Origin of the sequence: Winogradskyella wandonensis, from assembly GCF_004346845.1 — a bacterium.
GTDB classification, from domain to species: Bacteria; Bacteroidota; Bacteroidia; order Flavobacteriales; family Flavobacteriaceae; genus Winogradskyella; species Winogradskyella wandonensis.
The window spans coordinates 115,344-230,686 of the sequence record NZ_SMGI01000001.1 but is presented as its reverse complement, the minus strand read 5'-3'; the positions used below and the strand labels follow the sequence as shown (position 1 = coordinate 230,686).

Sequence of the window (115,343 nt, the reverse complement as noted above, 5' to 3'; positions counted from 1 at the left end):
TCCAATTTTAAAAGCGGTGTGAAATGCCTTTACAGCATCTATTTTATCTTGCATCTGTCTTTAGTTTTTTAATCTTGTTATTCTTAAATTTGCACTAAAAATAAGAAGATGTTTACGACTGGTCAATTAGTTTTTGGAATATTATTTTTTATCGCTTTTGCAACGGTTATCGTCTTCCAATACCGCAAAGATTTAAAACTTCATAAAAAATACTACAAAGGCACTATTTGGATACTTCTTGCCTTTATTGGTTTTATAGGCATGATTGCTGCAGTAAAGTTTTTATTGATGTAAAAAGGAGACTCGATTGAGCCTCCTTCCTTAATTTCTGTTAAAACTATTTTCTAATTTTTTGTTGGTAAAAAACTATAGGTTTTACTGTACTCTAACATCTGCTCAGGAAATCCTTCTGGCTGGGTTACCTTTATTGCAGTAATCTCTCCGTTTTCATTCATTTCTGGCACTAAAACCGGATTTACAAAACCACTGTAAGGTGCAGATGTAAATTGCTTGTTACGCTCTAAAACTTCTTTATGAATAGCTTGGTCTACTTTAACACCATAACCTTCAACTAAATCTTCTACAGCAGCATAATCACCTTCCGATTTTATACGTTGCGTTTCGCGTAATAACTGTCCGAAAAGCTCGTGTAATTTATCGTAATCATTGATATTGAAATACGTTTTTCCATCACGAGTTACTTTCTCAATGACATTATCTGCTTTTCCTTTTTCATAAGCCCAGGCACTTACCCACTGTCGATTACGCATGTGTGCTTCTTCAACATCATCACCTAAATTCAAACGGATTAATTGCGTCATCAAACCATTACGGATATAGCCATCATACGCTGCTTTACCAACATTTTCCCAATTATCAACTAAACCTAACTCTTGAAGTTTTGGACTATATAAATAGTAAAGACCAACTAAATCTGCACGACCTTCTTCTAAAGTAGATGCATAATTCTTCAGCGTTTCTTTTGTTTCACCTACGCCCGGATTTAATTGACCTGAAGCATGACCAATCACTTCGTGCAATGCGGTGTGTAATTTGTCTGCTAGTTGTCCGTATTCTTCTTCTAACTTTAATTCTTCTTCATCGTGTACAAACTCTTTCAATCTGCCTGTGCTTCCTGCATTATTGTAAGCATTAATAATATTTCCTAGAGAAACAGACTTACTTCCTACTTCTTTTCTTATCCAGTTGGCATTTGGTAAGTTTACACCTATTGGCGTACTTGGTGACGCGTCACCAGCTTCTCCTGCAACAGTTACAACCTTATAGGTAACACCAACAACACTGTCTTTTTTGTGCTCGTCCATTAAAGGAGAATTATCTTCAAACCATTGCGCATTATCTGATAAGACTTTCATTTTTTGAGACATATCAAAATCGTTGATTTGTACAATGTTCTCATAACTTCCGCGGTAACCTAATGGATCGTTATACACTTCAATAAAGCTATTAATGTAATCGACGTTACCTTCTGTAGCTGCAGTCCAAGCCACATTGTAGTCGTCCCAAGTTTGTAAATCGCCCGTTTTGTAATAGTCGATTAATAAACCAAGAGCGTTTCCTTGAGCTTCATTTTCGGCAACGGACTTTGCTTTTTCTAACCATTTTACAATCTCATCGATAGCGCTTCCGTAAAGTCCACCAGATTTGTAAACACGCTCTTTTAATTCGCCATCTTCTTTTACCAGTTGTGAGTTAAGTCCAAAAGACAAAGGTCTATCTGGATTAGGTGATTTCTTAGCGGCGTAAAACTTCTCGACATCTTCGTTTGTGACATTAGGTCCGTAAAAATTTACAGCAGATAACGCCACATTATCTACACCTTTTGCCTGGTTTACCTTTTTTAAATCTTCATCATTAAATATAGCGGCATAAGCCATACCATCTAGTTTGGTACCCGTAGCTTTTAATAACTCATTGAAGTATGCTTCATCAAAACCAGGCTTTAATTTATCGTTGGAATAATGATGATGAATACCATTACTAAACCATACGCGCTTTAAATAGACCTCAAACGCTTTCCAATTATCCGATGTTTTATCTCCTGCGTAATTTGTATAAATATTCTCAAGTGCTTTTCTAATGGCTAGGTTATGTCTGTAGTTTTGGTCCCACATTATATCTCTTCCTGCCAAACCTGCTTGTGTTAAGTAATACACCAGCTTCTGCTCCTTTAAAGTTAGATTTTCCCATCCAGGAATTTTATAACGTAAAATTTTAATGTCTGCAAATTGCTCAACGTTATAACTAAACTCTTTTGCTTCTGGAGTGGCTTCTTTTTTATCATCTCCACATGAAAAGAAAAGTGAAGCTAATAAAGCAATACTCAATATTGATTTTAATTTCATTTTGAATTGATTTAAGTTGTACACAAAGGTAACACTAAAAAGACATACCTTAAAATTGCTATCTTTGATTTATAACTAAAATCAATCCCCTATGAAAGCTTTAAAATATATCATTTTTCTGCTCTTAATTATTGTTATTGGACTTGCTATCTATATTGCGGTACAACCCAATTCTTACGAAGTAGAACGCGGCAGAACGATTAAGGCGCCTATATCTGTTGTTTATAATAATGTTATTGATTTTAAAAATTGGGAAGCTTGGAATTCTTGGAAAGAAGAAGATGCAGATATTAATATTTCTCTGTCTGAAAAAACTAGCGGTGTTGGCGGTTTGTATTCTTGGACACAAGACGGTGATGTTGGTACGATGACCACAGTAGCAGCAGCCAAAAATGACTCTATCATTCAAGAAATGCAGTTTTCGGACTACCCTAAATCTAACGTGAAATGGAATTTTATAGCAAATGATGATGGAAGCACAACTGTTAACTGGAAAATATCGGGAAAAGATTTACCGTTTGGCTTTAAAGCCTATGTAACGCTTACAGGAGGCATGGAAAAACAAATTGGGCCACATTACGAAAGAAGTTTAGAGCTCCTAGATGAACAAATTCAGAAAGATATGAAACGTTATTCTATTGCTGTTGATGGTATAACAGAGCATAGTGGTGGATTTTATCTTTATAATACTACGTCTAGCAAAATGTCTAATTTTAAGGAGAAAATGCAACAGATGTTTCCTAAAGTAGGTGGCTATGCTATTAGCAATAACATTAGGTTTGCTGGTGCGCCTTTTGTACTCTATCATCAATGGGATGAAGCTAACAATGCTGTGATGTTTTCGTGCGGTGTACCAATAAGCTCTAAAATAATTACAAACGAACCTGAAATTCTAACCGGTCAGCTAAAATCGTTTAAAGCTGTAAAAGTGACTTTAAAAGGGGATTACGAAAATCTAAAAGAAGCTTGGGAAAAAGGCATGGCTTATATAGCTGAAAACAATCTAGAACTTATTGAAGATGGTCCGATGCTAGAATCTTATTTAACTGATCCAACTAGTCAACCAAACCCTGCAGATTGGGTTACGGAAATCTTTTTAGCTGTAAAATAAATGAAACAATTACTATTAGTTTTTGTAGGTGGCGGATTAGGAAGTGCTTTACGCTTCTTGGTAGGAAAATGGCTTAACAGTTCTGAAAACGGTATACCTTACGGTACATTTGCCGCCAATGTTGTTGGTAGTTTACTTATTGGAATTATACTTGGTCTTGCTGCAAAAAATGAAGGTTTATCAGAGTCTCAAACCTTACTTTTAGCTACAGGTTTTTGCGGTGGCTTTACGACGTTCTCAACCTTTGCCTACGAGAACCATGTATTTCTAAAATCAGGAGATTTTATGTCGTTTGCACTCTACACAATTGGCAGCTTTGTTGTTGGTTTTTTAGCTGTATTTGGAGGCATGTATTTGGTGAAGTAAAACTATTTAAAAGACTTTCTATTCAAACTAATAACTGAATACTGGTTACTGAATACTGCCTACTACTTCTTAAAAGCCTTAACTCCAGCTTCCACTCTTGCATCTAGGTAATTTACGCGAGGTACAATTGGGCAAGAATACTTTTCGTTGAACGCGCAAAGCGGATTGTATGCTTTGTTAAAGTCTATCTGTATAGTATCGCTTTCAGGAATTCTTAGGTCAATGTAACGTCCACCAGAATAGGTTTCCTCTCCGTTAGTATCATCTAAAAAAGGTAAAAATAGATAATCCCTATAGGCCTCAGAATTCAGGTTTTCTTCACCTTGATAAACGTTTAATTGATATGTCTTTCCTTTTAGTTGAAAGATAGCAACTCCAAATATACGTTCACGAGATAAACGCTCTGTTGTGGTTTTCATGTTAAACCATTCTGAATCTGGAGTACGCTTTAATGAAGCCTTGACAACATAACTCGAATCGAATGGAAAGAAATCTAAACCATCAAAGTTTTTTAAATCCTTAGCCTTTAAAGGCGATTTTGAAGCGTCCTTGAATATATTGTTTTGTTCAATCTGGTAAGCCGTTTCTCCGATTGCAGCCGGTTTTTTCTCTGAACACGAAAAGAGAATAGCAAACAAAACTAAAGCATTAATAAATTTCATATCGTCCTTTTTTCTATCCCAAAAATACAACTTAAACATTTTTTTTATAGTTTTGAGAGCAAATCAACGCAAGACTAAATGAAATTTTCGATTGTAACATGTAATCAAAAGCAGACTTCTAACTATAGAAGGCGGACTTTTTGTGTGTTATAATGTTGATATATTTAACTAACCAAAACCCATTAAAAGTCCGACAGCAAACAGTGTCGGACTTTTTATTTATAGGATTATTATAAAATGAAAAAACTTTACACCAATTATATCAACACCTTCAAAGGTTTATCTACTGAAGTTTGGTGGCTCGCGCTTATAACCTTTATAAACAGGTCTGGTACGATGATAATTCCATTTTTGTCGTTGTACCTAAGAGAAGATATGAAAATAAGCCAAACCAATGTTGGCTGGGTAATGACTTGCTTTGGACTTGGCTCAGTCGCTGGTGCGTGGCTTGGTGGAAAGCTCACAGACAAAATCGGTTACTATAAAGTTATGGTAAGGAGTCTTCTTTCCACAGGTTTTCTATTTATTGGACTACAATTTTTAGACACGTTTGCTCAAATATGTATTGGTATATTTTTGGTTATGACTGTTGCAGATACTTTTAGACCTGCCATGTACGTTGCCATGAGTGTGTATAGTAAACCCAAAAATAAAACGAGGTCTGTCACTTTGATTAGATTGGCTATTAATTTAGGCTTTTCGGCTGGACCTGCCATTGGTGGACTCATTATTGCAACTATTGGTTATAGTGGCTTATTTTGGGTAGATGGCATAACGTGTATTCTGGCAACAGTACTATTAGTTAGCGTTCTTAATCCGAGAAAAGCTAAAGCGGTCGACACTGACGTTAATGACAATCCTATTTCTGTAAATAAAGACAAACCGTATTGGATTTTCTTTGCGGCTATGGTGCTTTTTGCATTCATTTTTATGCAGTACTTTTCAACTATGCCTCTTTATTACAAGGATATCCATCTATTATCAGAGCCTGAAATTGGATACCTTTTAGGTCTAAATGGACTTATCATTTTCTTAATCGAAATGCCCATTATTGCTTGGTTAGAAAACTCTAATTATACAAAAATTGGTCTCACATTATTTGGATTAGCACTTACCATTTTAAGTCTTTTTGTACTTAATATTACACCATGGCTCGGTATACTCGTAATCGGTATTGTGCTAATGACTATTGGCGAAATGATTGGTTTCCCCATGTCTAATGCTTTTGCCATGCATCGTTCTAAACGCGGAAAACAAGGCGAATATCTCGCCATGTATGTTATGGCGTTTTCTATTGCAAGCATATTTTCGCATAATGCGGGTTTACAAATGTCAGCCTATTTAGGTTATGAATTTACTTGGTACTTTATGTGCGCGCTTGGAGTTGTAGGCGTTTTACTTTTGGTATATTTAAAACGAATTTTGAAGAAGAAAAACGAACTTTATTAATATGAAAAAACTGCTTATAGTCGCCTTAGCTTTTTTAAGCTTAAGCTGTAACGATAAAAAAGAAACAGAACATTCTGAAACAGATAATACGTTTGTAGAAAAACAATTTCCAAAATTAGAGCCAAAGCGCTATAATGTGGCGTTTCTTATTATGGATGGTACTTACAATACAGAATTAACAGCGCCTTACGACATTTTTCAGCATACGATTTTTAGAGAAAATATCAAAGCTATGAATGTGTTTACGGTTGCGAATACAGACGACCAAATTACGACTTTTGAAGGCATGCGAATACTTCCAGATTACAATTATATTTCTGACAAATTACCAAAGATTGATATTCTTGTTGTGCCAAGCGCCGAGCATCATTTAGACTCAGATTTAGACGATAAAGCGATGATTGACTTTGTGAAAAAAGTTGATAAAGATGCTCAATTTGTAACCTCACATTGTGATGGCGCTTTTGTTTTAGCTGAAGCTGGACTACTCAAAGAAAAAGTGTCTACAACGTTCCCAAGTGATATAGATAAAATGCGTGAGCGTTACCCAGATTTACTTATTAGAAAAGATGTTCTTTTTGTACATGACGGTAAATACATTACTTCAGCAGGTGGCGCAAAATCTTTTGAAGCTGCGCTCTATCTTTGCGAATATTTATACGGAAAAGAAATCGCTCAGAGTTTAGCTGGTGGTTTAGTCATCGATTGGAATTTAGATAATGTTCCTCACATTGTGGTGGAATAATTTATTTCAAGGGTTTTACCACGTTATGATTTACCACATGAGATAACACAATCTGTGTTTTCGTTTCGCCATATACAATAAGCTGGTCAATAAATTTTTCTAAGTGCGATTGGTTTTTTAAAACCACTTCCATCACAATGTTTTCGTTTCCTGTAATACGGTAACAATTAATAACCTCATCATACGTTTTTACCTTCTCTAAAAACGGTTTTAACATGCCCATAAAAGCACGAAGTGTAATAATGGCTTTAAGTTGATATCCCGCAGCAAAAGGTGAGATTAGAGTTTTATATGACTGAATAATTTCGGCATCTTCCATTTTTTTTATACGTTCAGCTACGGCTGGAGAACTCACGCCTATACGCCTTCCTATTTCGACATTTGTCATCCGAGCATTTTCCTGTAAACACTTTAAAATCTGCCAATTAAGTGAATCTATTTTCATTTAAACTTTTTTACAAAAATTAACACATAAATTAAAGTAAAAATACATAATTACTTTAAATACTAAAGCATAAACTAGGTTCAAGTAACTAAATTCGTGTAAAATTTGCTATATAGGTGAACTATTCAATACCATCAAATCTTTCAAATATTCCGCTTTATCAGAAAGCTATGGATATTTTTCTTTTATCGCGAAGTATTTCCACATACTTGAGTGACGATTTGTGTGTTTTAAATATTGATGGCAAGGAGAATAACGATATCTATTTTACTGGGGATATTATTCAGCAATCTTCAAATTTAGCTCCAGAAATTCTTAATGCAGAGCGCGAACGCTTTTCGGACAAGAAGCACAAGCACATTGAGAGTTTAGACCGCTTAACGTATCGTTTGTATAAAAATTGTAAACGCCTAGAAAACACTAAAAGTAACGGTCGCGATTATTTACCAATTCTTAGAAAAGAGCTTAAGAAATTTAGAAAGCTTCAGCGTCATTGGATGTTGACGCTCTAAAACTAAAGCTTCCCTTTAATTAAGTCTTTATACTTTTTAAGCTCCTCAAGTACCTTTTTTCTAAGTAAAAAAAGTCCAATCATATTTGGTACCATCATTGCAAATACCATTGCATCACTAAAATCTACAACAGCGTTTAGCGTAGCAGCAGAACCAATAATAGTAAATATGCAGAATATGATTTTATAAGTATACGCTGTAGATTTCTTTCTTCCGAATAAATAACTCCACGACTGATAACCGTAATAAGACCAAGATATCATTGACGAAAACGCGAATAGGATTACAGCTACGGACAACAAATATGGAAACCAAGAAATTCCGCTTTCTAACGCTGTTGCTGTAAGTATAACACCTTCTTCATTACTCAAAACCACTGAGGTATCTACACTACCTGTAATAATTAAAACTAAGGCTGTCATTGTACAAACCAAAACCGTGTCTATAAAAGGTTCTAACAAGGCCACCAAACCTTCTGATGCTGGATAGCTGGTTTTTACAGCACTGTGCGCAATAGATGAACTACCAATACCTGCTTCGTTACTAAACGCAGCACGCTTAAACCCTTGAATTAATACGCCCACAAAACCACCTCCAATGCCTTCTGGACTAAATGCACCATCCCAAATAGCAGCGAATGCACTTGGAATTTTAGAAAAATTAATTCCTAAAATAGTCAATACTGCCAAAATATAGACCACAACCATAACTGGCACAACTTTATCTGTAACCTTGGCAATTTTCTTAATACCTCCAATAATCACAACACCTACAGCAATGGCCATAACTAAACCAAACAGCCAACCTTGACCGGATAGAAAACTTGCTTCGCCTCCGGTAACATATTCGAATAACTTAAAAGCTTGGTTGGCTTGAAACATATTACCTCCGCCAAAAGAGCCTCCAATACACATTATGGCAAATAGTATAGCCAGTACCTTTCCTAATTTATCAAACCCTTTTTCTTTAAGTCCTTTTTTTAGGTAATACATTGGCCCACCATAAATAGTACCGTTTTCATCAACCTCACGATATTTTACACCTAAAGTACATTCTACGAATTTGGAAGACATTCCTAGTAGACCTGCTAATACCATCCAAAACGTGGCTCCAGGTCCACCAATAGATAATGCTATAGCTACTCCTGCGATGTTACCTAAACCAACAGTTGCAGAAACAGCGGCTGTTAAGGCTTGAAAGTGACTTACTTCACCCTCGACTTTACCTTCGACTCTAATAGTGTCGGGCTGGTCACCATCTATTGTTGAAACCATGTTTGAAACCGAAACTAAACCTCCACTTTCTAGATTATCATAATTTCCTTTTGCAACTCTAATTGCAGTGAAAAATTCTCGAAAATTTATAAGTTTAAAATAGGACGTAAAATAGGTAGCCCCTAAAATTAGAACGATGAGTACCCAAGGTAAACCAACACTTTCTGTTATTGGAATTTGAGCTAGAATGGCATCCGTAAACCATTCTGTGGCATTGCCAAATTGAGTATCAATTTGTTCATCTAATGATTGATTCTGTAAGCTTAAAAACATGACTAAAAATTTTTAAGCAAATTGTGGAGATTATCAATAGAGCAAAAGGTTAAGTATTGCTGTTTGTTTTTAAACATAATGGCTAAGCATATGCTTAATCATTAGAGTTTATTGTAGCATATTTAAGCAGATTATTAGACTTTACGTAATCAATAAGTTGCGCCTTTCCATCAGAACCACTTATATTCAAAAGTTTTTTAATTTGATAAATATGTGTTTGAAAACCGTCTACACTTATGTGCATAGCCTCTGCTACTTCTGTATAAGACTTCCCTTTTCCTAATAATGCTAAATTGGCTAAGACTTCTTTTTGTCGGTCAGATAATTCCACAACACTCTTTTTTCTGAGTTCTTCCAACTCGGTCTTCATAGATTTTATAGTATCTAAATGACTTTCGTTAGCCAATTCAGTTTTAGAAAGTTGAATTTTTAATTCTAAATTCTCATCAGATAATTGTTTTACTAAAGATTGTTGTTGTTCTTTTTCAGATAAAAATTTCCAACTATATAATAAGATTGAAAACAATAAAATAAACAGAAACTTAAATGAGATTGAAGTAATACTACCAACAACTGCCCAGAATCCTTGGTCAATATAATTGATGACTTGGTCTTGCGGAATAATGCGATGCGTCACTGCGACAATTATCAAAAAGAATAATGCGAATGTTGGCAGATACATAAATTTCATCTGACGACTTTTAAACGCTTTATTCAATTCGTACAAAAGCGATAATGCCACAAATACCGAAACCGGAATATCTATTAACCAAATAAAGTTATTACTAATGTTGTCATTTGTATATGATGCCGCTATAAAAACAAATGCTATCATCCCCAAAACGCCAGAATAAAGCCCAATGAATTCTTTAGTAGAAAATCGTTCTACAAGGCGCACGACCATGCTTCGGGACTCGTTGTGTTCGATTGATGGCAATGACAACAAAATACATAACGAGTTTGCAATAGAAATGACTACGCCATAATAAATAATCAACTTATTGGAACTTTCCCATTCAAGAATATTGACAAACAAAACGTTGAACAATGCGCCTAATCCCCAAACAAATATGGCCAGTCCAAACCATTTTATACCGTTAATGGCATTCGGGTTTGTGCCTCTATTTTTTTCTTTAATATAAATACGCTGAATAACAATCGCCGTTATAAGGCAAACTATTGTTGTGACTGTATATTCAATTGTTGCAAGCATTATATAGTTTGAATGACTAAATATAGAAAAATCCCTTGATGAAAAGGGATTTTGTATTCGTTCTTACCGAAAATATTGATTAAGCTTTTGCTAATCTTGGTTCTTTAATTTTAAAACTCTAGCATTACTCATATAGCCGTTTTGGAAATTGGCAATCTTAGAATTCCAGTCGTCCGCTATAATTATAGACTGAAACTTATCCATACTTTCCGTCAATCTTAAAATATGATTATAAGCGTTGTGGCGCCCTAAGTAATCGGCATCCTCCAAAGCAAAAATCTGAATTTCCCCTAAATGCAATGCATTTTGAAAATATAACTTTGTAATAAAAGCCGGCGTACCAATAACGATGTCTTGTCCATAATAAATAGCTACTTTTTGTTTTTCGAAATCGTAACGCTCGCTTGTGGCGTAGACACGTAAATCTGTATTGGCAGTATATTTTAAGAATTCCTCTTCGAGTTTAAGAACTTTCTCTTGATTTTCAACAATGATTAATGCTCTCGGCGAATCTTCAAAAGCTTCTGCTTTTAATTTATTTATAGTATGAATAATGAGCGCAGTTGTCTTTCCGCTTCCTTTCTTGCCGATTATATAGGCATCAGCGCCACTTTTTATAGTTGGTAATACTTCTTTTTGAAATGGCAAGGGTGCTTCAAAATTTAATTGCTCAAGCGTTTCCTTTAATAGTGGATTTAGTTTTTTGAATGACATAGTTAGTTATTTCACCCTTCGACAAGCTCAGGGTAAGCGATTCGTACAGCTCTAAATTCTCTTTAAATCTCTTCTAAAAAGCCCCTTCGACAAGCTCAGGGTAAACGAGATTCACAATTTTGAATGCGCTACACTTTTCAAAATTGGAATCCTGTTTACATATTTCGTCTATACTGTCCGCCTACTTCAAATAGGGCACTTGTTATTTGTCCTAAAGAACACACTTTACAGACTTCCATTAGGGCTTCAAAAATATTTTGATTGTTCACTGCTTTGTGCTGTAAATCTTTCAATAATTCTGAAGTGTCATGCGCTTCATGTAAATTTTTTAGTGTTTGAATTTGAAACTCTTTCTCTTCTTCCGTAGCTCTAATAACTTCAGCTGGTTGAACCGTTGGAGAACCTTTACTACTTAAAAATGTATTTACGCCAATGATTGGAAATTCACCATTATGCTTCAAGGTTTCGTAATACAAACTTTCCTCTTGTATTTTACTACGCTGATACATGGTTTCCATAGCGCCTAGAACACCGCCGCGCTCTGTAATTCTATCGAATTCTAACAGAACAGCTTCTTCAACCAAATCGGTTAATTCTTCAATAATAAAGGCACCTTGAATTGGGTTTTCGTTTTTAGCTAAACCTAATTCCTTGTTTATAATTAACTGAATAGCCATGGCACGACGCACTGATTCTTCCGTAGGTGTTGTAATCGCCTCGTCATAAGCATTTGTATGTAATGAGTTACAGTTATCGTAAATAGCGTATAACGCTTGAAGTGTTGTACGAATATCATTAAAATCGATTTCCTGAGCATGTAAACTACGTCCTGAAGTTTGAATGTGATATTTCAACATTTGCGCTCTTGGATTAGCGTTGTATTTATGCTTTAGTGCTTTTGCCCAAATACGTCTTGCTACACGTCCAATTACGGCATATTCTGGGTCAATTCCGTTGGAGAAGAAAAAGGATAAGTTTGGTCCAAACTTATTAATATCCATGCCGCGACTTAGGTAATACTCAACATAAGTAAATCCATTAGAAAGCGTCAATGCCAATTGTGTGATTGGATTTGCACCAGCTTCAGCGATATGATAACCAGAAATAGATACTGAATAAAAATTACGAACAGCATTATCTATAAAGTACTCCTGCACGTCACCCATTAGGCGCAACGCAAATTCTGTAGAAAAAATACATGTATTTTGCGCTTGGTCTTCTTTAAGAATATCTGCCTGTACTGTTCCCCTAACTTGAGCAATAGTCTTAGCTTTTATATCTGCATATACGCCTGCAGGTAAGACTTGGTCACCAGTAACACCCAATAACATTAAACCTAAACCATCGTTACCTTCTGGCAAATCCCCATTATAACTTGGACGGACTTTACCTTTGTAGATTGAAGCAATTTTTTTTTCTACTTCTTTCTCTAAGCCGTTTTCTTTGATGTAAATTTCGCATTGTTGGTCAATGGCTGCATTCATAAAAAAGCCAAGTAACATCGGCGCAGGACCATTAATGGTCATACTCACAGATGTCATTGGGTCTGCCAAATTGAAACCAGAATACAATTTCTTAGCATCGTCTAAACAACAGATAGATACACCAGCATTTCCAATTTTACCATAAATATCTGGTCTGTAATCTGGGTCGTTTCCGTATAAAGTTACACTATCAAAAGCGGTAGATAAACGCTTTGCAGGCATACCTAAACTCACGTAATGAAAACGTCTGTTGGTACGCTCTGGTCCACCTTCTCCTGCAAACATACGTGTTGGGTCTTCTCCTGTGCGTTTAAATGGATATAAACCTGAAGTATATGGAAATTCACCCGGCACATTTTCTTGCAACGTCCATCTTAAAATATCGCCCCAAGCAGAATACTTTGGAAGCGCTACTTTAGGAATCTGAGTATGCGATAATGACTCAGTATGTGTTTCAATTTTTATCTCCTTATCTCTAACTTTAAACGAATAAATAGGATTTTTATAGCGATTTACTTTTTCGTCCCAACCTGTAATGACTTCCCAATTGTATGGGTCGAGATTTAGTTTTACACGGTCGAATTCAGCAATTAGTAGTTTTACGAAATCTTTGTTTTCGTCTGACGCAGCGTTTAATATGGCATCACTTTCAATTCCGTGCTTACTCAGATGAGATTTCTCACTTTCGTTCGAAATGACAGCTACAGAACAAATCGTTTTATAAATACCGTATAATTTCTGAGCCACTTCAACTTGTGTTAAAGCCGTTTGGTCGTAAGCACGATTACTTTCGGCAATTTCAGAAAGATAACGTGTACGATTTGGTGGAATGACAAAAATCTTCTCGCTCATTTCTTTAGAAATCTCGAAAGTCGATTTTAAATCTGCATCTGTCTTCTCTACAATTTTATCCATAATGGATTTGTAGAGCGTATTCATTCCTGGGTCGTTAAATTGTGAAGCGATAGTCCCAAAAACAGGCAAATCGTCTTGATGCACATCCCAAAGATTATTGTTACGCATGTATTGTTTCTTTACATCGCGTAACGCATCTAAAGCACCACGTTTATCGAATTTATTGATAGCAACTAAATCTGCAAAATCTAGCATATCGATTTTTTCGAGTTGCGTGGCAGCGCCGAATTCTGGCGTCATAACATATAAAGCCACATCACTATGCTCCATAATTTCGGTATCAGACTGACCGATACCTGAAGTTTCGAGAATAATTAAATCATACTCTGCAGCTTTTAAAACTTCAATAGCTTCATTAACATACTTAGATAAAGCCAAGTTCGATTGACGTGTCGCCAGACTACGCATATATACTCGTGGTGAATTAATGGCATTCATACGGATTCTATCTCCTAAAAGTGCGCCACCTGTTTTACGTTTAGAAGGGTCAACAGAAACCAAACCTATTGTCTTTTCAGGGAAATCTATAAGGAAACGTCTTACCAATTCGTCTACTAAAGAGGACTTGCCAGCACCGCCAGTTCCTGTGATTCCGAGAACAGGTGTTTTTGATGTTTTATTCTTTTCTTCGATATATTTTAAAGCATCTTTTGCTACTTCAGGAAAATTTTCAGCTGCTGAAATTACACGCGCAATATCTTTGGGGTTTTTATTTTGAAGTGTTTTCACTTCACCATTCAAACTATCTCCAATCGCGAAATCAGATTTTTCAACCAAATCATTAATCATCCCTTGCAGTCCCATGGCTCTTCCATCATCAGGAGAGTAGATACGCGTAATACCATAGTCCATTAGTTCTTTAATCTCTTCGGGAAGGATAACGCCACCGCCGCCGCCAAAGATTTTTATATGACCTGCTCCTTTTTCTTTCAGAAGGTCGTACATATACTTAAAATATTCGTTATGACCTCCTTGATAAGAAGTCATTGCAATAGCATTAGCATCTTCTTGTATTGCAGTATTCACAACTTCTTCAACACTTCTATCATGACCTAAATGAATAACCTCTACGCCTGTGGATTGTATGATACGGCGCATAATATTTATAGCAGCATCATGTCCATCGAAAAGTGATGCTGCGGTTACTATACGTACTTTGTTTTTTGGCTTATATGGTGCGACTTGTTTCATTCGTAATTGGGTTGCTTTTTAGAGCTGCAAATTTACTGAAATTATAAAAATCAATAGCTTTTGTTATGAAATGTTTAATGATAATTAGGAGTACGAAACCTCATAGTCATTTAGGTATTAGATAAAATTCTAAAAAATTTGTTAAAACGTATCTTTTTTCTTACTTTTAAAGTTCCATCTTTCAAAAAATCAGCTTTTTACAAAAAGAGAACGGTGTTTATCATTTTCTTTTTGGCAATTTTTACATTAACCATTAACTCAAAAACCAATTATTTTATGAAAAAAAAATTGTTATTAGTCTGCTTTTTAGCAAGTGTAGTTTTTTCCTATGCACAAGACTTACCCTCTAATCCAACCCCAGGAAAATGTTATGTAAAATGTATTACCAAAGATACATTTAAAGAAGTTACAGAGACGTACCAATCGTCTCCAGAATATACAACGCTTAAAGTCCAACCAGCAACTTACAAGACTGTAGAAGAGCGCGTATTAGTTAAAGAAGCTAGTAAGAGATATGAATATATCCCAGCTGTTTACGAAACTGTTGAAGTATCTTATGTAAAAAAAGAAGATGCTTCTAGACTAAATGTTATTCCAGCAACTTTTAGTACGGCGAGTAAAACTTACGAGACTTACCCCAAAACGTCAGGGTGGGAATACAAAATTTTAGAAGATTGCCCTTCTGTTAATAAAGACGATTGTGTTGCTGCTTGTTTTGTTGAGTATCCTGCACAATTTAGAGAAGTATCTTACACGACTTTAGCCTCTGATGCAAAAACAACTAACGAGCCAGTTCCTGGTAGAAATGCTACATACTCAAAACGTGTTGTAAAAACTCCAGCTAGAGTTAATGAAATAGAAATTCCGGCTGAGTACAAAACGATTACAAGACAAGTAGTGGATACACCTGCAAGAGCTATTCCTACAACAGTTCCGTCTCAATCAGCGACAATTACTAGAACTGTTTTAGATAAAAAAGGTGGAATTTCTTCTTGGGAAGAAGTAGATTGCGAATTACTAGACCCTAATGTATTACCTGTATTCTACGAATTAGGTAGTGCTCGTTTAACGGCAGCTTCTAAAAAGACAATTGATGAAACATTACTTCCAATGATGAGAGATTCTAAAGTAAATGTAGAAATTATGTCTCATACAGATTCTAGAGGTAATGACGATTTTAACCAATCTTTATCTCAGCAACGCGCTCAGTCTGTTGTAAATTATTTAGTGTCTAAAGGTATTTCTAGAAGTAGATTAACTGCTAGAGGTTTTGGAGAAACTAGATTGACAAACAGATGTTCTAATGGTGTTGATTGCTCTGAAGCACAACATCAAAGAAACAGACGTACAGAATTTAGAGTAGTTAATGCAACAAATTAAATTCTAGTTTACTTAATAGAAAAAGCACCTGTTTTAAGGTGCTTTTTTTATTATGATATATTGTGGATATTTGACTTTCTCCTTCTTAACCTTTATTCCGTACTCTTCGAAATTACTTTGCATAAACTCGTAATACTTGTAATGCACCTGCCAATCGTGAATACCATTGATATAGGTGTCGTTAGATGATGATATAACAACAGGTATATCTAAAGCTTTAGATAACTGATACGATACATCTTTTAAACTAACATTGTCTGCTGAGATATCGCTATCGCTTACTAGATATTTAGAGGATACATCGCCCCAATTAATTTGGTTAGTATCCCAAAAGTTTGGGTTTCTTACTTTTAGCGTCAACGCTTCTCCAAGTACTTCACTTTCCTTAACTTCTAAACCAAGCTTATCTAAAATTTGGTGACTAGCACTAGGATTATAGGCATCAGATAGCCTTATGTAAACCGTATAATTTTTGTTTAAAACAGGTTTAACGAGAATTTGCTTCTCATTAACTTTAGATATATAACTTAAAATCTTATCTAAACTCCCGTCTAACTTCAGATGAGTTTTACCATACGAAATGGTAAACTCACTGTTTTCATTTTTATTATATTTAATTTCTAAATCATCCTTAGGTTGATAATCTTTTATCACAGCCGATTTAGCCTTTACTTCCTTCACAAATTTTGAAAGTGATTTTCTATTTTGATTCTGTCGCAAAAAACGAGATATCATACTAGAACTTAAATCCGCTGGGTGGCCTTGCCAGAGTTTTTCGCCTTTTGCGTTAAATAGTATACCATTTGGCCTGGAATAAATGTCGTATGATTTAAACGTATTCCCTTCAAAATCTACGGCTATTGCTAACTTAGATGGTTTCTTTTTTAAATAAGCTTTTACTTTATCTGCATTTTCATCAGATAAAGAAATAACATAAAAATCTTTTGGATGCTGCTGTTGAAGCACGGTTAGCATTTCTTTAGCGTAAACACATGGGCCACACCACGTTGCCCAGAAATCTACAAAATAAAGCTTGTTGGCGTCTTCATTAGCTATTTTAGATTCCTGAATAATTTCTGAAACTTTAATCTGAGAATAGCTTATTGATACTACAAAATAAAGTATTGTAAAAAATGTAATTCTTAACTGTAATCGTTTCATAATCATATATCTGCTTATTTAAACAAATACCGTGCTAAAGTTACTATTTATATTGATTTGGTCAATTTTCTTAAAATAGAATATAGCTCTTAAGCAGGTAAACGTAAGTTTTATGTATATATTTGATAGGTTATAATTACTATTTAAGACACTAAATCATGAAAAAATCATTAATACTACTAATTTGTATTTCACTTATAACTTCTTGTGCAGAACTACAGCAAGTGGTTAATCAGTTACCACAAGGCACAGTAAGTAATGCTGATATTGCTTCTGGGCTAAGACAAGCTCTAGATTTTGGAATTGACAAGCAAGTATCGAAACTCACTCAAAAAGATGGCTTTTTTAAAAATGAATTAGTTAAAATTTTATTACCTGAAGAATTACAAAAGGTTGATAAAACACTAAGAAATATCGGTCTAGGAAGTTTAGCAGACGAAGGACTTAAAGTCTTAAATAGAGCAGCAGAAGATGCCGTAAAAGAAGCGACACCTATATTTGTTAATGCTGTAAAAGGAATAACTTTTGCAGATGCAAAAAACATACTCTTAGGTAATAATGATGCCGCCACTCAATATCTGACAAGCAAAACAAAAACAGAGCTTTACAATAAATTTAAGCCCGTTATTAATAATTCATTATCTAAAGTTCGCGCTGACGAAATTTGGGCAAACCTTATAAATAAATACAATAATTTACCTTTGACTAATGATGTAAATCCGGATTTAACCGACTATGTCACCTCAGAGGCATTAAACGGCGTTTATACTATGATTGCTGTTGAAGAAAAGGAAATACGCACTAAACTTTCTTCTAGAACAACTGATTTACTAAAGAAGGTTTTTGCGCTTCAAGATTAATAAAATTTAACTTTCTGCTTTTCAATAAATTAAGTATATTTAAAACAGAATTAATCCGTAATGCTTAATACTATTAAAATTCTTGAGAAGAGAAAAAAACTTAAAGAGCGATACCTTCGGTTGGTAGAAGATGCCTATAATTTTAGACAAACTGACCACGAGTTAAGCGATATATCGGAATATCATGCCATGCAATTATTGCATAAGATTAATAAATTAAAATTCCTGGAGCGCGATTATACCTCGCTTTCATCCTAATTATTATTCTTTTCGCTTATACAATCCATCAAAGGCAGTCACAACTTTTTCGCCTTCCTTTGTCTGCGTTATAACTTCCCATAATTGCCTTACAGTGCCATCTTCATTATCTGTCCATGTGACACGATTTATAAATTGTTGACCTTCTTTATTTAAATCGGGGTCTGTTTGAAGTATCATTTGGTTCTCTACTTTGTTTCCTTTAAGATGTAAGCTTACACCTTGATTGTCTATCCAGACTTGTTCCCATTGTTTCTTCGTTCCGTTATAAAAACTATGACTTGTCCCTGTATAACCTGGCGAAGCACTTGTCCAATTTTCTTGGAGAACACATTTATTCTGGATTAATTTTAACTGATTTGTCCCAGCTTTATTCCCATTAGGTAAAGTGACTTCCCATTCGCCCTCCCAAAAAGAGAACTCAGCGTGTTTTTCAGTACAACAAGCGCAATTAGTGCTTTGAGCGTTTAATTGCAACGCAAAGACAACAAAAAGCAGAAGTGTAATATGTGATTTCATGTTGATTTAGTTTTCTTAAAGTTATTAAAGGACATTTAATTAACTGCTAATATTAACATAACATTCGACTAATCGAAACTATAGATATTTGTAACGTAGAAGATTAGTTAGATTTTACATCATGTAAGTTAGTTGAAGAGGTCGGTATGCTTATATCGACTTTTTTCATTCTTAAATGTCATTGAAATAGTTATAAGATTTCTGTAATCGGCTTCCATACCAAGAAAATAATTCGCCATCAACTAATTGAATGGTCTTCTCTGGAAACAATCCCTTTAACTCTTTAATATGTTTGTTTTTAAAAGGATAAGGTTCACTAGAAAGCATGATTATATCTGCCTCATTTAGCTTGGGATGGCTTAAGTCTATTTCAGGATATCTAGACTCAGAACCAAACACATTACTAAAATTAGCTTCTCTGAGCATCGCATCAATAAAAGTATTTGAAGCAGCAACCATCCATGGATTACGCCAAATAAAATAAGCTGCTTTTCGTTTGGGTTGATTTTTAACTATGCTTTGAAAACGGCTTCGCTCTTCCTTGATTTTTGAAATGAGTAAAGACACTTTTTCTTCCACCTTAAAGATATACCCATACATTTTAAACAACTCAAAAGCATCATCCAAGTTATAGATATCACTGATGTGAACGGGAGCAATTCCTTTAAGACTTTCAACGATTTCAAGGCTGTTTTCTTCCTTGTTGCAAAGAATTATATCTGGTTGAAGCGCCATAATCTTTCCGATATTGACATTTTTTGTGCCACCGACAATAGTCTTTTCTTTTCGTAAATCTGGAGGATGAATACAGAATTTTGTAACGCCAACTATAGCATCTCTTAAACCTAAATCAACTAACAATTCGGTTTGAGAAGGCACTAGAGAAACGATACGTTTTGGTATCTCTTTTAAACTAAGTTGTTTATTGAGTTGATCCGTAAATATCATCAGAATATTTACTTAGCAAGTATCGCTTTCATTTCAGATTGTAGAGCCGATGCTTTCTTTGCAGCTGCTTCAGCAAAATCCTCGTTTTGAGACGCGTAGATAATCCCTCTAGAAGAGTTAATTAATAAACCTATATCGTCAGTTATTCCGTATTTACAGACATCTTGTAAGTTTCCGCCTTGAGCTCCAACGCCAGGAACTAACAAAAAACTATTAGGGATAATCTGTCGTATTTCAGCTAAATATTCGGCTTTTGTAGCACCAACAACGTACATCAAATTTTGAGAGTTTTCCCAAGTTTTTGATGTCTCTAAAACTTGCTTATACAGTTCTTTCCCATCAACTGTCTTAGTCTGAAAATCGAAAGCGCCTTTGTTAGACGTCAAAGCTAAAAGTATGGTGTGCTTATCCTTAAAAGCCAAAAAAGGCTCTACAGAATCCTTACCCATGTAAGGTGCAACCGTCACACTATCAAAACCTAAATCGTCGAAAAACGCTTTGGCATACATACTACTTGTATTACCAATATCGCCACGTTTGGCATCTGCAATAGTATATATTTCAGGGTGATTTTTGTTAAGGTATTTAATCGTTTTTTCTAATGCTTGCCATCCTTTGATACCGTAAGCTTCATAAAACGCTGTATTAGGTTTGTAGGCTACACATAAGTGATGTGTGGCATCTATTATTGCCTTGTTGAATGCAAAAATCGGATCTTCTTTATCTAATAAATGATTAGGTATCTTATTTAAATCAACGTCCAATCCTATGCAAAGGAAAGATTGTTTTTTTTTGATTTGAGTTATAAGTTGCTGTGTTGTCATAAGCCTCCTAAATCCTCCAAAGGAGGACTTTAAATTATATTTTATTTACCTAATTAATAAACTCAGCAAAAATTTTATTCAATTGTAGTCTACTTAGAATCAAAAACAGTTTCTGTTATAATATTCAACAATTTTATAAACTTCCTTTCGTTTCAACTCTTTGGTTTCAATTTTATCAATAAGATCCACACATGAACTAAGATATTTTAAATGGCTTTTCTTGAACTTTGTTCCTAATTTAATGAGCTCATTATCCTTTTCTATATAGAATAATGAATAGCTACCAGCTCCAAATCCATTAAAATTTCCATTTCCATCAACCAAACCAGGATTATAACCATTTAATTGATATAAATTTATTCTTCCAATAGCAATAAGCTCTAACAGGATTGGGCTCTTATTTTTTAACTTTTTATATCTATAAAAGGCATCAGTGATATCGTAACCTGAAATATCAGAATAGTCAAGTGAAACTGGTTTCGAATTTTCAGAAACTTTAAATTTGACTCCTCCGAAATTCTTGTGTTTTATAAAACCTTTAGCCTTAGTTCCATCTAAATAATTTATGGTTCCTCTTTCGTATTGTGCCAATAAAGTTGTGGTACAACATAAAAAAGCTAAAACAATCAGTTTTATTCTCATAAAATCATTTGAATTTTTACTAAATTAAGTCTTCACTCGATTTTAACAGCTCAGTATTTTCAGCCAACATTAATTCGTCTATTATTTTTTGGATATCACCATTGATAATATTTGATAAATCATAAAGTGTTAATCCTATTCTGTGATCTGTAACACGACCTTGTGGATAATTGTAGGTTCTAATCTTTGCACTACGATCTCCAGAGCTTACCATACTTTTACGTTTCTCAGAATCGGCAGCTTGTTTCTTGGCTAACTCCAGTTCGTATAAACGCGAGCGTAAAACTTTCAAGGCTTTTTCAAGGTTCTTATGAGAAGATTTTTGGTCTTGGCAACTTACAATCATACCTGTTGGTTCGTGATGTAATTTAATTGCCGAATAGGTTGTGTTTACCGACTGACCTCCAGGACCTGTTGATGTAGTTCGCTCGATACGTACCTCTGTCATGTCTAACTCTACATCAAATTCTTCGGCTTCTGGCAATACCATAACGGTAGCAGCACTAGTATGCACACGCCCTTGAGTTTCGGTCTGAGGCACACGTTGTACACGGTGTACGCCTGCTTCGAACTTTAAAGTACCGTAAACATCTTCACCTGAGACTTCAAAAATTATTTCTTTAAAACCACCCGAAGTTCCTTCACTTGTACTTACGACATCGACTTTCCAACCTTTGTCACTGCAGTATTTAGAGTACATTCTATATAAATCTCCAGCAAATATACTTGCTTCATCTCCACCTGTCCCTGCTCTAACCTCGACCACCACATTTTTAGCGTCATCTGGGTCCTTTGGTATTAAAAGAAAACGGATTTCTTCTTCTAAAGCTGGCAAACTCTCTTTAGCTTCGTCGAGTTGCATCTTGGCCATTTCTACCATTTCAGCGTCAGAACCATCAGCTATAATCTCTTCAGCTTCTGCAATATTATCAAGCAATTCTTTGTAAACTTCGCCTTTGTCTACAATCTTTTTTAAGTCTTTATATTCTTTATTTAGCTGAACATAACGTTTTTGATCAGATATAATATCTGGCTGAATGATAAGGTCATTTACCTCATCGAAACGTTGCTTAACTATTTGGATTTTTTCTAACATCTATCATTAAAAATTGAGGGTAAAAATACGATAATTATTCAATTTTGCTCAGAGTTTCCTCAGTACATATTAACAAGCAAAAATATTTAATCGTAAACTACGTTAACAAGAGTATATGCATCGTCTCCTAGCTATACTTGCATTTTACAAACCGTTTGTAGTTTGGTCATTTGTGATTAACGCCATAATAGGTTTTTTTAACCCTCATTTAGCACCAGCACTCATTACCAAATTATTTTTAACGGTTTTTGCGTGGTATTATGTACATGAAACTTCGCAGCGACGAAAATTAACATTCTATAAAAATTTGGGAATATCTCCTGTGAAGCTATTCTCGATACTTTTTTTAATAGACAGTGTGTTAACCATCATATTCCTTACTATTTTTAAGGAATTCACATAAAAATAAAATGATATTTGAATTAGATAATGTAGAACTTTACTTTAAAAACAAACGTATTTTAAATGGTATTTACCTAAAAGCAGAGACAGGAAAAGTCACTGGCATTTTGGGCAGTAACGGCTGTGGAAAATCTAGTTTGCTAGATATTGCTTTTGGAAACCTGAAACCAAAATACAAGTTAATTAGAATTGATAAAACCCCAATTTTAAAGCCCTTGTACTTGACAAAATTGGTTAAATATTTACCACAATACGACTTTATGCCAGGGAGTTTTAAACTCTGCAAACTGTTTGATTTATTTGAAGTTAATTGGGACGTGTTCGCAAAAGATTTTGAGGAATTTGCACCATTTAAGATGCGAAAAATCAGTCAGCTATCTGGTGGGGAACGACGCTGTATAGAAATTTACATTATTCTGAAGAGTAAAAGTGAAATTATTTTCCTCGACGAACCTTTTAATGGCATTGCACCAATAATTATAGAACGTATAAAGGCATTGATAACTGAAATAAAGAAAAACAAAATAGTTATTCTTACCGACCATAAATACCAAGACGTCATCGATATGGCAGATGACATCTACTTATTAAAAAATGGCACAACTAAGTTTATTAAAAAACTTAGTGAGTTGGAAGATTATGGGTATTTAAGCGAAGGCCAATTACACTAATTTATACCTTCTACCTTATTTAATTCATCTAAGTTAAGGACAATGCCAATACCCAAAAGTTGTTTCCATTGAAGCTTTGGACCTTCTAAAACAATCGTTTCGTTTGTAATTTCATTTTGAATAACCTCCGTTTTAATATCGTCGTCATAACGTATATGAGAACCAAACATAGCATTGATATACTTGTTAACTTTGAAATCGAAATTAATCTCCCAGTCGATATCTACATTACCAAAATTATTGAGATAATCAGAATATAGGCGCATTAAACTGTTTAGCTTTACGTTTTCGAAAATCTCATCTTCGTATTGGTTAGTGAATAAGATTCCAAGCTCGGTTCTGACTTTATCACCTTTACGCAAAAGATTTCCATCCATATCGTAAATAGCTGCATCTACTCCAAATGCACCAGAGTTTGCTAAATCATCGTCTAAAACAAAGGTAGTTTTTAACGTTGCTGGCGAGGCATAGAATGATAGCTTCTCGATATGTCGCCCATATTCCGAGCCAACACCCAAAAATAAATAGCCCGGTGCCATAAACCTAGATATCGGGGCTTCGTCCGGGTCATTAAAGCCGTTTGCAAATTGTGTGTTAAAACTAAATCTTACAGAATAAAACCAATTGCTATTCTTACTCTTCTCGTACCCGAAATTAGAAATTAACGAAATTGCATCTTCAGTTTTTCTAACTGGCTCTTGCTCTTGTTTATTTAAGCCGTATCGCAGATTTATAGATGAATTCCAGAAAAGCTTTTCATTTTTGTAATTGGCTCGTGCTTTTCCATTAATTATTGCAGAAATAGAATTTGCTCCACCTGCATTCCAATTTGTAAATGAGACTTGATTAAAATATAATCCAACTTCTTTGTTAGTCTTCCATCCAAAATCTTTTGTCTTATCTTCTTTTGGGTTAATAAATAAGTCGCTTGGCTGTGACCAGGATGAAAAAGTGAAAAGAAAAAATAGACAGAAAAGTGAAGGTAATCTGTTAAAACGCATACAAACTAATATTCAAAAATACCGTAATCGCTTTTAATCGTTAGCCTTTTAGAATTTGAAGCTTCTACTCGTCCCACGATTTGTGCATCAACATTAAATGATTTTGAAATCGAAATAATATCTTCTGCAACTTTTGGATTGACATATAACTCCATACGATGACCACAATTAAACACTTGATACATTTCTTTCCAATCGGTTTTGGATTGCTCTTGAATTAGCTTAAACAACGGCGGAATAGAAAACATGTTGTCTTTAACGATATGTAAATTATCTATGAAATGAAGAATCTTAGTTTGCGCACCGCCGCTACAATGTACCATTCCATGAATATCTTTACTATTATATTTATTTAATACAGCTTTAATAATTGGCGCATATGTTCGTGTTGGTGATAATACCAATTTGCCTGCATCGATAGGCGAACCTTCTACGGTATCCGTTAATTTTGTTTGTCCTGAGTATACCAATTCTTCAGGTACAGCAGCATCAAAACTTTCTGGATATTTCTGTGCCAAATACTTATGGAATACATCGTGCCTAGCAGAAGTCAATCCATTGCTTCCCATACCACCGTTGTACTCGGTTTCGTAAGTTGCTTGACCAAATGATGCTAATCCAACAATAACATCACCTTCCGAAATATTGGCATTGTCTATAACTTCACTTCGTTTTATGCGCGCAGTAACAGTAGAATCTACAATTATTGTACGCACTAAATCACCGACATCGGCAGTTTCGCCTCCAGTAGAATGGATGGTTACGCCGTGTGATTTTAAATCCTCTATAAGCTCTTCTGTTCCGTTTATAATTGCTGAAATTACTTCGCCTGGAATCAAATTCTTGTTTCGCCCAATGGTAGAAGACAACATAATATTATCTGTAGCGCCTACGCATAACAAATCGTCAATATTCATAATAAGCGCATCTTGTGCAATGCCTTTCCACACCGATACATCTCCGGTTTCTTTCCAATACATGTAAGCCAAAGACGACTTAGTTCCCGCCCCGTCAGCATGCATAATCAAACAATAGTCATCATCGTTAGTCAAATAATCAGGAACTATTTTGCAGAATGCTTTGGGAAATAAACCCTTATCAATATTTTTAATTGCGTTATGCACATCTTCTTTTGACGCTGAAACACCACGCTGCGCATATCTCTTACTTATATCTTGACTCATCTGGAAACTTATATGCCACAAAAATAATTTATTAAATAACTATTTCTAAAATATTAAAAACAAAAAGCTCCTTTTACTTCAAAAATGAATGATGAAAACGTAATTTTTTCTTTCCGAAAACCTTATAGTTAATAAAGTGAACACTTATGTTAATAACAATTTGAATTTTAACGGTATTCTCATTGAATTTTCATATTCAAAAAATGAAAAACTTTTATCTTTGGTCTTTCGCTAATTTAACACAACAGATAATGAGCAAATCCAAGTTAGAGTATATTTGGTTAGACGGTTATAAACCGACACAAAACATGAGAAGTAAAACTAAAGTTGAAGATAACTTTAGTGGAAAATTAGAAGACTGCCCTATTTGGTCTTTTGATGGTTCATCCACACGACAAGCAGAAGGTGGTTCTTCGGACTGTCTTTTAAAACCAGTAGCAATTTATCCTGACCCAGCACGAAAAGATGGATATTTAGTAATGACTGAGGTTTTAAATGCAGATGGAACTCCTCACGAATCAAATGGTAGAGCAACTATAGATGATGATGACAACGACTTTTGGTTCGGTTTTGAGCAAGAGTACTTTATAATGGACAAAAAGACACAATTACCATTAGGATTTCCTGTTGGTGGTTATCCTGCGCCTCAAGGTTTATATTACTGTTCTGTAGGTGGTAGAAATACACACGGTAGAGACTTAGTAGAAGAACATGCCGATTTATGTATTGCTGCTGGACTAAATTTTGAAGGTATCAATCAAGAAGTGGCTTCAGGTCAGTGGGAATTTCAATTGTTCGCCAAAGGTGCAAAAAAAGCTGGTGACGAAATTTGGGTAGCCCGTTACCTACTAGATAGATTAACTGAAAAATATGGTTACTATATTGAGTACCATCCAAAACCTCTTGGAAAAGAAATGGATTGGAATGGTTCTGGTATGCATGCTAACTTTTCTAATACAACATTAAGAACTTGCGGAAGCAGAGAGGTATATGAAAAGATTTGCGAAGCTTTTAGACCTGTAGTAAAAGAACATATAGATGTGTACGGTGAGTTTAACGACCAGCGCTTAACAGGAGACCATGAAACAGCAGCAATCACAGATTTTTCTTATGGTATTTCTGATAGAGGTGCATCTATCCGAATTCCTATTATTACAGTAGAAAAAGGTTGGAAAGGTTGGTTAGAAGATAGAAGACCTGCTTCTAATGCAGATCCTTATAAAGTTGCTGGACGTATTGTACAAACGGTAAAGTCTGCCAACATATAATTTATATGTTTAAAAATTGAAAAGCGACTCCTTGAGTCGCTTTTTTTTTATGAATCTAATTTTAACTAAAGGCTAAAACTACGAAAATCACATATACTGCAAATAACAACAATCCTTTATATCTACCTATTTCAAAACGTTTTCCAAAGAAAACTAATGGTATTAAAACGCCTGCAAAACCAATCATCCAAAATATATTTGTAGATAGTATTTTGGATGACTCTACAGCTATAGGTTTTATAATCGCTGTAAGACCAAGTACTGAAGCAATATTAAAAATGTTTGAGCCTATTAAATTTCCCAAAGAAATAGCTTTTTCTCGCCTTAACGCTGCGATAACAGAAGCTGCTAATTCCGGGACGCTAGTACCAATGGCTATAACAGTCACGGAAATAGCATAATCGCTTATCCCTACTGTTTTTGCTAGACCTTTTGCCCCTTCAACAAGCCATTCAGAACCAAAATACAATCCTGATGCACCAATAATCAACCATACTATAATTTTAAAATTTGAAATGACAGCCAGCGCTTCATCTATGCCCTCTAACATTATAGCTTTAGTTCTTTTTCTAGAATCCCTTATTAAAAGCACTAAAAACAATACTAAAACTATAAATAAAATAGCACCTTCGGATGCAGAAAGAAGATTATCATTTTTTAAAAAGAAATACAATGCAAATGACATAAACATTAGCATTGGCCAGTTTAACTTATAAAATTCCCTATCAATAGATAATGGTGCAATTATCGCTGTTATACCCAAAACCAATCCAATATTGGCTATGTTAGAGCCTATAACGTTACCCAAGGCAATATCACTTACGCCATCTAAAGCGGCCTGTAAGCTTACCAATAACTCTGGCGCAGAGGTAGCAAAAGATACGACCGTCATGCCAATAACAAGTTTAGATAATTTTAGTTTAAAAGATAGCCCTACCGATGCTCTCACAAGAAACTCGCCACCCACAACAAGCAGTACTAATCCAATAATTATAAGCAATAGATTCATGCGTTTTCAAATTTGTGCGAAGATACTACTTACTCAGGAAATGAGATTTATTAATAGTGATTTTAGATTAACAATTAGTTAAAAAATCGCACTAAACTTTAGTTAAAATTTGGTCTGGAATTAATCCTTAAAATAAATTTGAGTGTCAATCTAAAAATCAATGAAAAATGAAGTCAAACAAAACAGTTAAAACTTTCGCTCTGGCGTTTTTATTTTCTTCTAGCTTTTTATTCTTAAGCACCATTAACGCCCAAAGCAAGTCTAGTTACGAAACTAATGTCGAAGTTACTATCGATAAAGATACCACTGACGATGATTTTATAGGCATCCAAGAGATGCTAAAAGACCATGATATCGAAGCCAATTTCGATAATATTCAGCGAAACGAAAATGGTGAAATCACTGGCATATCTATAACATTATCTACTGTTACAGGACAACAAACCAGCACCTCACTTTCTAGTAATATGCCTATTAGTCCAATGGAATTTGGAAGTAAAAACGGCAATCTATTTGTAGGGAGAAATAGAGACGGCTTAAATATGTTTGCCTTATTTAATAACAATAATTTCTCAGTGCCGTTTGATACAGATTCGATTTTTGGAAGCCGAATGAACATGTTTAAAATGGATGATTTTTTCAACAATTCTGATATGTTTTTTTTCAACGGTGATTCGATGGATATGGATTCTCTTCGAAAAAAATTGCTAAATAGCTTCAAATTTGGCTCAAATCCTTCCAGCAGAAATTTTAGCTTTTTAACAGACGAAAATAAACAGTCTTCTAGATTTAGATTTGTAGACGACCCAAATAAAGAAACGGTTATTGTTATAGACGGAAAAGTTTCAGACTTTAAAACTTTAGATCAACTTGCCAAAGAAGATAAATTGAGTGATGTTGACGTATTAAAACCAAGCACTGCAATTAGTATTTATGGTAATAAGGCTAAAGACGGCGCTATCATAGCAACAACAAAGGAATAAACATTAGTATTTTTTTAATTATAGGAGTGAGCACTTTGCTCACTTTTTTATTCAATAAAACTAAATTTTTCGTTAAATAACTATAAAAATAGTTTGAAAACTATAAAAATAGTTATAGCTTTGAAATGTAGTCATCAATTTCATTTTTAGAAACATGCAGAAATTAACAAACAAAGAAGAGGAAATCATGCACATTTTGTGGCGTCTTGAAAAAGCATTTGTAAAAGATGTTTTAGCAGAAATAAAAGACGATAAGCCACATTACAACACGCTTTCTACCATAATTAGACATCTTGAAGAAAAAGGATATGTTTCCTATAACGCCTACGGTAAAACGCACCAATACTATCCTATTGTAAAAAAGGAGGACTATAAGGCAAAGTTTATGAACACAGCCATAGCTAACTACTTCAATAACTCTTATAAGAATATGGTTTCTTTTTTTGCAAAAGAAGAAAAAATTAGTGTGGACGAGCTAAAAGAAATTATTGACCTCATCGAAAAAAAGAAGTAAAATGGACTACTTATTACAATCTAGTGCTCTACTCCTCTTAATGTATTTGGGTTATTCACTTTTCTTAAAACAAGAAACGTTTTTCACTCACAACAGGTGGTTCTTATTTTTTGGCATATTAACAGCTGTTCTCCTGCCTTTAGTTGAAATACCTGTTTATGTTACTTTAGAGCCAGCACTTCACCCTAGCACACCTGTAGAATTTATCTATGCACCAACAGAATTAATTGAAGAAGAAAAGCCCTTCGACTGGTTACAAGTATTAAGATACGCTTATCTCTTGGGTGTTATAATTTTCTTTGTTCAGTTTATATTTCAATTCGGCTCTTTATTGTTTTTGCTAATTAAAAATGCTAAAAATAGGGATGGCATATATACTTATGTTATTGTAAAAAACAAGATTTCACCGTTTTCATTCTTTAAATGGATAGTTTACAATCCTAATTTATTTTCAGAAGACGAGCTGCAATTAATCTTAAATCACGAAAAAGTTCATGTCCGTCAATGGCATTCATTAGATATTATAATTTCACGGTTGGCTTGCGTTGCATTTTGGTTTAATCCTTTGGCATGGATTTACCATAAAAATATTCAACAAAATCTCGAGTATATTGCTGACGCGGAAACACAAAAGCACTTAGTCTCCTCGTTAGATTATCAGCAACTTCTGCTAAAAACAAGTATAGGAAATACTAACATCAATCTTACATCAAATTTTTATAATTCATTAATCAAAAAACGAATCGTTATGTTACAAAAACATCAATCAAAATCAATTAATCGCCTAAAACTACTCATAGTTTTACCGTTTATTGCACTCTTTCTTATGAGTTTTAATACCAAAGAAGTATTTATAGAAACCCCAACAAAAATCAATGAAAGTGAAGTTATAGATACAAAAGTTGAAGTTGTTTTCACTAACCAAATGAGTGATAAACGCCTAGATGAAATGAAGGAATTTCTAAATAAAGAAGGTATAAAAATGACTTTAACTTCTCTAGAGAGAAATTCTGAAGGACTTATAAACAAAATCGACATAAAATTCGATTACGACAGCTCCTCTACAAGCTATAAAGCAGATGCAAAGGATGGTATAAAGCCATTCCGTTTTGTAAAATTTGAAAACGGTATGGTAATGGTTGGACCCGCAAACATGGACGTGATAGAGGTTATCGAAGAACCTGAAGTTGAAGAGATTATTGAAATCATAGAAGAACCAGTTATAGAAATAATTGAGGATGAAGAGGAAATAGAAATAGAGGCAGACTCAGTCTATTTCATTAAAACGAACCCAAAAACCAAAGCGAAATATATTTTTAGAACAAAAGACAGTATTGTTGCTGGAAAACCAAAAACTGCGTACACCTTTAAAGCTAATGGGAATGTCAAAGTCAACTCGAATAGTTTTACCATTAAAACAGATTCGATTAATTATAAAAATACTATTAGAATAAGAAATTCTAAAGGTAAAGACCCGATTTATATCATAAACGGAAAAGTGGCATCTAAAAAAGACTTAAAAAAGATGAACCCAAATAAGATTGCCGAAGTTAGTGTAATAAAAGGTGACAAAGCAACTGCATTATATGGCAAAAAAGGGAAAGATGGTGTTGTAGAAATCAAAACTAAAGGGAAAGCTAATAAGAAAAAGAATGTATGGCAAATCTCTAAAATCGAGGCTACCGATGTTTTTAAATCATCAACAAAAGAGGAGCTAAAAAAGTTCTTAAGTACAGCCAATAAACCTTTAATTACCGTAAACGGAGATGTTTTAGGTAATATTGATATTAAAGATTTGGATTATTCGATTATTGAATCTATTTCTATAGTTGACGATAAAACTGCAACAGAAATATATGGAGCTAAAGGAAAAAATGGCATTGTAGTTATAACTACAAACGAAGCCAAAAACAGATTTGAACGATTAACCCAAGATAACAAAGACTACAAAGTACAAATAGGCTCAGTTAGATTTGAAGATGACAATAAAAACACGACCATGACATTGCATTACATCACTAAAGACACACAAGACAAACTCATGGAAACGCACAAAAAGGAATTAGCAAAAAAAGGTATCACGGTCAAGTATTCAAAATTGAAGCGGAATAAAAACGGAGAAATTGTTAGAATCAAAATTTCTGTAAAAGATAAAGATGGTAATAGTAGTGTTGGTACTTTTAATAATACCAATGGCATTCCAACAATAAACTTTGGTAAATATGGTGATGATTTAGTAGTGAGCTCAAATCCACTTTAAACTTTATAAAATTCTAAATAAAAGCCTGAACATATGTTCAGGCTTTTGTTTTTTATTTTATTACTAAACGTTTGGTTTCAATTTTAGTATCATCGTAAAATCTAAGCAGATAAATTCCTTTCGAGAGATTTAAATCCACAGCATTAGAACTATCTATATCCAGGTCTTGTATTTTTCGACCTTCTATAGAGAGTACCTCAATTTTTGTATTTGCCTCTACACCTTGAAATATAATTTTACCATCAGAAGGATTTGGGTAAAAAGTAAAACGATTAGTTTCACTTTCACCTATACTTAAAGCGCCGTTATAGACTTGCCCTACCTTATCTCCCCAGATATAATCTACTAAATCTGGCAAATCAATTAAGGGGTTTCTGTTACGTTGCCAATCAAAGACAACATTATTCCTGTTCATTTCATAGTCATCTGGAGTATCATCTTCGTGCCATTGCAACAACACATCCAAATTTCCCAAAGTACCATCATCGTTGCTATCATTAGAGTTTGGGAAACCACTAACAACATCAAGTCCGTTATATCTTAAGTCTAAAAATAAAACACTACGGGCCACATCACCTCTAAAGCTAATGCCTATTCCATTTGCTGGGTCGACATTTGCTGGACCATTATATTCTCTTAATCCTGAAGTTGTAGAGAAATTGTTACTATAATTTGCATTACTTCTTCGACTATTTTCTGATGCGTCTGCAGCTCTCAGAGCATGGGCATCAGAATTTGCATGACGTAACGAGTCTGCATTTGTGGTTATAAAGACATTTATTCCTGTAGCTTCATCATCAAAATCGTCCCAATCATTAAAACCTCCTCTGGATCTAGGAAACGTATGTTCTCGATTCCACTTCCCTGTACTTATTCCAGAATTTTGCTGATCTAATTTTGAACGTCCCTCTTCAGTATACACCAACCAAACCTGGTTACTATTTTCAGGATTTTGGTCTGCTATTTTTAAAATATTAAAAACATCTGCATAGCTATGTGTTCTTACCTCATTTGGGTCTGCTATAATTGCTTGTACAGCATCTCTTAAATCTTGTCCTGACTTTCCATTTAAACTACTGTAATAACTCACAGGTTGTGTACTAGTCACTTGGTCGTAGGTTGGATTTAATGGCGTACCCCAAGCAGCTGTTGTGAAATCGTTATCTACAACACGAACAGTAATAAAGTTATTTGAAGCAACAATTGGCTCAACTAAATCTAGAACCTCAATAACAAGTTCTTCATCGCCTTCATCATTTGGGTCATCTAAAAGAGAGATAAAGGTACTAGCTGTATTCTGACCATTAGGAATTGTAATACTTGTAGAGCCAGAAAAATCTCCTGTTGTAAAAGTTCCATTAGATAAGGAGATATTAAAGGTAACATCAGAAGTTACATTCTGGTCTGCTGTAAATGTTATTTGAAAGCTTTCGCCTTCAATGTATTGCGTTTCTGTTGTAGAAATAGCAATAGCATTAAATATAATTCCAGAACCATCATTTAAAGCTCTTGGCGTAGGTGTGTCAGGTTCAAATGTGTTGTCAGCTCTGCGCTGAAGCGAATTGGTTGTATCAGAACCCTCGAAATACTGAGTGGTTTGACCTAAAGCCATAAGCAAATCATTATCCACAGCACTAACTGAGCCAGTATCGTAGACTAAGGCATCTACAAGATTGAAACTTGGATTAGAAGTTGCTGGCGTACCATCGGGAAAGTTATCAATCGATGTCTGATAAATTGCAACGGCATCAGTCCCGTTTTGAAACAACCCATTTGTTAATAATACTTGCGGAAACGGAGATACATTAAGATTGCCTAAAACCAATAATCCGTTACTATCTGTTGTATATCCATTTAAGTCGAATGCTAAATAGCTTAAGTCATTTCCTGCAGAAGTGTTATTTCCGTTAAAAAATACTAAGATGTAACCATCAGTAGAAAAATTTGGAGTAAGTGATTTTAACTCTATAAACTCTTCGTCGTCAGTGCTTGGGTCATTCGCATCTAACTCGTTTATCACTAAAGTTTGAGACCAACCGTAAAAAGAGGTTAATACAAACAGCAAAAACGTAAAATTGCGCATATCTAATTTTTGGCAAAGATACATTTTATAAAGTCGTTTTTATGTTAAAAAATAATGATGAAATAAACTATGATAACTGTCATATTTATTCATTGATTTCAGAATCAAAAAAGATCAAATATTAAAAATTAGCTACTTTGAGAATAAAATCTCCCTTGGGTTTTAAAAACCAATCCGAAAATACCCTTAAAATGTTTCAATTATAAACAACATATAACATATATGGTAATAAAATAAAACATTAAACAAGAGATAATAGTTTTTATTTGAAACTGTACTCATTTTTTTACTTATAATTTCATATCCAAATTCATAGATTTTTAGAAAAGTGTTTGGTGGAAGATTAGCTCCCGATATATATTGAAAACTCAATCAAGAAATTGTAGTAAAATATTAACCTTTAAAACATTAAAACCATGCTAACTATTGTCAAAGTAATTGTAGAAATTATATTCTCAATTTAGATTTAAACCAACCAATCAAAAACTTAAATCAATCAAAAAATCAGAAAAACTTAGCACTTCGCTAAGTTTTCTTTTTTTAGATATATTTGATTATTAAATTTTATGATGAAGAAAGGTCTCTTTAAAGTTTTAGCAAAAGCAAATAAGCTTATGCTCCCATCTTTTACAAAGCAACAACTAGATTTATCTAAAGCCAAGAAATGGCAATTAGCCATTATAGGTTGGCGAGCTTTTGTAACTATGAATGCTTTGGATTAGATAAGGAAATAAAAAAAGCTCATCTAAACAGATGAGCTTTTTGTAACCTCGACAGATTGACTTCGTCTTGACTGACAAAGCTCCGCTTTGAAAATCAAAATCTTACTAAAACAAAAAAGCAAGCTATTAGTTTTAGCTTGCTTTTGATTTATCCGTGACCTCGACAGGATTCAAACCTGTAACCTTCTGAGCCGTAATCAGATGCGCTATTCAGTTGCGCCACGAGGCCGTTTTTAAGTGGGTGCAAATATAATACATTATTTAAAAAACAACCAAACTATTTATATCAAAAATTGAATTCACTATTTTTGATATATGGTACATACAGATACGCTTCAATCTTTCGAATATTTATTCGATTCAGTCTTAATAGATAGTATTGCTAAAGTAGCGACCTTAAAAACGTTTAAAAAAGACGATATCATTATCGATATAGGTCAAAAGCTAAAATTTATTCCCCTATTGATTAAGGGAAATATCAAAATATTACGTGAAGATAAAAATGGTGAAGAACTCTTAATTTATGTATTAGAATCTGGAGATACCTGCGCAATGTCTTTAACCTGTTGTATGTCTAAATCTTCAAGTAAAATTAGAGCTGTAGCCGATGAAGACACTGAAGTAATTATGATACCTATAGAGAACATGCAACTATGGTTTCATACCAATGAAAGTTGGCGAAATTTTATTCTTGAGAGTTACCAAATACGCTTTGACGAGATGTTAGAGACCATTGACACGCTTGCCTTTATGAGAATGGATGAGCGATTATTTAAATATTTAACCGATAAAGTAAAATTAACTGCCTCTACTCAACTAGATATTACCCATCAAGACATCGCTGAAGATTTACACACATCTAGAGTTGTTATTTCTAGGTTACTTAAGCAATTAGAAAAAGAAGGGAAAATAGAACTCGGCAGAAACAAAATAGAGGTTTTAGAGTTTTAGTAACCTTTGTAACATTGACCTAGATATAGAACCCTATTTTTGTCACAAAAAATAACCTATGGATTACATTTTAGAACCCTGGCCATGGTATGTTTCTGGCCCTTTAATTGCTATCGTTATGTTCTTACTCTTATATTTTGGAAGAACATTTGGTATGTCTTCTAACCTCCGCACACTTTGCTCTATGGGTGGCGCTGGCAAGCGCGTTGCTTTTTTCGATTTTGATTGGAAAGCCCATAGATGGAATCTCACAGTAGTTCTGGGCGCTATTGTTGGTGGTTTTATTGCTCACCATTTGCTTTCTAATCCTACAGATATCGCTTTAAGTCAACAAACCATAACTGATTTAAACGAATTAGGCTTTGAAAATGCTGGTAAATCTTTGTTACCAGATGAGCTTTTTAGTTGGGAAAATATTTTCTCTATTAAAGGCATGCTAATTTTGATAATTGGCGGGTTTTTAGTTGGTTTTGGTACGCGATATGCTGGCGGCTGTACCTCTGGACATGCAATTACAGGACTTAGTAGTTTACAATTACCATCTTTAGTTGCCGTTATCGGCTTCTTTATCGGTGGTTTAATAATGATTCATTTAATATTTCCAATCTTATTTTAGTTATGAGTAAATACATTAAATTTTTTCTGGTTGGTATATTCTTTGGAATTGTATTAGTAAAATCCGAGGCTGTTTCATGGTACCGCATTTTTGAAATGTTTAAGTTTCAATCCTTTCATATGTATGGTATTATTGGCACTGCGATTACCACAGGAATCCTATTGCTATTGATTTCAAAAAAGATGAGCATAAAAACTACTGAAGGTCGTTTGATAAGAGTCCCAAAAAAAGATAGAGGTTTTAAACGATATATTATAGGTGGAAGTATATTTGGACTTGGTTGGGCACTCAGTGGCGCATGCCCTGGACCAATGTATATCCTATTAGGTACTGGCGCATTTTCTATTATTATAGTCATTGCCGCAGCAATTTTTGGAACATACATGTACGGCGTTTTAAAAGATAAACTCCCTCATTAATGGAACATACAGAGATATTAGGATATATAAGTTCTGTAATCGCAGGAATCATCATGGGTTTAATTGGTGGTGGTGGTTCTATCCTAACTGTACCTATTTTAGTATATCTACTTGGCTTTAACCCCATTGTTGGCACCGCATATTCTTTATTTGTAGTTGGCGCCACTTCTACAGTTGGGGCGTTTCAAAGTTTAAAACGTGGTCTTGTTGATTTTAAAGCTGCTTTAATCTTTGCCATTCCATCTATTATTGGCGTTTACTTAACTAGGCGCTACTTGGTTCCTGTTCTACCAGAAGTAATGTTTAATGTTGGAGATTTTGAAGTTACAAGTGGAATTTTCATAATGCTTGTATTTGCTATAGTCATGCTATTTGCAAGTCTATCAATGATATCAAATAAAACCGGTGTTGCTGAAGTCACTGATGAAGTTTTTAAATACAACCCTTACATGGTATTCTTTCTAGGATTAATGACTGGTATAATTAGTGGATTTGTAGGTGCTGGTGGTGGATTCCTTAATATCCCTGTTTTAGTCCTTTTTGTACGATTACCAATGAAAAAAGCCATAGGGACATCTCTTTTTATTATTTCAATTAAATCTTTAATTGGGTTCCTTGGCGATTTAAAAACGGTTGAAATCGATTGGAATTTTCTTTTAATATTCACAGCACTTTCAATAATTGGAATCATTTTTGGGCTTTACCTCTCTAAATTCATCCACGGAAAAAAACTAAAGAAAGGCTTCGGATATTTCACCTTAATCATGGGATTTTATATTATTTGGAAAGAGCTTCTATAGCGCTATGTGACAAATGTCACATATTCAATTATATGGTTTTGTAAATTTGTATCACTAAAAAAGAAAAAAAAATGAAAATAGAACAATTATACACAGGATGCCTTGCACAAGGCGCATATTACATAGAGTCTGAAGGCGAAGTCGCTATTATAGACCCACTTAGAGAAACGCAACAATACATAGATAAGGCTAAAGCCAATAATGCAAAAATCAAATATATTTTTGAAACACATTTTCATGCAGATTTTGTTTCCGGGCATGTAGATTTAGCAAAGAAAACAGGCGCAACAATAGTTTATGGACCTGGCGCAACCACTGAGTATGATATCCATTCAGCAAAAGATAATGAGGAATTTAAGTTAGGAAAACTAACAATAAAGGTCTTACACACACCTGGACACACCTTAGAATCTTCGACCTATTTATTAATTGACGAAAATGGAAAAGACCATGCTATTTTCTCTGGAGATACTTTATTTCTTGGAGATGTTGGTCGTCCAGATTTAGCGATAAAATCTGATTTAACAAAGGAAGATTTAGCAGGAATGCTCTATGATTCTTTAAGAAACAAAATTATGCCTTTAGCTGATGACGTTATTGTTTATCCTGCGCATGGCGCCGGTTCTGCCTGCGGGAAAAACCTTAGTAAAGAAACAGTGGGTATTTTAGGTGAACAAAAGAAAACGAATTATGCCTTACGAGCAGATATGACGAAGGATGAGTTTGTAAAAGAAGTTCTCGATGGTATTGCACCACCACCACAGTATTTTGCTAAAAATGCGATGCTAAATAAAACTGGCTATTCTACGTTTGAAGAGGTACTACAAAAGGGAGATACACCACTAAGTCCTGAAGATTTTGAAGCTTTAGCTAATCATGAATCTGCTTTGGTTTTAGATGTTCGTCCACAATCTGAATACGTAAAAGGTCACATCCCAAATTCAATTTTCATAGGGCTTAATGGGCAATTTGCACCATGGGTTGGCGCTCTAATAACAGATCTGAAACAGCCTATAATTTTGGTAGTACCTGAAGGAAAAGAAGCCGAAGCAGTTACCAGATTATCTCGTGTTGGCTACGATAATACCTTAGGATATTTAGAAGGCGGTATTGAAGCTTGGCAAAAATCAGGAAAAGATATCGAAACTTTAGAGTCTATATCTGCAGAAGAATTTGCTGAACGCGTAAAAAAAGGAAATATAAATATTCTTGATGTAAGAAAGGATGGCGAATATAATTCGACTCATTTAGAGGACGCTCAGCATTTTGCTCTAGACTATATTAACGACAACATGGATAAAGTAAGCAAAGATAAAACGTATCACATCCATTGTGCTGGTGGTTATCGTTCTGTAATTGCCGCATCGATTCTAAAAGCAAGAGGATTTAATAATCTTGTAGATATTGCTGGCGGTTTTGCAGCCATAAAGAAAACGGATTTACCAACTACAGATTTTGTTTGTCCGTCAACACTCTAAAACCATTGAATAATGAAAAAAAACATGAACAACATCGACAAATCAATAAGAATTCTTATTGCTGTAGCAGTAGCACTCCTCTATTATTTTAATGTTATAGAAGGAACACTAGCTTATGTTTTAATGGGCGTGGCCATCGTTTTTCTAGTTACAAGCCTAATAAGCTTTTGCCCATTGTATAAAATTTTGGGCGTTAGTACTTGCAAACTTAAGACTAAGTAATGGGCTCAACGACGCTGAAAATACAGAATTTAAAATGCGGAGGATGCGCTAACACCATCGTGACTCAACTTTCAAAAATTGAAGGTATTTCAGATGTAGTTGTTACTAATGAAACTTGCGAAGTTTCACTAAATTTTAAATCGGACACTCAATTAGAAAGTGTTACAAAAACACTTTCTAATTTGGGTTATCCGTTAGTAGGTGAGACAAATACGCTTCCAAAAAAAGCCAAATCTTTTGTGAGTTGTGCTGTTGGCAGACTTTCTAAATAGTTAACTGGCTAGAAATTGTTAATTAATTATAAATTTTGTTTAAACTTTTATAAAAAACTTTAAACAAAAAGAGTTTTGTTTTATATTATCACGAACATAAAACAAAACATATATGCAACAACTAGAACACTCAAATTTTGAAAATTATATCGGTTTAACCGAAGGCTACTCCGAAGTAGCTTATCAATTCACATCACACATCCTAACTTTAGGCTATGCAGTAATGCTGGCAGGTTTGTTATATTTTATACTTACCATTAAAAATGTAGATAAAAAATATAGAATGTCTAATATTTTATCTGCAGTTGTAATGGTTTCTGCGTTTTTACTATTGTACGCGCAAGCAAATAATTGGTCTAATAGCTTTAGTTTCGATTTGTCCAAAGGGCGCTACTTCCTTAATCCAGAAGGCGATTTATTTAACAACGGTTACAGATACTTAAATTGGCTAATTGATGTGCCAATGCTTCTTTTCCAAATATTATTCGTAGTAAGTCTAACAAAGTCTAAATTTAGCTCCATTAGAAATCAGTTTTGGTTCTCTGGCGCTATGATGATTATAACTGGATATATTGGTCAATTTAATGAGGTTACCAATACTACGGCATTCTTTGTGTGGGGCGCAATATCTACAATTTTCTTCTTTCACATTCTTTATTTAATGCATAAGGTAATTAAAGAAGGAAAAGAAGGAATTCCAAAAAAAGGACAACGAATACTCAGTCAGATATGGGTTTTATTTTTAGTGTCATGGTTCTTATACCCAGGAGCCTATCTAATGCCATATTTAGCAGGTTTTGATGGTTATTTTTACAGTGAAAGTGGTGTTATGGCTAGACAATTAACCTATACAATTGCAGACGTTTCTTCAAAAGTTATCTATGGCGTGATGCTTGGTAATTTAGCTATTGTACTTTCTAAAAAAAGAAAAGCCTTAGGGTAAAATAAATCATTAGCATTTATATACTAAAAATCCCGCTGATGCGGGATTTTAACTTTACACTATCTCGGCGCTTAGTCCTGCTTGTAAAAGCTTGGAACATCGCGGTTTTAAATCATCGTAAGACCCTGTTTTTACGGTACATTTACCTTTATAATGCACAATTATCGAACATTGCTCTGCTTGCTCTGGCGTGTGATCGCAAGCATAAATTAAAGTATCTATAACGTGATCAAATGTATTAACATCGTCATTAAACAAAACAATTTCATTCTGTTTTATAACTTCTTCTTCAACTAAAAGTTCTTCTAACTGTTTTTCCTTACTACCCATAATTAATACGATTATAGCTAAAATAATAAATTTATCATTTAAAAGAAAAAAGGTTATTTGATATTACAATCAAACAACCTTTTTAAGTAATTAATTGGGGGATATTTTAATTACAAGGTCCCAAAAGATTCCATCCACCAGAAACACGCTGGTATAAATTACCGAAATAAGTTACTAAAGAACCTATAGGATAATTTACGCCACTTTGCCACTCTGATACGCCATCACATGGACCAGATGTACTTTCTGGATACATAAATTCTAATGCAGTAATGTCGTTAGCGTTAAACTCGCCATCAACACCAGTATTAAAACAGGCCTGCATGATTGATGTTAAATCTCTTCCTGTTGGAGTTCCTGGAATATGCTCAGCTCCGTTTGAGCCTGCACCTTCGTTACCTTGATTAGCAACAGGACAGCTTAATCTATCAAACCAATCCGAGTGTCTAAATCCAACAGAATGTCCAATCTCATGACCAATAACATGTTCATTTACATTGGTAGAGAATTGCTCGATGTTATAAATCTGAACAAACTTATTTGGTCTTCCGTCTGATGTTGGAAAACCAGCAACTCCTCCTTGAGAACCTGGTGTATTTACAGAATTATCGTAAACAACCATATCCGCAGCCTGAAAATTAGTCCCGAATGTAAGGTTAAACTGAAGTGTCGTATTTAAGTTATTATAATTATCGACTGCCCATTGCAAAGCTGTTTGCGCTTTAGAAGATAATGCCTGACTACCACCAGTATACCCCAAAATATCTATGGTTCTGTTAGCACCAGTCACTAAATTAAATGTACGGTACTGACGACCAGTGTCTTCTGGATTTAACAAATTATCTAACTCTTCTGGCGTGAATGTAATATCACTTCCTATAAAGTAACGCTCTTCGGTTGTTCCGTCTGGTAGATGAAAATCTCCGATAGATACTACTCCAACGTCAATATCTAGAGACCTAATTGAGTTTAATAAATCCTCGTCTGTAACAGGCGTTCTATTTCCGAGGTCATTCATATTAATAATGGTTTCTTCTAATAAATCATTTGAAGCATCTATAATATCTTGTTCTGCGTTCTCTTTTTCACAAGCGAAAAAAACAAATGCAAAGGCGGACATAAAGATTATACCCTTTTTTAATAAATTTTTCATTTTTAAAATTGGTTTTCGTTAAAATTGGTTTTCATTGAGATGTTTTACGTAAAACAAGGCATAGATACTTTTAAGCGCCAAAAAATCTTTGGCTCTGACAAAACATCTATAAGTAAATAATATTATTTATACTAAGTTACGCTTAGAAAACGGAAAAAGATTACGGGAAATCCGCATTTCTTTAACAAAACATTAACTTTTTTGTTAAAATTTTAGGCAGTTAATCGATAATTAACATTAAGGAATAAGATTGTTATTTTTTTAACATTAATGAGGCCCAATTGTTTCGTTCTAATTGGTCTTTCAGTGTTAAATTAAAATCTTTACATTTTGAGTTAATGATAGACACATCTTCATTATAAAAACCACTTAAAAAAAGCATTCCATTAGCTTTCAAGCATTTTGCGTACGTTGGTATGTCTAATAGTAAAATGTTTCTGTTAATATTAGCTATAATGATGTCATAAGATTTTCCTTCTAAAAGCGTTGCATCGCCTTCATAAACTGAAATATGATGACAATCATTGCGCTCCACATTTTCTAAACTATTTAGATAGCACCAATTGTCTATATCTATAGCGTCTACCTTATACGCACCACATTTCTCTGCTAATATGGCTAAAACACCGGTTCCGCATCCCATATCTAAAACAGATTTATTTTTAAAATCGTTTTTTAATATGTGCTGAATCATCATATACGTTGTTTCATGATGTCCTGTACCAAAACTCATTTTAGGCTCAATAACTAAATCGAATTTAGTGTTTGGTTTCTTGTGGAAAGGTGCGCGTACGGTCACCAAGCTATCTACATCAATAGGTTTAAAATTATTTTCCCATTCGGCGTTCCAGTTGGTTTGCTCAATTTCATTGAACTGATATGTAATTTCGAATTCGTCCGAATTTAGAATTTGAATATTATCCAATATAAAAGCGTCCCAATCGCCTTTCTGAATGTAGGCCGTAACTCCTGTTTCATTTTCTACAAAACTTTCGAAACCAGCGTAGCCTAGCTCAGCAATAAGGATTTCGGTTCCTGGTTGTAGAGGCGATACTTTAAAATCGTAGCCGATGTAGATAGTGTCTGCCATCACTAAAATGCGTTGACAATCGCAAAGAAATCTTCGGCATTTAAAGAAGCTCCGCCAATTAAGCCTCCATCGACATCTGGTTTAGAAAATATCTCTCTGGCATTAGCAGGCTTAACACTTCCACCGTAAAGAATAGAGACTTCATTAGCTATATCTGTTCCATATTTATCTGCTAAGGTTTTGCGTATAAAAGCATGCATATCTTGTGCCTGTTCTGGACTTGCAGTTTCACCAGTACCAATAGCCCAAACAGGCTCGTATGCTAAAACTATATTTTGAAAATCCTCTTCCTTTAGGTGAAACAAGGCATTTTTAATTTGGCTTTCTACAACAGCTTCTTCTTTACCAGCTTTTCTATCCGCTAATTCTTCACCAAAACAAAAAATAACTCTCATCTTATTCACTAAAGCTGCATCTACCTTTTTTGCTAAACTTTCGTCCGTTTCATTAAAATAAGCACGACGCTCACTATGACCTAGGATAACGGTCTTAATGCCAATACTTTTTAGCATGCCTGCACTTACTTCGCCCGTAAAGGCACCATTATTAGCAAAATGCATGTTTTGGGCAATAACTTCGATAGTGTCTTGACGTAGAGATTCGAAAGCAGGCCATAAATTTGTAAACGATGGTGCAATCATCACCTCGGCTTCCGAGGTCTGCACCTGTTTTTTTAAATCGGAAATTAAAGCCTGTGTTTGGGACAAGCCATTATTCATCTTCCAATTACCTGCTACTATATTCTTTCTCATAATGTATGATGTATTTATAAGTATTTTAATGATTTACAAAAATAGACGTTTAAACTTAAAATGGCTATGATAATAGTCAGATAATCTAGGATAGTTTAACACGTGGGTCTAAAATTGCATAAATGATATCCACTAAAATATTTATAAGAATGAAGAGCGTAGCAATAACCAAAACAGCACCCATAATAACTGGCAAATCTAGTGTGTTAAGTGCATTTACGATTTCTTTTCCTAATCCATTCCATCCAAAAATATATTCGACAAAAACGGCACCTGCCAACATTGACGCAAACCAACCCGATATTGCTGTGACCACTGGATTTAATGCGTTTTTTATGGCATGATTTTTTATAATCTGAAATTCGCTCAAACCTTTAGCTCTTGCAGTACGGATGTAATCTTGGCTCATAACCTCTAGCAATGAATTTCGCATTAATTGTATGATTACAGCCAACGGACGAATACCTAAAACAATAGCAGGTAAAATAAGGTTCTTCCACTTAATATTTACTGTTTCCCCAAAGTCATCAAGCTCGTAAAGACTTCCTGTCATTTCTAAATTGGTATAGTTGTGCAATACAAAACCAAACAACCAAGCAAATAAAATAGCACTAAAAAATGAAGGTACACTCATACCTAGGGTACTTAATATCTGAATAGCTTTATCTATCCAAGTGTCTTTTTTTAGTGCCGAGATGACACCAAAGATTAATCCCAAAATCATAGCTATAACAATTGCCGAAACCGCCAAAACAAAAGTATTTGGAAGTGTATCGCCTATAACTTCGCTTACTTTTTTTCCTTGTTTAGCAAATGAATTTCTGAGATAAGGCAATTTTATTACTGTGGATGTATTACCGATTGTAAATAGTTTTAAAGCTGAATATTTATCATTTTCTAAATAGGTGTAATCCTCTAAATTGGTGGAGTGAAACGATAATGGCGATAGGTCGTTTATGTAATATAGATATTGCGTTGTCAATGGCTTATCAAAACCATATTTCTTTTTTATAGCTTCGACCTGCTCTGCTGTTTGATTTTGACCTAACATCATTTTTGCAGGATCACCTGGTAGAACTGTAAATAATAAAAATATCACGGTGACTACTCCTATTAAAGTGAGTATGGCGTAGAAGATTTTATTTAGGAGATAGGTTAACAGGATTTATGTGGTTTTTAGTTTACCGGTATACCGAGTTTCTTTAAATCTTGATAAGTATAATTCTTAATTACAAAATCTTCACCGAAAAGCGATTTTGAATATGCCTCCACCGTTTCGCTAAAACCAGCCTCCTTTCTCCTCTTATTTACATTCTCAAAATCTTCGATAGGCCAGAAAAATGAAAGCTCTTGAGGAGTACCCATAAAATATGTCGCTCCTTGAGTGCCATACTTCTGCGGAAGCCCTTGCTCCGTTAAATATCTATCTTCCATCATAGCCACATTTGTCATAGAAAGTTCTCCTTTTTCTCCAGCCTCTTTTATAAGTGGAAAATACGTCTCAATTTTATTGGAATGCTGAATAACAAACCAAGCTACTCTACTTGTTTTGTCTCCAACTATTGACTTTCCTGGATATCCATGTTTTTTAAAGATAGATTCTACAAAAGCTGTATTAGAGCTATCGATTTCTAATTGTAGTTTCCAATTATCTGATGTCATATTTGCTCTATACTTTTGATCTAATACCATAATACTATCCAACTGTCTTTTTAAATCTAAATCTAAATTTGGAGTTGCATTTGGCAGACTTTCTAATTCAATATCCTCAATGTCATTCCAGTGGGCTTTATTAGTCACTGTACCTTTGTTAAGAACAACTATTCCCGGATTGGCGCGGACAATGGTTTTAACCACCTTTTCGTCACATAAATAAATATCAAAGTTTAGGTTGTATTTAGACTTTAGCTGTTGTTTTGCATCCTCACCAGATGCAGATAAGCCAATAACAGTATAGCCTTTTTTAATAGCCTCGTCTGTAAAACCCTTCAACTTTAAAAGCCCTTCTTCTTCAGCGTTGTAAACATTGTACATTGCCACAATTACAAGATTATCTTTTTCAAGGAAATACGTCGTTAAATCCTCCTCGCTGGACTCTATTGTAAAATCTTGAATTGCAGGCGTAAATCCAGGGTCAATCTCTTTGGTTTCTACACCGATATATTCGCCATCGACGTTCGGATAACTTCCGCTAGTGACGAATTCTTTTTCTTCACCATTAACCTTAAACGTCCACGTATATTCGATAATCGGCTTTGGTGCATCGTCTGGTATAGCCATTTCATCTTGAAGATTATTACCAATTTTATAAGCTCTAAAATCAATCGCTGGCAAATGCATAAGTACGTGATATGCAAACCAGAGTGATACAACAAAACTCAAAAGTGCAATAACTGTATTAGGTAAAGTTTTAAAAAGTGGTTTAATATAGTTCTGTCCAAAAAACAGAATAAGTATTAAGACGAGCAAAACAACATCTTTTGTAAAACTTTCCCAAGGTGTTAGTTTTAACGCATCACCGAAACATCCGCAGTCTTTTACCTTATCGAAATACGCCGAATAGAACGTTAAAAAGGTAAAAAAGACAATCATCCCTAACAGCATCCAAATCGTAAATTTCTTTTTATAACCTATTAATAAAAACACACCTAGGACAACTTCTAAAACCACTACAAATACCGAAATCCCGAGTGAATAAGGCTCTAAAAATGGGATGTTTAGCACATCAGAGCTGAAATACTCTTGAAGCTTGTACGAAAATCCTAGCGGGTCGTTAAGCTTTATAAATCCCGAAATGATAAATAAAACACCTACAAAAACTCTACTTATTTGAACGATATATTTCATAACAACAATGGTGGCTGAGGCTCTCGAAGCCACATAAAACATTAATACAGTCGCTTCGAGAGCCTCAGCGACCAAACTTATTTATTTTCCTTCTCCCAAATGAATCATTGCAAACACAGCATAATTAATCATATCCTGATAATTTGCATCAATACCTTCGCTAACCAAAGTCTTGCCCTGATTATCTTCAATCTGTTTTACTCGTAACAACTTTTGTAAAATTAAATCTGTAAGGCTACTCACACGCATATCGCGCCAAGCTTCACCATAGTCATGGTTTTTATCTAACATTAGCTGTTTTGTTACAGACACATGCTTATCGTATAACTTTAAAGCCTCATCAGTATTAATATCTGGTTGCTCTACCACGCCTCTCTCTAACTGAATCAACGCCATAACGCAATAATTAATAATACCTATAAACTCACTAACTTCACCTTCATCTACTTTTCTTACGTCATTTTGCTGTAAACCTCGGATTCGTTGTGCCTTAATAAAAATTTGGTCTGTTAATGATGGTAATCGTAATATGCGCCAAGCACTACCATAATCACTCATCTTATTTTTAAAAAGGTTGCGACATTTGGTTATAACAGCGTCGTATTGCTTTGAAGTATCTTGCATTCTATAACATTAAAATTATGCGTAAATTTCGCATAAATAAATCAGAAGTTCAAAGTTTTGGACTATGGTTTTTAAAAATTGAAAATTGCGCTATATGACTATAAACTGTAAGGGTCTACTAATTGATTTAGAACAGCCCAAAGTAATGGGTGTTTTAAACGTAACACCTGACTCTTTCTATGATGGCGGACGTTACAAAGATGAAAAAAGCATCCTTAAACAGGCAGAACGCATGCTTATAGAAGGTGCGAGTTTTATAGATGTCGGTGGTTATAGTTCTAGACCAGGTGCTGATTTTGTTACAGAGACCGAAGAAATACATCGTGTTATACCAATAATAGACTTAATTTTAAAGCATTTCCCCAAAACACTAATTTCAGTAGATACATTTAGAAGTAAAGTTGCAAAAGAAAGTATTGAAACTGGCGCTGCATTAATTAATGATATTTCCGCAGGAAAATTAGATAATCAAATGATTGAAACCGTTGGCATGCTTGGTGTTCCGTATATTATGATGCACATGCGCGGGACACCACAAACTATGCAGAAACAAACCAATTATGAAGATTTGATTAAAGATATTATAAGCTACTTTGGTAAACAAATCGCTCTAGCACATAAAGCAAAGATTAATGATGTTATTATTGACCCAGGTTTTGGATTTGCCAAAACGCTAGAGCAAAACTATAAACTACTGAACAACTTAGACCTCCTAAAAATCGCTGACAAACCCATTTTGGCAGGTGTTTCCCGTAAATCTATGATTTACAGAACCCTAAATACCTCGGCAAAAGAAGCTCTTAACGGCACTACTGCCTTAAATATGGTTGCATTAGAAAATGGCGCTTCAATTTTGCGGGTGCACGATGTTAAAGAAGCCATAGAATGCGTTACACTGTTTAATCAACTAAAATCTAACTAAATGCGGCGTTTACTTTTAGTCTTTATAATGGTTGTTACCAGTTGCAGTGAAAACAAAACTGTTTTACTTCCCGAAATCGAAAATGCAGAAATTACTAACGTTTTAGATGTCTCATCTGCTTATATTTTTTACGACGAGACCCAACAAGACTCTACCTTATTCAACCGAAAAAATATAATTAGTACAACCAATTGGCTTGTTAATGTAGATAAGCGATTAACCCTAAAACAAGTGCTTCCGCATCTGCAGTATCTACAAAACAAAAGGCGTAAAGCATCTATGCACAAAAACGAAAATGCAAAAAACTATTTTACATGTAATGATACGACTATTAAAAATTTAGGATTTTTGGAGTTTACGGATGTAAACTTTAACACAGAAAGTGACTCTCGATTTTCTAAAGATGAAAATCTTTGTTGGATAACTTTTGAAAGCCTGGACCGTATAACCACATCTTCTTCTTTAGATTTTAATCTTGAATTTTCGAAAAAAGCCTTTAAAAGTGCATTAGAAACACTTAACCAAGAGTGTAATGAATCATCCAAAATCGTATTATTTTTTAATACTAATATGAGTTTTCAAGATTACATAGAAATTAAAAGTGAAATAAAATCCTTTGAAACCATAATATCAAATGACGAGCTATTTTTTCCGTTGTAATTTGTTAAATTAGCCAAAAACCCACCAATTTGAGCGATATAAAACTTTGGGATTTTAGATTTATAGATTTTGTAGATGTCTTTTTAGTTGCCATTCTACTTTACTATATCTACAAATTAGTAAAAGGTACTGTTGCTATAAACATATTTATTGGTATCCTGATAATTTACCTTGTTTGGGTAGTTACCGACTACCTTAATATGCACTTGCTTTATAGAATTGTCGATGGATTTATGAAGGTAGGAATTATTGCCCTAATCGTAGTCTTTCAACCAGAAATACGTAAATTTTTACTCATGGTTGGCTCCACCAATCTCTCGGGTAAGCGACGAATTTTTAAAAATTTCAAGTTTTTAAATAGTGATACAGAAACCACGATTGATGTAGAAGCTATCGTAAATGCTTGTGTTAAGATGGGAACAACCAAAACAGGTGCTTTAATAGTTATAGAGCGCAACAACAATCTAGATTTTCTCACTAACACAGGAGACGAGATGAATATTACAGTCTCGCAACCAATAATAGAAAGTATCTTTTTTAAAAACAGCCCATTACATGATGGCGCCATAATCATAGATAACAATATTGTTAAAGCGACTCGTGTTATTTTACCTGTTAATAACGATTTGGCTATACCAAAACGCTTTGGACTACGGCACCGTGCTGCATTGGGCATTACCGAAAAAACCGATGCTTTAGCCTTAGTTGTAAGCGAAGAAACAGGAACCATCTCTTATGTAAAAAATGCAGAGTTTGTAATGTACGATACTAAGGAAGATTTAGTAGATAAGATAAAAAAAGACCTTATCTGATGCATTGCAAAAACTGCGAAATACCACTTTCTAAGAATCAGAACTATTGTTTTGAATGTGGAGCTAGAGTTATAAAAAATAGATTGACCATAAAGGCACTTTTTCAGCAAATTAATGCTGAATTCTTGTCTATGGATAACAAGCTTTTTAAAACGTTTATTCATCTCTTTACAAAACCTGAAGCTGTTATTGTTGGCTACATTAATGGTACACGAAAGAAATATATTAATGTTATTCAGTATTTTGCCATTGCCCTAACGTTTTTAGGGATACAAGTTTTTCTAATGGAGCATTGGGTTAATAATCCAGAGCTATACGAGTCCACTTTTTTTGATAATTTATCGAATTTACCTGGTCAAGAAAAAAATCCTTTTTTTAAAAAAATGGAATTCGAAGAGTTTAACAGCTTTCAAAGTCTATTTTATACTATTAGTATTCCTTTTTCGGCATTAGCAACATGGCTAACATACTGGTTGGCAGGCTTCAGGCGATACAACTTTACTGAGCATGTTGTACTAAATCTGTATTATGGTGCTCAAATAATAATCATTTCTGCTTTTTTCTATATTGCCTTTTTAGCGTTTGGTTATAATTACTTTACGCTTAATGCTATCATTTCAATACTCACTTTTTTCTACTTATTCTATGTTTTAAAGCGAGTTTTTAGCACATCGTTCTGGTTAACATTAGGACATTTTATTTTAATGTTTTTAGTGTTTTTCTTAATACTTGTTGCTGCAACCATTTTAGTCGGAGTGATTACTTTTATTATAATCCTCATAAAAAAAGGAGGATAAATAATAATCTAAACTATGGAATGTAAAAATTGCCAACAAGAATTAATAGATAATAGTGATTACTGCAACAAATGTGGTGGTAGAGTCATAAGAAATCGTCTAACTTTCAGGAATTTATTTGAGCACATCACTGAAACTTTTTTTAATGTTGACAATAAATTATTACGAACGTTTTTAAATCTATTTAAAAGACCAGAAGATGTTATCGCAGGCTACATCAATGGCGTTAGAAAAAAGTACGTTAATCCTATTAGCTACTTAGCACTTGCAATTTCTATCGGTGGATTGTATGTTATCATTCTTAATAAATACTTTCCAGATGCTTTGTCTAAAATGGGTAATCCAATGGGAGTTAAAGCTCAAGAAGAGGCTATAAAATCTGCTATGTCTTCTGTCCAGGAATATTACTCGATTATAATGGTGTTATTTATTCCAATTTATGCACTTATATCTCGCCTAGTCTTTGTTAATCGGAAAGAATTTAATCTTACAGAACATATTGTCATGGCCATGTATATTGTGGCACAATTTTCTTTACTAAGTTCGTTTTTAAATATTCTTATTTTAATTTTTAATATTCCTCCGCAGATTTTAGGTGCGGTAAGTGCACTATTTCAGATAGGATTTTTTGCTTATTGTTATAAACGTATTTATAAAATATCGTTTTGGGGAATTGTTTTAAGAACACTATTCTTCATTGCCATATTGGGTGCGACAACTATCTTATTTTCAATATTGTCTGTCATTATCGGAATAATTTTCCGAGACCACCCGATAATGAAATCTTTTATAGAGAGTCAAAAAGCTGTTTACGAAGCACAGAAAACTATTAGAGATAGTATTAATTAAACAGCTTCTGCCTTAAGAAACTGGACTTCGTAAAGATTACGATAATAACCGTCTTCTTTTTCTAGTAACGATTGATGATTACCAATTTCTACTATTTGCCCAGCATCCATAACAATAATTTTATCTGCTTGCTGAATGGTTGCTAATCGGTGAGCAATAATTATGGATGTGCGTCCTTCTGTAATTTTATCCGTGGCATCTTGTATCAATTGCTCGGAATACGAATCTACCGAAGAGGTAGCTTCGTCCAAAATTAAGATGCTAGGATTGGTCATATAAGCACGTAAAAACGAAATCAATTGACGCTGACCAGAAGACAACATTACACCGCGTTCTTTTACGTTATAATGATAGCCATTAGGTAAACTCGAAATAAAATCGTGCACACCAATAGCTTTTGCTGCTTCTATAACATCATGTTCGGATATGTTAGAATTACCTAAAGTAATGTTATTTAAAATGGTGTCTGCAAACAAAAATACGTCTTGTAACACCACGGCAATTTGCTCGCGGAGCGAATGCAAAGAAAACTTTTGAATATTAGTACCGTCTATTTCTATACTTCCAGAATCGATATCATAAAACCGGTTTAGCAAATTAATAATAGTAGATTTACCAGCACCTGTAGCACCTACAATGGCAATAGTTTCACCCGATTTAATATCAAGATTAATACCTTTTAATACTTCTTCATCTTCGACATAAGAGAAACGAACGTCTTTAAAGGTAATATGGCCTTCAAAATGTTTGGCTTCTAGACTTCCTGTATCATCTATTTGAGATTTTGTATCTAAGACTTTAAAAACACGGTCTGCAGCTACCATTCCCATTTGCAACGTATTAAACTTATTAGCAATTTGGTTCAATGGTCTAAACAACATAGGAATAAACATCGTAAACGATACCAAATCACCAACTGTTGTCCCAGGAATCTTACTAATAATATCGTAACCACCCACCAAAATAACCATGGCCATGGTTAATGAGGATAAAAATTCTGCAATAGGAAAAAATATAGAGTTATACCAGACGGTTTTTAACCATCCTTTTTTATGACGCTCGTTTATTTTAGTAAAATTTTTATATTCTGTTTTTTCTCGTGTAAAAAGCTGAAGAATTTTCATTCCGGTTACACGTTCTTGCACAAAAGAATTTAAGTTTGAAACTTCGGTACGCACGTCTTCAAAAGCGCGTTTCATATATTTTTGAAAAATCTTAGTCGCAAAAACAATTAATGGAAGCGTTACAAAGACAATTAAACTTATTTTTACATTTATGTAAAGCATCACACTCGCCACAACTGCCATTTTTAGTATATCACTAAAAATCATAAACAAACCTTGCCCAAAGATATCGGCAATACGCTCCATATCAGTTACTGCACGGGTGATTAAAACACCGACAGAAGATTTATCGTAATACGTCATTTTAAACTTGAGCATATGTCTAAATAACTTAACACGTATATCTTTTACAACAGACTGACCTAACCAGCTTGCGTAGTAAATAAACAAAAGCTGACACACTACCTCTAATAGCAGAAGACCAATCATTATAACTACATAGAATACAAAACCATCGAGCGCTCTTGGTTTTATACTTACGTCTATTGCTTCTTTTAGAACATACGGTCTTGCTGCACTAAAAACTGCAAGACCAATAACACAAATTAAAGAAATTACAAAAACCAAACGGTAGGGCTTTATGTAATTAAGCAAACGTTTAAATAAACCTAAATCAAATATTTTTTTTTGTTTGTCTGCCATGCTTGTACCGAACTTGCTTCGGTATCTTTTAAATTAAATTAATAGTTTTTGGATAAATCACTTCTGTCAAATATAAGCCTTTTGCAGGCACCGAGAATCCAGCTTCGCCTCTATCTTTAGATGCAATTATGCGATGCATATCATCAACCTCCATTTTGCCTAAGCCTATATTAACCAATGTACCAACTATAGCTCTTACCATATTTCGCAAAAAACGGTCGGCGCTAATGGTAAAAACTAATGTGTTATTTTTAAGTTTCCACTGAGCAAATTCAATTTTACAATTATAGGTTTTAACATCCGTATTGCTTTTAGAAAAACATTGAAAATCTTGATATTGCAATAAGATTTTAGCTGCCTCATTCATTTTATCTACATCTAAATCTTGATGTATGTAGTACGCGTAGTTATACTGAAAAACATCTTTTACCAATGTAATTTTATAGTTGTAACTCCGTCTTATCGCATGAAAGCGGGCATGTGCATCATCTTTAACTCGAAAAATATCGTGTATAGCAATATCATTTGGTAAAAATGAATTTAACTTATACATCAACGTTTTTGTATCGATAGACCTGTTATAATCAAAATGTGCAAACATTTGCGCGGCATGGACACCAGTGTCTGTACGACCCGCACCTGTAACGCTTATATCTAGGTTTAAAAGTTTTGAAATGGCATCTTCTAGGGTTTCCTGAACAGTTATGGCATTAGGCTGGATCTGCCATCCATGATAAGCGCTTCCATTATATGACAACTGTATAAAATATCTCAAAAAAATCTGATTTTTCGCTTTCAAAAGCTACAAAGATAGTAGATTTATATCCTAAATAAATCCTAAATAAACAACAAACAGACTTTCGCTGAAGCTGAAAATAAGTATGAAAAAAATTCTTTTACTCTCTGATACGCACAGTTATATAGATGAGGCTATACTAAAACACGTTGCGAAAGCCGACGAAGTTTGGCATGCTGGAGATATTGGAGATTTAAAAGTCACTGATGCCATAAAAGAATTAAAGCCTCTAAAAGCTGTTTACGGCAATATAGACGACGCAAAGGCAAGAGGCGAGTTTCTAGAACACAACCGTTTTATGTGCGAAGATGTAGATGTTTGGATAACGCATATTGGTGGATACCCACCAAATTATAACCTTCGCGTAAGAGAACAATTAAAAGTCAATCCTCCACGATTGTTTATTTGCGGACATTCGCACATTTTAAAAGTCATGCCAGACAAGAAACTTAATTTAATACATATGAATCCTGGTGCGGTTGGTAAACATGGATTTCATAAAGCAAGGACGATGTTGCGTTTTATTATCGACGGAAAAAAAATAGACAATCTTGAAGTTATTGAGTTTCCGAGATGATTTTAAACCTTGCTTTTAGTCACTTCGAGAACCTCAGTGACCAAAACTTATAGCATCGGTGGCTGAGGCACTCGAAGCCACCTATTTCTAATTAGTCATTGCTAGACCTCATGAACAATAAAAAGCCCGAAGCGTTCACTTCGGGCTTTTTCGCACTAATACTACTAAGATTTTAGGTGTTTATCGTAATCTATCTACAGATTTTACAAGATCTTCATCCTTTTTAATTGCCTTATTTGCTAAGACTAAAAACACGATAGAAAAAATAGGAAGAATCATCCCAATACCTTTCTCAGAAACCGTAGCTTCTCCAGATAAATTTAGAGATTGATACACGAACACTCCTAGTAAAATAAAGTTTAATATTATATTAAGTCGACCCAAAACAAATTGCGTCTGTCTATTTTTGTAACTAAATATTGATATCAAAGATAATAAAGCGGAGCCTAAAAACAAGCCCAAATACAGGTAGTTATCTTTTGCAAAGATAACTGACTGGTTTACATCTGTATATAAATCAAAAACAAATATAAGCCCACCAGAAATAGCTAAAGCAACTAGTAAATATAAGGTTTGTATTCGCTGAATCATTTATACTTATAAATTTTAAAGCACAAAATTAGTAGTTTATTTTTAATTGATATCTTTATTTTTAAATAAAAATTGTATTATTGCAATAGAAATGCTGTAACGAAAACTGTATTTCATTCTTCCGATTATATTTCTCATTTTCTTTTATTGTTTTCATAAGGAAATTTTAAATAATCAAACCAATAATTAAAATACTATACACATATATCAATGTTTGAAATTGCTCAGTTAAAAGCAAAAAAATTACCTGAACTTCAGGAAATTGCTAAACAACTAAAAGTACCAAAGTACCGCTCGTTAAAAAAATTAGATTTAGTTTATCAGATTCTAGACTATCAAGCTGCTAATCCTAACGCTGTAAAGGCAGTAACTAACGACGACAAGAGTACTTCTGGTGACGCATCGGATAAAAAACAACCTCAGCAGCGCCAAAAGCGAGCTCGCGTTGACAAACCTCAACAAAATAAAAGTGAACAGAAATCTATGGATTTTGATGCTGATAAAAAAGAGGTAAAAGCAGATACGTCTAAACAACAACATTCTAAAGATTCTAAGAACGACCAAAGTCAGTCTAAAAAACAAGACGATAATCGTCGTAATCAAAATCAGAATCAAAATCAGAATCAAAGAAACGACAATAAGCGGACAAAAGACAATAGCCACAAAAACAACAATCAAAATCAAAAAAATAATGGCAATAAGGATAACAGAAACCGTTACCGTGAGCCAGATTTTGAATTCGATGCTATTATAGAAAGTGAAGGTGTCTTAGACATTATGCAGGATGGCTATGGATTTTTAAGATCATCTGATTATAATTATTTAACCTCGCCAGATGATATCTATGTATCGCAATCTCAAATACGTTTGTTCGGTTTAAAAACTGGCGATACCGTTTTAGGCCATGTGCGTCCTCCAAAAGAAGGCGAAAAGTATTTTCCTTTAATTAAGGTTAGTAAGATAAACGGCCAGAGTCCTCAAGTTGTAAGAGACCGCGTTGCTTTCGAGCATTTAACACCACTTTTTCCGAAAGAAAAATTTAATATCGCCGAAAAACAGAGCACCATTTCTACACGAATCATGGATTTGTTTTCGCCAATTGGAAAGGGCCAACGTGGCATGATTGTATCTCAACCAAAGACTGGTAAAACTATGTTACTAAAGGATGTTGCCAATGCTATTGCAGCAAACCATCCCGAAGTTTATCAAATGATTTTATTAATTGACGAACGTCCAGAGGAAGTTACAGATATGCAGCGTAACGTTCGTGGCGAAGTTATAGCATCTACTTTTGACAAGGAAGCCCATGAGCACGTTAAAATTGCCAATATCGTTTTAGAAAAAGCAAAAAGACTCGTAGAATGTGGCCATGATGTAGTTATTCTTTTAGATTCTATAACACGTTTGGCTCGCGCCTACAATACAGTACAACCGGCTTCTGGTAAAATTCTATCTGGTGGTGTTGATGCCAATGCATTACACAAACCAAAACGTTTCTTCGGAGCTGCAAGAAATATAGAAAATGGTGGCTCCTTAACTATTATAGCTACTGCTTTAACGGAAACTGGCTCTAAAATGGATGAAGTTATCTTTGAAGAATTTAAAGGTACTGGTAATATGGAATTACAATTAGATCGTAAGATTGCCAATCGCCGTATTTTCCCTGCAATTGATTTAACCTCGTCGAGTACACGTCGTGATGATTTATTGTTAGATGATAATACGATTCAGCGTATGTGGGTTATGCGAAAATATCTTGCCGACATGAATCCTGTTGAAGCTATGGAATTTATTAATGATAGATTTAAACAAACCAGAAACAATGAAGAGTTTTTAATCTCTATGAATGGTTAATTTTATAATACTAAAGCTATCAGAATATAGAAAATAGACCAAAAACAAAGCCTCGCAAAATTGCGAGGCTTTGTTTTTAAGATAATTAATTTGTTTAGCGCTTAAGTGCAAAATGGGCGCTAAAGGATTTTGTTTCTCCTGTAGTTGGTTCTGTGTATTGTAGCGTAAACCAATAGTCCGTACCTGGCATATTCTTGCCATTGTATGTTCCATCCCAACCCACGCTTGTTGGACTTAATTGTTTAAGGAGTTTGCCATATCGGTCGTGGATATAAATCACTGCTGTCGGTTGAGTGTTTATCCCTTTTATAGTCCATGTATCGTTATTGCCATCGCCATTTGGTGTAAAGAATTTTGGGTAATCAATCACTGTGACGTCTCTTGACACTATACCACAACCATTGACGTCTCTAACATAAACCGTGTGCTCGCCTCCTGTGACATCTTCGAATTCATTTTCTAATTGCCAAGGACCATTATCTAGACTATACTCATACGTACTATTACCAGTAGCAGTGGCAATAATCATGTTATTTCCTGTAAAGGCTTGCGAGGTTACCTCTACATCAAATGTATCTGGCAATCCACTTTCAATAACTTCGGCAGAATCGAAATTTTGACACATCGTAACCAAAGATGTAGAAATATCAGTAACTGTTACGTCATATATTCCGCCTTGTATTGGTATTAAGCTTGGTCCTGTTTCTGTTGAAAGAACAGTGCCATCTAAGCGCCACTCAAACGTGTAATCTGTTGCAGATAATCCTGTATCTAAAATTGGCGGTACTGGCACAACAGCTTCGTTATTACTGGTGAAACATAGGATATATTCGTCATCCAAATCAAAAATGGGAAGTAAATTTACTTGAAGCGTGACTTCTGAAATATCATAACATTCGTCCGGCCTAATGTTGTTACTTACTCTTGCATAAATTATTTGTTGTGGAGTATCGAAATTTTCATAAAGCAGAGGCAAAGGATTTTCATTATTTATAGCATCATCTTCCGTGGCATGAAATGTCAACGTAAACTCATCTGGGTCTTGCGTTCCTAAGACTGCATTCACTAAATCTGGATTCTCTAAATCGAATTGAGTAGAGCCATCATTCTCGTTTGTTTCATCACAAAGCTCATAAAAATAATCTTCAGCCTCAGCACTTTCTTGTACTTCAATATTAAACGTTAATGTACTTATAGAGCAACCTGTTGTGTTGTTAGTAATTGCAACATAAATTGGCTGTGGATTCATCGTATTTTCGTAAGGACTCGCTAGAGCATCTACCAAATTATCAGCATCTGCCTGAGAATCGTGGTAAGTAACCGTAAATTGCGTTGAATCCTGACCATTAAGAATTTCTTCCGTTTTGCTTTCCAAGTCAAACTCAAAAAGAAAGTCCGTGCCATTTTCACATTCAAAGAAATCTTCAACTACAACATTAGCATCTGGTAATGGATTAGCATTAAACGATACTATGTTGCTGTTTGGACAAACATCAGAAACTGAGTATTCGATGGTATATGTTTCGCCAGGTGTACCATTAGTAACATCTCCTGTATTGGCATCAATAATTGCACCATCGGATGGAGGAATGCTGAATGCGAAGGTTCCTCCTGGTACTCCAGTTATGGTTACAGTACCACCATCACAGGTGGGCGTTACTGTAAAACTTGCATCATCTTCTGTAATTACAGTAAGATTTTGCACTGCTGTTTGTGGGCAGGTTCCTGCAGTCGTGTATTCAACAGTATATGTCGAACCGGAAGTGCCATCAGTGACTTCTCCAGTAGATGCGTTAATTACAGCACCATCTGTCGGTATTGGATTAAAAGCAAAAGTTCCGCCGGAATCTCCTGTTATGGTTGCTGTACCACCATCACACGTCGGTGTCATAGTGAAACTTGGATTATCGGCTGTTAGTACTGTGACATCTTGAGTAGATGTATCTGGACATGCGCCTGCAGTCGTGTATTCTATTGTGTAGGTTGTAGCCGATGTACCGTTTGTTACTTCTCCAGTAGATGTGTTAATTGTTGCTCCATCAGTTGGCACAGGATTAAAGGCAAATACACCTCCTGCATCACCCGTAATGGTAACAATTCCACCGTCGCAAGTTGGTGTTATCGTAAAACTGGCGTCATCTAAGGTTAATACTGTTAGATTTTCTATACTTGTTGTAGGGCACGTACCAGATGTCGTATATTCGATGGTGTAAGTAGTTCCAAACGCACCACCAGTCACCTCGCCTGTAGCTGCATCAATCATTGCGCCATCTGTAGGCATTGGATTAAAAGCAAAAGTTCCGCCAGCTAATCCTGTTATTGTGGCCATACCACCATCGCAAGTCGGTGTTATTGTAAAGCTAGAATCATCCGCAGCAATTGCGGTTAGGCTTTGTGTAGAACTCTGCGGACAGATTCCTGAAGTCGTATATTCTATGGTATATGTAGCTCCAGAAGTTCCGTTAGTAACTTGACCTGTAGCCGTATCAATTACAGCACCATCTGTTGGCATTGGATTAAAAGCAAATGTACCACCCATATCGCCTGTAACAGTTGCAGTACCTCCATCACAAGTTGGTGTTACTGTAAAACTTGGATTATCCGCGGTGAGTACCGTAACATCTTGGGTTGATGATTGTGGACAAGTTCCCGCCGTTGTATATTCTACAGTATAGGTAGTTGCTGAAGTTCCGTTTGTAACTTCTCCAGTTGCCGTATCAATAATGGCACCATCTGTTGGCACTGGATTAAACGTAAACGTTCCACCAGCATCACCTGTAATGGTTGCTGTGCCGCCATCACATGTGGCAGCCATTGTAAAACTCGAATTATCTGCTGCAAGAACTGTAACATCTTGAGTAGATGTCTCTGGACAAGTCCCTGAAGTTGTATATTCTACGGTATATGTTGTTCCTGATGTTCCGTTAGTGACTTCTCCAGTAGACGCATCGATTACTGCTCCATCTGTTGGTAGTGGATTAAAAGCAAATGTACCTCCGGCATCGCCTGTTATATTGGCTGTACCGCCATCGCAAGTCGGCGTCATCGTAAAACTCGCATCATCCTGTGTTGCGACTGTTAAACTCTGATTGCTTGTGGTAGGACAGGTTCCAGCCGTAGTATATTCAATGGTGTAGGTAACACCAGACAAGCCTCCTGTGACTTCACCCGTAGATGTATCGATTACTGCACCATCGGTTGGCATAGGGTTGAAAGCAAATGTTCCGCCTACATCTCCAGTAATTGTTGTTGTACCACCATCGCAAGTTGGTGTAACTGTAAAACTAGAATCATCAGCGGTAATTACCGTAACATTTTGAGTTGAACTTAATGTACATGTCCCAGAAGTCGTATATTCTACGGTATAGGTAGTTCCAGAGATTCCATTGGTAACTTCTCCAGTAACAGAATTAATAACTGCTCCATCTGTTGGCACAGGATTAAACGCAAAAACACCACCTGTATCACCAGTTATGGTCACAGTTCCTCCATCGCATGTTGGTGCTATTGTAAAACTTGGGTCTACATCAGACACAAGAGTCGTAAGATTTTGTGTACTTGTTTGTGGACAAGTTCCTGCTGTTGTATACTCCACGGTATAGGTAACGGCAGATCCTCCACCAGTAACTTCTCCAGTAGTAGGATTAATTACAGCGCCATCCGTAGGCACTGGGTTTAGTGCAAAAGTACCGCCTGTATCACCAGTTATGTTTGCGGTACCACCTCCACAAGCTGGCGTAACTGTAAAACTTGGGTCATCTAAGTCAACAACATCTATACATACTTCTTCTGTATATTCACATCCAAAATCATTTACAACCCTGTAAGTATAACAATGCTGGCCTAAAGTAGCAGGCTCAACTGTTATAGTATTACCGGTTGTATTAGTAATAGATGGGTCTGCATCCCAAGACTCCGATATAATTACTGGTGTAAAAGAAGTATCTCCTGCTATTAAAGAACTATCGAAATCTAAAGACCAAGAAAACAAAGTACCATCATCTGCAGCCCATGAATCTATAATTGTAAATGACCATTCACCATTTATTGGTGAACCAATTAAATTATCAAAAGAAGAAGAAGCTAAGGCTGAATAATCTCCCTCTGGAACGGTGTTATTTGTTAGAGGTGCATCATCTATTTCAACAGTAGCTGATGGCGTAAAACAATAGTTCCATCCAACTCCTGGATTGCCATTATCAGCTTGATCCGGAACACCCAAATAGGAACCTGGATCATCACCATCACCATATTGGGAAAAATAAACTGTAGAACCATTAGGCGCAGTTACAAAAATATCTAAGTCTCCAAGGAAAGAATGCTCCATTACCATACAAATACTCTCAATTTGAGCGACATCCGTGATTACCAAAGATTCATCATAGCAATCTACTGTTATCGTCGAAGTGTATGATTCTGGATCACCTGTGGTTTGTGTATCTTCTAACCAAGTTTGATCTAAAATTTGAGGTGTACAATCAACACTGTAGGTTAATGGTGATACCATACCAGTAATCTCTGTCGATTCACCTATACATATCTGTGAGTTTAATGCCTCAGTTCCAGTAAAATCAGGCTCGCCAGAGACAAAAACGGTTTGAGATGCTAAGTTTGTACTGGAGCAACCTTGTGGGTCGGTATCAGTTACTGTTAAATTTACAATATACACACCTCCATCTGTAAAACTGTGCGTAACAGACTGACCTAAAGCTGTATTACCATCTGCAAAATCCCATTGATAAGTAGCTCCAGTACCATCGTTAGAAAAAACAGCACTACCATTAAAAGTAATAGGCTCATTGGTACATATCCTTACAACTTCGTCCGCATCTTCTGCGGGAACAGTGCTGTCTACTTGAGCCGTAATGTCTTGGCAAGGTGTATTACAAGAGATATTTGCAGACCATCCTGTAGAATTTCCATTAGAGTTACTTATAAACACAAAAGTTAGGCATCCAGTAGAATTTGTATCTGTAGCCTGAACTATGCCTGGGCTATTATTTCCTGAAAAATCTCCTAAAGGTGGTGAAGTATCATTATCTCCGTTGAATATAGATAAAATATCTACTCCATTTTGAGTTGTGAAATTTGTAAATTCCACTTGTACTAAGTCACCTGGTGTATCTGGGCATATTGTAAAGGTCAGATTTTCATTACTTGAATAATTTGTTGTAGCTCCACCAGAATCAAAAAAAGTACCTGAACATTGATTCACGGTTACTCCGTCTTGCATAATTGCATCCTGAGCGGAAAGAAGAACAAAATTGAAAAGAAATAAAAGTGTAATAATATTTTTCATATTCATGTCCTTTGATTAAAATTGAGATTTAATAAAAATATGATAGTTTGTACCATCAACTCTATATCCAGCACCACCTCGAGCATAAAACTTGAATTGATACTTTAAAGGATTAAAATCCTCTGGGTTAAAAATTTTATCTCTTTTTAAATTAGAAACAAAACCTGTCTGTAAGGGTACTTTTGAGAGTTTTGGATATGCTTTTTTTGGGTCGTCTATCATCATTTCCTTAATCACAACCCTATTTCTAAGAATATGCTTAATTGCTTTAAGTCTATGAGGATTACTGTAAACAAATTTATTAGCATGCTGTCCATAAACCTCATCAATAAAGGCACGTTCTTTGGCAGTTAAAGGCTGACTTAAATTATCGCCATATTTGGCAAGAGGTAAGGCTCTTTGGGTTTGGGAGAAAGCGTTTATTGCAAAAAACAATAAACAGAAAAGGGTAAATCGTCGCATTCTGTATCTTCTGAAAATTAAGGAATGGAATTTAATAAAATTTTAACAAAGACTGAGTTAAAATCCTTTCTATATCGATGTAACGAAACTTTCGCATGATTAACTAGCACAACCCTAAAAATATTAACCTTTTTATCAACTAAAAAAGCCTTTGAAGAAATTCAAAGGCTTACGTTTCGATTCCTTTTACCGTTTTAAAGCAAAATGGGCACTAAAGGATTTTGTTTCTCCTGTAGTTGGTTCTGTGTATTGTAGCGTAAACCAATAGTCCGTACCTGGCATATTCTTGCCATTGTATGTTCCATCCCAACCCACGCTTGTTGGACTTAATTGTTTAAGGAGTTTGCCATATCGGTCGTGGATATAAATCACTGCTGTCGGTTGAGTGTTTATCCCTTTTATAGTCCATGTATCGTTATTGCCATCGCCATTTGGTGTAAAGAATTTTGGGTAATCAATCACTGTGACGTCTCTTGACACTATACCACAACCATTGACGTCTCTAACATAAACCGTGTGCTCGCCTCCTGTGACATCTTCGAATTCATTTTCTAATTGCCAAGGACCATTATCCAGACTGAATTCATAAGTACTGTTACCTGTTGCAGTAGCAATAATCATATTATTACCTGTAAAAGCTTGTGAAGTGACCTCAACATCAAAAGTATCTGGAAGTCCACTTTCAATAACCAATGCAGAATCGAAATTTTGACACATCGTAACCAAAGATGTAGAAATATCAGTAACTGTTACGTCATATATTCCGCCTTGTATTGGTGTTAAACTTGGTCCTGTTTCTGTTGGAAGAACAGTGCCATCTAAGCGCCACTCAAACGTGTAATCTGTTGCAGATAACCCTGTATCTAAAATTGGCGGTACTGGCACAATGGCTTCATCATTACTTGTGAAGCATAAGATATATTCGTCATCCAAATCAAAAATTGGAAGTAAATTTACTTGAAGCGTGACTTCTGAAATATCATAACATTCGTCCGGCCTAATGTTGTTACTTACTCTTGCATAAATTATTTGTTGTGGAGTATCGAAATTTTCATAAAGCAGAGGCAAAGGATTTTCATTATTTATAGCATCATCTTCCGTGGCATGAAATGTCAACGTAAACTCATCTGGGTCTTGCGTTCCTATGACTGCATTGACTATATCTGGACTCTCTAAATCGAATTGTGTTGAGCCATCATTTTCGTTTGTTTCGTCACAAAGTTCATAGAAATAATCTCCAGCTTCAGCACCTTCGTTAATTTCAATATTAAACGTAATGGTACTTATGGAACATCCTGTTGTGTTATTCGTAATCGCTACATAAATAGTTTGAGGGCTACTTGTATTTGTAAATGGACTTGTTAATGGATTTGATAAGTTATCAGCATCTAACTGCGACTCATGATAAGTCACCGTATATTGCATTGGGTCTTGCCCATTCAGAATTTCATCTGTTTTACTTTCTAAATCGAAATCAAAAAAGAAATCGGTATTGTTTTCGCACTCAAAATAATCGGTGACTACTGCACTATCGTCTGGTAGGGGATTAACGAGCAAATCTAACTCGACAATAGCAAAACAATTATCCGTATTTGTTATTCTTACGAAAATAGTTTCAGCTGGGTTTGTATTCGTATAAGCCATCGGCGTAGGTATGGCATTATTAGCCGCAACAGCATCATTATAAGTTAAATGATACGTTGCAGAAACGTTAGTTTCACCATTAAAAATAAATGCTTCGCGCTGGGTTAAATCGATAGTTTCTACCAAATCACCTACGGTGACATCATCACAAACAATAATTGGGTCTGGATTTAGATTTGGCATTGGATTGATTGTTTCTAACATAAACTCACCAATACCTAAACATGAATTATCTACATCGCTATCTATACGGTATGTAATCGTTTGATTAAAAGGTGATGCCGTGTTAATGTGATTAGAAATATCTGGAATAGCGTTAGTTTCTGCCAAAGCATCTGCGGTAGTTTCGTAATAGGTCACGGTAATAGCTTGCCCTACTGGAAATAATCCCACAATTTGAGGCGTAGCACTACTAAAATCGAAAACAGTAATCCCATCTGTAATATTATCATCAACTCTTGTATCATCGCATTCTTGATACGTTGGAATGGTAAATCCAGGAGGAATAGAGGTTGTAGATACAAACAAATCTAATTGCGAAACGCGATGACAACCGTCGGCATTTTCAGTGCGCACAAATAAGACATCCGGATTTGATGATGGGTCTGTATTTGGATATGCCAAAGTATTAGGTATAGGATTTGCCCCTGTATCGGCATCTGCGGCGGTCAAATGATACGTGAATGTTTGTTGGGTTGGGTTTGCCGAAATTAAAACCTCTGCCTCGGTTAAATTAAAATCCGAAATCCCATCGGTATCCGTATCACATTGTAATAAACTTACGGCATTTACTACAACTGGTAGCGCATTGACTTCTAAATCTACTTGTATCGTTTCATAACAATCTGTATTATTGTTATTCTCTACACGGGCAATAATTTGCCTATCGTCTGTATATAAATTAGTGATTGCACCAGCATTGTTATCAGCATCAGATTGGTTTAAATGGTACGTTACTGTAAATAGCGCTGGGTCTTGACCGTTTAACACAAAACTATCTATATCAGATGGAGTTAAAGGAAAATCTACAAATCCATTGGTATCATCACCGTCTGCATTATCATCGCATAGTCTGTATGTGTAAGTTGAAGGTATTGGCTGCTCGAAAACATTAATGACAAACTGTGAAGTTGCCGAACATAATGGATTATCCACATTTTCAATCCTAGCAAAAATTGATTCTTGTTGGTATGCCACCTGATTTGTGTATGGACTTGTTAACGGCATTGCACCTGTATCTGCGTTACCTTGAGAATTGTGAAACGTGATATTGTATTGTGTCATTGTTTGCGTACCCAAAACAAAAGATTGTAGCGCATCTAAATCAAAATCCCAGAAGCCATCGTTATCGTCATCACAAATTAATTGAGGTGGTACGACGCCTGCTGTTGGCAGGTCAAATACATCGATTATAAAATCTGTTGTGGCATAACATCCTGTATTGGCATTATTCTCAATTCTTACAGTAATAGTTTCGGCTGTGTAAGCGTTTTGATTTGTATAAGTATTAGGTAAAGCATTGGCGTTGGCATCTGCATCCGCTGGACTTGGATGAAATGTCACCGTATAATCAGTAGCTGCTTGAGTACCTAAAACTGTAGCTCTTAGAGCATCTAAGTCAAAATCCCAAAATCCATCATTATTATCATCGCAAATTAATTGGTCATTTACTGCATTAGCTATTGGTGTATTAAAAACATTAATTGTAAAACTTCCTGTACTTGCACAATCTGTATTTAGCGTATTTTCTAATCTGATGAAAATAGTTTCAGCCGTGTAAGGTGCAGCGTTGGGGTACAATCCTGTTATAGGATTCATATCCATCTGCGCATCAGTTAAAGTATTATGATAACTCACCTCTACATCGGTCTGTGCGCCAATTATTGTAGCGTTTAGAGTTGTAAAATCGAAGCTAAAAATACCATCATTATTATCGTCGCAAATTAACTGTGGCGGCACAGGATTAACAGTTGGTAAAGCTGTAACTGTGATTTCAATAACGTCGGTATCAGAGCCACCAAGATTATCAGTTATAGTCACCTGGTATTCTCCTGCATTAGAAACTGAAATAGAAGACAATCCATCTGTACCAGGAATTGGAGCAAAACCACTTCCGTCATTAAATTCCCATGTATAATCCACAAAAGTAGGGTCACTGTTAGGATTTGCGTCTAAAGGAATTGATGACATATCGCAAATGTTCTGGTCCGGACCTAATATTCCGTTAACGTCTATAATACTACAATCTGTAGAGCCACTTCCAGGAGTTCCAAAATTTGTTTGTACTATTTCTATTGCTCCATCAACTCCTGGAGCAAATGGACCGTTGCCGTAATTAGCAATCAACAGTAAGTAGAATTCTCCAGACTGCGCGCCATTAATAGTTAACGTTTCTGTTGGTTGAGGAGACCAACTACAATCAATTATATTAGAATTATCTAAATCATTAGGATAAAATGTGGGATTAACAGTATTATCAGGACATCCAGGACAATTAATATTCACACTATTGCAATTCCCTGTATCCGAAGCAAAAGGTCCCCAAGCTATAAAATCTACATCAATACCTGTTCCTGGTCCGTCATTATTAATTCCGTCGTTGTTAATATCCTGCCATTGATTAATCGTAAAAGCTAAATCTCCTGTCTGGTCAACCTGCAAAAAAAACCATGATGGTCTAGGAGCATCTCCCAAACAGCCCACCTGCATATTAATATTGGTAGTATTATCAATATTGTTCTCAAAAACATAGGTTCCAGAATTATCCGAGCAAATTGGAGCAGCTTGATCACAAGTTACACCGCCAGGAACACTGAACTGCCCAAAAGACAAATATGAAAAACTTAAAAACAGCAGTAAGAATATATTTTTATTTGGCATGGATAACAAAAATTAAGTCTCTAAAATTAATGAAATTACGATGAATACCACCTACATTGGCAACAAGATAGTTCTACAATAACGTATTTACTTATATAACAAGTATATTTAAGAAATCCCTAACCTATTAATCCTATTTTATTTAGTTATCTTTGCACTCTCATTTTACACACCATATAAATGAAAATAGAAAACGATTTTGATATCGATGCCATTGGCGATGATCATGTAAGTTCTTCGAGTGAAACACCTCTTAGAGACGATGCTTTTGTATTAAGTAATTCTGAAAAAATTAAGAGTATAAAAGCAGATGTACAACACATTATGGAGACGCTTGGGCTAGACCTTACAGACGACAGCCTTAAAGGCACGCCTAACCGTGTTGCAAAAATGTTTGTGAACGAAATTTTTGGCGGATTACACCCAGACAATAAGCCAAGCGCTTCTACTTTTGAAAACAAGTATAAATACGGCGAAATGCTTGTTGAGAAGAACATTACGGTATATTCTACCTGCGAACATCATTTGTTACCCATAGTTGGTAAGGCACATGTGGCCTATATCTCAAACGGAAGTGTTGTTGGCTTATCTAAAATGAATCGTATTGTAGATTACTACGCTAAACGTCCTCAGGTACAAGAACGATTAACTATTCAAATCGTAAAAGAACTTCAAGACGTCTTAGGAACAGAAGATGTGGCTTGTGTTATCGACGCAAAGCATCTTTGTGTAAATTCAAGAGGTATTAGAGACATAGCAAGTAGTACGGTAACTTCAGAATTTGGTGGAAAATTTAAAACCAAAGAAACCCGCCGCGAATTCTTAGATTATATTAAATTAGACACTGAATTCTAAATCTCATTTTAGTTTTATCGTTTTAACTTCATAACTTAAAGGACATGCATCTTTACGAAAATCAACAGATAAAGATTTACAATTCCCTTTCTGGGGAAAAAGAAGTTTTTCAGCCCATAACCAAAGGCTATGTTGGCATGTATGTGTGTGGACCTACAGTTTACAGCAATGTGCATTTGGGTAACGTAAGGACGTTTATGTCTTTTGATATGATTTTTAGATATCTAAAGCACCTTGGCTATAAGGTTCGCTATGTTCGTAATATTACCGATGCAGGACATTTAGAAAATGACGCCGATTTAGGTGAAGATAAAATCACAAAAAAAGCACGTGTAGAAGAAATAGAACCTATGGAAGTCGTACAACGCTACACCGTTGACTTTCATAATGTGCTACAAACACTTAACTGTTTGCCACCAAGTATAGAACCTACGGCAACAGGACATATTATTGAGCAGATAGAACTCATTCAGACAATATTAGATAATGGTTTTGCCTACGTGGTCAATGGCTCTGTGTATTTTGATGTCCATAAATACAATGAATCTAACGAGTATGGTATTTTAAGTAAGCGTAAGCTCGAAGACCTTATACATAATACTAGGACTTTAGACGGACAAAGTGATAAGAAGAATCCTCAAGATTTTGCACTTTGGAAAAAAGCCGAGCCCACGCATATTATGCGATGGCCAAGCCCTTGGAGCGATGGTTTTCCTGGTTGGCACCTAGAGTGTACTGCTATGAGTACAAAATATTTAGGTGAGTTTTTTGATATTCACGGCGGCGGAATGGACCTTAAATTTCCGCATCACGAATGTGAAATTGCACAAAACCAAGCTGCCAAAGGTAAAACACCTGTAAAATATTGGATGCATGCCAATATGTTAGAGCTTAATGGTGCCCGTATGAGTAAATCCACAGGTAATTACGTGAATCCGGCTGAATTATTTTCTGGAGAAAATGATATCATGTCTAAGGGGTTTACACCTGGCGTTATTCGTTTTTTTATGATGCAAGCATCTTACAGAAGTGTTCTTGATTTAACAGACGATGGACTTTTAGCAGCAGAAAAAGGATTTAACAGACTCATGGAAGCTCTTGGTAATTTAGAAAACCTAAACACTAGCGGTTCGTCTTCTTTTAGTGTTTCTGATTGGAAACAAAAATGCTACGATGCTATGAATGACGATTTTAATACGCCAATTCTTATAGCACATTTGTTTGAAGCTGTGAAGTATATTAATCAAGTTAATGATAATAAAGCAACCATAACTTCAGAAGATTTGGAGATTTTAAAGTCCACCTTGAACATCTTTATTTTCGATGTTTTGGGATTAGTAGATAACAAAGCTTCTGATTCTAATACGGAAAAACTAAACGCAGCTTTAGAGCTTTTAATCGAGTTGAGAAAAGAAGCACGTATTAATAAAGATTTCGCGCTTTCAGATAAAATTAGAGACGAATTGGCCGAGGCCGGTATTACGCTAAAAGACGGTCGAGAAGGAACGACTTATTCTCTGAAATAGAAGGCTATTCTATCCCGAATCTTAGGGACTTTCAACGTGAAGTACTTTTTTAAATTATGGTAAAAAAAATTCTGATAGCACCATTTCTTTTTCTGATAAAGATTTACCAGAATTTTATCTCACCATTAACACCCGCAACGTGCAGATATCAGCCAACATGTTCTCATTACGCTAAAGAAGCACTAGAAGTACATGGAGTTTTTAAAGGTGGTTGGTTAGCAGTAAAGCGTATTTTTAGTTGTCATCCTTTTGGAGGAAAGGGCTACGACCCTGTTCCACCAAAAGAAGACAACTAGCCCAGACGCCAGCTCGCCTGTTCGCTAAAAATGTACACTGTACATTTTCGATTTCGCTCCATCGCCGTGGGGCGGAAAAGGTTACGATTCTGTGCCACCAAAAGACAATTAATTAAATACAAATTCAATTTTCTTTAGTCTGTAAAATCTTATATTTACGGCATAAACAAAAATTATATGTTCGCACTAGAAATTTTCTGGGACCCTAAAAAATTCATTGATTTAGGCTTTTTTAAACTGCACTTCTACAGTATGATGTGGATTATTGCATTTATACTAGGATTCTACATTACCAAACGCATATATAAAAACGAAAATCAATCTGAAGAGTCACTAGACTCTTTGTTTATTTACTCCGTTTTAGGAATTATGCTAGGCGCACGTTTAGGTCACGTCATTTTTTATCAACCAGAGTTAATCACTGATGATTTTTTTAGCATCTTTCTTCCTTTTAAATTTAAGGGCGGATTTGAGTTTACTGGATTCCAAGGTTTGGCAAGCCACGGTGCAGCTATTGCCATGATAATTTCTATGTACTTATATAACAAAAAAGTACTTAAAAAATCTGTTTTATGGATACTAGACAGAGTTGTAATTGCTGTTGCTCTAGGTGCTATGTTTGTACGATTTGGAAATTTTATTAATTCTGAAATTATCGGAAAATATACTGGTAGCGATTTTGGAGTTGTTTTTAAGCAGCTGGGCGAAACCGCACCAAGGCATCCTACCCAACTTTATGAAGGTTTTTCTTATTTAATTGTATTCTTTATTCTCTTTTACAGCTATTGGAAAACTAAAAAGTCTGAACAACGTGGGTTTCTTTTTGGGTTGTTCCTAGTGCTTCTATGGTCTATAAGATTTGTTGTGGAATTTTTTAAGGAACCGCAAAGTGGCGAGTACTTATCGGATGCCATAGGTAATGTTTTAAATAACGGACAGATTCTTAGCATTCCATTTATCTTAATAGGGCTATATTTTATGTTTGTTTATAAGCCAAATGAAAAAACCTCCTAGTTGATGAATTCTATTCGGTTTTTGGTAATTCCTCTTGTCTTTTTCAGCTTGGTTTTAAGCTGCAATTCGTCGGAAAAGAAAACCAAAATTACTAAGGATATCCCGTTTAAAAAAGAAGGCATACTTCAACTAAAAAAAGTAAGTAACAACTCAGTTATAAAAACTCTAGATATTGAAATAGCAGATGATGCGTATCAGACTCAGACAGGTCTTATGTATCGAAATAGCTTGGACGAACTTCAAGGTATGTTGTTTATCTTCCCAAATGAAATGTCACGTAGTTTTTACATGAAGAATACTCGAATTCCACTAGATATCATTTACATTTCTGCCGATAGTAGCATTGTAAGTTTTCAGAAAAACGCGAAGCCTTTTGATGAGACTTCGCTTCCGTCTAACGCGCCAGCTAAGTATGTTTTAGAAATTAATGCAGGCCTTTCGGACGTATGGAATATCGAGATTGGAGATAAAATAAACTTCACTATTTTAAAATAAATTAGCCCGGCTATTTTTATTGAGTTTTACTTTATCTGCGTAATTATTTTATATTAGAGCTATAATTAATTACGCATAAAAATGAAACTATTTAAAAAATTAGCATTACTCTTTTCTGTATTATTTCTTTTTTCATCATTTAATATAGACTCTGACAAGTCTTACGTTGGTAAATGGAAAGGTAAAGACAAAGGTGATATTGGATTTATTACGTTAAGCAGTGACAACTATGCGACTTTTGAGTTTGAGGGTCGTGTAATGGGCGGAAAGTCGTACATGCAACAGGGCTTAAATGCAGCTATGACGTACACCGTAGATGAATCTACAAAACCCTACAAAATTGATTTTATTATGATTAACAAAGAAAACAATTCTGAATTGGGAAGACTTCTTGGAATAATTAACATGATAACGCCAGACGAAATGGAAATGGCTATAGGTTTTGATGGCTCGTCCCGACCTAGTGATTTTTCATCTAATAATATTACTTTCTATAGGCATAAAGAGTAAGAACAAATACTATCTTAAAAAAAAAGACTGCCAGTTGGCAGTCTTTTTTTGTTATCAAAACTCAAAAGATTAAGCCTCTTCTTCATCTTCTACTTTAACTTTCTTCTTTAAAGACTCTGCAGCATCACCTTTCTTAGCGGTATCGTACATTACTGGCGTTGCAATAAACAACGACGAATATGTACCAACTAATACACCGACAATTAAGGCAAATAAGAACCCTTTAAGTGAGTCTGCACCTAAGAAAAACATAGCTAATAACACCACTAAAGTAGTTAGCGATGTATTTAATGTTCTACTTAACGTACTATTTAATGATGCATTGATGGTTCTACCAAACTCCCATGTTGTATGTTCGTTAAGATATTCTCTAATTCTATCGAAAACAACCACGGTATCATTCAGCGAGTAACCAATTACCGTTAATATTGCCGCAATAAAGGCTTGGTCAATTTCCATACTAAATGGCATAAACTTCCATGTTAAAGAGAAGATTCCTAGTACAATTAATACATCATGGAATACTGCCGCAACAGCACCTAGAGAGAATTGCCATCTCTTAAAACGAATTAAGATATATAAAAATACAACGACTAAAGAACCTAGGATTGCCCAGAATGATGATTTTTTAATATCATCTGCGATAGTTGGACTTACTTTACTAGATAGCATCTTACCAATCTTTTCGTCTCCAGAACCGTCTAAAAATTCTTGATAGGTTATACCATCTGGAAGATACGTTCTTAAAGCTTCGTATAGTTTAGACTGAACCTTTTCATCTGCCTCAACAGAATTATCTTCTACTAAATACTTAGTAGAAATTTTTAATTGGTTGTCAGAACCGATGGTCTTAACCTCTGCACTTCCAAACACGGCTGGGTCGTTTAGGGTTTTAGCTACTTCTTCTGTACTAACCGCTTGCGCAAAACGCACCTGATATGTACGTCCACCAACAAAATCGATACCCTGGTCTAACTTATTTGTAAACAAGGATGCAACACCAGCTGTAATTAAAATACCAGAAATTACATAAGCAATCTTACGCTTACCTAAGAAATTAACATTTACATTTTGTAAGAAACCTTTAGTTAAGGCTGTAGAGAAATCTAATTTTCCGCCACGGCCAACATACCAGTCGATGAGTAATCTTGTGATAAAGATTGCTGTAAACAACGACGTTAAAATACCAATGATTAACGTAGTTGCAAAACCTTTAATTGGTCCTGTACCAAATACAAATAAGATTAACGCCGTTAAACCTGTTGTAATGTTAGCATCTAAGATAGAAGATAATGCATTAGCAAAACCATCTTTGATTGATAGTTTCTGGTCTTTTCCTTTGGCTAATTCTTCTCTAATACGCTCAAAGATAAGTACGTTAGCATCTACAGAGATACCAATCGTTAATACGATACCTGCAATACCAGGTAATGTTAATACAGCGCCTAATCCTGATAATACACCAAAAATTAAAAGTATATTGAATAATAAGGCTACATCTGCAAAACCACCTGCTTTACCATAGTAGAAAATCATCCATAATAAAACAAATAATAAAGCCAATCCAAAAGATATAATACCGGAGTCAATCGCTTCTTGACCTAGCGATGGTCCAACTTCGTCTGCCTGTACAATCTCTGCCGATGCAGGTAATTTACCTGCACGCAATACGTTTGCTAAATCCGTCGCTTCCTCTAAGGTAAAAGACCCTGAAATTTGTGAGTTACCTCCAGAAATAGGACCAGTACTTACTCCAGGAGCAGAGTATACGATGTTATCTAAGACAATAGCAATATTACCTCTTGTTTCGTAGGCTACTTTGGTCATGGCCTCCCAAACTTTAGCGCCTTTGGCATTCATTTGCATACTTACCGCAGGACGATTAAGCTGGTCATAATCTTGTCTAGCATCTGTGATTACAGCTCCACTAAGTTCTGGCTCATCATCTCTATTGCTTTTTAATGCGTATAAATCTACATACTCCGAGTCTTTATCCGCTGGTTTGCCCCAAGCAAAACGTGCGTAGCGCTGCTCTGCTGGTAATAAATCACGATTTGCATTTAACTTTTTAAGAACTTCGTCTTTGTCTTTTGCTAAGAAAACACCTATCACAGGTCCGCCTTGACCTAAACTCTGTATGCCTAGTGGATTTAGATTTTCTTGAACAGACGTTGAGTCACTTTCTATCTGACCTGTTAAGTCGTCTATAACGCTAGACGTTGTATCCACTTCTTCTGTTGCTTCATCGCTCTCTTCTGTAGTTTCAGAAGTATTGTCATTTGCTTTTTGCGCTTCAACTAAACGTTGATTAACCTGAAATAAATACCCTGCTAAATCTTGAGTTTGGTAAGTTTCCCAAAATTGTAATTGCGCTGTTTTTGTAATGATATCTACAACACGTTGCTTATCTCTTGCTCCTGGTAATTCAATTAAAATACGACCAGAGTTACCTAATCGTTGGATATTAGGCGATGTTACACCAAAGCCATCGATACGATTACGTAATACTTCGAAGGCAGATTCGATAGACTCATCTACTTTTCTGTTAAGTACGGCTTTAACTTCATCATCAGAATTACTAAAATCTACTTCACCTTCTAACAAACGGTTAGCAAAAATATCTGGTGATGCTAATTTTGTTTCGCCTTTTATCTCATCAAATGCAGCGTAAAAGCTTTCTAAATACGAATCTTGAGAATCCTTTTGTAACTCTTCTGCCTTTTCTAGAGCTTGATTAAAAATGGGGTCTTTACTATTATTTGCAAGGCCCTTTAATATGTCTTTTACAGAAATTTGAATAATGGCATTAATACCACCTTTAAGGTCAAGACCTAAATTCATGGCATTATCCTTTACATCACTATATGTAAATTGCTTAACGCCTAAGAAATTATAAACGTCTTTGTTGTTTAATGAATCTAAATAGCGCAGCTCTGCCGCGTTTATGTCATTGTTATCTGTGAACTTTGATTGTGCAAATTGTTTTGCCTCTTTCTCAATCTCGTTGGCTTTAAACGTAAATGATAATTGATAAATACTTACCAATCCAAATAGTAAAGCAAACAACTTGACTAATCCTTTGTTTTGCATTGTTTTTTGTTTTAAGTCGTCCCGACGCTTCGGGATGTTTTCGACAATTATTTACTAAAATTAATTTGAAAATTTATGTATTCTCGGTTTGTCATACTTTCCCGACGCTTCGGGATATTTTAGAATCTCATTAAGCTATGAGATATTCTAACAACACTTATCCCCGAATTTTTGGAAGTGTTAAGTTTGACAAAATTTTGAAGGTATTTATGCTAAAGGTCCTGCGCGAACCTCTGGAATATTATAAGACGTATTGTCAGCTACAAACACAGAATGTTCGCAGGCATTATAGGTAACTTTAATGTCAATTTGAAGTTTTCCTGCTTCAACTAAAACTGGAAATTTAAAGGCATCTGGCTGAAACGAGCGGTCGCTCTTAAGATGTAATACTGAAACTTGTTGCGCTTCGAAATCCCAAGCAGATGTTGAACCTTTTTTGATGTTTAAAACATCAAAATCGTATCTTTTCTTTTGGTCTTTATCAGAGGTTGAATCAAACGTTATTTCTGTTATTTCAGAAAGTAACTTTTTAATGTTTTTTGTTGCAGAGTCGCTATAATACGAAATACGATAAATACCCTTTTCTGAAGTTATAGAAATGGTATTTACTCCTATTTTTTCTAACGAATTTGAAACTTCTTCTAAAGATAGCTGCGCCTCAGTTTCTGAAAGTTGCTCGTTAAAACGAAGCACAATCTCTTGATTAGCCACTGGATTTTGGTATTGCTGTACAATACCCATAACCGTTAGGCTTAATAAAAAACTAAATATGTACCATTTTATTCGCACGCGCCAAATATAAAAAATAAAGACTGCAAAATTGCAGTCTTTACTAAATATTGTCTTATAAATTTTTTATTACATTTTAGTGTAACCTTCTGGCGGTGTAAGACTAAATTTATTATCGTCTACGGCTTTTGCTTCCATCTTTGTTACCTCTGATGTCACCGTAATTTCCGCACCCATCTGATTCATTTTTATTACCATATACAATGGATATCCATTTAATTTATCTCCTAACATGGCTGTTTGTTGAGTTTTTACGCCTTCTATTTTGTCTGTAACAAACATATCCATAGTCATCTCGGCGCCTTCTTGGTTCATTTTAATGATGACTTGCTTACAATCGTAACCTAAGATGTTCTTGGTTTCAGAACCTTCTGTTACCGTAATATTTTTGAGCATTTCGTCTGTAACTTCCATCTTTTGAGAAACAAATTTCTTACCCATACCAGGCATATCCATTAATTGCAATAATTCATTGGAATCTGCATCTATGATTACGGTAACATCCCCAGACATAGGATTTGAGGACTCAGTTCTTGATTTTGCCCCATCTACGTAAGTCGTTGTAATCATTTCGCCTAAGGTTTTAAACATACCATTTAAATCTTCGTTTGGCGAAAACATGGTTTGTTTCATTTTAATAACCCCTTCCGTAAATTTCTCTTGCGACATAGATGTCATAGTTATTACTAAGGCAAGTAGTGTAAATAGTCTTTTCATATTTTTTTTTGTTTTAAAAAAGCCTTATTAGCATTAACAAACACTAATAAGGCTTGTAAAGTATTTGATTTACTCCCAGATTATAATTCTAACAACCCGTTTGTTTTTTTAACACCTTCGGCACTTTCTGCCATGTGTTCTTTTTCGGCAGCGCTTAGAGGTACATCAACAATTCTTTCAATACCATTTCTGCCTAAAACTACTGGCACACCAATACAAAGGTCGCTTAAACCATATTCGCCATCTAATAATGTAGAACATGGGAAAATCTTTTTCTGGTCGCAAGCAATAGCTTGTACTAAACCAGAAACTGCCGCACCTGGTGCATACCAAGCCGATGTTCCTAATAATTTAGTTAATGTTGCACCACCAACTTTAGTATCCGCCGCAACTTGCTCTAAACGCTCTTCTGATAAAAACTCAGAGACTTTTATAGAGTTACGTGTGGCATGTGAAGTCAACGGCACCATACCTTTATCGCTATGACCTCCAATAACCATACCATCTACGTCACTGATAGGTGCTTCAAGTGCTTCTGCTAATCTATATTTAAAACGTGCAGAATCTAATGCGCCACCCATTCCTATAATTCTATGCTTTGGTAAATCTGTAGTTTTATGTACCAAATACGTCATCGTGTCCATTGGATTACTAACAACAATGATAATTGTGTTTGGCGAATGTTCTACTAAACTCGCAGAAACAGACTTTACTATACCAGCATTAATGCCAATTAATTCCTCTCGAGTCATTCCTGGCTTACGCGGAATACCTGATGTAATTACACAGATATCACTATTTGCTGTTTTTGTATAATCGTTTGTACTTCCTACAATTTTAGTGTCAAATCCATTAAGCGATGCACACTGCATTAAATCCATGGCTTTTCCTTCCGCGTAACCTTCTTTAATATCTAAGATTACAACTTCTGCGGCAAAATTTTTAATAGCAATATACTCTGCACAACTTGCACCAACGGCACCAGCGCCAACTACAGTTACTTTCATTTTATAGTTTTTTTAATTAGTAAATTTTGAATCACAAATTTAAGGCTTTGCTAAGGAAATTCAATGATTTATATCATAGTATTGAGAAGAATTTAGCATTTAATTCTTACTAAATAGGTTTTATCCATAACAAATGTCTCCAACGCTTATAGTCTTTAAGTACCAAAGCGATATTTAAAACAAACAATACCCCTGTTTGAATGAGTTCTGCGGTGTCTTCTAGTTCTAAAAACAAGTGAAACAAAAATATATGCAGCGTTATGGGTAATAAAAACAATGCACCTATAAATCCTGTTCCTTGAATAATAAGCAAAAAGCCAAACAACAACTCGCAAATGCCTAACACTTGCCAAAAATAACCTGTTTGTTTAGCACCATTGATGTATAATACTTTTTGCAAAGTATTTACGTGTTCTGGTGAGGAAAACTTTTTCGCTTTTTCTACAACTTCTACAGGCGTTGGCATTGGTTTTTGAAATTTTTGAACACCTCCATAAATCATAAAGCCACCCAAAAATAAACGTATGGCAATAAATAAAATTGAAATAATTTTGCTCATGACTTAAAATGTTGTTTCTCCTTGATTAGGCTGAAAAACATAATTGAAAGTATAGTATCGTGCCTCTGTTAGCTTCATCATATCCGTGAAATTCATTAATTCTGAAGCTGTTGGATTGTCTCGGTAATAACTTAAAATTTCCATTTTGGCATAACGTCCTTCACGCGTTCTAAAGACTAATACTCTACCTGAAATAGGAGTCACTAAATTACTGTTTGGGACATTTGGATTTGGCGGTCCGCTATAATTATACCACCCCATATCTGATAATGGTGTTATTGCTAATGCAGCTTGTGTATCTTGGGCAAATGATTCTTCATTAATATTAACAACACTTACAAAATCGCTTTCTACAATATAAGCCGCTGCATTACCAGTTCGATTTGGTTCATCGGTTGCACCTTGTGATTGACCACCATTAACGATAATTGTAGTCCCTCTAAAAGCAATATCCCACTCCGTTTCGCTTGTAGTGGTTTCACCTGTAGAAAAATCAAATTTTGTGAACTCACCCGAAATCGGACCTTGACCTGTCCCTCCTGTCTGAGGCGCATGTAAATTAGAGACTCTTTGAGCTTCAACTGGCTCCAATTGCGGAACATCGTCATCACTACAAGAGGTAAACAAAAGCAATGCTACTGCTAAAATTGATGATAGTTTTAGAATTTTCATAATTGTATATATTTAATAGGGTTAAAAATTAAAAGACAAATTAGCATAAAGAATGCGTCCAGGAATATTGGGTGTACGCTGATCTATAAGGTTAAACAAGTTATCCACACCTAGACCAAGTTTATAGTCTTTGTAAAAACTTTTATTAATAGCAAGGTCTACTATGGTTTGACTGTTGATAAATGTATCGTAACGGTCTAAGTAATTATTACCGTTGGTATCGCCTAATCCAAATTTACTACGATAGATAGCCCTGATGTTAGCATCCATACTCCATTTTGGGACATTATAAAATAACTTAAAATTAGCTGTATGTCTAGAGCGGTTAAATAAACCAAAATAATCATTAGATTTAAGCTTAAAACTTACTTGACTATCTGGGTCGCGAGCAAAGACACGACCCGCTTCAAAATCGTCTTCTGCTTCTTTATCTATGGCATACAATAATTGATAACCTCCAGATAAAGTGAGGTTATCTGTTATGTTATAGCGGGCATCAAGTTCTAATCCTTGAGTGTAGACTTCTGCTCTATTTTGGTAACTAAAAATATTCTGTCCGTTTTCGCGACCGACTAATTGAGGTCTATCGGTAACCACTCCCAAACCACTGGACTGAAGACTTAGGACTTCGATAAGATTGCTTATATTGTTTCTGAAAACATTGACAGAGAATTTTAAATTCTTATTAAATTTTACATCTGCCCCTATGTTAAAATTCACGGAGCTTTCTGCTGATAGACCCTCGTTAAATCGTGATGCTATAGCATTGATTTCTTGTTGCTTTTCTAAAAACGAAAACTCTTGTCCGTTAGGCATTGTTGTAAAATTTAATAAGTCTAGCGAGAGCAAATCTTGGAGACTTCTACCAACTTCATTATAACCTATAACTGTATAACCTACTGTAGAGTTGGTAAAATCTAAAAACAACTGTCTAAAATCTGGTGCTTTAAAACCATAGCCTACGGAACTTTTTAATATTATTTTATCATTTAATTTATACTGTAATGCCGCTTTGGGGCTAAATTGAGATGCATACTCGCTATGAGCATCGAAACGTGCTCCAAGAATAAGGTTAATCTTTTTATTGAGTTTACCATCGAATTGTGTATAAACGTAAGGTGAATTAAACACTGGTGTGGTCGAAAAAAAAGTCCTAAATAAGCGTTCATTGGTTAATCCTAAACCAAAAATAAATTCAGAATTATCATTAGCTTCAAATGTTGCACGCAGCTCTGGTCTAAGAAAACGTTGTCTAAAATTATTTTGCTCTACATCATCTGATATATCGCTACGGAAGAATTCTTCGGCAAGATATTCGCTTCCGTATAATTCTAAATAACTTTTCCATTTGTCATTAAACTGATGTTCTGCCCTTAGATTAATATTCCATTCGTTAATACTGGTTTCTCCTAAAAGTGTTTCAGACAATACAACTTCATCTTGATTTTGATTATAAAATCGCCCAGAAACTACAACTTCAGTTTTATCATTAATCTGATAATTAATAGTACTAGTCAGCGTATAATTGAAAAACGGATCTACAGTATTTGTAATGGTATTTTTGTTTAAATCATAGCCTGCACTACTATTTCTGTTTATAAATGTGCTAATACCGAGTTTCTCTTTTTTATAATTGAGATTAATACCGGTATCGTGGGTGTTGAAAGAACCTGCTCTATAATTTACGTCGCCTCTAAAGCCTTCCTTTGGTCTTTCGGTTATAATATTAATAACACCTGCAAGGGCTTCGTTACCATAAAGGCTAGAAGACGCGCCTTTGATAACTTCAATTTGTTTAATATTACCAACACTTATTCTGTTTAAATCTAAAGTACCTGCCGTACGCCCCACTAGCGGTACACCGTTAATCAGAATCAATGTATATTGACTGTCTAGACCTTGCATTTGTATACCTTCTCCACCACCAAAATCTGGAACTGTAGTTAAACCTGTTTGCTCTTCGAGAATATCTGAAAGTCGCAATGAATTTATTGCTTTAATCTCCTTTTTGCGGATAATTTGAACAGGTAATGGCACAGCTGAAAGTTGTCGTAAAGTACGTGTTGCTGTAATTAAGACCTCTTCTAAATTTTCGGTTTTAAGACTATCGGGCTTTACATCTTGTTGCTGCTGAGCTAGACTAAAAAAGAATAAAAAAATTGAAAAATAAAGTGTTAAATTATTTTTATTTAGACTCATTCCATTTAAATTTGCTGCAAATATAAATACTATTCTTATTCAGTCTAAATAATAATAGATAAAATTAATTTAAAATTTTAACCAAAAAAACAAACCCTTAAAAATGAAACATTTAAAACATTCTGTCGTTGCAATTTTAACATTTGTTTGCAGTTTACACGCCCAAAGCAAAAAGGAAAAAGACATACAAGCCATCAAAAATATGTGTGGTTGTTATGAGGTTACTTTTGATTTTGCAGAAACCTTTGCTTACTCTAATGATAGTACATATATAGGTTCGCCAGTTAAGCATGACAAAGGTTTAGAATGGGTAGAACTCGTAGAAGATTCTCCTAACAAGTTAGTCATGCAACATTTACTTATTGTAGGTCCACCACAAAGACAATCTATTGTAAAGCATTGGCGCCAAGATTGGTTATATGAAAACACAGAACTTTACATGTACGACCATAATAACAAGTGGACATTTACCACCTTACCTGAGGAGAATGTTGTTGGTCAATGGACCCAAAAAGTATTTCAGGTAGATGATAGTCCAAGATATGAGGGTACCGCAACTTGGGTACATGTCGATGGAAAAAGCTATTGGGAAAATACAACCGATGCACCGCTTCCTAGACGCGAGCGCACTAAGCGAAGTGATTATAATGTTACTGTAAGAACCAATAGACATGAAATTACTGACAAAGGTTGGATACACGATCAAGATAACCTAAAGGTGGTTAGAGAAAATGGTCAATCTGATTTTGTTTTAGCCAAAGAAAAAGGCTTAAACACCTACACTAAAGTTGATGATAGCCGTTGTAAAACAGCTCATAATTGGTGGAAAGAAAATAAAGATACCTGGGCAACGGTACGCGCAAAATGGGATACAATATTTAATAAAAAACAAGACTTGGTTCTTCAAAAAAGTGTAAATGGCAAACCTCTTTTTGGCTACCTCCTTGCCGAAGATTTTGAAAAGACTGACAAAACAATTAACGAGATAATTGACGCTTTTGTTGACGGTAAATAAGGAAAATAAAGTCCTATAAAAAAAGAGCTGTCTACACCGACAGCTCTTTTGTTTATTTATACATCATAAATTACGCATCAATATTTGCATAGATGGCATTCTTCTCTATAAACTCACGACGAGGTGGTACCTCATCACCCATAAGCATTGAGAAGATTCTGTCAGCCTCAGTACCATTATCGATTTGTACCTGACGCATCGTTCTAAACTCAGGATTCATTGTTGTATCCCAAAGCTGTTCTGCATTCATCTCTCCTAGACCTTTATAACGTTGAATTTTAGAATTTTCGCCAAAATCTTCTATAATTCCATCACGCTCCTTATCTGTCCAAGCGTATTGCTTTTTAGCGCCTTTTTTAACCAAGTATAGTGGTGGTGTTGCGATATAAACGTGACCTTGCTCAATTAACTCCTTCATATATCTAAAGAAGAAGGTTAAAATTAGCGTTGCAATGTGACTGCCATCGATATCGGCATCACACATAATTACAATTTTATGATATCTTAATTTTGAAAGATTTAATGCGCGCGGGTCTTCTTCTGTACCAATAGTCACACCAAGTGCCGTAAAGATATTTTTGATTTCCTCGTTTTCAAAAACCTTATGTTGCATGGCTTTTTCAACATTAAGAATTTTACCTCTTAATGGTAGAATCGCTTGAAATGCTCTGTCACGACCTTGTTTTGCCGTTCCGCCTGCAGAATCTCCCTCTACAAGGAATACCTCGCATTTTGCTGGGTCTTGCTCGGAACAATCGCTTAACTTACCAGGCAAACCACCGATGCTCATCACCGTTTTACGCTGCACCATTTCACGAGCTTTTTGCGCTGCGTGACGTGCTTGTGCAGCAAGTATCACCTTCTGAACAATTGTCTTTGCATCGTCTGGATGCTCTTCTAAATAATCTGTAAGCATTTCTGATACTGCTTGAGAAACAGATGCAGATACTTCACGATTACCTAATTTTGTTTTTGTCTGACCTTCGAACTGCGGCTCTGCTACCTTCACAGACACAATTGCTGTTAAACCTTCGCGGAAATCATCCCCAGAAATATCGAACTTTAATTTATCTAACATTCCCGAGCTATCAGCATATTTTTTTAAGGTATGCGTCAATCCACGACGGAATCCTGAAAGGTGCGTTCCTCCTTCGTGCGTATTGATATTGTTTACATAGGAGTGTAAGTTTTCTGCATAAGACGTGTTATACACCATAGCAACTTCCACTGGCACACCATTTTTTTCGCCTTCGAAAGCAATAACATCTTTCATGAGCGGTTCGCGGTTTCCATCTAAATATTTTACAAATTCTGGCAGACCGTTTTCAGAATGAAACGTTTCTCCTTCAAATTCGCCATCCTCTTTTTTATGCCGTCTATCAACTAAATGAATAGTAATACCTTTATTTAAATAAGCGAGCTCGCGCATACGGCTTGCAAGCGTATCATAGCTGTATTCTAAGGTTTGTGTAAATATGGTAGCATCTGGCTTAAACCTTACCGTAGTACCTCGTTTATCTGTTGTACCTACTTGTTTTACAGGATACATAGCCTTACCACGTTCGTACTCTTGCTCATAGATTTTGCCTTCTCTATAAACTGTTGCCTTAAGATTTTCTGAAAGTGCGTTAACACAAGACACACCGACACCATGAAGTCCACCTGACACTTTATAAGAGTCTTTATCGAACTTACCACCTGCTCCAATTTTGGTCATTACCACTTCAAGGGCAGAAACACCTTCTTTTTTGTGCAAATCGACAGGAATTCCACGTCCATCATCTTCAGTGGTTATCGAGTTGTCCTCGTTAATGGTTACTGTGATATTATTACAATGTCCAGCTAATGCTTCATCTATAGAGTTATCTACTACTTCGTAAACCAGATGGTGTAAACCTCTTGTTCCAACGTCACCTATATACATAGAAGGACGCATACGAACATGCTCCATGCCTTCTAAGGCCTGAATACTGTCCGCAGAATAGTTGTGCTTGTTAAATTCTTCTTTCTTTTCGCTCATTATATTTTGACTTAGTTTGTACTTTTTTTGTCACAAAAAAAGACGCCTTAGCGTCTCTTTTGAGTACTATCAAAGATAAGAAAAATGCCGCTTTATTAAAAGGTATTTACAGCTTTTCACTAGAAATTATCAACATTTGTTAATTACAAGAAAATGCCTTAGAACAGCTAAAAAGTACCTTAAAATGAATTTCGGTTATTTTTTTTATTGTCAAAAATTTAAAAAAAGACAAAATCCCGCAGAAGCGAGATTTTGAATTATTATTAATCTTATTTTATTGAAAATCCTGTCGATTTTTGAATTAAAAAAACTGCTTTTTTAATATGAATCTTCATGGACATTAGAAATAGCTCTTCCAGAAGGCTCGTTCATGTTTTTAAAAGCTTCGTCCCATTCTAAAGCTGTTGCGGTACTACATGCTACACTTGCTTCTTGAGGTACACTTAACGCCGCAGCATCACTTGGAAAATGCTCTTCAAAAATAGAGCGGTAGTAGAACTCTTCTTTGTTTAAAGGCGTATTGATTGGAAATCTATATTTTGCATTCGCCAATTGCTCGTCTGTTACTTCTTTATCTACAATTTCTTTTAGTGTATCTATCCAGCTGTAACCAACACCATCGCTAAATTGTTCTTTTTGTCTCCATGCAACGCTTTCTGGTAGCATATCTTCAAAAGCCTTACGGATTACCCATTTTTCCATGCGCTCACCGTTAATCATTTTATCTTTTGGGTTAATGCGCATCGCAACATCCATAAACTCTTTGTCTAAAAATGGTACACGACCTTCAATTCCCCAAGCCATTAAACTTTTGTTGGCTCTCAGGCAATCGTACATATGTAATTTGTCTAATTTACGTACTGTTTCTTCGTGAAATTCTTGAGCGTTCGGAGCCTTATGGAAGTATAAATAACCACCGAATATTTCATCTGCACCTTCACCAGATAATACCATTTTTATACCCATTGATTTTATAACACGCGCCATTAAATACATTGGGGTTGAGGAACGAATAGTTGTAATATCATAAGTTTCGATATTATAAATGACATCTTTTATGGCATCTAAACCTTCTTGAATGGTAAACTTAATTTCGTGATGTACTGTACCGATGTGGTCTGCCACTTTTTGCGCTGCAGCTAAATCTGGAGAGCCTTCTAAACCAACTGAAAAACTATGTAGTTGTGGCCACCACGCTTTTTCTTTATCATCTGCTTCGATACGTCTTTCGGAATATTTTTTTGCGATGGCAGACGTTACTGAAGAATCTAATCCGCCAGATAATAATACGCCATATGGCACGTCACTCATTAATTGTCTGTGAACAGCATCTTCAAGCGCTTGTTTTACTTCTGCAATACTTGTTTCATTATCTTTTACAGCATCGTATTCTGTCCAATCACGCTTGTACCATTTTACTAATTTTCCATCCGAACTACTCATGTAATGTCCTGGAGGAAACAACTCAATCTTAGAACAAACACCTTCTAGCGCTTTTAATTCTGAAGCGACATAAAATGTCCCTTCCTTATCCCATCCCATGTATAATGGAATAATGCCCATGTGGTCGCGAGCTATGAAATAGTCATCTCTATCAACATCGTAAATTGCGAAACCAAAAATACCGTTTAAGTCATCGACAAAATCATGTCCTTTTTCTTGGTATAAGGCTAAGATAACCTCACAATCACTTTCAGTTTGAAACTTATAATCAGGAAAATTAGTCCTTAACGCTCTGTGATTATAAATCTCGCCATTAGCTGCTAAAATTAGTTTTTTGTCGGAAGAAAATAAAGGTTGCTTCCCTGAGGCTGGGTCGACGATTGCCAGACGCTCGTGCGCCATAATCACTTTTTCATCACTATATATACCGCTCCAGTCTGGACCACGATGTCTTATAGATTTTACCATTTCTAAAACCTGAGGTCTTAAATCTTCTGCTTTTTGCTTTATATCAAAGGCGCATACAATTCCGCACATAATGTTTTTATTTAAAAATTATTATAAAGCAAATATGAAGTTAAACTTTCATTTTATAAACACAAAACTATTAATTGATTTCAATATTATATTTAAAAACTATTAATTATATTAATATGAAATATAAATAAATTGATTTTATACTATTTGCTATCAATCTGTAAATTTTAATACTTTTTTACGACAGATGCCTACAAATACAAACTAATTTTAAATCATAAAACTTAATAAACCACTTATGAAAAATTTTAGACTACTTACAACTTTCGCTTTTGCTTTTATGATGCTAGCATCATTTAATGCTGAAGCTCAAAAATTTAGAGGACTAGACAAAAGCCCAATGGATGCTGCATCAATTGGACGTGGCGACAAGCAGTTAGCAAAAGTCTATTACAGTAGACCACAACTTAATGGCAGAACCGTTGGTAAAGATTTAGCGCCTTACGGTAAATTATGGCGTACTGGTGCTAACGAGGCGACAGAGTTACTATTAAATGTAGATATGAATCTAAATGGCACAAAACTAAAGGCAGGTAGATACTCTTTATTTACCATTCCTGGAGAGACAGAATGGGAAGTCATTGTTAGTTCTGACCTAAATAACTGGGGAGCTTCTGGATACAAAAAAGAAAATACTGTGGCAAGCATTAAAGTTCCGGTGACTATGGGAGACGAATCTTTAGAAGCATTTTCTATGGCTTTTGAACCTTCTGATGATGGCGTACATTTACATATGGGCTGGGACAAAGTTAGAATTGCCGTGCCTTTTGTAAAATAGACGCAAATAATAATTGGAAAAACAAAAAAGTTTCAAAGGTGTAACCCTGTTGAGACTTTTTTTTTGAGATTATAGCGATGGGATATCCGCCCAATTCTCGCCAGTCTTTATACGATGTAATTGCATGGTTGAAACACCAAAACGTTTTGCAATAATCTTTAACCTGGTTTTACGATTTGGGTCATTTATCATTTTTTTGATAAGCCGTACGTTGTTTTCGCTAAGCTTTGCATATGTGCGTTTTGCATTTCTTTTTGCTTCTAAAAAATCTGGATTACTCCATTGATGTAATTCTTTTTCGCGCTTAGTCGCCCACTTAAGGTTTTTAACTTCGTTATTTTGCTTGTTGTAGTCTTTATGAATTACAAAGATTTTGTCAACGCCTTGCTCTAAAAAATTTTGTGCTACTAATTTGTGCAAGTAATACCCTTTCATTTTCCTTTTTTTGTAGCCGCGATATATTTTTATCTCGTTTGTTTTTATTTTGATATGCGGATAGCCATTGAGGTTATAAGCATTAAATAGTCTGGGTTTACCGTCAACCATTCTAACCAGCCTTCCGTAATTAGATATACAAATATTTTCAGTTGTTAAAATATTATCTTCTTCTGGAAATTGAATCGTCTTCCATATTTCACCTCTGTAATCGGTAATACCTTCGAAAGTCATGTCTAGGGGATATTTAGATATTTATGTTTTTGCACTTCGGCTTAGCTCGGCGACCTTAACGTTCTTATTTCCTTATTAATTCTTATAATCAATAATTAAGGTATGTTAATAATTAAGGTATGTTAAGGTATTTATGAGTTTGTAAGGACACTTTCCATTTAGGATTAGCCATAACGTAATCTACAATTTGTGGTATCATTTTATCGCGCTTGCTCCACTCTGGTTGAAGATACAAAAAACATTTATCATTGACTTTTTGCGCTTGCTCTTCAGCAAATCTAAAATCGTCTTTATTATAGATAATACACTTTAACTCATTAGCTTTAGCTGATACTTCTTCTGTAGGAAGTTTATTTTTCTTTGGAGATAAACAAATCCAATCCCAATTACCAGTTAACTTATAAGCACCAGACGTTTCTATATGTGTCTGTACGCCTTTGGCTTTTAGTTGTGTTGTTAAAGGATTCATATCCCACATTAGTGGTTCGCCACCAGTGACAACAATAGTGTTACTATACTTTACAGCATTTTCAACAATTTTTTCGGTATCTGTCGGAGGATGCAATTCGGCTAGCCAACTTTCTTTAACGTCACACCAATGGCATCCCACATCACAACCACCAATACGTACAAAATAAGCTGCAGTGCCTTTGTGATAACCTTCACCTTGAATGGTGTAAAATTCTTCCATTAAAGGCAAAAGCAATCCTTTGTCAATCAATTCTTGTCGTTCTCTTCTCGTCATAGCGTGCAAATATATTGATTAGTTATCAGTTTTCAGTAAATTGAGAACTGTAAACTGAGACTGTAAACTAAGACTACTTGCTACTTCGTCGCAATCACATCAATCTCAATACTTGCTCCACCAGCTAGACCAGCTGCTGCAAAAGTTGTTCGTGCAGGTTTCTTAGTAAAATATTGTGTGTAAACTGAATTGAATGCTTTAAAATCGTTAATATCCTTCAAAATAACTGTGCATTTCACAACGTTATCCAAAGTTAAATTATGCTGCTTCAGCACGTCTTCTATGTTTAAAATCACCTGTTTGGTTTCTGCTTCAATGCCGCCTTCAACTAATTTACCAGCTTTATGGTCTTTTCCTATTTGCCCAGTTAAAAAGAATAAATCCTCAGTTTCCACAGCATCGCTAAATGGCACATTAGCGCGACTTGGTTCGTGAGATTTATGAAAAATTATCTCGGTCCCGACTTTTTTCGGGATTGAATCGTTGCATGAAAAATTAAGCATCATAAGAGAGAGACATAAAACAGAAATATATTTTGACATGATTTTGATGTTTTTAACTTGATTAAAATTACAGTATTTTTATAAAAATTTTGAGAGAATGAGCAATAAAGACACTTTTATAAAACATATAAACGACGGCAATACCTTTAAAGGCGACTACATTACACTTGGCGCAGCAATGCTCGAAGGCGAAACCATGACAAATGCCTTTGTAAACGTACCTCTAAAGACCATGAACCGTCACGGTTTAATTGCTGGTGCTACAGGAACAGGAAAAACCAAAACACTCCAAGTTTTAGCCGAAAATTTATCCGAGAAAGGAATTCCCGTGTTGCTCATGGATATTAAAGGCGATTTAAGTGGATTGGCGCAACCAAGTCCTGGACATCCAAAAATTGATGAGCGTCACAAAAAAATAGGTTTGCCTTTTGATGCAAAAGCCTTCCCTGTTGAAATCATGACACTTTCAGAGCAAGATGGTGTGCGCTTACGTGCGACGATTAGCGAATTTGGTCCAGTATTAATCTCAAGAATTTTAGATGTTACCGAAACGCAAGCGGGAATTATTTCTGTGATTTTTAAATATTGCGACGACAACCAATTACCACTTTTAGACATTAAAGATTTCAAAAAGATTTTACAATATGCCACAGGGGAAGGTAAAAAAGAATTTGAAGAAGCTTACGGGCGAATTTCTACTGCATCCACTGGTGCTATTTTAAGAAAACTTATTGAAATTGAACAACAAGGTGGCGACCTCTTTTTTGGTGAAACGTCTTTTGATACTCAAGATTTACTGCGTATTGATGAGAATGGTCGCGGTTACATAAACATTATTCGTTTAACGGATATTCAAGATAAACCGAAGTTATTTTCAACATTCATGTTAAGTTTACTGGCTGAAATTTATTCAACATTTCCAGAACAAGGCGATAGCGGACGACCAGAACTTATTATGTTTATTGATGAAGCACATTTAATTTTTAATGAAGCCTCTGATGCACTCTTAAATCAGATTGAAAGTATTGTAAAACTCATCCGTAGTAAAGGTGTTGGCTTATATTTTATAACGCAAAACCCTACTGATGTACCAGAAGCTGTACTCGGGCAATTGGGTCTTAAAGTACAACACGCGCTTAGAGCATTTACAGCTAAAGACCGAAAAGCCATCAAATTAACCGCACAGAATTATCCTGATACCGATTATTACGATACAGCCGAAGTGCTAACCTCTTTGGGAATTGGTGAAGCTCTGGTTTCTGCCTTAAACGAAAAAGGAAAACCAACGCCATTAGCAGCAACCATGATGCGCGCACCAATGAGCCGTATGGATATTTTGACCGAGGCTGAATTAGGCAAATTACTTTCGGACTCAGAACTAGCCAAGAAATACAATAAGGAGATTGACCGTGAGAGCGCCTATGAAATGCTCAATGAAAAAATAAAGCAAGCTGAAGCTGAAGAAGCTAAAGAAAAGGCAAAAGCGGAAAAAGAAGCACTTAAAAAAGCGGAAACTAAACGAAAAACATCGACAAGCCGAAGACGTTCTTCTAGGCAGAATCCTTTACTTAAGGTTTTAACGAGTCCAACGGTAATTAGAAGCGTACTCGGAATTTTAACTAAAATGATGCGCTAGAGTCATCCGCATTTTTTAAAAAATATTTCATTTAATGTCAGAATCGAAGAAATATACCATTCAAAATTCACCATTTATTGTTCCAACAGACGATGGTAAAATCATAAAAGAACATTTTGGTAATGCCACAGACGGAAATTCTGAAATTAGTATTGCATATATGATTGCACCTCCAGGTTGGTCTGAGCCTTTTCAAACTCCAGAATTTGATGAGTACACCTTTATTCTCAAAGGGAAAAAGCAATTTATTATTGACGATGAGACCGTAATTTTGGAAGCTGGTCAGTCGATAAAAGTGGAGAAAAATACGAGACTACAATACTCCAATCCTTTTGCAGAACCTTGCGAATATTTAGCTATATGTCTACCTGCTTTTTCGATAGACTCCGTAAATAGAGAAGCCCAATAGTATGAGTAGTTTTGTTATTAAATCTATTGGAAACGCCCTTAATGCAACGAGTTATATTTCTCCTAAATATGCTTCAAATAAGGCTTTACAACTCTTTGCAACGCCGAGAAAAGGGAGTTATACTGATGCACAAAAAGCTATAATAGAAGACGCTGAGCAAAGCTCTTTTTCTTATAAAAACCTTTCTATATCTGTGTACAATTGGAAAGGTAAAGGCAAAACTCTTTTACTTGCTCATGGCTGGGAGAGCAATGCCGCCAGATGGAATTATCTACTAAACGATTTAAAATCTCAAGACTATAATATTGTAGCACTAGATGCTCCTGCGCACGGAAACTCAGAAGGTAAACAATTTAATGCTGTTTTATATTCAGAATTTATAAATGTGGTTGCTAAAGCTTTTCAGCCAGAAGTTTTTATTGGACATTCTGTAGGCGGAATGGCAAGTATATTCTGTTTGCATAATCACGATTTACCTTCTGTTAAAAAACTTATCACTTTAGGAGCTCCGGCACATTTTACTGGTGTATTTAGCAGATACAAGCAAATGATGGGCTACAACAAGCGTATTTCAAATGGATTAGACAATATTGTATTAGAACGCTTTGGGCAGAAAACAGATTATTTTTCAGCAGCTAATTTTACCAAAAATTTTGAAGTTGAAGGCTTGATTATCCATGATAAAAAAGATAAAATCATCCCTTACGAGGATGCTTTATTATTTGCCAATCGTTATAAAAAAGGTGAATTGCTCACCACAGTAGGTTTTGGACATGGATTAAAAGACAAATCAATTACGCCAAAGCTAATTGAGTTTATTAATCGCTAATCTTTATTGTACTTTTGCAGCATGTCTGATAACTTAAAACGACTTAATAAATTTCTTAGTGAAGCTGGCTATTGCTCACGTCGCGAAGCTGACCGCCTTATCGATGCGGGACGAGTGACCATTAATGATGCTGTACCAGAAATGGGAACTAAAGTCGCTCCAGAGGATGTTGTAAAAGTTGATGGCGAAATTATTGGTGAACGCCAAAAAGACTTTACCTACTTAGCATTTAACAAACCTGTTGGTATTGTTTGTACTACAGATACGCGTGTTGAGAAAGATAATATCATCGATTTTATTGGATATCACAAACGGATTTTCCCAATTGGAAGATTGGATAAACCAAGTGAAGGGTTAATCTTACTTACTGATGATGGAGATATCGTTAACAAAATTCTTCGTGCTAGTAATAATCACGAAAAAGAATATATAGTTACTGTAGACCGACCTATTTCACAAACGTTTATTGAGCGCATGGCTGGCGGTATTTATATTGAAGAACTGGGACAACGCACAAAGAAATGTAAAGTAAAACGTATCGATAAATATACCTTTAGCATTGTACTGACGCAAGGTTTAAACAGGCAAATTCGTCGAATGTGCGATTACCTAAATTACGAAGTACAGACCTTAAAGCGTATTCGTATAATGAATATAGAACTTGATGTTCCTGTTGGGAAATACCGTGAACTCACTAAAGACGAGTTTAAAAAATTGAGTGATTTGATTAGTGATTCGAGAAAAACATTTCAACCAAAAGACTTAAAACAAAATAGAAGAAAACGATGAGTAATCTTTCACCATTTCATTTAGCTATTCCTGTACATGATTTAGAATTATGTCGTAATTTTTACAGCAATACTTTAAATTTCGAAGAAGGCAGAAGCAGTAATCATTGGGTAGATTATAATTTTTTTGGGCATCAATTAGTTATTCATCTAAGCGATAAAAAATCTGTAGAAGCACCAACCAATGCTGTTGATGGCAAGGATGTTCCGGTACCACATTTTGGCGTCGTTTTACCTTGGAATGCGTTTCATGAGTTTGCAGAACTCTTAAAATCTAAATACATCAAATTTATTATAGAACCTTATATACGTTTCGAAGGGCAAGTAGGCGAACAAGCTACCATGTTCTTTAAAGACCCAAGTGGCAATGCTTTAGAGTTTAAAGCTTTTAAAGATATGAGTCAGTTATTTGCAAAGTGACAATTAGCGTATACAGCGACATTACTTATTCTTTCTGTGCTGCTCTCTTGCTAATAACGTATTCTTAAGTAACATGGCAATAGTCATTGGACCAACACCTCCAGGAACTGGGGTAATAAAACTGGCTTTTTTGCTGACGTTTTCAAAATCTACATCACCGGTAATGTAATACCCTTTTTCCGAGTCGTCTGGCACACGCGTTATTCCTACATCGATAATTACAGCATCATCTTTAACCATTTCTGCTTTTAAGAACTGCGGAATACCAAGCGCAGAAATAACAATGTCTGCTTGTGAGGTTATCTGCGTAATATTTTTGGTGTGACTATGGGTTAAAGTTACTGTAGAATTGCCAGGAAAGCCCTTACGCCCCATTAAAATACTCATAGGACGACCAACTATGTGCGAACGCCCAATAATAACCGTATGCTTGCCATCTGTTTCTACACCATAGCGATCTAATAATTCTAAAATCCCAAATGGTGTGGCAGGAATAAACGTTGACATATCTAGTGCCATTTTTCCAAAATTCATGGGATGGAAACCATCTACATCTTTGTCTGGGTTTACCGCCATTAAAACCTTTCGTGTATTAATTTGTGGAGGTAATGGCAACTGGATAATGAATCCGTCGATGTTATCATCGTTATTTAATTCTTCAATTTTATCTAGAAGTTCAATCTCACTAGTTGTGTTAGACATACGCACCATTGTAGACTCAAAACCAACACGCTCGCACGCACGGACTTTACTCCCAACATAAGTTAAACTAGCGCCGTCGTTACCTACAATTACTGCGGCTAAATGTGGTACTTTTTCACCATTTGCCTTCATTCTATCGACTTCGGCCTTAATTTCGTTCTTTATGTCGTTACTGGTTTTTCTTCCGTCTAAAATTGTCATATTGTTGTGTTGTTGGTTGTGTTATTGTAAGTGGCGTATTAGCGCGGCATATTCTTCATCATTTGCATCATACGCTTTCCGCCGCCGCCTTGCATCATTTTCATCATTTTGCTCATTTGCGTAAACTGCTTTAATAGCTGATTGACTTCTTGTACAGAGGTACCAGAACCTTTTGCTATTCTTTTTTTACGACTTGCATTCATTAATCCTGGATTAGAACGTTCGGTCGGTGTCATAGAATGTATAATAGCTTCGATACCTTTAAATGCATCATCATCAATATCTACATCTTTCATCATTTTTCCTGCACCTGGTATCATTCCGATTAAATCCTTCATGTTACCCATTTTCTTGATTTGCTGAATTTGCTTTAAGAAATCATCAAACCCAAACTGGTTTTTGGCAATCTTCTTTTGAAGCTTTCTCGCTTCCTCTTCATCATATTGCTCTTGGGCGCGTTCTACAAGAGAGACAACATCTCCCATTCCAAGAATTCTATCTGCCATACGTGATGGATAGAAGACATCTATAGCTTCCATCTTCTCACCTGTACCAATAAACTTAATTGGCTTATTAACTACAGACTTAATAGAAATTGCAGCACCACCTCTTGTATCACCGTCTAACTTGGTAAGAATAACACCATCGAAATTTAAGATATCATTGAAAGCTTTAGCCGTATTAACAGCATCCTGACCTGTCATAGAATCTACAACAAAAAGTGTTTCTTGTGGCTCAATGGCTTTATGGATGTTAGAAATTTCCGTCATCATGGCTTCGTCTACAGCCAATCGCCCAGCAGTATCTATAATTACCACATTGTGTCCATTTGCCTTTGCATGCGCAATACCTGCTTTTGAAATCGCAACCGGGTCGTTGTTTCCTCTATCACTAAACACCTCAACACCTATTTGCTCTCCCACAACATGTAACTGGTCTATCGCCGCAGGTCTGTATACATCACAAGCCACTAATAAAGGCTTCTTAGTTTTCTTATTTTTTAAGTAATTGGCTAATTTTCCTGAAAAAGTTGTTTTACCAGAACCTTGTAAACCTGACATTAAAATTACGCTTGGATTACCAGAAAGATTAATACCTTCTGCATCGCCACCCATAAGCTCGGTCAACTCGTCTTTAACGATTTTAACCATTAATTGACCAGGTTGTAATGTCGTTAATACATTTTGGCCCAGTGCCTTTTCCTTTACTTTATTTGTAAATTCTTTGGCAATTTTGAAGTTAACATCGGCATCTAAAAGCGCACGTCTTACTTCTTTTAAGGTTTCGGCTACATTTACTTCTGTAATACTACCATGACCTTTTAATACATGTAACGCTTTATCTAACTTATCACTTAAATTATTGAACATAATCTCTTTTCTAGTTTAACAAGTGGCAAATTTAAGAATTTACAAGAGATTATCGAAGTGGTTGTTATTAAATAAAAACAAAAAGAGTCACTAATAAAGTGACTCTTTTCAAACTACAAACTAAAAGCCTGTAAGCGGTATATTTTTCTTTTTATTCGCAAATTTTGTCTAGTGTCATTTGGTCACTATCCTTATGGAAAATCAATTGCTCTGCTGTGCACTCTACAATAGTCCAATTTCCTGATATCGCCTGTATATCTGCGCCATTAATTCCGTCGAAAAGCACATCTACGCCACCATTGTTGTTTGTAGATGTAGACCATGTTCCGATAATAGTATCGCTGTTTCCTGTATTTGTTACAACTAACTCTTGACCTTCATTGAAATCTAATCTATATGTAATTAAATTATCGTCTCCATTAAGCTCTGTTATTTTCCATTTACAAGTCATTAAAATACCATCTACATCTTCTTCCGTACATGCACCCGGCGGTGTGCAGTCTTCTAATTTTAATAGTAACTCAAAGACCTCGTAAGCATCTCCAACCTCTACTCTTACATAAATAGTCTGAGGTGCAGTTAAATTTACATAAGACTCTGGATTAGCAATGGCATTTACATCTGCATCTGCGTCTGTTAGAGATACGTGATATGTAACAACATCTGCAAATGGGGTACAATTTGCATAAGCAATTGTTAAATTAAATACCTCAAAACCGTCGTTCCCTTCATCGCAAAGCTCCATAACTGCATCAAAACTACTAAAGCACTCAAAAGGGTTTGGATTACAATCTTCGACGATTAATTTTACCGGGTAAATTAATTTCTCTTCAGGATTATTGAAAAGTGCAACTTTTACGTAAACCGTTTGAGGATTACTAAGATTAGTATAAGCTGTTGCACCTTCTAAATAATCAGCATCATTTTCAGCGCCTTCTGACGTTGTATGGAATGAAATCGTAACTGGCGCACCAGAATTATCACAGCTTGGTACAGCTTCGTAGATGTTAAATACTGCGAATCCATCATTATTCTCATCGCATTTTACTAACTCCACGCCTTCTTCTGGATAACAGTCAAATGGGTTTTCATCGAAACATTCTTGCTCTAAGTGAAGTATGTTTCCGTCCTTTTCTAGTCCGAAGAAACCTTCATGACACGCTACGACTTCCCAAACACCAGAAAGTGACTGATAATCTCCTGTGAAATCTAACACTAAAGTAAGTGTATTTCCTTCAACACCAACATTCCAAACACCAATTTCTATAAACTCATTATTTGAATAGACTTTAATAGTTCCGTTTTCTGTGAACACGAATTTATTATCTAGACCATCTATTAAATCGCTTCCTGCAAACCAATAGCATTCTACCAATTCGTCTGACAAGCTCTCTGCGTTACAATCTAAATCTGTTTCGCAAATACGGTCTAAGTCTATTTCTAAATCGCCTTTGACAATATCGATATCGTCATCGTCACAATCTGTAATTAACCATTCGCCTCCTAAATCGTCTTGCAAGGCGGACAATTCAGATAATACTAAATATGTTCCGTTATCAGTTTCTGTAACTGTCCAGTTACCTGTGATTACCTCGGTAAAATCTTGACCTGTAATTTCAAGCGTAAAATCGTCGTTAAAGGTTACTGTAAGACCATCAAAATCATTAAACTCATCGTCTAATTTCCATTTACATTCTTTTAGTGCTTCTTTAACTTCAGCAACATCACAATTAATAAAGTCGTCGTCATCGCAATCGTCATCTACAGCTTCAATAGCATTAGACAATTCTTCGTTAGAATTAACGGTAATTGTTTCTCCATCTGCATACTCTAAAGTTACTGGGAAATTTAAAGCTACAATATTTGCTCCGCCTTCCTCTAAATCGTCTAGAAAGTCATACAACTCTTCGTTGCTATTAATTGTTACGGTATCGATAAGTACAAACTGTGTGTTTAATACTGAGAAAGATATTGGATATACAAAATCAACACATTCTATCTCATCGGAATCGTCCAAACAATTTTCGATTAAATTATCTAGTTGTTCCTGGTTTTCAATAACATTTTCGGAATAATCTCCAGATATTAAGGTAATAGGGAAAACAAATTCTGGAATTTCACCTTCAAAATTCTCTAGCAATTCTTCTAATTCGTCTAGACCTTCTTCGTCTTCTATAGTAATGGTAATATTACCGATTATTACCGTAACTGGTAATTCTACTGAGAAGCAGTCTGAATTATCTAAAAAATTATCTTCTGATGTCGCATTTGCAGATGTGCGCAACATTAAGTGAGACAATGCCGAATTTGGCACAATTGCTTCTTGGTCGGTAGGATTAATTATTTGAACGGCTTCATCTTGACATGAGGCAAAAAGGAGTAGTGCAAAACATGTTACAACTAACGATTTTAAGTAGGATTTCATGATTAATTGGTTTTATTGATTTCTTATAAAACAAGACTAAAGGAATTATCCCTACCCTACATCTTAATTTTTTTTAAATTTACGGCAACCGACATATCCTATGCCAAGACAAATTCATGAAAATAGTTGCGAAGAACATGTATTTTCTTCACTATTTAAAAAACACTCCAAAAATCTTCATGACTTTTTATATTACAAATTTGGCAGTACATTAAATCCAAAAGACAAAGTACAAGATGCATTTATAAAATTATGGGATAATTGCAAAAAGGTTCCTCCAGAAAAAGCCAAGAGTTTTTTATTTACAACCGCTAACAACATGATGCTTAATGCAGTTGCTCATCAAAAAGTAGTACTAAAACACCAACAAAAACCACAAAAAAAGAGCACTAACGAATCTCCTGAATTTGTATTAGAAGAAAAACAATATAACGAAAAACTTCAACTCGCTCTAGAACGCTTAACCGAGCCACAACGTGTTGCGTTTTTAATGAATCGCGCCGAAGGTAAACGTTTTAAGGAAATTGCAGAATTACTAGATATTTCTGTTAAAGCGGTGGAAAAACGTGTTTATGGCGCTTTAAAAAAGTTACGAGAAGACATTGATGAACTATAAAATAAAGTTTGATTTTTAATATAGGGTAGGGATTTTTAAAGCCTACCTGTTATATATATAGAATGCAAAAAATGGAACGCGAAGAATTAATAAAGAAATGGTTGGATTACAATCTTAATCCAGAAGAACAAAAGGCTTTTGAACAGCTAGATGATTACGATGAGTTAATTAAACTCTCTAAATCTTCTGAAGGATTTGTCGCACCTGTATTTAATGTTGATGACACATATAAAACTGTGGCTTCCCAATTAAAAACTAAAAAGCCTATTAATTGGATAACGCCTTTGTTAAAAATTGCAGCGGTGTTTTTAATTGCTTTTGGTGTTGCGTATTACACCTATAGTTTAGACACTGCCAACTATACTTCCATTGCAGAACAGCAAGAGATAATACTGCCAGACGCATCTACAGTAAAACTAAATGCGGTTTCTAATTTAGTATTTAATAAAAATAAATGGTCAGATAATCGTGAAGTTTTATTAGAAGGTGAAGCCTTTTTTAAGGTGGCCAAAGGCTCTAAATTCGATGTGCTTACTAAACAAGGAAAAGTCTCTGTACTAGGTACCGAATTTAACGTTATTCAAAGGGATAATTATTTCGAGGTTACTTGTTATGAAGGCTTGGTAGCAGTAAATTATAAGTCGAAATATTTTGAGTTAAAGCCAGGAAAACGTTTTACAGTGCTAAATGAAAAAATTAACAATACATCCGTAAATAAATTACAACCAAGCTGGATTACTGATGAAAGCTCATTTGAAAGCTTACCATTGCAATTCGTTCTGGACGAATTTGAAAGACAATACAATATTAAAGTTACTGCTGCGTCTATCGATACCGAGCAATTATTTACAGGAAGCTTCAGCCATACCGATTTGGATTTGGCGCTTAAATCAATAACACTACCTTTAGGTATAACTTACACTAAAACAGATAATGTTATTGTCTTAACGCGTGAATAAATTTCGGAATTATATAGTAATCATAGTTTTTGCATTTTCACTTTCTAGTTTTTCTCAGAACAGTGATGCGCCATTGCTACTAGAGCAAATATTAAAAACTATCGAAGTAAAGTTTGATGTGAAATTCTCTTATGCAGACCAGCTAGTAAAAGCTCAACGTCTAAAAGCACCAGATAGGTCATTAAACCTAGAAGAAACGCTTAATTATCTAGAAAGAGAGACCAAACTAAAATTTGTTGTTCTAAATTCTAGATTTATTGCAATTAAACAAAATATAACCGAAAATATAACGCCGAAATTACAGCAGTTAGAAGAGATTATAATTCAAAACTATCTTACAAGTGGTCTTGCTAAGTCTATAAATGGTACTATTGAAATTTCTCCGCAAAAGTTTGGTATTTTACCAGGCTTAAGCGAACCCGATATTTTACAAACCATCCAAGCCTTACCTGGAATAAAAAGTGCGGACGAGCGAATTTCTAATATAAATATCAGAGGTGGCACCAATGACCAAAATTTAATTCTTTACGAAGGTATCCGGATGTACCAAACGGGTCATTTTTTCGGACTAATTTCAGCCTTTAACCCTTATCTCACAAATAATGTAGATGTTACAATAAATGGCACAAGAGCTAAATACGGCTCTGGAGTTTCTAGTCTTATAAGCATAGAAAACTCTAATGAGATTAGTAAAAAACCAGAATCTGGAGCAGGATTTAATCTTTTAAGCCTAGACGGTTTTTCAAAATTTCAATTATCAAAAAAAACAGAGTTACAAGTAGCAGGTAGACGGTCTTATACAGACGCGCTTTTAACACCGACTTACGATACTTATTTTGAGCGAATTTTTAGCACATCGGAACTCGGAGATTACCAAAATCCACAAGAGCAATTACAACGGAATGAACGCTTCTTTTTTTACGATGCCAATGTTAAGCTTTTGTACGACATCAACAAAAAAAGCAAACTAAGAGGTAATGCAATTACAATTTTTAACAAATTAGACTACGGTGTAGAGTCTCTATTACCGTTTTCAACATTAGAATCTACACAGAGTCAATTGAGTCAAAAAAGTTACGCTGCAAACATTAGATACACCTTCAATTGGTCACCATCATTATTAATGGAAGCCCAAATCTACTATTCTAATTACGAGTTATTTGGAAATAATAAGGTTTTAGAGACAACACAAGAATTAACGCAAGAAAACGAAGTAACTGATATTGGTGCTAGACTCGATGTCCTAAAAACTATTGACAACAATCTTAATCTTAATTATGGCTATCAATTTAATGAGGTAGGTGTTTCTAATCTCGAAGACGTAACTACCCCAAGATTTAGAAGTTTTATAAAAGAAGTTGTAAGAACACATGGCTTATATACTGAAGCAGAATTTAAATCTAATTCTAGAAATACCTATGCGCGACTGGGACTAAGAGGAAATTATATCGAAGACTTTGGGCAACTCTTATTTGAGCCTCGTTTTAATTTTTCTCAGAAATTTTTAAATTACTTTCGGCTAGAAGTTCTTGGCGAAGTTAAAAGTCAGACAATCACCCAAATTATAGATTTACAGCAAGATTTTTTTGGCATTGAAAAACGCAGATGGCAATTGGCTAATGATACCGACGTACCAATTGTAAAGAGTCATCAGCTTTCTGTTGGACTTAATTACAGACGCAAAGGCTGGCTTGTAAGTGCAGAAGGCTACATAAAGCGAGTCAATGGTATAACTACGCGCTCTCAAGGCTTCCAAAATCAATTTCAATTAGTTAGTGCATCCGGAGATTATAAGGTTAAGGGCATTGACTTTCTATTAAATAAACGATTTAAAAATTTAAACACTTGGATTGCCTATTCGTTAAGCAAAAATGACTATGATTTTGAAAGCTTAAATAACGGTAATAGATTTCCAAACAACATCGATATTAGACAAGTTATTAACGTTTCTGCAAGTTACGAAATAGAAAATTTTAAACTTTCGGCTGGTCTAAATTGGAATTCCGGACGTCCTTTTACGGCACCAAACAGCAATCAGTTTTCATCTGGTGAAATAATCTACGAGGCACCAAATAATAAACGGATACCGAATTATTTAAGAACTGATGTCTCGGCGAGATACAATTTTCAGTTTGCTGATAACGTCCAGGCAGAAGTCGGAGCATCTGTTTGGAATATTCAGAATAGAAAGAATACCATTAACAGATTTTTCTCTAGAGAGGGCACTGATTCTATTGTAGAAAACAACGAAATAGCACTTGGTCTAACACCAAATTTTTCTTTTAGATTAAAATTTTAATGCTTAAATATTTTGGACATTACAAATACATGAGGAAAAGTAATTGCCGCTAGAAACGAAAAGAATATGCTGTAGAATGAATTTGTTTCTTCGAACAAAAAGTTTAGAAAAACAAATAAGCCAACAACAGAAACAAGCCAATAAATAAAAGACGATTTTATATAATTTGTTAAGGAAAGTTTATTCACATCCTTGGATAGATATTTAATTTGGTCAATAAGTGATGGTAAAGAGTGCCACAATACAAAGTAAATAGCAAACGCCCAAAATAGAGTTGCCACTTTAAAGACAACATAGAAAACTAATAGAAAAAATAGTTCTTTAAATGGTTTTTTAATGTCTTTGTAAAGAAGCCCAGCAGATAATGCTAAAATTATTAAACTGACCAATAAAGAATTTGTTAGCATATCTAAAGATACCTTTTTTCCTGTGATTTCCTTTATTATATCAATACTCTCGCTATTATTAGTAAATAATAACAGAAAAATAATTGTACATCCGTAGCTTATAAATAAGAGATTTTTGAGAAGATTATTTTTAAAAACTGAATGATGAAAGTGCTGCTCTCCAAAGTGAAATCCACTTACAAGAATAAAAAATACCAAAGTTAGTTTTGGAATAAAAAAGAATAAAACCGCTCCTAATATAACTATTGCTATGTAAATAAAAAGCGCTTTATAGAAACTAATTTTTTTGTCTCTAAATACATGATTAATGATTTTAATATCATTAGAACCATGCAGAAGACCTACTGTTAATATAAAAAAACTTGCCAGGTATAACTCTAAATTATCTGACAAATAAACCGCTAACCATAGGCAAAGAAAGGTAGTTACAATCTTAAAATTTTGAATATTTCTCAAAATAAATGACCTTAATTTTCAATTGTTAAAAAAATTTCACAAAACTTTAAACATTTTGTGTTCAATCTTTCGTAAATTTACTTAAACAAAATAACTAATTACAAAATATTATGAACAATTTATTACTTGCAATCGCAGATGTTAGCAAAATTGCTACTGACGATTACGTAGGCTTCACATTCTTTGTAGGATGTATGGCTATGATGGCTGCTTCGGCATTTTTCTTTTTATCAATGAATAGCTTTGATAGAAAGTGGAGGACTTCGATTTTAGTTTCGGGGTTAATTACTTTTATTGCTGCGGTACATTACTGGTACATGCGTGATTATTGGGCTGCACATGCCGAGTCCCCTACATTTTTTAGATATGTAGATTGGGTATTAACAGTACCACTTATGTGTGTTGAGTTCTACTTAATACTTAAAGTTGCAGGAGCTAAAAAGTCTTTAATGTGGCGTCTTATCTTCTTATCCGTAGTAATGCTTGTTACTGGATATTTAGGAGAAGCTGTTTACAGAGACCAAGCCCAAATATGGGGATTAATATCTGGTATTGCATATTTCGTCATTGTTTATGATATATGGTTAGGTCAGGCAAAGAAATTAGCAATTCAAGCTGGTGGTTCAATTTTAAAAGCACACAAGACATTATGTTGGTTTGTCTTAGTAGGCTGGGCAATTTACCCAATTGGCTATATGGCTGGAACACCAGGTTGGTATGATGGTATTTTTGGTGGTTTAGCTATGGATGTAATCTATAACATTGGTGATGCCGTTAACAAAATAGGTTTTGGTTTAGTAGTTTATGCTGCAGCAGTTGCTTCAACTTCCCCCGCTGAAGCATAATAAATTTTATTAGTTAGTAAACCATAAAGAGGCTGTCCAATGGACGGCCTCTTATTTTTTTTGGTGGTATATTAGACAAAACTTCTTTTACATGAATGGCATACAAATTGAACAACTAAAATACCCTATTGGAATCTTTTCCAAACCAGAAGTTATTACTAAACAACATATTAAAGGTTGGATAGCTGATATCGAAAATTTTCCCAACGCTCTAGAAGCTATTATTAAAAACTTAACTGAAGAAGAATTTAATTACACCTATCGTCCCAATGGTTGGTCAATAAAACAAGTCGTACATCACTGCGCGGACAGCCACATTAATAGTATTATCCGTTTTAAACTTGCTTTGACCGAAGACAGTCCTACCATTAAGCCTTATTTTGAGGATAAATGGGCAAAACTTATTGATTATTCCGAACCTGTTGATTCTTCCATCCAAATCCTTAAAGGTGTTCATCATAAACTTGGAGTTCTTCTTAAAAGTTTAAATGAGAATGATTTGAAAAAAGAATTTATTCATCCAGAACACGGAAAACAATTTTCTATACAAGAAACCATTGGCACTTACGCATGGCATAGCAACCATCATCTAGCTCATATAAAACAAGCATTAAAACACAAAGGTATCTTCTAATTTACATACGCTCAGGAACCTCAATTCCTAAAAGACCAAATGCATTCTTTATAGTATCTCCAACTTTTTTAGAGAGTAATACTCTAAATAGTTTCTCTTCCTCCAAATCAGCACCAAGTATAGATACATTTTGGTAAAATGAATTAAAATCCTTGACCAAGTCGTACGTATAATTTGCAATTAAAGCCGGACTATGTTGTTCTGCCGCATTTTGGATTACTGAAGGAAATTGCTCCAACTGTTTTAGAAGCTGTTTTTCCTTTTCGTGCAAAGACAGGTTTATATCATTTAAATTAATAGTTGCTTCAAAACTAAACTTTCTTAAAATAGATTGAATTCTTGCGTAGGTATACTGTATAAAAGGCCCTGTGTTTCCTTGAAAATCTATAGACTCTTTTGGGTCGAATAAAATTCGTTTTTTAGGATCTACCTTAAGAATGTAATACTTTAATGCTCCCAAGCCGATGATTTTGTATAAGGCTTTTTTATCCTCTTCGGAGTAATCGTCTAGTTTACCTAGTTCCTTAGAAATTTCCTCAGCCGTAGTTGCCATTTCCTCAATTAAATCGTCGGCATCGACAACAGTTCCTTCTCTACTCTTCATCTTGCCGCTAGGCAGGTCTACCATACCATAACTTAAATGAAATAGATGTTTTGCCCATTCGAATCCTAATTTCTTAAGAATTAAAAACAACACCTTAAAATGATAATCTTGCTCATTACCCACAGTGTAGACCATTCCGCCGACATCTGGGTAATCTTTTATTCGCTGTATGGCTGTGCCAATATCTTGTGTCATGTAAACAGCCGTCCCATCACTTCGCAAAACAATTTTTTCATCAAGACCTTCGTCCGTTAAATCGCACCAAACCGAACCATCTTCTTTCTTGAAAAACACGCCCGACTTTAAACCTTCTGCGACAAATTCTTTTCCTAATAAGTAGGTGTCACTTTCGTAATAATATTTATCAAAATCAACACCAATATTTTTGTAAGTAACTTCAAAACCGTCATATACCCAACTATTCATTTTTTCCCAAAGGGCTACAACCTCTTTATCTCCAGCCTCCCATTTTCTGAGCATTTCTTGAGCTTCTAATAATATTGGCGCATTCTTTTTTGCTTCGTCTTCAGACTTACCCTGAGCTATTAATTTGCTTATTTCACTCTTGTAAGCTTTATCAAACTCAACATAATAATTACCAACAAGCTTATCGCCTTTTAATCCAGTAGATTCAGGCGTTTCACCATTACCAAAACGTTGCCAAGCCAACATACTTTTACAAATGTGTATGCCTCTATCGTTGATAATTTGGGTTTTATAAACCTTTTTACCCGCAGCCTTTAAAATTTCTGAAACACTATAACCTAACAGTACATTTCTTACATGGCCTAGATGCAATGGTTTATTCGTATTTGGCGAAGAATACTCCACCATGATAGCCTTGTTATCTTTTTTGCTTACAAAACCAAAATCCATATCGTTTTGTATCTCCTTTAAAAAATCTAGGTAGTAAGAGTCATTGATTTCTATATTAAGGAAGCCTTTTACAACATTAAAATCTTTAACCAAAGCCACATTATCAACCAAATACTGCCCAATTTTTTCGCCGATAAGTACGGGATTTCCCTTTATTACACGAAGCATTGGAAAAACAACAACAGTTGTATCTCCTGCAAACTCTTTACGTGTTGCTTGAAACTCGACAGACTCTAAATCTGCACCGAAAATAGACTTTGCAGCAGCTTTTACATTTTTCTCTAAAGTGAATTGAAGACTCATAAAAAAACTTATTATTCCTTTTTTAATGCCTGCAAAGATAGACCTTTTATTATTTTGAAATCAGTTTGTCGATAAGTTAATATTATGCAAAGTAAAGCGCATCTAACGCCCCATGTTTCTTAGCACCAAAGCCACATATAAGTCTTAAAATCAAGCACTTAAAATAAGTGTGCATTTCGTCGATAAAAGTGTAGTTCTACGGAAATTTTTGTCTTTAGTCGAATGGTCTATTTTTTTTTAATTTTCAACTATCATTTCGTCTGATTTTTTGGTTATAAGTCTTATAAATTAGTAAATTAAAATGCATTTAGTGATTTTTGAACAGCTATTAATTAAAGTCTAAAGGATATTATCCTAGGACGCCTTTCCTATCCCTCTCAGAAAGTTGGCCAAAACAGAATATAAAACTGTGCCTTATAGACACTGCTTTATGAAGCAACTTATACTTTATGCCATCTGCCTGTCTGCTGCGATAAGCTTTGCACAAAATGCAAAGATAGATAGCCTTACTGTGCGTTTGGCCTATCAGAACCAAGACTCGACGAAAGTAGAGACATCTCTGTTGCTTATAAACGAACTTTACAAAATAGAGGATTATAATAAAGTCTTATTATTTATTGCCCAGACCTCAGAATTATCAAAATCTTTAAATTATAACAGAGGACTTGCCGAAACCACATTTATTAAAGCTTTAATTAATAACAAGCAAGAAAACGAAGTTGAAGCCGTATCTAATTTTGAAACTGCCAGAACATACTACACCTCTGTTAGCGACACGCTAGGTATTGCAAAAGTGAATAACAATCTTGGTGTAATAGAAATACAAAGAGGTAACTACAAAAAAGGGTTACAAAATTCGCTTTCTGCTATTTCAATTTTTGAAGAAAAAGGATTAAAATCCGAACTAAGTAAGGCTTATAACAATTTAGCGGACGCTTATTACAATACGGGCTTTGTAGATAAAGCACTTCAGTACAATAAAAAGGCCTTAAGCGTAAGGGAAGAACTTGATGACCTAGAAGGCATGATGTACTCACTAAAAAACTTGGGTAAGCTGTACGCAAAAAAAGATGATTATAGACGGTCAATCGATAGTTACGAACGTATGCTAATGCTTTTAGATAAAGAAGATGACAAAAGTATACGAGGCGAAATTTTGCCAAGTTTAGGAAAATCTTATTTGGCCATTGAAGATTTGGACAAGGCTGCAGACTATTTAAGAGAAGGTCTTAAATATAGTAGAAATCAGAAAGATGAGCTTGGCGTTCTAAAATCTCTTAATGCAATTGGTGAGCTGAGCATAAAAAACAAAAGATTGAAACTCGCAGAAGGTCAACTTCTTGAGGCTTTGAAACTAGCCCGAAAACTAGATAATGAGGAAGAATTACTTTACAATTTAAAACTGAATAGAGATTTAGATTCTACTCGTGGTTTTTACGAAGACGCTTTTAATTGGCAAAATCAATATTACAGTTTAAAAGAAAAATTAGACAAAGAAAAAGAAGCCTCTGCGAAAATCCCAGAAAGCACTATTGAAGAAATTTCTGAGACACCTACAGAAATTATAATTCCTCAAAAACTAGAAAAAGTAGAAGATACTTTAACGGCTTCGCCAGAAAAGAGTAAACAAGATTTGCTTTTAATGTATGGACTTATTGCTGCTTTAGTTTTTGTAACCGCTCTACTCATATTCAGTTATTTAAAAAGTTCTAAGGAGGCAAAAAGCAATAAAGCGTTTGCCAAAGAGAATAAAAAACTTGCTCTAAAAAATGCGCAATTAGAAGAGGTAAACCAAGTTAAAGACAAACTATTTTCTATTGTATCGCATGATTTAAAAGATTCTATTTCGTCAATAAAAGCCTTTTTGGATTTACTGAAAGATGGCGGAATTAGTAAAGAAGAGTTTAATGAGCTAATTCCTGAACTTAGTGAAAATGCTAACAACGCTTCGTCTTTGCTATTTAATTTATTGAATTGGTCAAAGTCGCAAATGCAAAACCTTCAGCCTAAGCCAGAGTTATTTAATATTCAAGAAATCTTTCAAATTAAAATCTCTTTAATAGAGAAAAAGGTAAACGATAAGGGCATTATTCTTATTGACGAATCCAGAAGAGAGTTTGTTTATGCAGACCGAAGTATGCTAGAAATTGTCATCCAGAATTTAATTACAAATGCTGTAAAATTTACCGGAAAGGGTGATGTTATAACTGTTTCTAACCAAGATTACAACGGAAAAGTATTAATCTGCGTTGAAGATACTGGTATTGGTATTTCTGAAGAAAACCAGAAAAAACTCTTTAATGCAAAAAAGAACTTTACTACAATCGGTACAGAAAACGAAAAAGGTACCGGACTTGGATTAACGATTTGTAAAGACTTAGTAGAACTTAATAATGGCCGTATTTGGGTGGAGAGTACACCAAACATTGGTAGTAAGTTCTTTATAGAATTACCTAAAGCACCGCTTTCGGAATAAATTTTTTTATTTTCCCCACGTAATTAATATCCACAACACATGCAAAATAAAATTATGCAGTTGCTAACAGTGTTTATCATTTTTAGCGCATGTAAAAATGAGGAATCTAAGAGCACCCTTAAAACGGATAAGCAAGAAAATATTGAGGAATTATTTGCTTTAATGCAAGGGTCTTTCAATTCAGAAATCCAATCGAAAGTAGATTCTTCGTATTATAACATTTCGCTACACATGTACCCGATTTGGGAAAAGCAAGGGTATTATTTGTATGTAGAACAAGCGCTTAATAGTATGCAAGACAAGCCATACAGACAACGTATCTACAAATTAAATAAGATAAACGACAGTGTATTTTCTTCAGAAGTATATGAAATGAAAAATGACTCGTTATGGATTGGTAAATGGAAAAATCCTAAAGCTTTTGATAGCCTGACTCTCGAAGAAATATCGTTAAAATCTGGGTGCGAAGTTATTTTAAAACGTATTTCCGAGAAGTATTATCGTGGAAAAACAGGAGATACAACTTGTAGAAGTAGCTTGCGTGGTGCAGCTTTTGCAAGGAGTGAAGTCGAAATTCTAGAAGATAAGATTATTTCATGGGACCGAGGTTTTGACAGCATCGGAAACTACGTTTGGGGTGCTGAAAAGGGCGGTTATATATTTAACAAACTAGATTAGGTTTTTGGTAGAAACACCTCAGCCATCATGCAACGTGCACTACCGCCACCACAAGTTTCTATGGTTTCTAGAGAACTTGACAAGATTGGACAGTGTTTTTCTATAGCATTTACTTGCTGAGCTGTTAAACTCTTATGAGCAGCTTCACTCATCACTAAATAGCGCTGATTATTTTCGCCTCTTAGTTGTAACATATTCCCTGCAAATTGATGCATTTGTACTTCGGTAATCGATATGATTTCTTTTCCATCTTGCTTAAGATGCTTCACTACATTTTTACGTTCTTTTTTATCATCTATGGTGTCCAAACAAATAACTGCAAAAGTCTCGGCCAAACACATCATAACGTTTGTATGATAAATTGGTAATCGTTTACCTTCCACAGTTTGGTTAGCGGTAAAAACGACTGGAGTATATTCAAAATCTTCGCAGAACTCAATAAACAAATCTTCGTCTGCTCGTGGCGATAAAGCACAATAGGCCTTACTATTTACACGGTCTAAAAGTAAACTTCCCGTACCTTCTAGAAATATACCTTCGTTTTCTGCGGAGGTATAATCTACAATATTTTCAATCTTAAAACCTTCTTGCTCTAATCTTATAAACACTTCGTCTCGGCGCTCTTTTCTTCTATTTTCTGCAAACATAGGATATAAAGCCACATCACCATTACTATGAAAACTCACCCAGTTATTAGGAAAAATCGAGTCTGGCGTATCCATAAGCTCATCATCATGCTCTACAATTACATTAATACCAACAGATCTAAGCTTATATACAAAGGCATCAAACTCTTCCTGAGCTTTTTTATTAATTTCTGCATTTTTTAAATTTAAATCTTCCTGAAAGTAATTATTTACTGCAGTTTCTTCATTCATCCTAAAATTTACTGGACGAATCATTAATATAGTATCTGTGGTTTGTTGCATCAGTATATTTATAAAGTGATGCAAAATTAGTCATTTTTATAATCTGAAATTTGGACTACAGAAAGTTTTTCTGCTTCAAAATGCCTAAGTTTGAAAAACAAGAATGTACATCATGAAAAAACTCTTAATTCTCTTTATAATCATCGTTTCTTGTTCTCAAGAATCAAAAAAAACAGATTTTGATTTTACCACAACTTTCGAAAAAAGTAACGGACTAGAAACAGCCACTTACGAAGAAACCATAGCATACTATACTGCTCTAGCTGATAACTATAATACTATTAATATTGAAGCTATTGGCGAAACCGATTCTGGAAAACCACTTCATATCGTTACACTGAGTCCTCGAGACAATGTCTTTGATTTTGAATCGCTACGAAAGGAGAATCGTATTATGCTTATTAATAATGGCATCCATCCTGGAGAGTCAGACGGTATTGATGCAACAATGCTACTTTTTAGAGATATTGCCAACGGAACAATTGAAGCACCAAAACACACAGTTTTGGTCACCATTCCTATTTATAATGTAGGAGGAAGTCTTAATAGAAATTCTGGTACACGTACGAATCAAAATGGTCCAAAAGAATACGGTTTTAGGGGTAACGCGCGTAATTATGATCTTAATCGAGATTTTATAAAAACAGACACAAAAAATGCCAAAACATTTTCTAAAATTTACCACTTGGTACAACCCGATGTTTTTATAGATAATCATGTAAGCAATGGAGCAGATTATCAGTATACTTTAACACATTTGTTTACACAACATAATAAGCTTGGAGGCGTTTTAGGCAATTATTTGCATACCGAAATGATGCCTCAACTCGAAGAAAAACTTGAAGCTAAACAGTGGGACATAACACCTTACGTTAATGTATTTAATCGCACACCAGAAAGTGGCTTTTCTCAGTTTAAAGATTCGCCGAGATATTCTACAGGTTACACAACGCTGTTTAACACCTTAGGCATGATGGTAGAAACACACATGCTAAAACCTTACAAGCAACGTGTAGAAGGTACCTATGAGCTTATGAAAAGTATGATTGAGATTACAGAGACCGATAGTGATAAAATCTCAGAGTTACGCGCTAAACATGAAAAAATTTGGTCAGCTGGGGACACTTATCCTTTAGAGTGGCAGATTGATACATCAAAATATTCAACTTTAAATTTTAAAGGCTTTGAGGGCAATAGAGTGGATAGTGAACTAACTGGTGCTAAACGTTTAAAATACGACCGCTCTCAACCGTTTGAAAAAGACGTAAAATATCAAAACTTTTTCAAGCCAACAAAAGAGGTGACAATTCCAAAAGCATATGTTATTCCTCAAGGTATGCATCACGTTATTGAGCGCTTAAAGTTGAACAACATTGAAATGACTCCACTTGAAAAAGACAGTTTACTAAAAGTTCAATCTTATAGGATTTCCGATTACAAAACACGCCAATCTCCATACGAGGGCCACTATTTGCATTATAATACAACAGTAGAAACTTTAGAAATAGAATTAAAATTTATGGCTGGTGATTATTTGGTAAAAACTAACCAAAAAGGAATTCGATATCTTCTTGAAACTCTTGAACCAGAAGCTCCAGACTCATTTTTTAACTGGAATTTCTTTGACACTATTTTACAACAAAAAGAAGGATTTTCACCATACGTTTGGGAAGATAAAGCACAATTATTATTAAGGCAAAATCCAAGGTTACAGATACAATTCAATCTTAAGAAAAGCTTAGAACCAGATTTTGCAAATAATTGGTATGCGCAATTAGATTGGCTACACAAACAATCTGAACATTACGAAAAGGCGCATATGCAATATCCTATTTATAGAATAAACTAAAGTTTTTGATATTTTACACCACATGCTTCGATACATACAACGAAAAAGGTTAATGTATCTCCATTAATTTCAAAAGTATAATCGAAATCCGCTAAGCTACAAGCACTTGTAGTAATAGACATATCCTCTTCGGAAAAAGTTCCTGAGCTAGGTGTATCTGTATCGGTAGAAATGCTACAAATTATACCATTAGACGTTACGGTTCCATCTGAATTGAAGCTTAGTATTTTGTTACTAGTCACTGGCATAAAAACACCACTGCCATCACCAGGGTCGGCCAATACTTCGATGAGTTGCCAATCTCCTATAAGTTCAGCATTATTGGCGTCGTCGTTGTCGCAGGACAAAAAAAGAATACAAAAAATTAGAATTAGGCCAACGTTTTTCATAATCATTGTTTCTATATAGATGCAAAAAACTCAAAAACGTTGCGTGAAAAATCGAAAAATTAAACAAGGAGCTTAATGTTCGCATAACTGTTCTCCATGGCTTTTTTAATTTTCTTTTCGCTAAGCCATTTCACTTTTGTTATACCTTCATTTTTTTGTGGCTCTAATTTACCGTCGTAATCGGTTTTCATTTCAAACCAGTAGGTAATCTTGATCTTATAGCGTCCATTACGCTTAAAGATGTGATACGTTGTAGGTAATGGCTTTGTAATTTTTAAATTACTAACCTTTGTCTCTTCTTCTACTTCGCGCAGTGCAGTTTCCTCTATAGATTCTTTTTTCTCGGTTTTGCCTTTTGGTAAATCCCATTTATCATTCCTGTAAATAAACAATACTTTTCCTTCATTATTATAGACCTTTCCGCCACCAGCGATAACATTTGGGAGTTTTTTTAAAAACTTTTTTAATAATTTTTCTTCAGACTTCCCTACTAGATAAACCGCTTTGATATCTGTTTTATTTAGTAATCTAATAACCTTACCCAAGTCCACAGACTTTAGCAAAAAAACCTTTGCGTCATCTTCTTTATCAACTTTGGTTGTTAAGTAAATAGGCTTATCACCAACAAAAATTGTATGCATTAGTCTTTTGGACTTTTAGTTTTGTATTGTAAAAGTATTCTTTTTTAGATTATACCTTTTTGAATTAAAAAATATTTTAATTTAAAATTTAACTGACTTCAAATTTCATTAATTTTACGCTATGATTTTTAATAAAGATATTGCTAAGAAAACCGCTGAATTATTACTTCAGATTAATGCTATAAAGTTGCAACCAAATAACCCATTTACTTGGGCTTCTGGATGGAAGTCTCCTATTTATTGCGACAACCGTATCGTATTGTCTTATCCACAGATTCGAAATTACGTAAGAGAGACTATAGCAAAGCAAATTGAAGAAAAATACGGTAAACCAGATGTTATAGCTGGTGTTGCTACTGGAGCCATTGGTATCGGTGCTTTGGTTGCAGAGTACTTAAATCTACCTTTTGTTTATGTACGTCCCGAGGCCAAGAAACATGGTCGACAAAATCAAGTAGAAGGTTATGCCGAAAAAGGACAAACAGTAGTCGTTGTCGAAGACTTAATAAGTACCGGAAAAAGTAGTCTTAACGCTGTTGATGCTTTGAGAGCTGCCGAACTAAACATTAAAGGTATGGTCGCTATTTTCTCTTATGGCTTTGATGTTGCTAAGGAAAATTTTGAAAAGGCCAATGTCGAACTTCACACCCTAGGAAACTACGAAAATCTCCTTGAACAAGCTTTAGACACGAAATATATCACTAAAAAAGAACAAGACATTTTAGCACTATGGAATGCAAATCCCAGTGATTGGAACGCTAATTGATATAAAAATGTTAATTCGTTTTGTAGTGGATTTGTTTATTTGATTTTATCAGGAAAACTTCACTTAAAGACTAAACGACTTAACGAATAAACAATTAAACAAAAAACAAATGAACTTAGAATCACCCAAAGTAACTATAGACAAATCCGCAGAAGATACTTTTAATTTTTTATCTGATGTAAAAAACTTCGAAAAGTTAATGCCAGAAAACATTAGCAAATTTGAAGTTTTAGATACAGATAAATTTTTATTTGCATTAAAGGGTATGCCAGAAATCGTATTAAAAAAGAAAGAAGCTATACCAAATAGTAAGATTGTTCTAGGAGCTGCTGGCGGAAAATTAGACTTTTCTTTAATTGCTAATATTACAGAAATTGAGTCCGCCAAAAGCGAGGTAAGACTCAACTTTTCTGGAGAATTTAATGCCATGATGGCTATGATGATTAAAGGCCCAATAAATAAATTTTTAGAAACCTTAGCTACAAATATGCCTACTGCAGTTTAATAGAGCAGTTGTACTTCTTTAAGGTCATATTCTTTCCGAATATCATCCTCTAGCAGTAGTTTTAGTTTACCATCATCATTAATACCTTCAATAAAACCTGAGAATGTTTCACCATTAAAGGATTTAAACGTTGAGGGTTTTTTTATACGAAATAGCATGGCTTCGTATTCAGATTTTAAGTCTTTAAAATTACTGGATGTCAATGTGTTTAAATAGTCTTGAATATGCTTTAGCAGAACATGCAAAACTTCATCTTTACTATAAACAATACCAGTAAGCAGATGAAGTGATGATGCATTAGGCAGATTGTCAAAAAATTTCTGGTTTACATTGAGTCCTACACCAATTACAGAACCTTCTAACCGATTATTTTTTATCACATTTTCAATAAGAATACCAACAATTTTCTTATTCTCTGACAAAATGTCGTTAGGCCATTTAATTTTTATTTTAGGGATTTGAAGCTCTCGCAAAGCTTTAACGATACCCAATGCCACCGCAATACTGATAAAAAATTGCTCGTTTACATTTAAACATCTTACTTCTTTAAAGACGCTAAACGTAAGGTTTTTAGAGGTTTCCGATTGCCATTTTGTTCCTAATTGACCGCGACCATTGGTCTGCTCTTCTGCAACAACAACGGTATAATCCTTAGGCATCTTTTTTACACTCAGTGCTTTTAGATAAGTATTTGTAGAGTCAATGGCATTAAGTTTGATTATGTACATAGATATTAGGGCAATTTTTTTATAGTTTTCTTATGACAATTTGATTAAGCGAGAACTAAAAAAGTAATAACTTTGCATAAATTTAAAACATTTTAATGACGGAAAGAAATAGCAATGCCGACGAGCTTATTACAACGATAATTAGCGGAATCGAAGACGTTAAAGGAAAAGAAATTACACTTTTAGATTTAAGAGAAATAGAAAATACAGTTTGCGATTACTTTATTATTTGCGAGGGAACTTCTAATACCCAAGTTAACGCAATAGTAAATTCCATACAAAAACAAGTAAGTAAAACAACCAAAGATAAACCTTGGCATGTCGAAGGTACAGATAATGCAGAATGGGTTTTAATGGATTATGTAAATGTTGTGGTACATGTTTTCCAAAAGCATATCAGAGAGTATTATGATATAGAGAGCTTATGGGGTGACGCAAAAACCACACAAATCGAAACAAGTTTTTAAATAGACAAAATATAACCGCATTTGCGGCAGCGATATGGCAAAAGACAATAAAAATTTAAACAAGAAACCTAAAGTAAGCCCGTACTGGATTTACGGAATTATTATAGCCGTATTTATAGGTTTACAATTATTTGGTGGCAGTGCTTTCCAAAGCGCAAGAGAGATAAAAACATCCGAGTTTATTGATTATTTAAAGCAAGGTGATGTCAAAGAAGTTGTAATAATTAGTAATACTAAAACAGCTCGTGTTTACCTAACAGAAGAAGCACTTAAAAAGGATGTTCATAAACCAGCCCGTTCTAAAGGTTTTTTACCATCGGGAAATATACCTAACTACACTTTAAAATTTGGTGATTTAGGTAATTTTGAAGACCGAATAGACGAAATTATTGCAGAAAATAACTTAGATACCTCCAGAAATGCAGACATAGAGAATAATGCTTTTGGAGATTTTCTTATTTCGCTTCTGCCTTTCATTTTAATTATAGGTGTTTGGATTTTCATCATGCGCAGAATGTCTGCCGGTGGCGGTGGTGGCGCTGGCGGTCAAATATTTAATATCGGAAAATCTAAGGCAAAATTATTTGACGAGAAAACAGATACTAAAACGTCTTTTAAAGATGTTGCTGGCTTAGAAGGAGCAAAAGAAGAAGTACAAGAAATCGTAGATTTCTTGAAGTATCCAGAAAAATATACGTCTCTTGGTGGTAAAATTCCTAAAGGTGCGTTATTAGTAGGACCTCCAGGAACTGGTAAAACCTTATTAGCCAAAGCCGTTGCTGGTGA

The 115,343-nt window shown here is 34.9% G+C and carries 107 protein-coding genes and 1 tRNA gene (2 of these 108 cut by a window edge); 55 read left to right on the top strand and 53 right to left on the bottom strand.

Annotation, left to right across the window (positions count from 1 at the left end; translation table 11 throughout):
• Positions 1-54 carry the beginning of a pyrophosphohydrolase domain-containing protein gene (locus DFQ05_RS01120; RefSeq protein ID WP_132702713.1) on the bottom strand. It extends 333 nt beyond the left edge of the window, so the window shows 54 of its 387 coding nt (coding positions 1-54); the start codon lies at positions 52-54; the stop codon falls past the left edge of the window.
• 54 nt (positions 55-108) lie between these two features.
• Here DFQ05_RS01120 and DFQ05_RS01115 point away from each other — a divergent pair, with 54 nt between their 5' ends.
• The gene (locus DFQ05_RS01115) at positions 109-294 is read left to right on the top strand and encodes a hypothetical protein (RefSeq protein ID WP_132702711.1); all 186 of its coding nucleotides are present in this window, start codon (positions 109-111) and stop codon (positions 292-294) included.
• 50 nt (positions 295-344) lie between these two features.
• On the opposite strand, the gene DFQ05_RS01110 is transcribed toward DFQ05_RS01115, so the two are convergent.
• The gene (locus DFQ05_RS01110; protein ID WP_132702709.1) at positions 345-2,366 is read right to left on the bottom strand and encodes a dipeptidyl-peptidase 3 family protein; all 2,022 of its coding nucleotides are present in this window, start codon (positions 2,364-2,366) and stop codon (positions 345-347) included.
• Between the two features lie 91 nt (positions 2,367-2,457).
• Between DFQ05_RS01110 and DFQ05_RS01105 the strand changes: the two genes are divergently transcribed.
• Positions 2,458-3,477 (top strand): SRPBCC family protein, encoded by a 1,020-nt coding sequence (locus tag DFQ05_RS01105; protein ID WP_132702707.1) that lies wholly within the window; start codon positions 2,458-2,460, stop codon positions 3,475-3,477.
• Positions 3,478-3,843, top strand: a complete 366-nt coding sequence (gene crcB, locus DFQ05_RS01100) for a fluoride efflux transporter CrcB (RefSeq protein WP_132702705.1) — start codon at positions 3,478-3,480, stop codon at positions 3,841-3,843. It begins immediately after the preceding gene.
• Between the two features lie 62 nt (positions 3,844-3,905).
• On the opposite strand, the gene DFQ05_RS01095 is transcribed toward crcB, so the two are convergent.
• On the bottom strand, positions 3,906-4,505 hold the full coding sequence (locus DFQ05_RS01095; protein WP_132702703.1) for a DUF1684 domain-containing protein: 600 nt from the start codon (positions 4,503-4,505) through the stop codon (positions 3,906-3,908).
• 237 nt (positions 4,506-4,742) lie between these two features.
• Here DFQ05_RS01095 and DFQ05_RS01090 point away from each other — a divergent pair, with 237 nt between their 5' ends.
• A complete protein-coding gene (locus DFQ05_RS01090) occupies positions 4,743-5,954 on the top strand; it encodes an MDR family MFS transporter (protein WP_132702701.1) in 1,212 nt (403 codons plus the stop codon).
• A 1-nt stretch (position 5,955) separates the two neighbouring features.
• The gene (locus tag DFQ05_RS01085) at positions 5,956-6,699 is read left to right on the top strand and encodes a DJ-1/PfpI family protein (protein WP_132702699.1); all 744 of its coding nucleotides are present in this window, start codon (positions 5,956-5,958) and stop codon (positions 6,697-6,699) included.
• A 1-nt stretch (position 6,700) separates the two neighbouring features.
• On the opposite strand, the gene DFQ05_RS01080 is transcribed toward DFQ05_RS01085, so the two are convergent.
• Positions 6,701-7,144: an Lrp/AsnC family transcriptional regulator gene (locus DFQ05_RS01080; protein ID WP_132702697.1), complete on the bottom strand. Its 444-nt coding sequence runs from the start codon at positions 7,142-7,144 to the stop codon at positions 6,701-6,703.
• 116 nt (positions 7,145-7,260) lie between these two features.
• Between DFQ05_RS01080 and DFQ05_RS01075 the strand changes: the two genes are divergently transcribed.
• The gene (locus DFQ05_RS01075) at positions 7,261-7,656 is read left to right on the top strand and encodes a hypothetical protein (RefSeq protein ID WP_241974185.1); all 396 of its coding nucleotides are present in this window, start codon (positions 7,261-7,263) and stop codon (positions 7,654-7,656) included.
• Between the two features lie 2 nt (positions 7,657-7,658).
• Here DFQ05_RS01075 and DFQ05_RS01070 read toward each other — a convergent pair whose 3' ends face one another.
• From DFQ05_RS01070 to DFQ05_RS01055, 4 genes are all read right to left on the bottom strand, one after another.
• The gene (locus tag DFQ05_RS01070; protein ID WP_132702695.1) at positions 7,659-9,203 is read right to left on the bottom strand and encodes an alanine/glycine:cation symporter family protein; all 1,545 of its coding nucleotides are present in this window, start codon (positions 9,201-9,203) and stop codon (positions 7,659-7,661) included.
• 94 nt (positions 9,204-9,297) lie between these two features.
• The gene (locus tag DFQ05_RS01065; RefSeq protein ID WP_132702693.1) at positions 9,298-10,416 is read right to left on the bottom strand and encodes a hypothetical protein; all 1,119 of its coding nucleotides are present in this window, start codon (positions 10,414-10,416) and stop codon (positions 9,298-9,300) included.
• Positions 10,417-10,506: 90 nt separating this feature from the next.
• Entirely contained in the window at positions 10,507-11,130 is a 624-nt protein-coding gene (locus tag DFQ05_RS01060) for a DEAD/DEAH box helicase (protein ID WP_132702691.1), read from the bottom strand.
• A 155-nt stretch (positions 11,131-11,285) separates the two neighbouring features.
• On the bottom strand, positions 11,286-14,720 hold the full coding sequence (locus DFQ05_RS01055) for a methylmalonyl-CoA mutase family protein (RefSeq protein WP_132702689.1): 3,435 nt from the start codon (positions 14,718-14,720) through the stop codon (positions 11,286-11,288).
• 276 nt (positions 14,721-14,996) lie between these two features.
• Here DFQ05_RS01055 and DFQ05_RS01050 point away from each other — a divergent pair, with 276 nt between their 5' ends.
• Entirely contained in the window at positions 14,997-16,100 is a 1,104-nt protein-coding gene (locus tag DFQ05_RS01050) for an OmpA family protein (RefSeq protein WP_132702687.1), read from the top strand.
• Positions 16,101-16,133: 33 nt separating this feature from the next.
• Here the strand turns inward: DFQ05_RS01050 and DFQ05_RS01045 are convergent, their stop codons facing one another.
• Positions 16,134-17,261, bottom strand: coding sequence for a TlpA family protein disulfide reductase (locus DFQ05_RS01045; RefSeq protein ID WP_158281880.1), 1,128 nt, complete (start codon positions 17,259-17,261; stop codon positions 16,134-16,136).
• Positions 17,262-17,419: 158 nt separating this feature from the next.
• On the opposite strand from DFQ05_RS01045, the gene DFQ05_RS01040 reads away from it, so the two are divergent.
• Together DFQ05_RS01040 and DFQ05_RS01035 are read left to right on the top strand one after the other, a co-directional pair.
• Complete coding sequence (locus tag DFQ05_RS01040) at positions 17,420-18,121, top strand: DUF4197 domain-containing protein (RefSeq protein WP_132702683.1); 702 nt, start codon at positions 17,420-17,422, stop codon at positions 18,119-18,121.
• Positions 18,122-18,181: 60 nt separating this feature from the next.
• Positions 18,182-18,379 carry a Lacal_2735 family protein gene (locus DFQ05_RS01035; RefSeq protein ID WP_132702681.1) on the top strand — a complete coding sequence of 66 codons (198 nt, stop codon included), beginning with the start codon at positions 18,182-18,184 and terminating at the stop codon, positions 18,377-18,379.
• Positions 18,380-18,382: 3 nt separating this feature from the next.
• On the opposite strand, the gene DFQ05_RS01030 is transcribed toward DFQ05_RS01035, so the two are convergent.
• From DFQ05_RS01030 to prfA, 5 genes are all read right to left on the bottom strand, one after another.
• Positions 18,383-18,898: a hypothetical protein gene (locus DFQ05_RS01030; RefSeq protein ID WP_132702679.1), complete on the bottom strand. Its 516-nt coding sequence runs from the start codon at positions 18,896-18,898 to the stop codon at positions 18,383-18,385.
• Positions 18,899-19,069: 171 nt separating this feature from the next.
• Positions 19,070-19,846 carry an ABC transporter substrate-binding protein gene (locus DFQ05_RS01025; RefSeq protein WP_132702677.1) on the bottom strand — a complete coding sequence of 259 codons (777 nt, stop codon included), beginning with the start codon at positions 19,844-19,846 and terminating at the stop codon, positions 19,070-19,072.
• An 8-nt stretch (positions 19,847-19,854) separates the two neighbouring features.
• Complete coding sequence (gene pyrF / locus DFQ05_RS01020; RefSeq protein WP_132702675.1) at positions 19,855-20,670, bottom strand: orotidine-5'-phosphate decarboxylase; 816 nt, start codon at positions 20,668-20,670, stop codon at positions 19,855-19,857.
• A 99-nt stretch (positions 20,671-20,769) separates the two neighbouring features.
• Positions 20,770-21,261 carry a hypothetical protein gene (locus tag DFQ05_RS01015; RefSeq protein WP_132702673.1) on the bottom strand — a complete coding sequence of 164 codons (492 nt, stop codon included), beginning with the start codon at positions 21,259-21,261 and terminating at the stop codon, positions 20,770-20,772.
• Between the two features lie 70 nt (positions 21,262-21,331).
• Positions 21,332-22,408 (bottom strand): peptide chain release factor 1, encoded by a 1,077-nt coding sequence (prfA, locus tag DFQ05_RS01010; RefSeq protein WP_132702671.1) that lies wholly within the window; start codon positions 22,406-22,408, stop codon positions 21,332-21,334.
• A 410-nt stretch (positions 22,409-22,818) separates the two neighbouring features.
• Here prfA and DFQ05_RS01000 point away from each other — a divergent pair, with 410 nt between their 5' ends.
• Positions 22,819-23,481 carry an ATP-binding cassette domain-containing protein gene (locus DFQ05_RS01000; RefSeq protein WP_132702669.1) on the top strand — a complete coding sequence of 221 codons (663 nt, stop codon included), beginning with the start codon at positions 22,819-22,821 and terminating at the stop codon, positions 23,479-23,481.
• On the opposite strand, the gene DFQ05_RS00995 is transcribed toward DFQ05_RS01000, so the two are convergent.
• Both DFQ05_RS00995 and DFQ05_RS00990 read right to left on the bottom strand, forming a co-directional pair.
• A complete protein-coding gene (locus DFQ05_RS00995; protein WP_132702667.1) occupies positions 23,478-24,482 on the bottom strand; it encodes a DUF3078 domain-containing protein in 1,005 nt (334 codons plus the stop codon). The genes DFQ05_RS01000 and DFQ05_RS00995 overlap by 4 nt on opposite strands.
• A gap of 5 nt (positions 24,483-24,487) precedes the next feature.
• On the bottom strand, positions 24,488-25,666 hold the full coding sequence (locus DFQ05_RS00990; RefSeq protein WP_132702665.1) for an AIR synthase related protein: 1,179 nt from the start codon (positions 25,664-25,666) through the stop codon (positions 24,488-24,490).
• Positions 25,667-25,917: 251 nt separating this feature from the next.
• Between DFQ05_RS00990 and DFQ05_RS00985 the strand changes: the two genes are divergently transcribed.
• The gene (locus tag DFQ05_RS00985) at positions 25,918-26,934 is read left to right on the top strand and encodes a glutamine synthetase beta-grasp domain-containing protein (protein ID WP_132702663.1); all 1,017 of its coding nucleotides are present in this window, start codon (positions 25,918-25,920) and stop codon (positions 26,932-26,934) included.
• A gap of 61 nt (positions 26,935-26,995) precedes the next feature.
• Here DFQ05_RS00985 and DFQ05_RS00980 read toward each other — a convergent pair whose 3' ends face one another.
• Positions 26,996-27,943 (bottom strand): calcium/sodium antiporter, encoded by a 948-nt coding sequence (locus tag DFQ05_RS00980; protein ID WP_132702661.1) that lies wholly within the window; start codon positions 27,941-27,943, stop codon positions 26,996-26,998.
• Positions 27,944-28,110: 167 nt separating this feature from the next.
• On the opposite strand from DFQ05_RS00980, the gene DFQ05_RS00975 reads away from it, so the two are divergent.
• From DFQ05_RS00975 to DFQ05_RS00965, 3 genes are all read left to right on the top strand, one after another.
• Positions 28,111-28,926: a hypothetical protein gene (locus DFQ05_RS00975; RefSeq protein ID WP_132702659.1), complete on the top strand. Its 816-nt coding sequence runs from the start codon at positions 28,111-28,113 to the stop codon at positions 28,924-28,926.
• A 154-nt stretch (positions 28,927-29,080) separates the two neighbouring features.
• The gene (locus DFQ05_RS00970; protein ID WP_132702657.1) at positions 29,081-29,440 is read left to right on the top strand and encodes a BlaI/MecI/CopY family transcriptional regulator; all 360 of its coding nucleotides are present in this window, start codon (positions 29,081-29,083) and stop codon (positions 29,438-29,440) included.
• A 1-nt stretch (position 29,441) separates the two neighbouring features.
• Positions 29,442-31,700 (top strand): M56 family metallopeptidase, encoded by a 2,259-nt coding sequence (locus tag DFQ05_RS00965; protein WP_132702655.1) that lies wholly within the window; start codon positions 29,442-29,444, stop codon positions 31,698-31,700.
• 52 nt (positions 31,701-31,752) lie between these two features.
• Here the strand turns inward: DFQ05_RS00965 and DFQ05_RS00960 are convergent, their stop codons facing one another.
• Positions 31,753-33,783 carry an endonuclease gene (locus DFQ05_RS00960; RefSeq protein WP_132702653.1) on the bottom strand — a complete coding sequence of 677 codons (2,031 nt, stop codon included), beginning with the start codon at positions 33,781-33,783 and terminating at the stop codon, positions 31,753-31,755.
• 569 nt (positions 33,784-34,352) lie between these two features.
• On the opposite strand from DFQ05_RS00960, the gene DFQ05_RS00955 reads away from it, so the two are divergent.
• Positions 34,353-34,505, top strand: coding sequence for an SsrA-binding protein (locus tag DFQ05_RS00955; RefSeq protein WP_132704108.1), 153 nt, complete (start codon positions 34,353-34,355; stop codon positions 34,503-34,505).
• A 155-nt stretch (positions 34,506-34,660) separates the two neighbouring features.
• Here the strand turns inward: DFQ05_RS00955 and DFQ05_RS00950 are convergent.
• Positions 34,661-34,734, bottom strand: a tRNA-Arg gene (locus DFQ05_RS00950).
• An 86-nt stretch (positions 34,735-34,820) separates the two neighbouring features.
• Between DFQ05_RS00950 and DFQ05_RS00945 the strand changes: the two genes are divergently transcribed.
• From DFQ05_RS00945 to DFQ05_RS00910, 8 genes are all read left to right on the top strand, one after another.
• A complete protein-coding gene (locus DFQ05_RS00945) occupies positions 34,821-35,456 on the top strand; it encodes a Crp/Fnr family transcriptional regulator (protein ID WP_132702651.1) in 636 nt (211 codons plus the stop codon).
• 58 nt (positions 35,457-35,514) lie between these two features.
• Positions 35,515-36,072, top strand: coding sequence for a YeeE/YedE family protein (locus tag DFQ05_RS00940; protein WP_132702649.1), 558 nt, complete (start codon positions 35,515-35,517; stop codon positions 36,070-36,072).
• Positions 36,073-36,074: 2 nt separating this feature from the next.
• Positions 36,075-36,491, top strand: a complete 417-nt coding sequence (locus DFQ05_RS00935; protein WP_073085539.1) for a DUF6691 family protein — start codon at positions 36,075-36,077, stop codon at positions 36,489-36,491.
• Positions 36,491-37,291, top strand: coding sequence for a sulfite exporter TauE/SafE family protein (locus DFQ05_RS00930; RefSeq protein ID WP_132702647.1), 801 nt, complete (start codon positions 36,491-36,493; stop codon positions 37,289-37,291). Before DFQ05_RS00935 ends, DFQ05_RS00930 begins: the two co-directional genes overlap by 1 nt.
• Positions 37,292-37,362: 71 nt before the next feature.
• Entirely contained in the window at positions 37,363-38,769 is a 1,407-nt protein-coding gene (locus DFQ05_RS00925) for an MBL fold metallo-hydrolase (RefSeq protein ID WP_132702645.1), read from the top strand.
• Between the two features lie 12 nt (positions 38,770-38,781).
• Positions 38,782-38,991 carry a YgaP family membrane protein gene (locus DFQ05_RS00920; RefSeq protein ID WP_132702643.1) on the top strand — a complete coding sequence of 70 codons (210 nt, stop codon included), beginning with the start codon at positions 38,782-38,784 and terminating at the stop codon, positions 38,989-38,991.
• Complete coding sequence (locus tag DFQ05_RS00915; RefSeq protein ID WP_132702641.1) at positions 38,991-39,263, top strand: heavy-metal-associated domain-containing protein; 273 nt, start codon at positions 38,991-38,993, stop codon at positions 39,261-39,263. Before DFQ05_RS00920 ends, DFQ05_RS00915 begins: the two co-directional genes overlap by 1 nt.
• A 112-nt stretch (positions 39,264-39,375) precedes the next feature.
• Positions 39,376-40,206: a bacteriorhodopsin gene (locus tag DFQ05_RS00910; protein WP_132702639.1), complete on the top strand. Its 831-nt coding sequence runs from the start codon at positions 39,376-39,378 to the stop codon at positions 40,204-40,206.
• 54 nt (positions 40,207-40,260) lie between these two features.
• On the opposite strand, the gene DFQ05_RS00905 is transcribed toward DFQ05_RS00910, so the two are convergent.
• The 7 genes from DFQ05_RS00905 to DFQ05_RS00875 form a co-directional block, all read right to left on the bottom strand.
• The gene (locus DFQ05_RS00905) at positions 40,261-40,536 is read right to left on the bottom strand and encodes an ATP-dependent Clp protease adaptor ClpS (RefSeq protein WP_132702637.1); all 276 of its coding nucleotides are present in this window, start codon (positions 40,534-40,536) and stop codon (positions 40,261-40,263) included.
• 106 nt (positions 40,537-40,642) lie between these two features.
• The gene (locus DFQ05_RS00900; protein WP_132702635.1) at positions 40,643-41,689 is read right to left on the bottom strand and encodes a M57 family metalloprotease; all 1,047 of its coding nucleotides are present in this window, start codon (positions 41,687-41,689) and stop codon (positions 40,643-40,645) included.
• A gap of 253 nt (positions 41,690-41,942) precedes the next feature.
• Positions 41,943-42,779: a 50S ribosomal protein L11 methyltransferase gene (gene prmA, locus DFQ05_RS00895; RefSeq protein WP_132702633.1), complete on the bottom strand. Its 837-nt coding sequence runs from the start codon at positions 42,777-42,779 to the stop codon at positions 41,943-41,945.
• A 2-nt stretch (positions 42,780-42,781) separates the two neighbouring features.
• Positions 42,782-43,531 (bottom strand): triose-phosphate isomerase, encoded by a 750-nt coding sequence (tpiA, locus tag DFQ05_RS00890; RefSeq protein ID WP_132702631.1) that lies wholly within the window; start codon positions 43,529-43,531, stop codon positions 42,782-42,784.
• 85 nt (positions 43,532-43,616) lie between these two features.
• A complete protein-coding gene (locus DFQ05_RS00885; RefSeq protein ID WP_132702629.1) occupies positions 43,617-44,693 on the bottom strand; it encodes an ABC transporter permease in 1,077 nt (358 codons plus the stop codon).
• Between the two features lie 14 nt (positions 44,694-44,707).
• Positions 44,708-46,378 carry a BT_3928 family protein gene (locus DFQ05_RS00880; RefSeq protein ID WP_132702627.1) on the bottom strand — a complete coding sequence of 557 codons (1,671 nt, stop codon included), beginning with the start codon at positions 46,376-46,378 and terminating at the stop codon, positions 44,708-44,710.
• Positions 46,379-46,459: 81 nt separating this feature from the next.
• Positions 46,460-47,002, bottom strand: a complete 543-nt coding sequence (locus DFQ05_RS00875; RefSeq protein ID WP_132702625.1) for a DUF1599 domain-containing protein — start codon at positions 47,000-47,002, stop codon at positions 46,460-46,462.
• 94 nt (positions 47,003-47,096) lie between these two features.
• Between DFQ05_RS00875 and folP the strand changes: the two genes are divergently transcribed.
• Genes folP through DFQ05_RS00850 form a run of 5 tightly spaced genes read left to right on the top strand, consistent with a single transcriptional unit; the run spans position 47,097 to position 51,042 of the window.
• Positions 47,097-47,924, top strand: coding sequence for a dihydropteroate synthase (gene folP, locus DFQ05_RS00870; RefSeq protein ID WP_132702622.1), 828 nt, complete (start codon positions 47,097-47,099; stop codon positions 47,922-47,924).
• Positions 47,925-48,584 (top strand): hypothetical protein, encoded by a 660-nt coding sequence (locus DFQ05_RS00865; protein ID WP_132702620.1) that lies wholly within the window; start codon positions 47,925-47,927, stop codon positions 48,582-48,584.
• A gap of 29 nt (positions 48,585-48,613) precedes the next feature.
• Positions 48,614-49,396: a diadenylate cyclase CdaA gene (cdaA, locus tag DFQ05_RS00860; RefSeq protein WP_132702618.1), complete on the top strand. Its 783-nt coding sequence runs from the start codon at positions 48,614-48,616 to the stop codon at positions 49,394-49,396.
• Positions 49,396-50,193 (top strand): DUF3667 domain-containing protein, encoded by a 798-nt coding sequence (locus tag DFQ05_RS00855; RefSeq protein WP_132702616.1) that lies wholly within the window; start codon positions 49,396-49,398, stop codon positions 50,191-50,193. Before cdaA ends, DFQ05_RS00855 begins: the two co-directional genes overlap by 1 nt.
• Positions 50,194-50,208: 15 nt before the next feature.
• Positions 50,209-51,042 carry a DUF3667 domain-containing protein gene (locus DFQ05_RS00850; RefSeq protein ID WP_132702614.1) on the top strand — a complete coding sequence of 278 codons (834 nt, stop codon included), beginning with the start codon at positions 50,209-50,211 and terminating at the stop codon, positions 51,040-51,042.
• Here the strand turns inward: DFQ05_RS00850 and DFQ05_RS00845 are convergent.
• On the bottom strand, positions 51,039-52,808 hold the full coding sequence (locus tag DFQ05_RS00845; RefSeq protein WP_132702612.1) for an ABC transporter ATP-binding protein: 1,770 nt from the start codon (positions 52,806-52,808) through the stop codon (positions 51,039-51,041). The two genes, DFQ05_RS00850 and DFQ05_RS00845, sit on opposite strands and share 4 nt — an antisense overlap.
• 28 nt (positions 52,809-52,836) lie before the next feature.
• Positions 52,837-53,583, bottom strand: coding sequence for a tRNA pseudouridine(38-40) synthase TruA (gene truA, locus DFQ05_RS00840; protein ID WP_132702610.1), 747 nt, complete (start codon positions 53,581-53,583; stop codon positions 52,837-52,839).
• 106 nt (positions 53,584-53,689) lie between these two features.
• Here truA and DFQ05_RS00835 point away from each other — a divergent pair, with 106 nt between their 5' ends.
• Positions 53,690-54,181, top strand: coding sequence for a metallophosphoesterase family protein (locus tag DFQ05_RS00835; protein WP_132702608.1), 492 nt, complete (start codon positions 53,690-53,692; stop codon positions 54,179-54,181).
• Positions 54,182-54,361: 180 nt separating this feature from the next.
• Here DFQ05_RS00835 and DFQ05_RS00830 read toward each other — a convergent pair whose 3' ends face one another.
• Entirely contained in the window at positions 54,362-54,772 is a 411-nt protein-coding gene (locus tag DFQ05_RS00830) for a DUF4293 domain-containing protein (protein ID WP_132702606.1), read from the bottom strand.
• Positions 54,773-54,982: 210 nt separating this feature from the next.
• Here DFQ05_RS00830 and rho point away from each other — a divergent pair, with 210 nt between their 5' ends.
• Entirely contained in the window at positions 54,983-56,626 is a 1,644-nt protein-coding gene (gene rho, locus DFQ05_RS00825; RefSeq protein WP_132702604.1) for a transcription termination factor Rho, read from the top strand.
• 94 nt (positions 56,627-56,720) lie between these two features.
• On the opposite strand, the gene DFQ05_RS00820 is transcribed toward rho, so the two are convergent.
• From DFQ05_RS00820 to DFQ05_RS00810, 3 genes are all read right to left on the bottom strand, one after another.
• Positions 56,721-61,925, bottom strand: coding sequence for a T9SS type B sorting domain-containing protein (locus DFQ05_RS00820; protein WP_158281878.1), 5,205 nt, complete (start codon positions 61,923-61,925; stop codon positions 56,721-56,723).
• Between the two features lie 15 nt (positions 61,926-61,940).
• A complete protein-coding gene (locus DFQ05_RS00815; protein WP_132702600.1) occupies positions 61,941-62,387 on the bottom strand; it encodes a hypothetical protein in 447 nt (148 codons plus the stop codon).
• A gap of 186 nt (positions 62,388-62,573) precedes the next feature.
• A complete protein-coding gene (locus tag DFQ05_RS00810; protein ID WP_132702598.1) occupies positions 62,574-66,911 on the bottom strand; it encodes a T9SS type B sorting domain-containing protein in 4,338 nt (1,445 codons plus the stop codon).
• A 180-nt stretch (positions 66,912-67,091) separates the two neighbouring features.
• On the opposite strand from DFQ05_RS00810, the gene folE reads away from it, so the two are divergent.
• From folE to DFQ05_RS00780, 6 genes are all read left to right on the top strand, one after another.
• Positions 67,092-67,766 carry a GTP cyclohydrolase I FolE gene (folE, locus tag DFQ05_RS00805; RefSeq protein WP_132702596.1) on the top strand — a complete coding sequence of 225 codons (675 nt, stop codon included), beginning with the start codon at positions 67,092-67,094 and terminating at the stop codon, positions 67,764-67,766.
• A 44-nt stretch (positions 67,767-67,810) separates the two neighbouring features.
• Positions 67,811-69,292: a cysteine--tRNA ligase gene (cysS, locus tag DFQ05_RS00800; protein WP_132702594.1), complete on the top strand. Its 1,482-nt coding sequence runs from the start codon at positions 67,811-67,813 to the stop codon at positions 69,290-69,292.
• A 56-nt stretch (positions 69,293-69,348) separates the two neighbouring features.
• Complete coding sequence (gene yidD, locus DFQ05_RS00795; protein WP_132702592.1) at positions 69,349-69,588, top strand: membrane protein insertion efficiency factor YidD; 240 nt, start codon at positions 69,349-69,351, stop codon at positions 69,586-69,588.
• 177 nt (positions 69,589-69,765) lie between these two features.
• A complete protein-coding gene (lgt, locus tag DFQ05_RS00790) occupies positions 69,766-70,602 on the top strand; it encodes a prolipoprotein diacylglyceryl transferase (protein WP_132702590.1) in 837 nt (278 codons plus the stop codon).
• A gap of 3 nt (positions 70,603-70,605) precedes the next feature.
• The gene (locus tag DFQ05_RS00785) at positions 70,606-71,097 is read left to right on the top strand and encodes a DUF192 domain-containing protein (protein ID WP_132702588.1); all 492 of its coding nucleotides are present in this window, start codon (positions 70,606-70,608) and stop codon (positions 71,095-71,097) included.
• A gap of 81 nt (positions 71,098-71,178) precedes the next feature.
• The gene (locus tag DFQ05_RS00780; protein WP_132702586.1) at positions 71,179-71,607 is read left to right on the top strand and encodes a hypothetical protein; all 429 of its coding nucleotides are present in this window, start codon (positions 71,179-71,181) and stop codon (positions 71,605-71,607) included.
• A gap of 69 nt (positions 71,608-71,676) precedes the next feature.
• On the opposite strand, the gene secDF is transcribed toward DFQ05_RS00780, so the two are convergent.
• From secDF to DFQ05_RS00745, 7 genes are all read right to left on the bottom strand, one after another.
• Complete coding sequence (secDF, locus tag DFQ05_RS00775; RefSeq protein WP_132702584.1) at positions 71,677-74,697, bottom strand: protein translocase subunit SecDF; 3,021 nt, start codon at positions 74,695-74,697, stop codon at positions 71,677-71,679.
• Between the two features lie 207 nt (positions 74,698-74,904).
• Positions 74,905-75,438: a hypothetical protein gene (locus DFQ05_RS00770; protein ID WP_132702582.1), complete on the bottom strand. Its 534-nt coding sequence runs from the start codon at positions 75,436-75,438 to the stop codon at positions 74,905-74,907.
• Positions 75,439-75,555: 117 nt separating this feature from the next.
• Positions 75,556-76,203 (bottom strand): DUF4412 domain-containing protein, encoded by a 648-nt coding sequence (locus DFQ05_RS00765; protein WP_132702580.1) that lies wholly within the window; start codon positions 76,201-76,203, stop codon positions 75,556-75,558.
• A gap of 80 nt (positions 76,204-76,283) precedes the next feature.
• Positions 76,284-77,210, bottom strand: coding sequence for a malate dehydrogenase (locus tag DFQ05_RS00760; RefSeq protein WP_132702578.1), 927 nt, complete (start codon positions 77,208-77,210; stop codon positions 76,284-76,286).
• 109 nt (positions 77,211-77,319) lie between these two features.
• Positions 77,320-77,769: a DoxX family membrane protein gene (locus DFQ05_RS00755; RefSeq protein ID WP_132702576.1), complete on the bottom strand. Its 450-nt coding sequence runs from the start codon at positions 77,767-77,769 to the stop codon at positions 77,320-77,322.
• Positions 77,770-77,772: 3 nt separating this feature from the next.
• Complete coding sequence (locus DFQ05_RS00750) at positions 77,773-78,441, bottom strand: HmuY family protein (protein ID WP_132702574.1); 669 nt, start codon at positions 78,439-78,441, stop codon at positions 77,773-77,775.
• Between the two features lie 21 nt (positions 78,442-78,462).
• Complete coding sequence (locus DFQ05_RS00745) at positions 78,463-80,640, bottom strand: TonB-dependent receptor plug domain-containing protein (RefSeq protein WP_132702572.1); 2,178 nt, start codon at positions 80,638-80,640, stop codon at positions 78,463-78,465.
• 103 nt (positions 80,641-80,743) lie between these two features.
• Here DFQ05_RS00745 and DFQ05_RS00740 point away from each other — a divergent pair, with 103 nt between their 5' ends.
• Positions 80,744-81,655, top strand: a complete 912-nt coding sequence (locus DFQ05_RS00740) for a DUF6607 family protein (protein WP_132702570.1) — start codon at positions 80,744-80,746, stop codon at positions 81,653-81,655.
• Between the two features lie 70 nt (positions 81,656-81,725).
• On the opposite strand, the gene gyrB is transcribed toward DFQ05_RS00740, so the two are convergent.
• Together gyrB and asnB are read right to left on the bottom strand one after the other, a co-directional pair.
• Positions 81,726-83,675 carry a DNA topoisomerase (ATP-hydrolyzing) subunit B gene (gyrB, locus tag DFQ05_RS00735; RefSeq protein ID WP_132702568.1) on the bottom strand — a complete coding sequence of 650 codons (1,950 nt, stop codon included), beginning with the start codon at positions 83,673-83,675 and terminating at the stop codon, positions 81,726-81,728.
• Positions 83,676-83,993: 318 nt separating this feature from the next.
• Positions 83,994-85,655 (bottom strand): asparagine synthase B, encoded by a 1,662-nt coding sequence (gene asnB, locus DFQ05_RS00730; protein ID WP_132702566.1) that lies wholly within the window; start codon positions 85,653-85,655, stop codon positions 83,994-83,996.
• Positions 85,656-85,893: 238 nt separating this feature from the next.
• Here asnB and DFQ05_RS00725 point away from each other — a divergent pair, with 238 nt between their 5' ends.
• Positions 85,894-86,433, top strand: coding sequence for a DUF2911 domain-containing protein (locus DFQ05_RS00725; RefSeq protein ID WP_132702564.1), 540 nt, complete (start codon positions 85,894-85,896; stop codon positions 86,431-86,433).
• Between the two features lie 69 nt (positions 86,434-86,502).
• On the opposite strand, the gene DFQ05_RS00720 is transcribed toward DFQ05_RS00725, so the two are convergent.
• From DFQ05_RS00720 to DFQ05_RS00710, 3 genes are all read right to left on the bottom strand, one after another.
• Complete coding sequence (locus DFQ05_RS00720) at positions 86,503-87,102, bottom strand: HNH endonuclease family protein (protein ID WP_132702562.1); 600 nt, start codon at positions 87,100-87,102, stop codon at positions 86,503-86,505.
• A 112-nt stretch (positions 87,103-87,214) separates the two neighbouring features.
• Complete coding sequence (locus DFQ05_RS00715) at positions 87,215-87,847, bottom strand: 7-carboxy-7-deazaguanine synthase QueE (protein WP_132702560.1); 633 nt, start codon at positions 87,845-87,847, stop codon at positions 87,215-87,217.
• A gap of 80 nt (positions 87,848-87,927) precedes the next feature.
• Positions 87,928-88,389: a Rid family detoxifying hydrolase gene (locus DFQ05_RS00710; protein WP_132702558.1), complete on the bottom strand. Its 462-nt coding sequence runs from the start codon at positions 88,387-88,389 to the stop codon at positions 87,928-87,930.
• A gap of 58 nt (positions 88,390-88,447) precedes the next feature.
• Between DFQ05_RS00710 and DFQ05_RS00705 the strand changes: the two genes are divergently transcribed.
• The 5 genes from DFQ05_RS00705 to DFQ05_RS13580 are packed head-to-tail and all read left to right on the top strand — an operon-like array spanning position 88,448 to position 92,432.
• Complete coding sequence (locus DFQ05_RS00705) at positions 88,448-89,986, top strand: helicase HerA-like domain-containing protein (RefSeq protein WP_132702556.1); 1,539 nt, start codon at positions 88,448-88,450, stop codon at positions 89,984-89,986.
• A 34-nt stretch (positions 89,987-90,020) separates the two neighbouring features.
• Positions 90,021-90,395 carry a cupin domain-containing protein gene (locus tag DFQ05_RS00700; protein WP_132702554.1) on the top strand — a complete coding sequence of 125 codons (375 nt, stop codon included), beginning with the start codon at positions 90,021-90,023 and terminating at the stop codon, positions 90,393-90,395.
• Position 90,396: 1 nt separating this feature from the next.
• Positions 90,397-91,224, top strand: coding sequence for an alpha/beta fold hydrolase (locus DFQ05_RS00695; RefSeq protein WP_132702552.1), 828 nt, complete (start codon positions 90,397-90,399; stop codon positions 91,222-91,224).
• Between the two features lie 21 nt (positions 91,225-91,245).
• On the top strand, positions 91,246-92,013 hold the full coding sequence (rluF, locus tag DFQ05_RS00690) for a 23S rRNA pseudouridine(2604) synthase RluF (RefSeq protein WP_132702550.1): 768 nt from the start codon (positions 91,246-91,248) through the stop codon (positions 92,011-92,013).
• Positions 92,010-92,432 (top strand): VOC family protein, encoded by a 423-nt coding sequence (locus tag DFQ05_RS13580; RefSeq protein WP_158281877.1) that lies wholly within the window; start codon positions 92,010-92,012, stop codon positions 92,430-92,432. The genes rluF and DFQ05_RS13580 overlap by 4 nt, the downstream gene beginning before the upstream one ends.
• 21 nt (positions 92,433-92,453) lie before the next feature.
• Here the strand turns inward: DFQ05_RS13580 and DFQ05_RS00680 are convergent, their stop codons facing one another.
• From DFQ05_RS00680 to DFQ05_RS00670, 3 genes are all read right to left on the bottom strand, one after another.
• Positions 92,454-93,335, bottom strand: coding sequence for a bifunctional 5,10-methylenetetrahydrofolate dehydrogenase/5,10-methenyltetrahydrofolate cyclohydrolase (locus DFQ05_RS00680; protein ID WP_132702548.1), 882 nt, complete (start codon positions 93,333-93,335; stop codon positions 92,454-92,456).
• Between the two features lie 38 nt (positions 93,336-93,373).
• Complete coding sequence (gene ffh / locus DFQ05_RS00675) at positions 93,374-94,705, bottom strand: signal recognition particle protein (protein WP_132702546.1); 1,332 nt, start codon at positions 94,703-94,705, stop codon at positions 93,374-93,376.
• A gap of 151 nt (positions 94,706-94,856) precedes the next feature.
• Positions 94,857-97,130: a hypothetical protein gene (locus DFQ05_RS00670; RefSeq protein WP_132702544.1), complete on the bottom strand. Its 2,274-nt coding sequence runs from the start codon at positions 97,128-97,130 to the stop codon at positions 94,857-94,859.
• 100 nt (positions 97,131-97,230) lie between these two features.
• On the opposite strand from DFQ05_RS00670, the gene DFQ05_RS00665 reads away from it, so the two are divergent.
• From DFQ05_RS00665 to DFQ05_RS00655, 3 genes are all read left to right on the top strand, one after another.
• Entirely contained in the window at positions 97,231-97,746 is a 516-nt protein-coding gene (locus DFQ05_RS00665) for an RNA polymerase sigma factor (protein ID WP_132702542.1), read from the top strand.
• A gap of 71 nt (positions 97,747-97,817) precedes the next feature.
• The gene (locus DFQ05_RS00660; RefSeq protein WP_132702540.1) at positions 97,818-98,705 is read left to right on the top strand and encodes a FecR family protein; all 888 of its coding nucleotides are present in this window, start codon (positions 97,818-97,820) and stop codon (positions 98,703-98,705) included.
• On the top strand, positions 98,698-101,004 hold the full coding sequence (locus tag DFQ05_RS00655) for a TonB-dependent receptor plug domain-containing protein (protein ID WP_132702538.1): 2,307 nt from the start codon (positions 98,698-98,700) through the stop codon (positions 101,002-101,004). Before DFQ05_RS00660 ends, DFQ05_RS00655 begins: the two co-directional genes overlap by 8 nt.
• On the opposite strand, the gene DFQ05_RS00650 is transcribed toward DFQ05_RS00655, so the two are convergent.
• A complete protein-coding gene (locus DFQ05_RS00650; RefSeq protein ID WP_158281876.1) occupies positions 101,001-101,867 on the bottom strand; it encodes a Brp/Blh family beta-carotene 15,15'-dioxygenase in 867 nt (288 codons plus the stop codon). The two genes, DFQ05_RS00655 and DFQ05_RS00650, sit on opposite strands and share 4 nt — an antisense overlap.
• Before the next feature lie 110 nt (positions 101,868-101,977).
• Between DFQ05_RS00650 and DFQ05_RS00645 the strand changes: the two genes are divergently transcribed.
• Positions 101,978-102,712: a bacteriorhodopsin-like gene (locus DFQ05_RS00645; RefSeq protein WP_132702533.1), complete on the top strand. Its 735-nt coding sequence runs from the start codon at positions 101,978-101,980 to the stop codon at positions 102,710-102,712.
• A gap of 91 nt (positions 102,713-102,803) precedes the next feature.
• Entirely contained in the window at positions 102,804-103,346 is a 543-nt protein-coding gene (locus DFQ05_RS00640) for a YfiT family bacillithiol transferase (protein WP_132702531.1), read from the top strand.
• 1 nt (position 103,347) lies between these two features.
• Here DFQ05_RS00640 and argS read toward each other — a convergent pair whose 3' ends face one another.
• Positions 103,348-105,129 (bottom strand): arginine--tRNA ligase, encoded by a 1,782-nt coding sequence (gene argS, locus DFQ05_RS00635; protein ID WP_132702529.1) that lies wholly within the window; start codon positions 105,127-105,129, stop codon positions 103,348-103,350.
• A gap of 430 nt (positions 105,130-105,559) precedes the next feature.
• On the opposite strand from argS, the gene DFQ05_RS00630 reads away from it, so the two are divergent.
• Together DFQ05_RS00630 and DFQ05_RS00625 are read left to right on the top strand one after the other, a co-directional pair.
• A complete protein-coding gene (locus DFQ05_RS00630) occupies positions 105,560-107,605 on the top strand; it encodes a tetratricopeptide repeat-containing sensor histidine kinase (protein ID WP_132702527.1) in 2,046 nt (681 codons plus the stop codon).
• A 39-nt stretch (positions 107,606-107,644) separates the two neighbouring features.
• A complete protein-coding gene (locus DFQ05_RS00625; protein ID WP_132702525.1) occupies positions 107,645-108,283 on the top strand; it encodes a chromophore lyase CpcT/CpeT in 639 nt (212 codons plus the stop codon).
• On the opposite strand, the gene ctlX is transcribed toward DFQ05_RS00625, so the two are convergent.
• Positions 108,280-109,212 (bottom strand): citrulline utilization hydrolase CtlX, encoded by a 933-nt coding sequence (ctlX, locus tag DFQ05_RS00620; RefSeq protein ID WP_132702523.1) that lies wholly within the window; start codon positions 109,210-109,212, stop codon positions 108,280-108,282. The genes DFQ05_RS00625 and ctlX overlap by 4 nt on opposite strands.
• 112 nt (positions 109,213-109,324) lie before the next feature.
• Between ctlX and DFQ05_RS00615 the strand changes: the two genes are divergently transcribed.
• Positions 109,325-111,061 (top strand): M14 family metallopeptidase, encoded by a 1,737-nt coding sequence (locus DFQ05_RS00615; protein ID WP_132702521.1) that lies wholly within the window; start codon positions 109,325-109,327, stop codon positions 111,059-111,061.
• Here the strand turns inward: DFQ05_RS00615 and DFQ05_RS00610 are convergent.
• Complete coding sequence (locus tag DFQ05_RS00610) at positions 111,058-111,450, bottom strand: lipocalin family protein (RefSeq protein ID WP_132702519.1); 393 nt, start codon at positions 111,448-111,450, stop codon at positions 111,058-111,060. The genes DFQ05_RS00615 and DFQ05_RS00610 overlap by 4 nt on opposite strands.
• 59 nt (positions 111,451-111,509) lie before the next feature.
• The gene (locus DFQ05_RS00605; protein ID WP_132702517.1) at positions 111,510-112,091 is read right to left on the bottom strand and encodes an NUDIX hydrolase; all 582 of its coding nucleotides are present in this window, start codon (positions 112,089-112,091) and stop codon (positions 111,510-111,512) included.
• Positions 112,092-112,212: 121 nt separating this feature from the next.
• Between DFQ05_RS00605 and pyrE the strand changes: the two genes are divergently transcribed.
• On the top strand, positions 112,213-112,857 hold the full coding sequence (gene pyrE / locus DFQ05_RS00600; RefSeq protein WP_132702515.1) for an orotate phosphoribosyltransferase: 645 nt from the start codon (positions 112,213-112,215) through the stop codon (positions 112,855-112,857).
• 109 nt (positions 112,858-112,966) lie between these two features.
• The gene (locus DFQ05_RS00595; protein WP_132702513.1) at positions 112,967-113,362 is read left to right on the top strand and encodes an SRPBCC family protein; all 396 of its coding nucleotides are present in this window, start codon (positions 112,967-112,969) and stop codon (positions 113,360-113,362) included.
• On the opposite strand, the gene DFQ05_RS00590 is transcribed toward DFQ05_RS00595, so the two are convergent.
• A complete protein-coding gene (locus DFQ05_RS00590; RefSeq protein ID WP_132702511.1) occupies positions 113,359-114,090 on the bottom strand; it encodes a biotin--[acetyl-CoA-carboxylase] ligase in 732 nt (243 codons plus the stop codon). The genes DFQ05_RS00595 and DFQ05_RS00590 overlap by 4 nt on opposite strands.
• Before the next feature lie 95 nt (positions 114,091-114,185).
• Between DFQ05_RS00590 and rsfS the strand changes: the two genes are divergently transcribed.
• Entirely contained in the window at positions 114,186-114,557 is a 372-nt protein-coding gene (gene rsfS / locus DFQ05_RS00585) for a ribosome silencing factor (RefSeq protein ID WP_132702509.1), read from the top strand.
• A 34-nt stretch (positions 114,558-114,591) separates the two neighbouring features.
• Positions 114,592-115,343, top strand: partial view of an ATP-dependent zinc metalloprotease FtsH gene (ftsH, locus tag DFQ05_RS00580; protein WP_132702507.1) — the 5' portion only. 1,210 nt of this gene lie beyond the right edge of the window; the window shows 752 of its 1,962 coding nt (coding positions 1-752); it begins with the start codon at positions 114,592-114,594; its stop codon lies off the right edge, out of view.

Bases quoted from the DNA above. Each gene is read 5' to 3' on its own strand.
- rho (WP_132702604.1), top strand. From the start codon at position 54,983: ATGTTTGAAATTGCTCAGTTAAAAGCAAAAAAATTACCTGAACTTCAG.
- lgt (WP_132702590.1), top strand. From the start codon at position 69,766: ATGTTCGCACTAGAAATTTTCTGGGACCCTAAAAAATTCATTGATTTA.
- DFQ05_RS00610 (WP_132702519.1), bottom strand. From the start codon at position 111,450: ATGAAAAACGTTGGCCTAATTCTAATTTTTTGTATTCTTTTTTTGTCC.
- DFQ05_RS01070 (WP_132702695.1), bottom strand. From the start codon at position 9,203: ATGTTTTTAAGCTTACAGAATCAATCATTAGATGAACAAATTGATACT.
- DFQ05_RS01105 (WP_132702707.1), top strand. From the start codon at position 2,458: ATGAAAGCTTTAAAATATATCATTTTTCTGCTCTTAATTATTGTTATT.
- DFQ05_RS01060 (WP_132702691.1), bottom strand. From the start codon at position 11,130: ATGTCATTCAAAAAACTAAATCCACTATTAAAGGAAACGCTTGAGCAA.
- DFQ05_RS00955 (WP_132704108.1), top strand. From the start codon at position 34,353: ATGAAGAAAGGTCTCTTTAAAGTTTTAGCAAAAGCAAATAAGCTTATG.
- DFQ05_RS01080 (WP_132702697.1), bottom strand. From the start codon at position 7,144: ATGAAAATAGATTCACTTAATTGGCAGATTTTAAAGTGTTTACAGGAA.
- DFQ05_RS00755 (WP_132702576.1), bottom strand. From the start codon at position 77,769: ATGAGCAAAATTATTTCAATTTTATTTATTGCCATACGTTTATTTTTG.
- DFQ05_RS01030 (WP_132702679.1), bottom strand. From the start codon at position 18,898: ATGAAATCACATATTACACTTCTGCTTTTTGTTGTCTTTGCGTTGCAA.
- yidD (WP_132702592.1), top strand. From the start codon at position 69,349: ATGGTAAAAAAAATTCTGATAGCACCATTTCTTTTTCTGATAAAGATT.
- DFQ05_RS00915 (WP_132702641.1), top strand. From the start codon at position 38,991: ATGGGCTCAACGACGCTGAAAATACAGAATTTAAAATGCGGAGGATGC.
- DFQ05_RS00940 (WP_132702649.1), top strand. From the start codon at position 35,515: ATGGATTACATTTTAGAACCCTGGCCATGGTATGTTTCTGGCCCTTTA.
- DFQ05_RS00960 (WP_132702653.1), bottom strand. From the start codon at position 33,783: ATGCGCAATTTTACGTTTTTGCTGTTTGTATTAACCTCTTTTTACGGT.
- prfA (WP_132702671.1), bottom strand. From the start codon at position 22,408: ATGTTAGAAAAAATCCAAATAGTTAAGCAACGTTTCGATGAGGTAAAT.
- DFQ05_RS00845 (WP_132702612.1), bottom strand. From the start codon at position 52,808: ATGGCAGACAAACAAAAAAAAATATTTGATTTAGGTTTATTTAAACGT.
- DFQ05_RS00985 (WP_132702663.1), top strand. From the start codon at position 25,918: ATGAGCAAATCCAAGTTAGAGTATATTTGGTTAGACGGTTATAAACCG.
- DFQ05_RS00970 (WP_132702657.1), top strand. From the start codon at position 29,081: ATGCAGAAATTAACAAACAAAGAAGAGGAAATCATGCACATTTTGTGG.
- DFQ05_RS01085 (WP_132702699.1), top strand. From the start codon at position 5,956: ATGAAAAAACTGCTTATAGTCGCCTTAGCTTTTTTAAGCTTAAGCTGT.
- cysS (WP_132702594.1), top strand. From the start codon at position 67,811: ATGCATCTTTACGAAAATCAACAGATAAAGATTTACAATTCCCTTTCT.
- DFQ05_RS00785 (WP_132702588.1), top strand. From the start codon at position 70,606: ATGAATTCTATTCGGTTTTTGGTAATTCCTCTTGTCTTTTTCAGCTTG.
- DFQ05_RS00900 (WP_132702635.1), bottom strand. From the start codon at position 41,689: ATGAAAAATTTATTAAAAAAGGGTATAATCTTTATGTCCGCCTTTGCA.
- DFQ05_RS00980 (WP_132702661.1), bottom strand. From the start codon at position 27,943: ATGAATCTATTGCTTATAATTATTGGATTAGTACTGCTTGTTGTGGGT.
- DFQ05_RS01115 (WP_132702711.1), top strand. From the start codon at position 109: ATGTTTACGACTGGTCAATTAGTTTTTGGAATATTATTTTTTATCGCT.
- DFQ05_RS00720 (WP_132702562.1), bottom strand. From the start codon at position 87,102: ATGACTTTCGAAGGTATTACCGATTACAGAGGTGAAATATGGAAGACG.
- ctlX (WP_132702523.1), bottom strand. From the start codon at position 109,212: ATGCAACAAACCACAGATACTATATTAATGATTCGTCCAGTAAATTTT.
- DFQ05_RS01050 (WP_132702687.1), top strand. From the start codon at position 14,997: ATGAAAAAAAAATTGTTATTAGTCTGCTTTTTAGCAAGTGTAGTTTTT.
- DFQ05_RS00910 (WP_132702639.1), top strand. From the start codon at position 39,376: ATGCAACAACTAGAACACTCAAATTTTGAAAATTATATCGGTTTAACC.
- DFQ05_RS00665 (WP_132702542.1), top strand. From the start codon at position 97,231: ATGCCAAGACAAATTCATGAAAATAGTTGCGAAGAACATGTATTTTCT.
- prmA (WP_132702633.1), bottom strand. From the start codon at position 42,779: ATGGCAGACACTATCTACATCGGCTACGATTTTAAAGTATCGCCTCTA.
- DFQ05_RS00615 (WP_132702521.1), top strand. From the start codon at position 109,325: ATGAAAAAACTCTTAATTCTCTTTATAATCATCGTTTCTTGTTCTCAA.
- DFQ05_RS00935 (WP_073085539.1), top strand. From the start codon at position 36,075: ATGAGTAAATACATTAAATTTTTTCTGGTTGGTATATTCTTTGGAATT.
- crcB (WP_132702705.1), top strand. From the start codon at position 3,478: ATGAAACAATTACTATTAGTTTTTGTAGGTGGCGGATTAGGAAGTGCT.
- DFQ05_RS00865 (WP_132702620.1), top strand. From the start codon at position 47,925: ATGCGGCGTTTACTTTTAGTCTTTATAATGGTTGTTACCAGTTGCAGT.
- DFQ05_RS00645 (WP_132702533.1), top strand. From the start codon at position 101,978: ATGAACAATTTATTACTTGCAATCGCAGATGTTAGCAAAATTGCTACT.
- pyrE (WP_132702515.1), top strand. From the start codon at position 112,213: ATGATTTTTAATAAAGATATTGCTAAGAAAACCGCTGAATTATTACTT.
- pyrF (WP_132702675.1), bottom strand. From the start codon at position 20,670: ATGACAACACAGCAACTTATAACTCAAATCAAAAAAAAACAATCTTTC.
- DFQ05_RS00760 (WP_132702578.1), bottom strand. From the start codon at position 77,210: ATGAAAGTAACTGTAGTTGGCGCTGGTGCCGTTGGTGCAAGTTGTGCA.
- DFQ05_RS00705 (WP_132702556.1), top strand. From the start codon at position 88,448: ATGAGCAATAAAGACACTTTTATAAAACATATAAACGACGGCAATACC.
- DFQ05_RS01035 (WP_132702681.1), top strand. From the start codon at position 18,182: ATGCTTAATACTATTAAAATTCTTGAGAAGAGAAAAAAACTTAAAGAG.
- DFQ05_RS13580 (WP_158281877.1), top strand. From the start codon at position 92,010: ATGAGTAATCTTTCACCATTTCATTTAGCTATTCCTGTACATGATTTA.
- gyrB (WP_132702568.1), bottom strand. From the start codon at position 83,675: ATGAGCGAAAAGAAAGAAGAATTTAACAAGCACAACTATTCTGCGGAC.
- DFQ05_RS00925 (WP_132702645.1), top strand. From the start codon at position 37,363: ATGAAAATAGAACAATTATACACAGGATGCCTTGCACAAGGCGCATAT.
- DFQ05_RS00875 (WP_132702625.1), bottom strand. From the start codon at position 47,002: ATGCAAGATACTTCAAAGCAATACGACGCTGTTATAACCAAATGTCGC.
- DFQ05_RS00630 (WP_132702527.1), top strand. From the start codon at position 105,560: ATGAAGCAACTTATACTTTATGCCATCTGCCTGTCTGCTGCGATAAGC.
- DFQ05_RS00605 (WP_132702517.1), bottom strand. From the start codon at position 112,091: ATGCATACAATTTTTGTTGGTGATAAGCCTATTTACTTAACAACCAAA.
- DFQ05_RS00715 (WP_132702560.1), bottom strand. From the start codon at position 87,847: ATGACGAGAAGAGAACGACAAGAATTGATTGACAAAGGATTGCTTTTG.
- ffh (WP_132702546.1), bottom strand. From the start codon at position 94,705: ATGTTCAATAATTTAAGTGATAAGTTAGATAAAGCGTTACATGTATTA.
- DFQ05_RS00905 (WP_132702637.1), bottom strand. From the start codon at position 40,536: ATGGGTAGTAAGGAAAAACAGTTAGAAGAACTTTTAGTTGAAGAAGAA.
- DFQ05_RS00965 (WP_132702655.1), top strand. From the start codon at position 29,442: ATGGACTACTTATTACAATCTAGTGCTCTACTCCTCTTAATGTATTTG.
- DFQ05_RS00680 (WP_132702548.1), bottom strand. From the start codon at position 93,335: ATGACAATTTTAGACGGAAGAAAAACCAGTAACGACATAAAGAACGAA.
- DFQ05_RS00590 (WP_132702511.1), bottom strand. From the start codon at position 114,090: ATGTACATAATCAAACTTAATGCCATTGACTCTACAAATACTTATCTA.
- DFQ05_RS00765 (WP_132702580.1), bottom strand. From the start codon at position 76,203: ATGAAAAGACTATTTACACTACTTGCCTTAGTAATAACTATGACATCT.
- tpiA (WP_132702631.1), bottom strand. From the start codon at position 43,531: ATGAGAAAGAATATAGTAGCAGGTAATTGGAAGATGAATAATGGCTTG.
- DFQ05_RS00660 (WP_132702540.1), top strand. From the start codon at position 97,818: ATGGAACGCGAAGAATTAATAAAGAAATGGTTGGATTACAATCTTAAT.
- DFQ05_RS00975 (WP_132702659.1), top strand. From the start codon at position 28,111: ATGAAGTCAAACAAAACAGTTAAAACTTTCGCTCTGGCGTTTTTATTT.
- rsfS (WP_132702509.1), top strand. From the start codon at position 114,186: ATGACGGAAAGAAATAGCAATGCCGACGAGCTTATTACAACGATAATT.
- DFQ05_RS00595 (WP_132702513.1), top strand. From the start codon at position 112,967: ATGAACTTAGAATCACCCAAAGTAACTATAGACAAATCCGCAGAAGAT.
- DFQ05_RS01055 (WP_132702689.1), bottom strand. From the start codon at position 14,720: ATGAAACAAGTCGCACCATATAAGCCAAAAAACAAAGTACGTATAGTA.
- folP (WP_132702622.1), top strand. From the start codon at position 47,097: ATGACTATAAACTGTAAGGGTCTACTAATTGATTTAGAACAGCCCAAA.
- DFQ05_RS00920 (WP_132702643.1), top strand. From the start codon at position 38,782: ATGAAAAAAAACATGAACAACATCGACAAATCAATAAGAATTCTTATT.
- DFQ05_RS01065 (WP_132702693.1), bottom strand. From the start codon at position 10,416: ATGCTTGCAACAATTGAATATACAGTCACAACAATAGTTTGCCTTATA.
- DFQ05_RS00740 (WP_132702570.1), top strand. From the start codon at position 80,744: ATGAAACATTTAAAACATTCTGTCGTTGCAATTTTAACATTTGTTTGC.
- DFQ05_RS00640 (WP_132702531.1), top strand. From the start codon at position 102,804: ATGAATGGCATACAAATTGAACAACTAAAATACCCTATTGGAATCTTT.
- DFQ05_RS00835 (WP_132702608.1), top strand. From the start codon at position 53,690: ATGAAAAAAATTCTTTTACTCTCTGATACGCACAGTTATATAGATGAG.
- DFQ05_RS00770 (WP_132702582.1), bottom strand. From the start codon at position 75,438: ATGGGTATTGTACAGCAATACCAAAATCCAGTGGCTAATCAAGAGATT.
- DFQ05_RS00725 (WP_132702564.1), top strand. From the start codon at position 85,894: ATGAAAAATTTTAGACTACTTACAACTTTCGCTTTTGCTTTTATGATG.
- secDF (WP_132702584.1), bottom strand. From the start codon at position 74,697: ATGCAAAACAAAGGATTAGTCAAGTTGTTTGCTTTACTATTTGGATTG.
- DFQ05_RS01110 (WP_132702709.1), bottom strand. From the start codon at position 2,366: ATGAAATTAAAATCAATATTGAGTATTGCTTTATTAGCTTCACTTTTC.
- DFQ05_RS00780 (WP_132702586.1), top strand. From the start codon at position 71,179: ATGAAACTATTTAAAAAATTAGCATTACTCTTTTCTGTATTATTTCTT.
- DFQ05_RS00880 (WP_132702627.1), bottom strand. From the start codon at position 46,378: ATGAAATATATCGTTCAAATAAGTAGAGTTTTTGTAGGTGTTTTATTT.
- argS (WP_132702529.1), bottom strand. From the start codon at position 105,129: ATGAGTCTTCAATTCACTTTAGAGAAAAATGTAAAAGCTGCTGCAAAG.
- folE (WP_132702596.1), top strand. From the start codon at position 67,092: ATGAAAATAGAAAACGATTTTGATATCGATGCCATTGGCGATGATCAT.
- DFQ05_RS00850 (WP_132702614.1), top strand. From the start codon at position 50,209: ATGGAATGTAAAAATTGCCAACAAGAATTAATAGATAATAGTGATTAC.
- DFQ05_RS00945 (WP_132702651.1), top strand. From the start codon at position 34,821: ATGGTACATACAGATACGCTTCAATCTTTCGAATATTTATTCGATTCA.
- DFQ05_RS01095 (WP_132702703.1), bottom strand. From the start codon at position 4,505: ATGAAATTTATTAATGCTTTAGTTTTGTTTGCTATTCTCTTTTCGTGT.
- DFQ05_RS00750 (WP_132702574.1), bottom strand. From the start codon at position 78,441: ATGAAAATTCTAAAACTATCATCAATTTTAGCAGTAGCATTGCTTTTG.
- DFQ05_RS00810 (WP_132702598.1), bottom strand. From the start codon at position 66,911: ATGCCAAATAAAAATATATTCTTACTGCTGTTTTTAAGTTTTTCATAT.
- asnB (WP_132702566.1), bottom strand. From the start codon at position 85,655: ATGTGCGGAATTGTATGCGCCTTTGATATAAAGCAAAAAGCAGAAGAT.
- DFQ05_RS00745 (WP_132702572.1), bottom strand. From the start codon at position 80,640: ATGAGTCTAAATAAAAATAATTTAACACTTTATTTTTCAATTTTTTTA.
- DFQ05_RS01045 (WP_158281880.1), bottom strand. From the start codon at position 17,261: ATGAAACGATTACAGTTAAGAATTACATTTTTTACAATACTTTATTTT.
- DFQ05_RS00830 (WP_132702606.1), bottom strand. From the start codon at position 54,772: ATGATTCAGCGAATACAAACCTTATATTTACTAGTTGCTTTAGCTATT.
- DFQ05_RS00625 (WP_132702525.1), top strand. From the start codon at position 107,645: ATGCAAAATAAAATTATGCAGTTGCTAACAGTGTTTATCATTTTTAGC.
- DFQ05_RS01040 (WP_132702683.1), top strand. From the start codon at position 17,420: ATGAAAAAATCATTAATACTACTAATTTGTATTTCACTTATAACTTCT.
- DFQ05_RS01000 (WP_132702669.1), top strand. From the start codon at position 22,819: ATGATATTTGAATTAGATAATGTAGAACTTTACTTTAAAAACAAACGT.
- DFQ05_RS00670 (WP_132702544.1), bottom strand. From the start codon at position 97,130: ATGAAATCCTACTTAAAATCGTTAGTTGTAACATGTTTTGCACTACTC.
- DFQ05_RS01025 (WP_132702677.1), bottom strand. From the start codon at position 19,846: ATGATATTTACGGATCAACTCAATAAACAACTTAGTTTAAAAGAGATA.
- DFQ05_RS00700 (WP_132702554.1), top strand. From the start codon at position 90,021: ATGTCAGAATCGAAGAAATATACCATTCAAAATTCACCATTTATTGTT.
- DFQ05_RS00695 (WP_132702552.1), top strand. From the start codon at position 90,397: ATGAGTAGTTTTGTTATTAAATCTATTGGAAACGCCCTTAATGCAACG.
- DFQ05_RS00815 (WP_132702600.1), bottom strand. From the start codon at position 62,387: ATGCGACGATTTACCCTTTTCTGTTTATTGTTTTTTGCAATAAACGCT.
- DFQ05_RS00855 (WP_132702616.1), top strand. From the start codon at position 49,396: ATGCATTGCAAAAACTGCGAAATACCACTTTCTAAGAATCAGAACTAT.
- DFQ05_RS01090 (WP_132702701.1), top strand. From the start codon at position 4,743: ATGAAAAAACTTTACACCAATTATATCAACACCTTCAAAGGTTTATCT.
- DFQ05_RS00995 (WP_132702667.1), bottom strand. From the start codon at position 24,482: ATGCGTTTTAACAGATTACCTTCACTTTTCTGTCTATTTTTTCTTTTC.
- rluF (WP_132702550.1), top strand. From the start codon at position 91,246: ATGTCTGATAACTTAAAACGACTTAATAAATTTCTTAGTGAAGCTGGC.
- DFQ05_RS00990 (WP_132702665.1), bottom strand. From the start codon at position 25,666: ATGAGTCAAGATATAAGTAAGAGATATGCGCAGCGTGGTGTTTCAGCG.
- DFQ05_RS00820 (WP_158281878.1), bottom strand. From the start codon at position 61,925: ATGAAAAATATTATTACACTTTTATTTCTTTTCAATTTTGTTCTTCTT.
- DFQ05_RS00930 (WP_132702647.1), top strand. From the start codon at position 36,491: ATGGAACATACAGAGATATTAGGATATATAAGTTCTGTAATCGCAGGA.
- DFQ05_RS00710 (WP_132702558.1), bottom strand. From the start codon at position 88,389: ATGTCAAAATATATTTCTGTTTTATGTCTCTCTCTTATGATGCTTAAT.